The organism is Sphingomonas sp. SP3, from assembly GCF_058514305.1.
Genome location: NZ_JBZSOE010000001.1, coordinates 1,327,710 through 1,440,015 on the forward strand (window position 1 = coordinate 1,327,710; position 112,306 = coordinate 1,440,015).

Sequence of the window (112,306 nt, forward strand, 5' to 3'; positions counted from 1 at the left end):
AAAATCCAATCGTGAGCCTCGAACTGCCCCAGGCGGGCGGCCTCCGCCACCCTCACGTCGGCACGGCGATGGCTGCGCGGCGCAGTGTGGACCAACGGCTCGGCCGAGACCATCAACGCGTCGGGCCGCGCGCTCTTGATCGCTTTTGCAGAAGCGATCGCGGCGCGCACCAACTGGCGCTTGAACACGCCGACATCGGTCGGCCCCATGCCGGTAAAATAGCCGACCTCGACCGCCCAGGACGCGAAGTTGATTTCATTGAGCGGGCAAATGAGCGCTCGGCCGTTGCTGGACTCGCGATGCTTTTCGACCGCGGCCTGCGCGAATTCGGCGAAGCGATCGGGAAAATCCGCCGAGCCTGCGTCCAGGTGGTTCGGGGTGCCGTAGTGGAACAGGTCCCAGATGACCTCGACGCCGGCGCGGTCGGCGGCCTCCAGCGCGGGAAGCCAGCTCGACCAGTCATATTTGCCCGGCGATTTTTCGATCAGGTGCCAGCGAAGGCCATCGCGCAGCGTGCCGAAGCCGAGCTCCCGGCACTGGCGATAATCCTGCAGCACGTGCTTGTCGTGCGAGGTCGCGCGAATGAGGTCGAGACGCACCCCGTCGCGCCGCTTGTGCGACGCGCATTCGAAGCCGGCCTGGAAAAAGCTGGCGAAAATGGAGGCTGAACCGCTGCCCATCGGACCTCCAATGCGCGAGGCAGGAAAATGGCCCCAAATCGCCGGCGCTGGCACAATCTCGCGATTGGTGCTTTTGAGCAGGAATGCGACAGAACTGGCCCGAGAAATTGTGGCTCGTCCGACACGGGCAAAGTCAAGGCAATGTCGCGCGCGATGCCGCCGACGAAGCGGGCGCGCACGAGATTGACATCGACCTTCGCGACGTCGACGTCCCGCTGTCCGACCTCGGGCACAAGCAGGCGGAGGCGGCAGGGCGCTGGTTCGCCGCGCTGCCGCGCGATGAGCGCCCCGAGTTCATCCTGTCTTCGCCCTATGTCCGGGCACGCCAGACCGCGGAAATCATCTGCAATGCAGGCGCGCTGTCTGGTGCGGCGGCACGCACCATCGTCGACGAGCGCCTGCGCGAGCGTGAGTTCGGGATTTTCGACCGGCTGACCACGCTCGGGATCAAGGACCGCTTCCCCGACGAGGCGGCGCACCGCCGGCGGCTCGGCAAATTCTATCATCGGCCGCCCGGCGGCGAGAGCTGGGCCGACGTGATCCTGCGCCTCCGCTCGATGCTCAACACGATCAACCTTCACTATTGCGACCGCCGCGTGCTGGTCGTGTGCCACCAGGTGGTGGTGCTGTGCTTCCGCTACATCCTCGAGGAACTGGACGAGGCCGCGATCCTCGGCATCGACAAGCAGTCGGACGTGCTCAATTGCGGGATCGCCGCGTACGACTTCGAGCCGGACGCTAGGGGCACGTGCGTGCCCGAGCTGTGCCTGTGGAATTACGGCGCACCGCTTGAAAGCGAGGGCGCGCCCAAGACCTCGGCCCCGGACGCGATGGCGGGAACGCGGTGAAGCTCGACGAGGCTGCGCTTGACGCGCACCCGCTCCCGCCGGTCGCCGACGGCGACAAGGAAACCAAGGGGCAGCTGCTGGTCATCGCGGGAAGCCGCGAAGTGCCGGGCGCAGCGCTGCTGACCGCGACCGCGGCAATGCGCGCGGGCGCCGGGAAACTCCGCATCGCGACGGGGGAAAGCACCGCGACCCAAGTCGGCGTCGCCATGCCGGAAGCGATGGTGATTGCGCTGCCCGAAGAAGAAGATGGGTCGCTCACCTTCGCCGCGGCGGACGAGCTGGCCCGTCAGGCCGACACTGCTGATGCGATCGTCGCCGGGCCCGGCCTTAAGGAAAGCGAGAGCTGCAAGCGGATTGCGGACAGGTTGCTGGAATCCAACGCAAAGCTCGCCTTCGATGCAGCCATGCTTCGTTGCCTCGAACCTTTGCCAGATAACAAACATTCGTCTGAGTTGATTCTCTTGCCCCACGCAGGCGAGCTCGCGGACATGCTCGATTGCGACGAGGAAGCGATCGAGCGCGACCCTGTCGGCTGCGGCCATCGTGCCGCCGAGCTTTATCGCGCCATCGTCCTGGTCAAAGGCGTCGCCAGCAATGTCGTCACCCCACGCGGAGAGCATTGGACCTACGAGGGCGGCGCACCCGGGCTTGGCGTATCGGGCAGCGGCGACGCGCTCGCCGGGATTGTCGCAGGCCTGCTTGCCCGCGGCGCGGAGCCGCTCGATGCCTTGTTATGGTCGGTGTGGCTGCACGGCGAAGCGGGCGCCTCGCTGGCCAGGAAAATCGGTCCGATCGGCTTCCTCGCCCGCGAAATCGCCGGCGAAGTTCCCGCCTTACTTCCGCGCTGAGGCCTTGCTCGCCTGGTGGCGCTCGAGCTCGTCGCCGATCAGCCGCACGACGTGGATGACGTTGGTCGATCCCGCGGTCCCGAACGGAATGCCGGCCATGATGATCACCCGGTCGCCGCCCTTCGCCAGCTGGTGGCGGAGCGCCATGCGCTTGGCCTTTTCGACCATCTCTTCGAAGCTCGAGACGTCGCGCGAGTGGACCGCGTGAACGCCCCACAGCAGGCCCATCCTTCGCGCGGTATGCTGCGACGGACTCATCGCCAGGAGCGGGACCGGCGGGCGCTCGCGCGCGATCCGGCGGGCGGTCGCGCCGGAGCTGGTGTAGCACAGCATCGCGGTCGCCGAGACGGTGCCGGCGATCTGCCGCGCCGAGCCGGCGAGCGCGTCCGCCGTCGTCGGCTCAAGCCGCGTCTGGGTGAAGTGGATGCGGCCCTGGTAGCTCGGGTCGCGTTCCACGCTGGTTGCGATCCGGTCCATCATCTGCACCGCTTCGCACGGATACTGGCCGGCAGCGCTCTCGGCCGACAGCATCACCGCGTCCGCGCCGTCATAGATGGCAGTCGCAACGTCGCTCACTTCGGCCCGCGTGGGCGTCGGCGAGGTAATCATCGATTCGAGCATCTGCGTCGCCACCACCACCGGCTTGCCGTGCTGGCGTGCGGTCGCGACGATCTTGTTCTGAAGCGGAGGCACCTGCTCGGGCGGAAGTTCGACGCCGAGATCACCGCGCGCGACCATCACCGCGTCGGCCAATGCAACGATATCGTTCAGCCGGTCGATCGCCGCCGGCTTCTCGATCTTCGCGAGCAGCGCCGCGCGCTCCCCGATCAGCGAGCGGGCCTCGGCAACGTCCTCCGGCCGCTGGACGAACGAAAGCGCAACCCAGTCGGTGCGCTGCTCGAGCGCGAACGCCAGGTCGGCCTTGTCCTTGTCCGTCAGCGCCGGGATCGGCACCACGACATCGGGCACGTTGACACCCTTATTGTCGCTGACCGCGCCGCCGACCTTCACTTCGGTGACGATGCGGTCGCCATCGGCTTCGATCACGCTGAGACGCACCTTGCCGTCGTCGATCAGAAGGTTGGTCCCCGGCCGGATCGCCTCGAACAGCTCAGGATGCGGCAATTGGACGCGCTTGCTGCTGCCCGCCTCGTCACTGCCGTCGAGGATGAACTTCTCGCCCTTCTCCAGCATCGCCCGGCCGCCGTCGAAATGGCCGACGCGGAGCTTCGGCCCCTGGAGGTCGAACAATATCGTGGTCGGGCGCCCGAATTCCTTTTCGAGCGCGCGGATATGATCGACCAGCTTGGCTTTCTGCTTGTGGTCGCCGTGGCTCATGTTGATGCGGAAAGCGTCGGCGCCTGCGAGCATGAGCTTGCGAATCATCCGCGCGTCGCTCGACGCGGGGCCAAGCGTCGCGAGGATCTTCACCTTGCGCGAACGGGGAGGAAGCGTGTCAGTCACTGCGCGGCCATAGCCGCTTGATATGACGGTTCAACCCGCTAGAGCCTTCGCTCACACATCGAAAACCGGAGTTTTGACGACATGGCGGAAGGTGCCGTCGCGGCCGATCAGCTGCGACTGTTCATCGAGCGCATCGAGCGCTTGGAAGAGGAAAAGAAGGGCATCTCGGACGACGTCCGCGACGTCTATGCCGAGGCGAAGGCCAATGGCTACGACCCCAAAATCATGCGCATGATCGTGCGTTTGAGGAAGATGGAAACCCACACCCGCCAGGAGCAGGACGCGGTGCTGGACACCTATCGCCAGGCGCTGGGACTCGCGTAAGAGGACGCCATGGCGGGGCATTCCAAATTCAAGAACATCATGTACCGGAAGGGGGCGCAGGATAAGAAGCGCTCCGCCCTCTTCTCCAAGCTCAGCCGCGAAATCACCGTGGCGGCAAAGATGGGCCTGCCCGATCCCGATGCGAATGCGCGGCTCCGCGCCGCCGTCATCGCGGCTCGCGCCCAGTCGATGCCCAAGGACAATATCCAGCGGGCGATCGACAAGGCCTCGGGCTCCGACGCCGAGAATTACGAAGAAGTCCGCTACGAAGGCTTTGGCCCGGGCGGGGTCGCGATCATCGTCGAGGCGCTGACCGACAACCGCAACCGCACCGCCACCAACCTGCGTACGGCCTTCTCCAAGAACGGCGGCAATCTCGGCGCAAGCGGCAGCGTCAGCCACGGCTTCTCGCGCCTCGGCCTGATCGAATATCCGGCCAGCGCGGGTGACGCGGACAAAGTGTTCGAAGCGGCGATCGAAGCCGGCGCCGACGACGTTGAAAGCGATGACGACGGCCACCGTATCTGGACCAGCGTCGAAGGCTTGCATGAGGCCGCGCGCGCGCTCGAGGGGCTGCTCGGCGAAGGCGAAGGGGCGAAGCTCGCCTGGCGGCCGTCGACCGAGGTCGAGGTGCGCGGCGATGATGCCGCCAACCTCATGAAGCTCGTCGATACGCTTGAAGAAGACGACGACGTCCAGACCGTGTGGGGTAATTACGATGTCCCCGACGACGAGCTGGAGAAGCTGGCCTGAGGTGGGGACGTTTTTGGCTGTTTGCGATCGCCTTGGTCATCGCGATTCTGATGCTGATGTATTATTCAGGCGCGTTCATGCAGGGTGATCAAGTTATCATCCCGGGGAATGAGTGACCCGAATACTCGGCCTCGACCCCGGGCTCGGTACGACCGGCTGGGGGCTGATCGAGGCACAAGGCAATCGGCTCGCCCACATCGCCAACGGGCAGATCAAGACCGAAACCTCCGCGCCCTTGCCGCAGCGGCTGGCCACGCTCGCCACTGAGCTCGAGGCGCTGATCGCCGAGCATGGGCCAGATGCCGCCGCGGTCGAAGAGGTGTTCGTCAACCAGAACCCGCAATCGACTTTGAAGCTCGGCCAAGCGCGCGGGGTCGTGCTGCTTTGCGCTGGGCGAAGCGGAATCGCCGTGGGCGAATATAGCCCGACCCTGGTCAAGAAAGCCGTGGTCGGCACCGGCGGCGCAGATAAGGCACAGGTCCACGCGATGGTCACGCGACTGCTGCCCGGGGTGAAGATCGCTGGGCCCGACGCCGCGGACGCGCTCGCGGTGGCGATCACCCACGCGCATCACTTGGCGACCAGCCGGCGCTTGGCTTAGGCTGCGGCCATGATCGCGCGCCTGTCCGGAATCCTGGCCGAACTCACCGCCGACGGCGCGGTGATCGACGTCAACGGCGTCGGTTACGAGGTCCACTGCAGCGGCCGCACGCTCGATGCGCTGGGGCCGGTCGGCGGGGAAGTCCTGATCCTGACCGAGCTTCAGGTTCGCGAGGATGCCTGGACCCTGTTCGGCTTCGGCTCGGCGGTCGAGCGCGATTCCTTCCGCGCGCTGACCTCGGTTCAGGGTGTCGGCGGCCGGCTCGCGCTCGCAATCCTGTCCGTGCTCGCGCCCGTTGATCTCGCGCGCGCGATCGCCCACGGCGACAAGGCGATGATCGGCCGTGCCAGCGGGGTCGGACCCAAGCTCGCCCAGCGCATCGCCAATGAGCTTCAGGGCAAGCTCGGCGTGACCGGCCTTGGCGGCGCGGCACCCGCTCCGCGCGCCGGCGCGGCCGCGGATGCCTTGTCCGCTCTCGCCAACCTTGGTTTCAAGCCCGCTGACGCGAGCGCTGCGGTCAATGCCGCGCAGGATGAGCTCGGACCCGATGCCGGTCTCGACGCCCTTGTCCGCCTCGCGCTCAAGAAGGCCGCGAAGTGACCGAGCACAGCGCCTCCTGCCGCTGCGGGAAGCTAACCGCCGTCGCGCATGGCGACCCGGTTCGTGTCTCGGTATGCCATTGCCTCGCCTGCCAGAAGCGCACCGGCAGTGTCATGTCCGCGCAGGCGCGCTGGCCGGTCGAATGCGTCGAGCTCGCGGGTGAATCGAAGCAATGGACGCGAACTGCAGATAGCGGCCAGACCACCACCTATCACTTCTGCCCCACGTGCGGCTCGACCGTATATTATGGCGGCGGCAACTTCCCCGAGCTGGTCGCAATCCCGCTAGGCGCGCTCGACGATCCCTATATCGTCGACAGCCCCGATTATTCGGTGTGGGAACGGCGCAAGCACGATTGGTTCGAGATCATCGACCCCGACGTCGAGCATCAGGACTAGGCGTCCCACACCTCGCCGTAGAGCCGCAGCAGGTTCGCCCCGAACAGTTTTTCGAGCCGGCTGTCGCTCCATCCCCGTTTGGACAGCGCACCAGCCACAATCTGGAACCGGTCGGGCCGGTTGAGCTCCTCGATCAAAGGATAGACGTCGAGCGCCTCGCCCGGCGCGGCAATGCCCCGATCGATCCGCTCCTGCTGCCATTTGCGGAGCTGCTTCTTGGCCTCTTCGTCCAGTGGCTGGGGTGCGATGCCGTTGTCGGTGCCGACCGAGATATGGTCTTCCCCGACGAGGTTCGCGACATGCTCGAAATGCCGCAGCAAATCGTCCGTGACCGGATGGCTCGAAGGCACCAGGAACGGCATGAAATAGACCCCGACAACGCCCCCTTTGTCGGCGACGGCCTTGATCGACTCGTCGGAGACGTTGCGGGGGTGGTCATAAAGCGCACGCGCGCCGGTGTGGCTGATGGTCAGCGGACGCTTCGCCGCGGCAATGGCCTCCGCGATCGTACGCGCGCCACCATGCGACAGGTCGAGCAGCAACTTCTCCTGCTCGATGCGCGCGATCGTGTCGCGGCCGAGCTTGGAGATGCCGGCGTTGCGCGGCTCCAGCGCGCCATCACCCGACAGGTTGCGCAGGTTGTAGGTCAGCTGGACGATGCGGATGCCGCGCTTCTTCATCTCGGCCAGCCGGTCGAGCGATTCACCGACCATGGCCGTGTCCTGGGTGCCGTAGATGACGCCGACCCGGCCGCTCTGCTTCGCAAGCTTGATGTCTTCGATCTTGGACACCTTGAGGAGGTGATCCGGGTTGGCGCTGATCAGCGCGTCCGCGTCGGTGATTCCCTGCTGAAAGTCGGCCCACGGATTGGGCACATTGCCGACGGGAAGGATGGTCTGGTTCACAGCCGTCACGCCGCTTGCCCGCGTTTCCGCCCACGCCCGCTCGCCGATCCGAGTCTGGGTCTCCGGCGCGTACGGGTCGCCGACGCCGCCCAGGCCGTCGATGATGATCGCGCGATCGTACCAGCTTCTCGCCGCGGCTTTCTTCGCCAGCGCGGGCGCCGACGCCAGCAGCGCCAGGGTTCCCGCCATCATCGAGCGCCGGTCCAGAAACATCTTATTCTCCTGCAAGTCGGTTCGGCCCCGTAACAGCAAGGTCCACGCTTGTCGCGGGGCCATGCATCTGCGAATCATCGGCTCGTGGCTACCGACCCCGCCCGCATCACTACGCCCGAGCGCACGCAGGAGGACGCTGACCAGGCGCTTCGCCCAAAGAGCCTCGACGAGTTCATCGGGCAGCAGGCGGCGCGTGAGAATCTGCGGGTGTTCGTCCACGCGGCGAAAGGACGCGGCGAGGCGCTCGACCATGTGCTGCTTCACGGTCCACCGGGGCTCGGCAAGACCACATTGGCCGGCATCCTGGCGCGGGAGATGGGGGTCGGCTTTCGCGCGACCTCCGGCCCGGTGATCGCCAAGTCGGGCGATTTGGCCGCGCTTCTGACCAACCTCGAGGATGGCGACGTCCTGTTCATCGATGAGATTCACCGGCTCAATCCAGCGGTGGAGGAGGTGCTCTATCCCGCGATGGAGGATCGCGCGCTCGACCTCATGATCGGCGAAGGCCCGTCGGCGCGCTCGGTGCGGATCGATCTGCCGCGCTTCACCCTGATCGGCGCGACCACCCGGCAGGGACTGCTAACCACGCCGCTGCGCGACCGCTTCGGTATCCCGGTGAGGCTCAACTTCTATACCGTCGAGGAGCTCGAGCAGGTTGTCCGCCGTGCAGCGCGTCTGCTCGGCGCCGAGCTGACCGAGGACGGCGCTCGCGAGATCGCCAGGCGCTCGCGCGGCACGCCGCGCATTGCCGGCAGGCTGCTGCGCCGGGTGCGCGATTTCGCCCATGCGTCCGGATCGGATTCGATCGACGCAGAGGTCGCCGACAAGGCGTTGTCGCGGCTGGAGATCGACGCGCTCGGCCTCGACGCGATGGACCGGCGCTATTTGACGATGATCGCCGACCTCTACGGCGGCGGTCCGGTCGGCGTGGAGACGCTCGCGGCGGGCTTGAGCGAACCGCGCGACACGATCGAGGATGTGATCGAGCCTTTCCTCATTCAGCTAGGCCTCATCGCCCGCACGGCAAGAGGGCGCTGCCTCAATGGCCGTGGCTACGCGCACCTGGGATTGCCGGTGCCGCAGGGCGGCCAGGTGGGATTGTTCGACCAGGGAACCGCGCCGAAATAATGCGATCCTTATCATTGCTCGCCGCTGCCGTTTTGTTCGCGGCGTCGCCGGCGTATGCTCAGCCGCAATCGGCCGCCCCCAACTATTCGCAGGATTCGGCGTGGCTGTGCCTGCCGGGTCGCAATGATATTTGCTCGACGCCACTCGCGACGACTGCGCTCAATCCCAACGGCTATGGCTCGACCGGTCAGAGCACGGTCGCCAAGGACCCGCCGCTCGACTGCTTCTACGTCTATCCGACGGTGTCCAACGATCCGGGCATGAACAGCGATTTGAGCGCGGGACGTGAGGAAAAGCTCGCTGCAGAGTCCCAATTCGCGCGTTTTGCGTCGGTTTGCAGGCCGTTTGCGCCGATTTACCGGCAAATGACGGTGTCTGCGGTCGCTGCTTATTCGGCCGGTGCCGACATCACGCCCGCCGCGGCACTCGCCTATCGCGATGTCGCCGCCGCCTTCCGGAACTACCTGGATATCAGGAACAAGGGTAGGAAGTTCGTCCTCATCGGGCACAGCCAGGGCAGCCTCCTCCTCCAGCAGCTCGTTGCCCGCGAGATCGAGGATCGTCCGGACGTCGCCGCGCGCATGATGCTCGCCATCATCCCCGGCTACGACGTGCTCGTGCCGCAGGGAAAACTGGTCGGCGCGACCTTCAAAAAGACGCCGTTGTGCAATGCTCCGGGCCAGACGCATTGCGTCATGACGTGGACCAGCTTTCGCGAGCGGAATGCGCCGCCCGAAGGCGCGATGTTCGGCTATGCCGACCGCGCTGGCATGACCGTCGGCTGCGTCAATCCGGCGCTGCCCGGATCAAGGGCTTGGGTGAAGCTCGACAGCTATTGGTTCGCGCGCTCGTCCTATCCAGTGCCCGGCGGACCGATCAGCTGGTCGAGCGAAGGGCCGGCCCCGACGCCTTATCTTCGCACCGAAGGGCTGGTCTCGGCGAAATGCGTCAATGACGGGCAGCGCGGCTATCTGTCGGTGCACACCAACGCCGACCCCAATGACAAGCGCACCGACCGGATCGGGGGCGAGGTCGGGATTCTCGGCATGTTCCTCCCCGGTTGGGGCATGCACCTTGCCGACATCGCGATCGCGCAGGGCGACCTCGTCCGCGCAGTCGACGCTATTGGCGCTCGATCCAGAACAGCTGCTCAACGCTGAGGCCCAGGGCCTCGGCGAGCTTGATCGCGAGGGTCGCGGACGGCGTGAAGACGCCGTTCTCCACCGTGTTGACGGTCTTGCGGGTCACGCCAACCCGTTCGGCCAGTTCGGCCTGCGTCAGGCCGAGCTCCGTACGCCGGTCCTTGAGCCGGTTGGCGAGCCGCTCAGGCATCCCGATGGGCGCGCCTTTCCAATATGCCCCAGCGGATCAGCGCCGCGGGGATTCCAACCGTCATTACGATGTGCACCGCATCGCGGGCGCTGATGGACGGGTCGAAGAGGGTCAACACGTAGACCCCGATGGCCGCTCCCATCGAAAACAGAAAGCCCCAGCGCATCGCGTCGTTGCGATTGGCGCGAGTGTTCTCATCGTCGATCAGGTCACGCACCTCTTTCGGCTCCAGCCAGAAGCCCTTGGTCGCGAGCGCGGCCAAGAGAACGATCGACAGGATCAGCCAGGCCGAGATCTTCACCGGCGAAGCGGCTTGGGGCGCGGGCGAGTTGAGCGTCGAAAAGAAGGCAGCCTGCTGGGACAGAAAAATCGCGGCGAGCGCTGGAAGCATCCGGGCCCTGCGCTTGCTCAGTCGCTCGGCTTTCTCGGTGACGCTGAGGCCCCCTCCCCAAATCCGCGTTTTCACGAACAACACCGAGACCACCGCAGCGATAATGACCACCGTAAAGAGTATTGTCTTCGTCTGTTCAGTCACCGTAACCCCCTGTAACCTTTAGGTGACACGTAACCTAGGCGTTACACCTTCGTCAAGCGGGGTTACGAACCGAGTCCGCGCTCGCTAGAGCCGGATCATGGCCGGTCAGGACCTCGATACACCCTATCGCGGCGGTTTCGTCGGGAGCGAGCATCGCTTCGCGCTGACCGTCTATTTCGAAGATACCGATGCCTACGGCGTCGTCTATTACGCCAATTATTTGAAGTTCATGGAGCGGGCGCGATCGGATTTTCTCCGGGCGGTGGGTGTCGACCAGGCGGCGGAGCTCGGCAATTCAGGCAGCGCCTATGTGGTCGTCGAGGTCAATATTCGTTACCGGAAGCCCGCCCGGCTCGGCGACGACCTCAGGATCATCAGCACCGTCGATGAGATAAGGGCATCATCCGTCCTGATTCATCAACGAGTCATGCGAGCGGAAGAACAACTCACCGATGCGCGAGTGACGGCCGCCTTCATCGATGGTGAGGGAAAGCCGCGGCGTCAGCCAAGGGAATGGGTGGACAAATTCAACTCTATCATCGCGCAAGATTGATGAAGCGACTAGTCTTCACGCTGACGCTGGTCGGGGCCGCGTCGACGGCGGCCGCCCAGCAGCCGGGCGCGCCCGCAGCAACCGTCATCGCAGTTCCCCCGATCACGACGCCCGATTCTGGGACCAAGGGCAATGAGATGCTCGCACTCGGCTGGCAGGCCACGCAGATGATCGCGGCCGATCTCCGCCAGACGGCCGAGCTGATGCCGCTGCCGTCGAGCCAGAAGGATTATTATTCCTACCCCGAGGTGACGGCGCCGAGCTTTTCAAAATGGCGCGGCGCGGGCGCGAAAGCGCTCGTCACAGGTTTCGTTCAGTCCCGCGCGGATGGGCGACTGACCTTCGGCTGCTACGTCTATGACGTCGAAAAGGGCCGGGAGCTCGGCCGCAGGGGCTTCATCGTCGGCGGCGGCGAATGGCGCCGCGCCGCGCACAAATGCTCTGGCCTCGCCTACGAAGCAATCACCGGCGCCCCCGGCATGTTCGACACGCGGGTCGCGTATGTCGCCGAAAGCGGCGTCGGGGACGCTCGTGTGAAGCGGATCGCGGTGATGGACAGCGATGGCTTCAACCATCGGTATTTGACGGCGGGCGACACCCTGGTGCTGACTCCCCGGCTGTCCCCCAACGGGTCGCAGGTCGCTTATGTTGCTTATGTCGGTGGGGTCCCGCAGGTGCGGCTGGTGGATATCGCCTCGGGCGCGCAGCGCGCGTTGGTGGCGAATGATGCGATCAGCTTCGCCCCGCGCTTTTCACCCGATGGCACCCGGATCGTATTCACATTGATGAATGGCACAAACGCCGACATCTACATCGCCGGTCGCGATGGCGGCGTTCCGCAGAGACTGACAACTTCTCCCGGTATCGACACCGACCCCAGCTTCTCGCCGGATGGCAGTAAGATTGTATTCGAAAGCGATCGCGGCGGATCGCAGCAGCTTTACGTTATGAACTCCGACGGATCGAACCAGCGGCGGCTGACGTTCGGCGGCGGCTGGTATGCCTCGCCCGAATGGAGTCCCGACGGGAAGTCCATCGCCTTCACGAGGCGCGGGTCCGACGGCCGGCGGATCGGCGTCATCAGCGCGGATGGAGGCGGCGAAAGATCGCTAACGACCGGGCCGATGGATGAGGGTCCGAGCTGGGCGGTCAGCAGCCGCGAGCTGGTTTTTCAAAGGACCGACGCCAACGGAATGACCGCGCTTTACCGCGTGACCCTGGACGGCAGCGACGCGCGGCGAATGACCACACCCCAGGGTGGATCGGATCCGGATTGGTCGGGGTTGTTGGACTGATGATGCGCAAGATCCTCATCCCCCTCCTGCTCATCGCTGCGCCCGCAGCTGCCCAGGTTCGCGTGCCTCTGATCGGTCAACTCGGCCGATCGCCGCAGCCTCAGCAGCCGGTGCTGACAGGGATCGATGCAATGCGGGCCGAGTTCGCCGCTCAGTCAGGCGGGACCACAGTCTACTTCGGAGCCGATAGCAGCCAGTTGGGGCCGCAGGCTCGCACGGTGCTTGCGGCGCAAGCCACTTGGCTCAGGCGCCATCCGGAGATCGTCGTCAGGATCGAAGGCCACGGGGACGCTGGCAACACGCGCGATCACGCGCTCGGCGTCGGCGCCAGGCGTGCGGAGGAAGTCCGCAGTTACCTGGTTTTGCTAGGGGTGCCCGCGGCGCAACTAACCGCGATGAGCTGGGGCAAGGAACGGCCCGGGGCGGGCCGGGCGGTAACGATATTGGTGCGCTGATTTAGGCAGCGCGGCGCTGATAGCCGCAGCTGCCGAGCCAGGCGCGGGCCTGACGTTGCGCTTCGGCAATCTCACGAGCGGTCATTTCAAGTGCGATCTCGGCGCGGCATTCCTGTCCCCGGGTCGAACCCGACAGCGCCGCAAGGTTGAACCACTTGTGCGCTTCGATCAGGTCGACGGTGACGCCGCCGCGGCCGGTCGAGTAAGCGACACCCAAGTCGAATAAGGCGTCGACATTGCCCTTTTCAGCGTCGTTCAGGCGGCTCCGGATCAGGAATTCCGCGCTCTTTTCGCTCATTGCCCCCATTATCATTCCCCTCGTGACTGTGCGTCTGACGAGAGATTTCGCCTCTGATGGCAAAGAAATGGTTAACGCGAAAAAACCATATTCAGACGGCGAGGTTGTCGATGAGGCGCGTGGCGCCGATCGAGGCCGCGGCGATGAGGCGCATTTCGCCTCCGCGTGAGCCGAGCGGTTGGAGCGTGGCCGCGTCCACGAACGCGAAATAATCGATCCGCGAGAAGCCTGCGTCGATCAGCATTTTGCGAGCGGTATCCAGCACCAGCCGAAGGTCATCGCCGTTGCGGATGGCGTCGCGCGCATAAGTGAGCGCCCCTGGCAGCGCGGCCGCGCGCCGCCGCTCCTCTTCCGAAAGATATGCGTTGCGTGATGACAGCGCGAGCCCGTCGACTTCCCGCACAGTGGGGATGCCGACAATCTCTACCGGAATGGCGAGATCCGTCACCATGCGCCGGACGACGGCCAGCTGCTGGAAATCCTTCTCGCCGAACAAAGCGACGTCCGGCCGTACCGACAGCAATAATTTGGCGACGACCGTTGCAACCCCGTCGAAATGCCCGGGACGCGCCTCCCCTTCCCATCGGTCCGACACGCCCGAGACGCTGACTTTGGTCGAAAATCCTCCGGGGTAAATATCGTCAAGCGAGGGCAGCCATAGGAGGTTGCATCCTGCCTGCTCGAGCATCGCCGCATCCTGCGATTCCTGCCGCGGGTAGCGGCCGAAGTCCTCGTTTGGGCCGAATTGCGCCGGATTGACGAAGATCGTGGCGGCAACCTTGTCGGCCCGGCGTCGCGCTTCTTCGATCAGCGCCATATGCCCGGCGTGAAGGGCGCCCATCGTCGGCACCAACGCCAGTTTTTCAGACAGATTCGCCCGTGCCAGCGCCAATTCTTCACTGTTACGAACGATTTGCACGCCGCCGGAGCCTCCGGTAAAACTCTATCCGGGCGGCGCTTGCACTTGCGCCGGGGGAAAGATCAAGCATGAGCCAGCCGCATTTCATCGTCTTCGCCAATGAAAAGGGCGGGACGGGCAAGTCGACCACCGCGGTCCACACCGCGATCGCGCTCGCTGCATCGGGTCACCGCGTGGCGGCGCTCGACCTCGACAGCCGGCAGCGGACGATGACTCGCTACCTCGAGAACCGCGATGCGACGATGCGCCGGCTCGAAAAGGCCGACCTGCCGCGGGCGGCTTATGAAGTGCTCGAGGAGCATAGCGACGCCGGCCTCGCGGCCGCGATCGAACGCCTGTCGAATGAGGCCGACGTAATCGTGATCGATACGCCGGGCCGCGACGACGAAATCGCCAAGGCCGCGATCCTCAAGGCCGACACGCTCGTGACGCCAATGAACGACAGCTTCGTCGACCTCGACCTGATCGGCCAGGTTCACCCGGAAAATTACAAGGTGACCAAGCCGAGCTTCTATGCCGAGCTGATCTGGAACAGCCGAACCGCGCGAGCCAAGCAGACGGGTAAGACTGTCGACTGGGTCGTGCTCAGGAACCGGCTGCAGCACATCGAATCTCACAATCTGAAGCGCGTTGGCGCGGCGCTCGACGAGCTTGCACGCCGGGTGGGTTTCCGTGTGATTCCGGGTCTTGGCGAGCGGGTCATCTACCGCGAACTGTTCCCCAAGGGCCTGACCCTGCTCGATCTCCAGCAATTGGGCGAGGTGGGCATTGCCCACATCACTGCGCGACAGGAGCTGCGCGAGATGATCGCGGGGCTGGGCATTCCGGATCCAGGCCAAATTGAGCCGATCGCGGCTGCCGGTTGAACCAATCGCGCGACGCTGCGTAGGGCAGCGCAATGACTCACAACTTCAACCCAACCATCCTTCGCGAATATGACATTCGCGGGGTCGTGGGCGACACGCTTACCGAGGCTGACGCTTATGCGGTCGGCCGTACCTATGCCGCCAAGGCGCATGGCGAAGGCGCGCGGACGATCGGGGTCGGCCGCGACGGGCGCACCCATTCGCCGGTGCTCCAGGCCGAGCTGATCCGCGGCCTAACCGAAGGCGGAATGAATGTAATCCAGATTGGCATGGGCCCATCGCCCATGCTCTATTTCGCGACTTATTATCTCGACGTCGACGGCGGCATCCAGGTTACCGGCAGCCACAACCCGGCCGACTACAACGGATTCAAGCTGCTGCTGAAGGGCAGGTCGGTATTCGGCGCGGAGATCCAGGAGATCGGGCAACGCGCCGCAGCCGGCCACTGGACCGACGGCGCGGGAACGGTCGAGGAAGTGGACATTCGCGAGGCCTATGCCGACCGGCTTCTGCAGGATTTCTCAGGCAAGTCGTTCCGCGTCGGCTGGGACGCGGGCAATGGCGCCGCGGGACCGGTGCTCGACATGCTCGTCGACCGGCTGCCGGGCCATCATCACGTCATCTATTCCGAGGTCGACGGGAATTTTCCCAACCACCACCCGGATCCCACGGTCGAGGCCAATCTCGCCGACCTGAAAGCGCTGGTCGAACGCGAGCAACTCGATTTCGGCATCGCCTTTGACGGCGACGGCGACCGCATCGGCGCGGTCGACGGTTTGGGCCGCGTAATCTGGGGCGACCAGCTGATGTTGATCCTCGCCGGGCCGGTGCTGAAGGAACAGCCGGGCGCGACCATCATCGCCGACGTCAAGGCGAGCCAGGTGTTGTTCGACGGCATCGCCGCGCTCGGCGGCAAGCCGCTGATGTGGAAGACCGGGCACAGCCTGATCAAGTCGAAGATGAAGGAGACGGGGGCGCCGCTTGCCGGCGAAATGAGCGGGCACATCTTCTTCAAGCACCGCTGGTACGGCTTCGACGATGCGCTCTATGCCGCGGTCCGGCTGATCGAAGCGGTGGGCGCGCGCGGCAAGAGCCTGACCGAGATCATGGACGCGATGCCCAAGTCGGTCGCGACGCCGGAAATGCGCTTCGCCGTCGACGAAGTGCGCAAGTTCGCCATTGTCGACGAAGTCCGCGAGCGGCTGTCCACTAACGGCGCGAAAGTCGACGCGACAGACGGGGTCCGAGTCAGCACCGACGATGGCTGGTGGCTGCTTAGGGCCTCCAACACGCAGGACGTGTTGGTTGCGCGCGCGGAGGCTAAGGATCAGTCCGGGGTCGAGCGCCTGGTTGCGCAAATCGACGACCAGCTTGGGAAATCAGGCGTGAAGCGCGGAGACAACGCTCACTAATCGTGAAAGTTCGTACGTCGCTCCGTAGCGAGCGCAGCCTGCTCGAGCGTACCCTTTGGACGGCCTGACAGCCGATCCCGCAACGCGTCGTCATGATAGCCGTTGACGAGCTGGCGGACGCCCTTGGCATCAAGCGGTTGAAGTCCGAGGGGCGTATATAGCGCGCCGGGCGCTATCTGCACTTCAGGTGCGCCAACGAGCTTATGAATGCGCGTGGTGGAGGCGACGAGCACTACCGAGGCGTGAAGGCTGTCGATGCACGGCAGCGCGAACCGTTCCATCCGCTCGCCGAGCAGCTGCCGCCAATAGCGGACGTAGCCGAGCTGCGGACGGACGAGGTAGATTTCACTAGGACCTTTGACGAAGCGCTCTGCCACCGTCGCACACGCCGCTTTGCGCCCCGGCGCGATCATATAGCCCGCTTCCTCGAGCGTGAGGTGGGTGTAGCGATCCTCGTTCCATTGATCGGCGACGACGGCCAACGGACGCGAGCCCACCGCATGCGTCGGAAGGGTTACCAGCAGGGCAAAATCGGCATCGATCTGCTTCTGCCAGTCGCGCCAGCGAACCACGTTGGCAAGCCGGCCACCCAGCGCATGGGAGCCGTCTTCCTGCAGCGGAACCGAGATCGGGCCAAGGAGCGACACGCCGAGCACAGCGGCCAGCCCCGCGCGCAGCGCGAGGCCACGGCCGCCCTTCGCACCCATGATCAGACGGAAGCCATATATCGCGATGGCGAGCACGAACGGCGTAAGCGGCAGGAATTGGCGCGCTTCCCACAATTTGCTCCCGATCAGGATGGCGAACAGGAGAGGGACGAGGAGCAGCCGGGCGAGCTCCAAGCGCTCGTGTCGCCGGAAGAGGGTCACTAGGCCGCAGGCGGTGAGCATCAATCCCGGCAATCCGACGAAATAGACGAGCATCACGACCGGACGGAATGCGCTGACCGGGCGGCCCCACCCAGCGACTGCGGCGGACGCGACCTTGAAGACGTCGAAAATCGACGCGTGAAAGATGGCTAGTGTGCCCAGCAGCACAGTCGCGCCCGCCGCGCCGGTTGCCAAAAGCGCATATGCGGTCGTTCGGATGCTGTGCGTGCGCTCCCACATGATGACCGGCACGGCTGCGCCGACCAGAATCGTGTCGGTGCGCGTAAGCACGCTGAGGCCAATCAGGAGTCCGCATAGTACGGCCCCAACGCCGAGTCCCGGGAGGTACAGGCAGCTGAGCGCCAGCGCCGCGAGCGCGGCCGAGGGCACATTGTCGTTGAAGATGAAGGCGCTTTCGGAAATGCCAGGAATGACTACCAGGCCCGCGACGATGAGCAAAAGCGGCGCGCCGGTCCATCGGCGCACAAGTTGAAGACTGGCCGCGCACAGCGCCGCAAAGCTCACCCAAGTCAGCAGCCTCATCGCAATCAGCGAGCTCAGACCCGTCTTCATCAGGCCCGCGAGCGCGAGCACCCAGCCGAGCTTGGTCAGCCCGAAATATTCGGTGTTGAGCGGCTGGAGCGGGTCGAAATTGGCGAGCGCATCGCGGTTGAGATGCAGCGCTAGCGCCGCGACCGATCCGGTAAAGCCTTCGGGATGTACCGGCCCGATAAGTGGCAACAGCAGCCACGCACCGAGCATGACACCGACGGTGATGGCCGCCAGCCGCACGAGCCGTAGAGACACCGTCACGCCGCGGACGCGCATGGCCGCATTTGCAATCATGAGGCGAGCGCGAAGTCGCTGAATCGGCCGCGAGTGAAATCCCCGACGACGAGGCACGGCGCGCCGAATGCGGCGGCTGCCGCGATCCCGACGTCTGAGTCCTCGATAATCAGGCATTCGTCGGCGGCCACGCCGAGCCGCTCGGCGGCCAAGGCGAAAGCAAGCGGTGCGGGCTTGTGTGTGGTGACGTCGTCTCCAGTCACAACCTCATCGAACAAAGGACACAGATCGTGCACCTCGAGGAGCAGGTCCGTGGCAGAGCGCGAAGCGCTGGTGACGAGCGCGATGCGAAGCGAAGGCTTCAACAACCGGATGAGGCGCGCGAGCGGCTCGTTGACGGCCGTGGACGCAACGTAACCCGGATAAAGCTCCGTTTTCCGCGCTGCCACGTCGGGTGCGGAAATATGCGAGTTACCGTCGAGGAGGCATGGCAGGAACTCACGCCAGTTGCGGCCGAATGCATTGGCATCCCACCAATCCCGAGTGAGCGTGACGCCGTAAGCGGCCAACGCTGCCCGATAGGCAGCGAAATTCGCGTCGCGCGTGTCGACGAGCGTCCCGTCAAGGTCGACAAGAAGCGCTTTCAACCGGTTCACGCGTAATATTCCCGGTATCGGCGCAGCAGCAGGCTGGCGCAGCCGAAGAAGGCAAGGCCGCGTTCGCGCGATTGGCGGATCTTGTACGGCGTCAGGCGAAGATAATTGACCAGTTCGTGGAAGTAGATCTCACGCAGCCTGTCGTCCGAAAAGCGCGACACGAGTTCGGATTCGAACAGCCGGTGGAGGCTCGCATAGGCTTCCGACCGCGCAATCGGCAGGGTGATCTCGCCGCTGATTACATTGGTGTGAGCCGACTTGTTCAGCGCCTCATAGCCAAAGTGCAGCGACTGCATGATCTTGGCCCAATCGATCAGCGGGCTGTCGAAAATGTTCTCCGGGTTCGGATCGATGACGTAAAAACCGTCCGGGCTGTCAGGCGAAACAACTACGTTTTCCATGGTGAGGTCGCCGTGGACGAGCGTTTGCTGGCGTGCCTGGATCTGCCGGTTCACCCAATCGCGATCGTGCAGGCAATTCCATTCGTCGAGCCGATGATGCTCGCCGTTCAGGAGATACTCGTCGTTTCCGATGGCGCTTCGCGCGAAGCGCACAATCTGCTCGGCGTTGCGCGCGATCTTTTGCTCAAAATATCCATCGACCGCACTGCCCGCTGCGACCTCACGCTCTCCCGATGCGTGCAACGCATCTAAGCGATCCAAAACCCGCAAGAGGAGTGCGCTTGAATCGCGCAACGGCGAGGAATGCGTCATTTCGTAGAATTCGGAGCAGCGCTCGACGAGCGGCATATCGTAGCTAAAGGCGCCGACATTGGAATTGTCGCCGATCACCGGGACCAAGGGCATGCCAGCACCCGAATTTTGCTGAAGCCACGCAGCCTGCTGGCGAAGCTTCGTCGCGGCCGCGCCAAGCCCAAACTTGCGGATGAGCAAGCCATCCCCCGTTTCCACAAGCGCGGTCAGCGCCTCGGAGCCGCCGTTGAAATAGCGATGCACGATGCAGTCATGGACGCCGCGCTGGCCAAAGCCGCTGATCGTCGCGCGAGCATCGCTGAACAAGGCGTCGAGGAAATCCTCGTACGAGCTCGGATGGCTGTAGCGCGTGCTCGACGAGAAGTGCGGGCGCGGCCCGGCAAAACGTAGCAGCCGGGCAACATGAGCGAGCGAGCGATTGGCAAATTGCAAACCGCGCGACGCGACAATCAGTGCAACTGGCACGAGCACGAACATCGCCAGTGCGAAACGATCAACGCCGGAGGTTCGCGGACCGATGAGGAAGGATGACCAGGGCTGGAGGAGCAGCGCTTGCATCACGTCGCCCAGCGAGACGCCGACAGCCGCGGCGAATGAGGCGTAAGCAGCAACGTAAAGTCCCCACATCACGAATGTGATCAGGCTGAACTGCCAGCGCAAAAGCGTGCCGCCAACCACGATCTCGGCGGTCGACCAGATGAAATCGGACACGGCCAAGCGCAGACTTGGGTTGAAGATACCGGCGGCCCGCCAAAACAACCGGCGAAGCGCGGATGAGCCCCGCAACGCCAGCGCCAGCCCCATCAATGCGATGACCGCCACAGGATAAGCCAGCATGCTGATCGAAATCGCGTGATTTGCCGAAAACCACAGCCCCCCGATGAACGCACTAACCACGGCGACGTCGGCAGCGCGCTCCGCGACGATCGTCGCCATGACTTCCGAAAAGCGCGCGCGGCGGGCGCGAGACGCCACCCAGCCACGAACGAATTCACCGATGCGCAGCGGAACGACGGCGTTGATCGCATAGCCAATGCCGAGGCTGGTCAGCAGTCCGCGCGTTTCAGGTTCGGGATTGTTGCGCGGGAATAGCAGGCTCCAGCGCAGCGCTCGCGCGACGTGGGCGAGCAAGAGCAGAGTCGCGGCTAGCGCGAACGTCGGCAGCGAGACAACGATCACAGCCAGCTCGCCCATGGCTGTTCGGGGCCGATCGCCTCGAGCTTCTCAAGCTCGGCGGGCGTGCCAAAAGAGATATGCCGCTCGAGACGCTGGCGAGCTACGTGGCAGCCGTTCAAGTGGTTGTAGATGCCGCTCACATAGACTTCGTCATAGGGGCACGCCGTTTCGTAACGGTCGTAAGCGGCGAGAAACTTGTCACGCCCGGCAAATAGGTAGGCGCCGGCGATCGCATCGGAGCTTACGACCTGCTTTTCCACCGTGCCGGTCACCTCACCCGCCTCATCGAGCCGGGCATAGGAATAAGCAGGATCGTCGGACTCGAAGGTCAACAATGCCGCGGCGGTGGCGTTGCGCAGGCGAGCGGAAACTGGATTGACGGGGGAGGCGACGAACGCATGATCGCTATCGTTGAGAAGGATCGGGCCGTCGGTGGCTAGCGCCTCGACGCCTACGCGAGCGGTCGCCGCGGCGCCCGCCGTGACCTCATCGCAAATCGCGATACCCGCTTGCGGGTAATGGTCGAGGATTTGGCGGTCGATCGCGAAATGACGGACATGCTCTTCGAGCACGACGAACATCATTTCGCCGATGCCGAACGCGCGCCGGGCGCTTTCGGCAGCCCACCAGAAGAAGGGCCGTCCCCACAGGTCGATTAAAGGTTTGGGAGTGCAAATGCCCTCGCGGCCGAAGCGCGAGCCGCGACCTGCCATCGGCATGACGAGCGCGACTTGTGCCAACTTTCCCCCGATCCGCTCAATATTGCCACTCGCGGCACTGAGGATGCTTATCGAGAATGATGGTTAATAATTGCTCAAATCAGGCCCGTTTTCGGGACGATATCGGCGATGACATCGAAACGGTAGGAACGGCGCTTGCGGCTTCGGAGATCCATCTGGCCGAAACGCTTGCGAGCGAAGGTGAACAGGAAAGGCGCGCGCAGGGTCCGAAGCGCCTGCGATGCCATCTTCACGTTCGATACCTGGTCTTCTTCCCGCCAGCTGATCGGGAAGAAATGCACCGACCGACCCGCGCCGATCAGGTCGAGCAGCAAATAGGGGTTGAAGTAGAGATCATCCGGAAGCCGCTTGATGCGCGGATCGAGAAAGGCCGAACGCGCTAGGACGTTGAGGCCGGATCCAAGGTCGGTGATTCCCTTCCGCGCAGCGAGGGAAAAGATGGCGTTGAAGACGCGGTTCCCGATCACTCGAAACGTCGAATAATTGTTGAGGTGCGAGCCCTTCATGAAGCGCGCGCCCATGCAGGCGTCATTCGTCCGGTGCTTGCCCGATTTGAACAGCGGAAGCAGGTCATTGACGTCGCCCTGATCGTCCCCGTGCAGGGTCACGACGTGCGTGAAACCATGTTTGCCCGCGTAGGCGTACGCGGCCTTGTGCGAGCCGCCGAGATTGTAATTGTCGCGATTGCGAGCGACCGTGACGCGCTTCACCCGAACCTTCGGTGCGGCTTCAATCGCGGCATCGACGGTGCCGTCCCGGCTGCCGTTATCGAGCACCAGGACTTCGTCGAAATAGTCCGCGATCTCGCCCTTTATCCGGCCAAGCACGCGACCGATTTGCGGCGCGCAATTGTAGCAGGGAATGAAGAGAAGGATACGGTCGGGCACTTGAGCCTCAGCGCGCCAGCCGACGTTCGGCGTCTTCATAGACCGCGACGATTCCGTCGCTCATCGCAGTCTGGGTAGCCCAGCCGAAGCGTTCCCTGGCCTTCGCCGGATCGCCGACCGCGTTCTTGAAGACTTCTTTCGTGATGCGCTTCCGCGAGAGCCCGTATTTGCCTTCGAACAGGGTCGGATAGGCATCCCAGAAGCGCTCGGGATCTTCGCGAACCGGTTTGATGTCGCGTCCACTGACGGCCCGGAAATGATCGTAGATTTCGGGTACGGTATAGCCTTGGCCTGAGCAGATGTTGAAGCGTTCGGCAGCGAAGGTCCCGTCCGCGTCGCGCATCCTAACCAGCAAATCGACGACATCGTCGACATAGACATAATCGCGGCGCGCGTCCGTCCAGTTGAACACCTTCGGCGAGCGGCCCAGCACGAACTCTCGGCTTAGGTAGGAGGTGAAGGGCGGGCTGGTCCGGAGCACGTCCTGGTGCGGCCCATAAACGTTAAAGAAGCGGCAGATGATGATGTCCATGCCGTAATTCGCAGCATAGCTGTCGCAGACCTGCTCCGCCGCCGCTTTGGTGCAGGCGTAAGTAAGGTCAGGCGCAATGGCCGCGTCTTCGGCAAAGGGTTGGCCTTGGCTGTTTTCGTAGACCGCGGAGGTCGACGAGAAAATGACACGCCGAACGCCTGCGCGCCGCGCCGTTTCAAGCACGTTACCGACCGCGCCCGTATTGTTGGCGTAAGCGCCGCCGGGATCCTGCTGGCACACCGGCAAAGCGGCGATTCCGGCGAGATGGAAGAGCGTGTCCACGCCTTCGCAATGGGGGAAGACGTCGTCGCGGACGTCTGCGCAGACGAAGCAGCCGAATGGCTTCCCGTCGTGAAGCAGATTGTCGAGGTGCCCGAACGACATATTGTCGAGTAGGACCACGTCATCGCCCTGTTTGTGCAGATGGAGCCCGAGCTGCGAGCCGACGAAGCCCGCGCCACCGGTGATGAGGACCTTCATGACCGCGCCTTTTCCCAGCGCTGGGGATTGGCGGTCAGCCAGGACATGAAGAGGTAATTGGCGGTGAACGTGACCGGCACGATGGCGAGCTTCGCGACAGCTCCCCGCAGTCCGAACAGGATCAGCGACTGGACGGCCCAGGAGCCTGCGGCGATTCCGCAGACCTGGTAAGCGGCATAGGCCGCGAACATCGCGACGTGGAACTCACCACCGTAATGGAACACCCGTCGCACCGACGCGAAATAGACGAAAGTGACCGCCGAAAAGCTCGACATCGCGTTGGCGGCGAAGGCCGGCACGCGAAGCGAAAGCAAGGCGACGAACGAACAGAAATCGAGCGCAAGGCCCGTGCCCGAAACCGCTGCGAAACCGAACAGCTTCTTTGCATGCGGCTTCGCCCAGGCGATCCCATTGCGCAGGTCCAACGCGTCCCGATCCATGAGATCGGGTTACAATCGAATGGTTAACGGTCGATGCACTTTTAGGATCAGTCGTCCTCGTCCTCGTAGCCGACAAGGTTCAGCTCGCACGCCTTGATCTGGTGCGTCAGGCACCAATGCTTGAGCGCTTCCTCGCGGCCGTGGGTGATCCAGACTTCGGTCGGCGCGAGTTCGCGGATGGTCATCGTCAGCTCATCCCAATCGGCATGGTCGGAGATGATCAACGGGAGCTCGACATTGCGCTGGCGGGCGCGCTGGCGGATCCGCATCCAGCCCGATGCCATAGCCGTCACGGGGTCAGGCAAACGACGTGACCAGCGGTCGTTGAGCGCGCCGGGTGGAGCGATGACGACATGGCCGGCCATCTCAACTTTCGAGGCGCCGCCCGTATGGCGAAGCTCGCCAAGGTCGATGCCAAAGCTTTCGTAGAGTTGGTTCAGCCGCTCGGTCGCGCCATGGAAGTAGATCGGGGCATCGTGACCGCGTGCGCGCAGTTCCATGATGATTCGCTGCGCCTTGCCGAGCGCGTAGGCGCCGACCAGCACGCAGCGGCTCGGGTCCGAATGGAGTCGGTGGAGCAGCCGGTCGATTTCGCTGCCGGTGTCAGGATGGCGGAACACAGGAAGCCCGAAGGTCGCCTCGGTGATGAAGATGTCGCACGGCACGGGGACGAAGCAGGGGCAGGTCGGATCCGGACGGCGCTTATAGTCGCCCGACACGACCACGCGCTCGCCCTTATGTTCGAGCACGATCTGCGCTGAGCCAAGGACGTGACCGGCGGGAACGAAACGGACGTCGACGTCACCGACTCGGGTCTGCTCATCGTAGGCGATGCCTTGACCCGATTGCGGGCCGTAGCGGGTCTCCATGATCGCCAGGGTTTCGGGCGTCGCCAGCACCGCGCCATGGCCTCCACGCGCGTGATCGGCATGGCCGTGGGTGACCAGGGCCTTCGCCTTGGGCTGCGAAGGATCGATCCATGCATCGGCGGGGCGAACGTAAATCCCCTCGGGGTGGGATTCGATCCAGGAACCTAGGCGGGCCATCGCGAGCTATATAGGTGTAGACAGCGGAGGTTTCCTGCAAATGGACGAATCATTGGTCGGAATCATGGAAATCCTGGGCCCGGTCATCCTGTTGATCGTGCTCGTCTGGCTGGTGATGAACCGCCATTCGACCGGCAAGACCGGCCGCACTGAGCAGGCGACCCACGACCTCTACGAGGAGGAAGAGGCGCGGCGGCGCGAGGGGACGGACAAAGCTGAAGAATGACCTTCCCGCAGTCGTAGCGGACTGGTTCCAATCCAAAGGCTGGGCGCTGCGGCGGCACCAGCTCGAAATGCTGCAGCTTGGAAAGGCGGGGCGAAGTGCGCTGCTCGTCGCGGCGACCGGCGCGGGCAAGACATTGGCGGGATTCCTGCCGAGCATCTGCGAGCTTGCGGAAGGGGCGCCGGAAGGGTTGCACACGCTCTACGTGTCGCCGCTGAAAGCGCTGGCCGTCGACGTCCAGCGCAACCTGATCGGGCCGGTCGAGGAGATGGGGCTTGCCATCCGGGTTGAAACGCGCACCGGCGACACGCCGTCCGACCGCAAGGCGCGGCAACGAGTAAAACCGCCGCACATCCTGCTGACCACGCCCGAATCGCTGAGTCTTCTGCTGAGCTACCCGGACGCAGCGCAGATGTTCGCTGACTTGCGAACCGTGGTGGTCGACGAGATCCACGGCTTCGCCAAGGAGAAGCGCGGGGACCTTCTGTCCCTGTCCATGTCGCGGCTGCAAAAGCTTGCGCCCGGTCTCCGCCGGGTCGGGCTATCGGCAACGATCAGCGACCCCGATGCCTACCGGTCATGGCTGGCGCCCGACGCTGAGATGGATGCCATCGACCTCGTCATCGGCGATCCCGGCGCCGAGCCCGACCTGTCGATCCTAATTCCGGAGAACAAGATCCCCTGGGGCGGGCATTCGGGCCGCCACGCTGCGCGCGAGGTGATGAAGCTCATCGAAGAGCACAAGACGACGCTCGTCTTCTGCAACACCCGCAGCCTTGCCGAGCTGATCTTCCAGGATTTGTGGGCGGTCAACGACCAGGCGCTGCCGATCGGAATCCACCACGGCAGCCTCGCCGTTGAAGCGCGCCGCAAGGTCGAAAGTGCGATGTCCGCCGGACGACTGCGAGGCCTCGTGGCGACGGCGAGCCTCGACCTTGGCATCGACTGGGGCGACGTCGACCTCGTCGTTCAGATGGGTGCGCCTAAGGGCAGCTCACGCCTGCTCCAGCGGATCGGGCGCGCCAACCACCGGCTCGACGAGCCGAGCAAGGGCGAGATCGTCCCCGGCAACCGCTTTGAATATCTCGAAGCGCGGGCAGCGCTCGATGCCATCGACGACGGTGAGCTTGATCCGGAGATATTCAGACCGGGCGCTCTCGACGTACTTGCTCAGCACATATTGGCGATGGCCGTTGCCGAGCCGTTCCAGCAGGATGAGCTGCTCGCGGAAGTCCGCTCAGCCGCACCTTATGCGGGCCTCAAAGACGAGACGTTCGAGGAGATTGTCAATTTCATCGCGACCGGCGGCTATGCGCTGAAAGCCTACGACCGCTTTCGCAGGTTGGTGCCCGAGCCGGGCGGTATGTGGCGCATCGCCCGCCCGCAGATCGCCCAGCAGCATCGCTTGAATGCCGGCGTGATCGTCGAGCAGCCGCTCCTAACCGTCCGCTTCCGCAACGGGCGCAAGCTGGGAACGATCGAGGAAGGCTACGCCTCGACCCTGTCGCCCGGCGACCATTTCTATTTTTCGGGCCTTAGCCTCGAGGTCGAGCAGTTCAAAGACACCGACATCATCGTCCGCGCCTCCTCCAAGCAGGCGCGGATCGTCACCTACGGCGGCCAGCGCATGTCGATGTCGACCCACCTCGCCAACCGCGTCCGGCACATGCTGTGCGACCGCAACGACTGGCAGCGTTTTCCCGACGACGTCCGCGAATGGCTCGAAATCCAGTCGGAGCGGTCGGTACTGCCCGAGCCACACCAGCTGCTGGTCGAGACGTTCCCGCACGAAAAGCAGCATTTCATGGTCGCCTACAGCTTCGAAGGCTGGAACGCGCACCAGTCCCTCGGCATGCTCATCACGCGAAGGATGGAATCTGCTGGACTGAAGCCGTTGGGCTTCGTCGCCAACGACTATGCGCTCGCCTGTTACGGGCTCGAGCCGATCACCGATCCCAAGGCACTTTTCTCGGCCGACATCCTCGAACAGGAGTTCGTCGACTGGGTGGAAAGCTCATACCTTCTGAAGACCGCCTTCCGCGAGGTGGCGGTGATCGGCGGGCTCGTCGAGCGCCAGCATCCGGGGAAGAAAAAAACCGGGCGGCAGGTCAGCTTTTCGACCGACCTCATCTACGACGTCCTGCGCCGCTACGAGCCGCAGCATTTGCTGCTTCGCGCCGCGTGGGATGATGCACGGCGGCGAATGACCGAGCTTGGGCGCTTAGTCAGGCTGGTCGATCGCGCTGCCGCCACCATGCTTCATGTCGAAACCGGGCGGATCACGCCGATGGCAGTGCCGTTGATGGTCATCGTCGGGCGTGAAGCCCTCCCGCCAGGCGCCGAGGCGGACGAAGTGCTGCTGACGCAAGCCGAAGCGCTCGCGGAAGCCGCGATGCAATTGTAATCGCCCCAGCCATCTGCGATTCTGGCCTTCGTGAAGCGCTCGCTGATCCTCGCCCTGCCGCTCCTGCTTTCGGGATGCATCGTCGGCACAGTCGCCAAAACCGCGGTCGATGTCGCGACCCTGCCGGTGAAGGCCGTCTCGGCCGGAGTGGATGCAGCGACGACCAGCCAGAAGGAAGCCGACGAGAAACGCGGCCGCGAGATCCGCAAGGCCGAAGAGGAGCGAGGCAGGCAGCTTCGCCTCGCCGAAGAGCGGTGCCGCAAAGGCAGGCCGCTTCCGACCGACAATTGCGCCGCGGTGCAGCAGCACTGAGGTACTTCCTCGACACCGAATATAATGGCTGGGGCGGTGCGCTCCTGAGCCTCGCCCTGGTGCCCGAAGAAGGCGAGGAGCTTTACGTGACGTTCGGCTGGGCGGGCCCGCTTGAAGAGTGGGTCGAGCGCAACGTCGTCCCCTACCTCGACATGGTGCCCGACAGCCTGCAGTCGCCCCGCATGGGCCGGCCGGATGCCGCGCGGATGATCGCTCATTATCTCGCAGGCGACCCCGAACCGGTCATCGTCGCCGACTGGCCCGAGGACATTGCGTATCTCAACGCTTTGCTGGTGACCGGGCCGGGTGTGATGGTCGAGGTTCCACCGCTGAGCTTCAAGTTCGTCGAGCTTTCGGGCTTCAGCACCGCCGCCAACAGCGTGGTGCCGCATAACGCGCTGCACGACGCCCGCGCACTCCGCGATCACATCCTCGGACTAGAGTAGAAGCTATTCGGCGGCGGTTCGGAGGAGAATCTCGCCGCTCTCGCGATCAATCCAGGTGAGGTCGCTCAGCTTCAGCTCACGGCCGTCATGGGCAATGACGCAGATCTTCTTGACCGGCCGCCGATCGCGTTTGTCGGCCAGCACGACCTTCATTTTGCCATAGCCCCATTCGTCGCCCCACTGGCGCATGGCGAGAACGACCGGAAGCAATCCCTCGCCCTTGGGCGTCAGCGAGTAAATCACCCGCCGGCGATCGGTCGGATCGGATGAGCGCTCCAGAATTCCGCCAGCGACCATCTTGCCGAGTCGGTCCGACAGGATGTTGCGCGCGATTCCCAGCCCGCCCTGGAACTCTTCGAAATGGTGCAGGCCATTAAGCGCGCCGCGAAGGATCAGGAACGCCCACTTCTCGCCGATCAATTCGACCGCCGCGGGAATAGGGCACGACAAGGCCGCGTCCTTGAACGCATCTAGGTGCGTGGTCAGCGTGTCAGCCGCCATTCGTTCTTTCTCTCTCCCCCGAGCGAATCTTATCAAAACACAAAACAGTTCCAAAAAACAGTTGCGCAGCGAAACTTAATGTATTATTCAGTTGCAAATCGCAACTATAAACAGGAGGAAGTGCGATGCTTCGCTTGGTTCTTGGACTTTCTGCAGCGGCGCTGACCGTCTCCCCGGCCCTGGCCGCGAGCTATTCGGCCAAGTTGGCTACCCCCAGCAGCGAGCGCTTTATCGCCCGCGACATCACCTGGAATTGCGGGCCTGATGCCTGCCAGGGCGCGACGAACGAAAGCCGCCCGGTCGTGCTGTGCCAGTCGCTGGCAAAGCGCGCCGGCCGAGTCGACAGCTTCCTGGTCGATGGCCGCGCCCTCGCCGCGGGCGAGCTCGATAAGTGCAATACGTCGGCCAAGACCGCGCCCAGCGCGAAGCTCGCTGCCCAGTAAGAATCCCCGCGGGGCTGCGCTGCGTCCCCTCGGCGCGGCCCCCATTTCCTTTCGCGCTTGCACAAATAGCGCCGCTGCCCCCATCTTGGGCTCGTGCTGAGGCAGTATGAGCTTGTCGAGAAGGTCCGCTCCTACGATCCTGATGCGGATGAGGGGCTGATCAACCGCGCCTACGTCTTCTCGATGAAGGCGCACGGATCGCAAATGCGTGCTTCAGGCGACCCCTATTTCAGCCACCCGATCGAAGTCGCCGGAATCCTCACCGACCTGAAGCTCGACGATCAGACGATCGTCACGGCAATTCTGCACGACACGATCGAGGACACGCTCGCCACCCCGGAAGAGATCAACAAGCTCTTTGGCAGCGACGTCGCGCGGCTCGTCGACGGCGTTACCAAGCTTTCCAAGATCGAAGCGCAGTCAGAAAACGAGCGCGCCGCCGAGAATCTGCGGAAGTTCCTGCTCGCACTCTCGGACGACATCCGCGTGCTACTGGTGAAGCTCGCCGACCGGCTGCACAACATGCGGACGCTGCATCACATCCCGTCAGAGGAAAAGCGCCGCCGCATCGCGCGCGAGACGATGGATATCTACGCGCCGCTCGCCGAGCGAATCGGCATGTACGAGATGATGAATGAGATGCAGACGCTCGCGTTCAGGGAAATCGAGCCTGATGCTTATGCCTCGATCACGCGGCGTCTCACCCAGCTGCACGAGCAAGGCGGCGACCTCGTCAACCGAATCGGCCTAGGCCTGCAGCTTTACCTCGCCGACAACGGCCTCGAAGCGGAGGTCATCGGGCGCCAGAAGCATCCTTATTCGATCTGGAAGAAGATGGCCGAGCGCCACATCAGCTTCGAGCAATTGTCCGATGTAATGGCGTTCCGGATCGTCGTCGCCGATGTCGCCGACTGCTATCGTGCGCTCGGCCTGATCCATCGCCGCTGGCCGATGGTCCCCGGCCGGTTCAAGGATTACATCTCGACACCCAAGCGCAACGGCTATCGAAGCCTCCACACCTCGGTCATCCACGATTCCAAGATGCGGATCGAAATCCAGATCCGCGACAAGGCGATGCACGAGCAGGCCGAGCGCGGGCTCGCCGCCCACTGGGCTTACAAGGAAGGCAAGCCGAGCGCCGACATCCATGTGCCGTGGGTCGACGATCTCGTCGAAATCCTCGATCACGCCGAAAGTCCGGAAGAGCTGCTCGAGCATACCCGGATGGCGATGTACCAGGATCGCATCTTCGCCTTCACGCCGAAGGGCGAGCTCATCCAGCTGCCCAAGGGCGCAACCCCGGTTGACTTCGCCTATGCCGTGCACACGGACCTTGGCGACCGCACGGTCGGCGCGAAGGTCAATGGCCGGGTGGTGCCGCTCCGGACCATGCTGGAGAATGGCGACCAGGTCGAAATCCTCGCCTCGGAAGCCCAACACCCCCAGCCGAGCTGGCTGCGCTTCGTGGCGACTGGCAAGGCGCGCGCGGGCGTCCGCCGCTTCGTCCGCCACAAGGAACGCGAGGAGACGGTCGAGCTAGGGCGCAAGATCTACGACGAGATCGTCGCTAGGCTTCCGGCCGAGTTGGACAAGGATGCGCTCAAGCGCTCGCTCAAGAAGCTGAGGCTGGAGAATGAGGACGAGCTGATGATCGCGATCGCGCGCAAGCGGGTTAGCGACGAGGCGCTGATGGAAGCGCTGATGCCTGGCTCAGCCGGCGGCGATGTGGCACCGCGGCCGCTCGGCCAACGCAAGGCGATCTCGATCAAGGGCCTGACCCCCGGCGTTGCTTATCACCTCGCGAGCTGCTGCCACCCGATCCCGGGCGACCGCATCGTCGGCCTAAGGCGCGAGGACGAGGAGATCGAGGTTCACGTGATCGGCTGCGACACCTTGGCGAGCGGCGTCGATGCCGATTGGCTAGACCTTGCCTGGGGCGAGGGTTCGGACGGCGGCGCGGCGCGGCTCGCCGTGATCCTGCGCGACATCCCGGGCGCGCTCGGGACCATGTCGGGCATCCTTGGACAGAAGCACGCCAACATCATCAATCTCGCGCTGGTTCACCGCGACGGCAGCTTCCAGACGTTCCACCTCGACATCGAGGTGCACGACCTCGCGCACCTGCACTCGATCATCGCCGCATTGCGCGATGCCGAGCCGGTGAGCTCGGTCGAGCGGATCTAGACCTTCGCCGCCTGCCGCTGGTGGCGGGCATGGGCATCGCCCGCCGCAAGCACCGCAAGCATCACCAGGTCGGACGCACTCGCGGTCATTGGCGCGATCTGCACCGGATGCTCGAGTCCGAGGATATAGGGGCCGAGCACGCTCTCGCCGCCGACCGCGCGAAGCAGCTTGGTCGACAGGCTTGCCGACTGGAGACCAGGCATCACCAGGATGTTGGCCGCGCCGGACAGGCGCGTGAACGGATAATAGCGCTTCTGCATATCGTAATTGAGCGCGACATCCGGCGCCATTTCACCTTCATATTGGAAGTCGACGTGGAAGCCGTCGAGCAGCTTTACGGCGCAGCGCAGCTCCTCGATGTGCATGCCCGGCGGATTGCCGAAGGTCGTGTAGCTGGTGAACGCAACGCGCGGCTCCAGCCCCATGCGGCGTGCGAAAGACGAGGCGCGCATCGCTATCGCCGCATATTGCTCGGCGGTGGGGCGTTCGGTCACCGCGGTATCGGCGATCAGCACGGTATGGCTGCGGCTGACGATGACGTTGATGCCGAACGGGGTTGCTTCCGGCTCGTCCTCGATCACCGTGCGGACCTGGCGCAACGACTGGCTGAACGGCCGGGTCGTGCCGGTAATCATCGCGTCCGCTTCACCGAGGGCAAGCATTGCCGCGGCGAAATAGTTGCGGTCCTGATTGACCATCCGCTCGATCTCTCGGCGGAGCAAGCCATGCCGTTGATGTTTCTCGTAAATGTAATCGACCGCGCGGCCGACGAGCGGTGAGTTGCGGCTGTTCAGGACCTCATAATCCTTGGGATTCTCGACGCCGATTTCCTTGAGCTGGTCGTAGACCTCGTCGCGTCCGACGAGCACCGGCGTGCCGTAGCCGCCCTCCTTGAACGCGATCGCGGCGCGCAGCACGTTAGGCTCTTCGCCTTCCGCGAACAGCACCCGCTTGGGATTCTGCCGAGCTCCTTCATATGCGAGGCTCATGACGGCGACGGTCGGGTTGAGCCTGGCGCGAAGCTCCTGGCGGTAGCTCTCGACATTTTCGATGGGACGCTGGGCAACACCAGTGCGCACCGCGGCTTCGGCGACGGCCGAAGCAACCACTTCCATCAGCCGCGGATCGAACGGCGCCGGGATGATATAGTCGCGACCGAAGCTCTGGTTGCGTCCGCCGTAGGCCGCCGCGACTTCCTCCGGCACCGGCTCGCGCGCCAGCTCGGCCAACGCTTCCGCCGCGGCGATCTTCATTTCTTCGTTGATCGCCGTCGCGCGCACGTCGAGCGCGCCGCGGAAGATGAAAGGGAAGCCAAGGACGTTGTTGACCTGATTGGGGAAGTCGGAACGGCCGGTGGCGATGATCGCATCGGGCCGCGCTTCCATCGCGTCGGGCGGCCAGATTTCCGGATCCGGATTGGCCATGGCGAAGATGATCGGCTCCTTGGCCATGCTCTTGACCATGTCCTTGGAAACGACATTCGCGGCCGATAGTCCGAGGAATACATCGGCGCCCTTGAGTGCGTCTTCGAGCGTTCGTGCATCTGTCTCGACCGCATGCGCCGACTTCCATTGGTCGAGGTCGGTGCGGCCCTTGTGGATCACGCCCTTGCGGTCGCACATGATGACATGATCGCCGCGCACGCCCATCGCCTTCATCAGCTCGGTGCAGGCGATCGCCGCCGCGCCCGCACCGTTCACGACCACTCGAACATCGGCGAGCTCGCGGTTGGTCAGGTGGCACGCGTTGATGAGGCCGGCCGCGCTGATGATCGCGGTCCCGTGCTGGTCATCGTGGAACACCGGAATCTTCATCCGCTCGCGCAATGTCTGTTCGATCACGAAGCAGCCGGGCGCGGCAATGTCTTCGAGGTTGATTCCGCCGAAGCTAGGCTCGAGCAATTCGACGCAGTCGATGAACCTCTGCGCATCCTCGGTGTTCACTTCGATGTCGATCGCGTCGACATCGGCGAAGCGCTTGAACAGCACCGCCTTGCCTTCCATTACCGGCTTTGAAGCGAGCGCGCCGAGATTGCCGAGGCCGAGGATGGCCGTGCCGTTGGAGATGACGGCAACGAGATTGCCTTTGGCGGTGTAATCGTAAGCACAGGTCGGGTTTTCGGCGATCTTGAGCACAGGGACCGCGACCCCCGGCGAATAAGCCAGGCTCAGGTCGCGCTGCGTCGCCATCGGTTTCGAGGCGATGATCTCAAGCTTGCCCGGTCGCCCCTGGGCGTGGAATTCGAGCGCTTCGGCTTCGGTATATTTTACGTTGCTCTCCGACATGGCGGCGGCCTTAGCGGACAGGCGCGCAAAGAGTCACGCGCGGGACGAATCCGGAGTCGATTGAGCGCGGCCTAACCGCTAGGCTTCGACCATGGCCCGAGCCGATGCCCCGACCCCGATGATGGCGCAGTACAAACGTCTGAAACAGGAGGCTGGCGACGCGTTGCTCTTTTATCGGATGGGCGACTTCTTCGAGCTGTTTTTCGACGATGCGAAGATCGCCTCCGCTTGCCTCGACATCGCGCTGACGAAACGCGGCACCGACGGCGGCGAGCCGATCCCGATGTGCGGGGTGCCGGTCCACTCGGCCGAGGCCTATCTCGCCCGGCTGATCAAGGGCGGCAATCGCGTCGCCATCGCCGAGCAGACCGAAAGCCCGGCGGAGGCCCGAAAGGCGCGCGGCTCCAAGGCCCTGGTCGACCGCGCAATCGTCCGGCTGGTCACGCCGGGGACCCTGACCGAGGAGACTTTGCTCGAATCGGCCGCGGCCAATTGGCTGGCGGCGATCGGCCGGGCGGGCGACGATATGGCGATCGCGGCGTGCGATATTTCGACCGGCCGGTTCGAGCTGGTCGCCTGTGGACCGGGAGAGCTGGCGGCGGAGCTGGCGCGGCTGTCGCCCGCCGAGACCATCGCCGAATCCTCTATTCCGGGCATCCGCACGTCGGGGGGCAAAGGCGGGTTCGATAGCCTGGCAGGCGAGCGCGCGCTCAAGGCTCGCTTCGGCCTTGCGACGCTCGAGGGGCTCGGGTCGCCATCGCGCGCGGAACTGGCCGCGGCCGGCGGGCTGCTCGTCTATCTCGACGCGACCCAGAAGGCCGCCGGAATCCTGCTCGACGCGCCGCGGCGGTTAGCGCGCGCGAGTCACATGGCGATCGACGCCGCCACTCGCGAAAGCCTCGAGCTCACGCGCTCGGTCGGAGGAAGTCTCACCGGAAGCCTGCTCGGCGAAATCGATCGCTGCCAGACCGCCGCCGGTCGCCGCTTGTTGTGCGAAGACATTTCCGCGCCGCTGACCGACAAAGTCGCGATCGAAGGGCGGCTGGCGCTCGCCCAGTGGCTGCATGAGGACACGATCCGCCGCGAGCGGGTGCGCCAGGCGCTGAAGGCCATGCCCGATTTTGCCCGCGCATTGGCGCGTCTCGCGGCGGGACGCGGAAGCCCGCGCGACCTGGCTCTGCTCCGCGATGGACTCGGCGCCGCCACCGCACTCAAGACCGAGCTTGAAGGTGAGGCCGACAGGCCTGCGCTGCTCGAAGCCTTGCTGCCGCGCCTTGGCGGGCACGCAGCGCTGATCGACCGATTGCGCGCGGCCCTGGTCGAATCGCCGCCAATCGAATCTTCGAAGGGCGGCTATATCGCCGAAGGCTATGACGCGGCGCTCGACGCATTGCGCGATTCCTCCTCCAACGGCAGGCGCGCGATTGCAGCGCTTGAAGCGCGTTACCGCGACGCGACTGGGATCGCTTCGCTAAAGATCCGCCACAATGCGGTGCTTGGCTACCACGTCGAGGTATCGGCCAGGCACGCCGACCGGCTGATGACTCCGGACAGCGGGTTCACCCACCGCCAGACTCTCGCCGGCGTCGTTCGTTTCAATTCACCCGAGCTGCACGAGGAAGCGAGCCGGGTGATCGAGGCCGGCGGCCACGCGCTCGCCGCGGAAGCCGCGCATGCCGAGGAGTTGAGCGCGCTCGCGGTCGCCTCAGCGTCGCAGATCACCGCGACTGCCGAGGCAATCGCCCGGATCGACGTCGCCGCCAGTCATGCCCACCGCGCCGCCGAAGGCGGCTGGGCGATGCCGACGCTGGTCCATCAGCCATGCCTGGAAATCGACGGCGGACGCCATCCGGTGGTCGAGGCGGCGCTCCGCGACAGCGGCGAGCGCTTCGTCGCCAATGATCTTTCGCTCGGACCAAACGACCGGCTGTGGCTGATCACCGGCCCAAACATGGGCGGCAAGTCGACCTTCCTGCGCCAGGCGGCGCTGATCGCGGTGCTCGCCCAGGCCGGAAGCTTCGTCCCCGCGACCCGCGCCAAGGTCGGGATCGTCGACCGCCTGTTCAGCAGGGTCGGCGCATCGGACAATCTCGCGCGGGGACGGTCGACCTTCATGGTCGAAATGGTCGAGACCGCCGCGATCCTGGCCCAGGCCACGCCCCAAAGCCTGGTGATCCTCGACGAGATCGGGCGCGGCACCTCGACCTATGACGGCTTGGCCATCGCCTGGGCGGTGGTGGAGGCGATGCACGACCAGGCGCAATGCAGGACCTTGTTCGCAACGCACTACCACGAGCTGACGCGCCTCGCCGGCCGGCTCGATTCACTATCGCTGCACCATGTTCGCGCGCGCGAATGGAAGGGTGATCTCGTGCTCCTCCACGAGCTCGCGGACGGCGCCGCGGATCGTAGTTACGGCATCGCGGTGGCCAAGCTGGCGGGGCTTCCGCCCGCCGTCGTTTCCCGAGCGCGCTCTGTGCTCGCGAAGCTGGAGGCCGGCCGCGATGCGACCGGTGGGATCGCTGCCGGACTCGATGATCTTCCGCTGTTCGCGGCCTCGGCGGAGACCGAGCAGGCGCCCGACCCGCTGCTGGTGGCGATCGAAGCGGTCGATCCCGATAGCCTCAGCCCGCGTGAGGCATTGGAGGAGCTTTACAGGCTCAAGCGGCTCGCCGCCGAACGCAGATCATGAGCTCTCACGACATCGACAACCAGCGCGCGGTCATCGATCGCCGGGCCATCGCCGACCGTCTAGCTGCACTGAATCAGGGAACGAAGGCCTCCGTGATCCTCCGCGAAGCGCTTGACGGCGGCCGGGCCGAGATTGCGCGTCGGCTGGCCGAGGATCCCGGGCGAGGCCGTGCGGCCGCTCAGGCGACGGCATTCCTCCACGACCAGCTGGTGCGCATCGCCTTTGAGTTCGTCGCTCCGCAGAATGACGGGCTCGCCTTGGTCGGGTTGGGCGGAACCGGGCGAGGCGAGATGGCGCCCTTCAGCGATCTCGACCTCATGGTGCTGACGGCGGCAGCGCCCACCCCAGGACAGGAGAAGGCCGCGGAAGCGATCTTCCACCTGCTGTGGGACCTTAAACTCAAGGTCGGCCATTCGGTCCGCTCCGTCACCGAGCTGATCGCACTGGCAAAGAAGGACATAACGGTCCGAACCGCCTTCCTCGAGGCGCGATGGTTGTGGAGCGATGAGAGGTTGTTCGACGCCGCCATGGCCCGATTCCGCAAGGAAGTGGTCACAGGGGGCGCGGCCGAATTCGTCGCGGCCAAGCTCGCCGAGCGCGACGAGCGGCACGTAAAGGTGGGTGACAGCCGCTACGTGGTTGAGCCCAACGTCAAGGACGGCAAGGGCGGGCTTCGCGATCTGCACACGCTCTATTGGATCGGCAAATATGTGCACGGCGTTGAGCGCCCCGCCGACCTCGTCGGCGCCGGCCTGTTCACCGCCGCGGAATTCCGCCGGTTCGACCGCGCCGAGCGCTTCTTGTGGTCGGTGCGATGCCACCTGCATTTGCTGGCCGGGCGACCCGAGGAGCGGCTCAATTTCGACTATCAGCCGCGCATCGCCGAAATCATGCATTACGCCGACCGACCGGGGAAATCCGCCGTCGAGCGGTTCATGCAATTCTACTTCCTTAATGCGAAAACGGTCGGCGATCTGACCGGGGTGTTCCTAGCGCAGCTCGACGAGCAATTGGGCAGGAAGGGCTTTCGCTTCGCCCTGCCGACGATCCGCCGTCGTCCCAAGCGGCTGGCCGGCTTTGTGCTCGACCGCGGCCGGATCGCCATTCCATCTGAGGACTTCTTCCGCGCCGATCCGATACGGCTAATCGAGCTATTCGCCGTCGCGGCCCGCGAGCAGCTCGAAATCCACCCCAGCGCCATGCGCGCAGCCACGCGCGACGCCGTGCTGATCGACCGCAAGCTTCGCGAGGATCCGCGCGGCAACGCCTTGTTCATGGAGGTGCTGACCTGCCTCCATCATCCCGAGCTGGTGCTTCGGTGGATGAACGAGGCCGGCGTGTTCGGCCGGTTCGTTCCCGACTTCGGCCGCGTCGTCGCGCAGATGCAGTTCGACATGTACCACCATTATACGGTCGACGAGCATTCGATCCGCGCGATCGGCCTGCTAGCCGCGATCGAACGGGGCGAGCTCAAGGACGATCACCCGTTATCGACGGCAATCATCCAAAAGCAGATCGCATCGCGCCGCGTCCTCTATGTTGCGGTACTGCTCCACGACATCGCAAAGGGACGGGGCGGCGATCATAGCGTGATCGGCGCGGAAATCGCGCTGAAGCTCGGTCCGCGCTTCGGGCTCGATCCGGCCGAGACCGAAACCGTGTCGTGGCTCGTCCGCTATCACCTTTTGATGTCGTCGACCGCGTTCAAGCGCGATCTCGCCGACCCGAAGACGATCGAGGATTTCGTCCATCAGGTGCAAAGCCCGGAGCGGCTGCGCCTGCTCCTGATCCTTACCGTCGTAGACATACGAGCGGTCGGCCCCGGTATCTGGAACGAGTGGAAGCGGATGCTTCTGAAGACACTGTTCGAGGCGGCAGAAGAACGGCTTCGGCTCGGGCACAAGCAGCACGGACGAGCCGAGCTGGTCCAGCACCGACAGAGAGAGCTTGCCGCGGCGCTTGGCTGGAAAGCCAGCGCGGCCAAGGCGCACGCGAAACGGCTTCCCGACAGCTATTGGCTGGCCGAGCCGCTTGGATCGCAGCTTGCCAATGCCCGCCAGGTTGCGGAGGCAGAGGCGCGGATCGGTGAGGCCCGACCGAGCGTCGTGGTCGCGGACGATCCGGAAACCGGCGCCACGCGAGTCAGCGTGTTCACCCCCGATCGCGAGGGCCTGTTCTACCGGATCTGCGCAGGCCTTGCCTCGGGTGGGGCCAACATCATCGACGCGCGAATCCACACGACGCGCGACGGCATGGCGCTCGACAACCTCCTTGTGCTTGATGGCCGCGGCCAGGCCTATTCGGATCGACGCCTGCGAGGCCGCCTCGCCCGGTCGGTCGAAGCCGCGCTTACCAAAGAGGAAGCACCGGCTTTGCCCCCGGCGTCCAGCCCCCGCGGTGGCAGCGCATTCGAAGTTGCGCCGTCGGTCGTGCTAGCCGAGCGGGCTTCGACCCGCACTACGGTGGTTGAAGTGAATGCCCGTGATCGGCCCGCGCTGCTCGCCGGACTCGCATCGGCGATCCACGCCTGCGGGCACCGGATCCACTCGGCGCACATTGCCACCTACGGCGAGCGGGCAGTCGACGTCTTCTACCTGACGCGCGCGGACGGGAAGAAGCTCGACGGTGATGACGCCGAGCGGCTTCGAGAGGCACTTCTGCGCGCGGCGAGCGACCAGACGCGCGCAAAGGCCGCATAAAAAAAGCCCCACCGCATTGGGTGGGGCTTTCTCATTCTCAGGTGAGCCGGATCAGCCGCGCTCGCCGCGTTCCGTCGGCGGTGGCGGCGGGGGTGGCGGAGGCGGCGGAGGCGCCTGCTCGACCATCGGCGGTGGCGGCGGAGCCGGCGGCGCAACGTAGGGCGCCGGTGCCGGCCGAGCGAAGCCGAGCTTGCCGCGCAAGGTCAAACCGTAGGTCCTCGGCTCGCCGAGATAGGCGTTGAACAGGCCGGTCGAGACCCCCGTATTCGGTGCCGCGCAGAAGCCGGCGATCGCACCACGTTGCGAGCAGGAGCCCTGCAGCGGGGAGTCGAAGGCAACCTGCTTGTATTTGGCGTTGAACAGGTTCTGGGCCCAGGCCTCGATGCTCCACATCTCGTCCGGCCCGCGCAGACCGACGCGCGCATTCACCGTCGTGAAGGCTTTCTGCATCTTCTCGATGTCGAGGTCCGAACCGGTGTTGTACTTCGTCGTATGGCGCCCATCGATGTAGAACAGCGCGTGCATGCCGCTACCGCCGATCGGCGGCGTCCAGCCGAGCGAGCCGGTCATCGTCCACTTCGGCGCGTTGGAAATCTGCCGGCCCGGGAGCTGGAACAGCGCCGGGATCAGGGCATTGCCATTGGTCCCGATCAAATTGTGGCGATACTTCGTGTCGGCATAAGTGACGCCGAGCGATCCGTTGACCTCCGGAATCGGGCGGAAGAAGGTTTCCACCTCGAAGCCCTTGGACGTCACGCCCGCCCGCTTGTGCCCGTCGCAAGCGACCGGTGCACCGCTGTTGTCGGTGTCCGCCCCGCCGAGATCGGACGAGCAGCTGTTGATGTTCTCGACGACGAAATTGACGCCGTTGAAGGTGTTCAGCTGGAAGTTTTTGAACTGCTCGAGGAAAACCGCGACATTGACGTCGATACCGCGGCCGTTGAACTTCGCGCCGATCTCGTAAGCGTCGACAAGCTCGGGCTTGAAGCGGAGGTCCTGAAGATCGACCGCTCCGGCGGTCAGGCCGGCGCGATCGAGGTTGAAGCCGCCCGCTTTGTAGCCGCGCGAGAAGCTCGCGTAGGTCAGCAGCTGATCCGTCGGCTTGTAACTGAGGACCGCCGTTCCGGTGAACTTGTTCTCCTTCTCACTTCCACCCGAGAAGTTGCCGTTGATGGAGTTGAGCACACACGGGGCGGCGCCGATCGGAGTCAGCACCTGGTTGGCGAGTGCCGACGCGAGCGCCGCAATCGCCGGGTTGAGCCCGCCATTGCCCGCCGGGTCGGCCGCAGCCGCGGCCGCGAGCGCCTGGAGCCGCGCAATGTTGGCGCGATAAGCAGAGCACTGGCTGGCGCTCGTCAGGTCTGCGCTAAGCTTCTTGTGATCGATCGTGTAGCGCGCGCCGAGCGTCAGCGAGAGCTGGTCGGTGATCTTGAAAATGTTGTGGGTGAAGAGCGCATAATTGTTGCCCTTCTGCCGGAACACATCCTCGGTCGTCCGGTTCGACAGCCCCGTGTCCGCGACCTGACCCGCGATCGCGCCGATCACCAGCGGATAAGCGGCGGCGGGAACCCCCGCTAGCAGCGGATTGGTCGTCAGCTGATTGAGCGTGAATCCCTGCGCAAACAGGTTGAGGTGGTTGTAGCCAGGGAAGGCCGCGAGCGCCGGGCTCGACGCACGGACCAAGGAGCCGAAATAGAGGTCGGCATCTGCGCCGATCGAGGTGTTGTCCCTACGGGTCAGGTCTTCGTTGGCGTAGAACGCGCCGACTAACCAATCGAGCCGGTCGTTCATCGTCGTTCCCTGCAGGCGAAGTTCCTGCGTGAACGTGTCGAACTTCGCGCCGTAGCCGCCGTCGCCCGCGCGATAGAAGATGTCGAGATTGTTATAGTCGACGTCACCGCCGCCGATGAACTTGTTGGTCCGGTAGGCCGTGATCGACGTCAGGTTGGCGGCACCGAAATCGTAATTCAGCTCCGCCGAAATCCCGCCATCCTTGGCATCCGAGCGGTATGTGCGGCCAGGCGTGACGGACGTCTCGCGGTCGTACGGATGGTCATTGATGATGGCGCCGAGCGCGCGCTCGAGCGTGGCGATCGACGACGGCGTCTGCCCGGTGCCTGCCACGTAATTATGCGCCGGGAGGTAGACCGCCGCGCAGCATTCTTCATTCTGCCGCGAATAATCCGCGATCACGCGGACGGACAGGTCGTCATTCGGCTGGAACAGGACCTGGCCGCGAAGGAGGTAGCGGTCGCGGTCGTTGATGTGCCGGCCGGAAATCACGTCCTTGATGAAGCCGTCGCGCTTCACATAGACGCCGTCCAGGCGCGCCGCGACAGTCTCTCCGAGGGGACCGTTCACCGACGCTTCGAAACGCCGGTAATCATAGTTTCCGATGCTCGCCGCGCCGGACACAAAGGGTGTAAACTGTGGCTTCGCCGTAATCACCGAGATGACGCCGGCCGAAGCATTGCGTCCGAACAAGGTGCCCTGTGGCCCGCGCAGGACCTCGATCCGGTCAAGCGGACCGAGCTCGGTCAGCGCGACACCGGTACGCGAGCGATAAACGCCGTCGATGTAGGTCGCGACCGAGCCTTCGAGGCCGGGGTTGTCACCGACCGTGCCAATGCCGCGAATGCGCGCAACTGCCGCGCCTGCTTCCGAGGTGGTCGAAGACACCAATAGCGAGGGCGACAGCTGGTTGAGCTGGCGAATATCGGTTGCACCGCTGTTCTGGAGCGTGTCCGCAGTCACAGCGCTGACCGCCATCGGCACGTCCGACAAAGCCTGATTACGGCGCGTCGCGGTGATGACGATGTTGCCGGTGTCGACCGGTTGCTGTTGGAGCGCCTGGTTGTCGACCGCGGCGTTGGTCGACGTCGACCCTTCGGTCGGCGTGGCATTCGTCTGAGTTGTATCGGGTTGGGTTGGCTGAGTGCTCGGCTGTTGCGCGAACGCAGTCGTGGGAACCGCAATCATCGCCGCCGAAAGCAGCCACGCGGACTTACTCATCATTTCTCTCCCCCATCAGGCGACGAGCGCCCGTCGGGCGGAAAGCTAATCCCGATCAGTGATCAACGGAAGTCGGCAGTGTGCGGACAATAAGAATGCCGCATTGCTGCAGCAATTTGGCAACACGAGTGTAAGTAAGCGGTTTGAAACCTACTTGGGCGCGAGCACCATCAGCATCTGACGGCCTTCCATCCGCGGATGCGCCTCAACCTTGGCGACGTCTGCCGTCTGCTCCTGCACGCGGCGCAACACCGCCATGCCAAGCTCTCCATGCGCCATCTCACGACCGCGGAAGCGCATGGTGACCTTCACCTTGTCGCCTTCCTCGATGAACTCGAAGACCTTCTTCATCTTCGTGTCATAGTCGTGGTCGTCGATGTTCGGACGCATCTTGATCTCCTTGATCTCCTGCGTCTTCTGCTTCTTGCGCTGCTCGGCGGCCTTCTTCTGGGCCTCATATTTATAGCGGCCAATGTCGAGGAACTTGGCGACCGGCGGATCGGCATTGGGAGAAATCTCAACGAGATCGAGCCCGACCTCCTGCGCCTGCTCGAAGGCTTCGCGCGTAAACATCACGCCCAGGTTTTCGCCATTTTCGTCGATCACCCGCACCTTCTGGGACTGGATGAACTCGTTGTAGCGGGGGCCGCTCATCGGCGGCGGGGGCGCCATTCCTCGGCGCGGATAGGGCGGTGGTATCTTGGTTTCTCCAAATGTTCGTTCAGCGCGCGAGTTAGGCGCTTGCAGCGCCGATGAAAAGGTGCGGCGCGGATTCGACCCTATTTTTGCAGCGGCCTGTGGCTGTGTCGCGTCAGGACGCCGCACTTGCGAGATCGGGCGCGATCGCTTCGGCGGCGATCATCGCGACTGCGTCATCGAGGCTCATCATCTTCTGATGATCTTCGCTGCCGAGGCGGCGGAGGGCGACGGTGCCTTCCTCGGCCTCGCGCTTCCCGACGACAAGCAGCAGCGGCACCTTGGCCAGGCTGTGCTCGCGCACCTTGTAGTTGATCTTCTCGTTACGAAGATCGGTCTCGACACGGATGCCCACCGCCGAAAGCCTCGCGGCCACTTCCTCTGCATACCCGTCGGCGTCCGACACGATCGTCGCGACCACCGCCTGCACCGGCGCCAGCCACAGCGGGAACTTGCCCGCATAATGTTCGATCAGGATGCCCATGAAGCGCTCGAACGTGCCGATGATCGCGCGATGAAGCATGATCGGCCTGTGCTTCTGGCCGTCTTCGCCGATGTAGCTCGCGTCGAGCCGCTCGGGCAGCACGGTGTCAGTCTGCATCGTCCCCACCTGCCAGGTGCGCCCGATTGCATCGGTCAGATGGAATTCGAGCTTGGGAGCGTAAAAAGCGCCCTCGCCCGGTAGTTCTTCCCAGCCATATTCTTCCGTGTTGCGACCGGTCGCGGCGACCGCGTCGCGCAGGCTCTGCTCGGACCAGTCCCACATCTCGTCGGAGCCGAACCTCTTGTCGGGGCGAAGCGCGAGCTTGATCGCATAACTGTCGAATCCCAGCTCGCGGTACATTTCATCGAGCAGGTCGCAGAACTGCCGGACCTCGTCGACCAGCTGGTCTTCGCGGCAGAAGATATGCGCATCGTCCTGCGTGAACTGGCGGACGCGCAGGATGCCGTGAAGCGCGCCGTGCGGCTCATTCCGATGGCAGCAGCCGAATTCGGCTAGCCTTAGCGGCAGGTCGCGGTAAGACGTGATGCCCTGCTTGAACACCTGGACGTGCGCCGGGCAGTTCATCGGCTTCAGCGCCATAAGGTCACCGCCGCCCGACAGAATCGGTTTGTCCTCGTCGGTACCGGGGATTTCGTCCGGCACCACGAACATGTTCTCGCGATATTTGCCCCAGTGGCCCGACTGCTCCCAAAGCCGGGCATCCATCAGCTGTGGAGTCTTGATCTCGCGATAGCCTGCAGCGTCGAGCTTGCGGCGGATGTACGCCTCGAGCTGGCGCCAGATGACGTAGCCGTTGGGATGCCAGAAGACGCTGCCATGCGCCTCGGCCTGGAGGTGGAACAGGTCCATCTCCTGTCCGATCTTGCGGTGATCGCGCTTGGCGGCCTCCTCAAGCCGGACGAGATAGGCGTCGAGCTGTTTCTTATTCAGCCAGGCGGTCCCGTAGATGCGCGAGAGCATCGGGTTCTTGGGGTCGCCGCGCCAGTAGGCGCCGGACACGCGCGTCAGCCTGAACGCCTGTGGGTCGAGCTTGCCGGTCGATGCGAGATGCGGGCCGCGGCACAGGTCGATCCAGTCCGCCTCGCCATGGCCGGTCTTGTACATGGTGATAGGCTCGCCCTCGGGAAGCTCCATCACCCACTCGGCCTTGAACGTCTCACCATGGTCGATGAAGAACTGGCGCACCCGTGCCCGGTCCCATACTTCGCGCACCAAGGCCTTGTCGGCCGCGATGATGCGCCGCATCTCCTCCTCGATCGCCGGCAGCTCTTCTTCGGTGAAAGGGCCGTGGTCGAGGGTCGGCGCGAAGTCGTAGTAAAAACCATCGTCGGTCGCGGGACCAAACGTGATCTGCGTGCCGGGGAATAGGTTCTGTACCGCTTCGGCGAGGATGTGCGCAAAATCGTGACGGACCAATTCGAGCGCGTCCTTCTCGTCGCGCGAGGTGATCAGCGCGAGGCTGGCGTCGCCTTCGAACGGGCGCATGATATCGCGCACTTCGCCGTCGACCTTGGCGGCGAGCGCAGCCTTGGCGAGGCCCGGGCCGATCGCCGCAGCGACGTCCGCCGGGGTCGACCCTTCGGGCATTTCCTTCACCGAACCGTCGGGAAGCGCGATTTTAAACATCTTGGTCATCTGAGGAGCGCTCTAGCGGGGGAGGCCAAACGCCTCAACAGTCCCAATATAGTCAAGCGACATTGACAATTCCAGCACCTGATGTAAAGTACACTTGTCATGGAGAACAGGCTTCGCGATCTGCGACGGCGCCGCGGCTGGAGTCAGCAGGACCTGGCCAAGCGGCTGGAAGTGTCGCGCCAGAGCGTCATCGCCATCGAAACGGGCAGGTACGATCCTTCGCTGCCGCTCGCTTTTCGCGTCGCCGAGCTGTTCGACCTTGCGATCGAGGAAGTGTTCGTTTCCCCGTCGCGCCACAGCTCGAAGGCGATCTAGGCCCGCGCCCGGGTGAGCGGTAGAGGGACTACTCATGGCCCCACCCGAAATAGCCTTCATTGATGTCGGTGGCCGGCCGATCGCCTATCGGCTTCGTCCCGGCGCATCGCCCACCCTGGTTTTCCTGCCCGGCTATGCGTCCGACATGGAAGGCGCCAAGGCGCTTGCGCTTGACGCCTTTGCCGAGCGCCGTGGCCTTGGAATGCTTCGCCTCGACTACTCCGGGACAGGCTCGAGCCCGGGGGAATTCGCGGAGGGCACGCTCGGCTTGTGGCTCGAAGAAGCCCTGGCCGCGGTCGACCGCTTGGTTGCGGGGCCGATCGTCCTGGTCGGATCCTCGATGGGCGGGTGGATCGCGCTGCACCTTGCGCTGCTCCGGCCCGAACGCGTGATGGCGCTGGTCGGCATCGCGCCGGCACCCGACTTCACCAATTGGGGCTTTGCCGACGGAGGTACGGCCGAGCGCCAAGGCCTTAGCCGCGCGTTCTGGGAATCGGGCCAGCAATTGCTCCTGCTCGACGGTGAAATCGCGATCGACTGCCCGGTCCGCCTGGTCCACGGCGAGCAGGACACTGATGTGCCGGTAGACATCGCCAAGCAGGCCATGGCGAGGCTCCGTTCAGCCGATGTCCAGCTGAACATCATCAAGGGCGGCGGCCATCGGCTGTCCGAGCCGCGCGAGATCGAGACAATCCTGCGCACGGTCGCGAACCTGTTGGAGCCTGCCCTTTGATTCCTGTCGTCCTCGCCGTCGCTCTCGCCACTGCCGCGCCTACCGCGGACCGATGCCCGGAAGTCATCACCCCCGAGGCGCTGATCTGCCGCGCGATCCAGGCACAGTCTCAAGGGAACGACGAGGCCGCCGCCCAATCCTTCGAGGAGGCGGCAAACGCCTCTCCCGACAGTGACCCCGGCAAGGCGCGCCTGTTCGCCGCCGCGGGCAATATGTGGCTTTCGGCCGGCCAGCCCGGCAAGGCCGCCCTCAACCTCGACAAGGCACTCGCGCTTCCCGGCCTGGTTGCCGAGCAGCATGGCGAAGCGTTGCTTGACCGCGCCCGCGCCGCCGAAGCGCAAGGTGACCTGAAGACCGCGCGCGCCAAGCTCACTGAGGCTTCGGCCACGATCTCCGACGACCCGTTCCTGTGGTATTTCTCGGCAGCGCTCGCGGTTCGCGAGAACGACCCGGCGACGGCCCAATCCGCAATCAACAAGGCGCTGTCCATGGCCCCGACCGACGCGAGCATCCTGTTCGAGGCGGGACATGTGGCGCACTTCACGGGCGACGAAATCGGCGCCCGTGATTACTGGCAGCGCGCGGCCGAACGCGACCCGCACGGGCCGATCGGCAAGGCGGCGCGGGATGCCATCGCACTGCTGCCCGCGCCGCTTACCGTGAAAGCCGATCCGGCCCCGTCGAGGAATTAGCCGAGGTCGTAGTCGAGCGTCGTGACGACCCGAACCTTTTGGAACGGGGAGTTGCCGCCAGAGGAGCTGCAGTCGTCGCACGCTTCGCCATCGCGTGCGCCAACCGAGAAATAACCCTGGCTGGCCGACTTGATCCGGCCGACCGACGCCCCGCTATCGCGGGCGAATTGCTCGGCGCTCCGCCGCGCATTTTGGTTGGCCTCGGCAATCATTGCCGGCTTCAAATCGTTGAGCTTCGTGAAGGTGTAGCTGATGCTGGTGCCCGACAGCTCGACGCCGTCGCGAAGCAGCTCGGCCTGGCGTGCATAAGCGGCGCGCGCCTTCATCACATCGCTGGTGCGCAGCTGGATCGAGCGGCGGACGGTCAGATGATCGGGTCCGCTCTCACCCTCGCGGGGGCGTTCGCGACTGAGGCCGACGTCGCTGTCAGCGATCTCGTCGGGCCGAAAGCCGGCGCGCTGGAAGAAGGCGCGAACGTTGCGCGCCTGCTCATCGACCGACGACTGGACCGGGCCGAGATCGGTGCCCTGGTGAGAGAAATCGACCGACCAGGTCGCAAGGTTAGCGGTCACGTCACGCTCAGCAACGCCGCGAACGCTCACCGTCCGCTCCGCCATCTTAGCGCGCCTCAGTCCGTCGCCCAGCACATAGCCACTCGTCGTCAAACCAATCGCAAATATCGCTACCGCGCCCAAAAGGACGGCGCGGCTGTCCTGCAGCTTCTCGATCATGGGATGGAAACCCCGTGCGTTCGTCCGCATATCTAGAGTGGCAACCGAGCACTATCGCCGGTCACTGCCACGACGAACCGTGCATTTATAGCGATGAATCGAGTTAGATGAAATGAAATTTCTGCATTCGATGGTCCGCGTCTCCGATCCCGAAGCGACTGTTGCATTCTTTCAACTCCTCGGCCTCGAGGAGCGCCGCCGGATGGAGAACGAGAAGGGTCGCTTCACGCTCATTTTCCTCGGCGTTCCGGGCGACGAAGGCGGGGAAGTCGAGCTCACCTACAATTGGGACGAAGCCGGCTATTCGGGCGGCCGCAACTTCGGCCACCTCGCCTACCAGGTCGACGATATATACGAGACGTGCCACCGGCTAATGAAGGCCGGCGTGACCATCAACCGGCCACCGCGCGACGGCCATATGGCGTTCGTCCGATCGCCCGATTCAATCTCCGTCGAGCTGCTTCAAAAAGGCGGCGCACTCCCGCCGGCCGAGCCATGGGCGTCGATGCCCAATACGGGCGAGTGGTGATGCTCGAAATCGTCGCGGTCCCCGCCTTCACCGATAATTACATCTGGCTGGTGCACGATGCGCCAAGCGGCGAAACGGCGGTGGTGGATCCGGGCGATGCCGGGCCTGCCTTGGCCGAGGCGGGGCGGCGCGGTTGGACCATCAGCCAGGTCTGGAACACCCATCACCATTGGGATCATTCGGGCGGCAATGTCGCGATGAAGGAAGCGACCGGCTGCACCGTGTCCGGTCCAGCAGCGGAGAAGATTCCGGGCCGCGATGTGGCCCTTTCCGAAGGCTCCCAATTGCGCATCGGGGATCATGTCGGCCGGGTGATCGAAATCCCCGGCCACACGCTCGGTCATATCGCCTTGATATTCGACGATCCCCGTCTCGCCTTTGTCGGCGATACCTTGTTCGCAATGGGCTGCGGCCGGCTGTTCGAAGGCACCGCCGAGCAAATGCACGATTCGCTCCAGCGGCTCGTGTCATTGCCGGGCAAAACGGCGCTTTATTGCGGCCACGAATATACGCTCGCCAACGCCCGTTTCGCGATTCACGCGGAGCCGGGCAATGCCGCAATCGCCGCCCGGCTGAAGGAGGTGGAGGCGCTGCGCGATGCCGGCGCCATCACCCTTCCGACCACCGTCGCGCAGGAACGTGAAACCAATGTCTTCGTTCGAGCTACAAAGGTGGAAGAGTTCGCGCGTTTAAGGGCGGAGAAAGACAGCTTCCGTTCATGAACTGAAGCGCCATCTCCCAGCGCGGACAGGGAATTCGTGAGGAGGCCAAAATGCGAAGCATCTCTCTCCTTCTGATCGGCGCTGCGCTCGCCGGCTGCTCGACCGCTCCGCCGCCACCGGCAATGCGCACGGCGCAAGGCCAGGACCAGTATCAACGCCTGCTTGCCGGCAAGGTCGCCGGCCCGCCGATGAGCTGCATGCCAACCTTTCGTGCCGACGATATGCGGGTGATCGACGAAGACACGGTCATCTTCCGTCAGAGCGGCAACCGGGTCGTCCTCGGGCATTTCGCCGGCGGGTGCAACATGCTCGGGCAGCCGGGCTACGCGCTGGTGACAAAGCAACTCGGGGCGTCGGGCCTGTGCCACGGCGACATCGCTACCGTCGTTGACACTCACTCCGGCTTCACCGTCGGCAGCTGCGTGATCGGCGACTTCATCCCCTACACGGCGGGCTAGGCCTTAACGCTTGTAGAGCGCGGCGAGCCGCTCGCCGTACACCTGACCAATCACGTGCCGCCGGATCTTCAATGACGGCGTCAGCTGCTCATTCTCGATGGTGAAGGCGTCGTCGGCGAGGATGAAGCGGCGAACCTTCTCGATCACCGACAGGTCGGCATTGACGCGATCGACCGCTGCCTGAAGCCGGCTATGGAGGTCGGGCTCTGAAGCAATTTCCGGATCGGGCACGATCAGCGCGACAAGGTGCGGACGGCGATCGCCATAAACCATCGCCTGGGCAATCTCGGGCTGGATCGTGAGCATTCCCTCGATGCGCTGGGGCGAAACATTGTCGCCCTTGTCGTTGACCAGGATATCCTTCTTGCGGTCGGTAATCTTGATCCGACCCTTGTCGTCGAAATGGCCGACGTCCCCGGTCGCGAGCCAGCCGTCATCGCTCAAGACCCGCGCGGTTTCCTCCTCGTTGCGCCAATAACCGTGCATCACGAGTTCGCCGCGCACCATGATCTCGCCGTCATCGGCGATGCGCACTTCCGTGTTCTTCACCGGCGGGCCAACCGTATCGAGCCGAATGCCGGCGCTGGGCCGGTTGCAGGCGAGCACCGGCCCGGTCTCGGTTTGGCCGTAACCCTGCAAGAAGGTGATGCCGATCGACTGGAAGAACATGCCGACTTCCGGGTTGAGCGGTGCGCCGCCCGACACCCAGGCCTTCTGCCGCTTGCCGATCTTGTCGCGAATCTTCCTGCGCAAGGTCAGCGACAGGATGCCGTCCATTGGCAGGTCCCACGGCTTGAACTTACCCGCCGCCTTGTCGCCGCCGATTTTCATCGCCCGGTGAAGCAGATATTTGGAAAGCCCGCCGGTAGACTCGATCGACTTGATGATGCGCGCCCGGAGCATCTCGAACAGCCGCGGCACGACCACCATGATCGTCGGTTGCACGTCCTCGATATTGGCGGCGAGCTTCTCCAGGCTCTCGGCGTAATAAATCTCCGCGCCGAGCGCGATCGGGAACAGCTGCCCGCCCGTATGCTCATAGGCGTGGCTGGCCGGAAGGAAGGACAGGAACACCTCGTCGCCCCAGCCGAAGTCAGTCGAGATGATGTCGGTCGCGCCCTCGCAATTGTGGAGCAGCGCGCCATGGTGGAGCTTCACCCCGCGCGGCGCCCCGCCGGTCCCGCTGGTGTAAATGATGCACGCAAGCTCATCGCGCCCGACGCCGGCGATCTGTTGCTTGAGCGATGCCACGTCGGCGTCGCCTGAGGTTAGCCTGGCCCAGCTGTGGCACTGCACCCAATCGGGCACCTGGCCTGAGCGGATGTCCTCCATGCCGATCACATGGTGGCATTCGGTCGAGGTCAGCACCGCCGGAACCAGGTTCTTGGCCAGCTTCTGGTTCGAAACGATCACTGCCCGCGCGCCCGAGTTGCCGAGGATATGCGCATGATCGCGCTCGGTGTTCGTGGTGTAGGTGGGGACCGTGACGCAGCCCGCGGCCATGATGCCGAGGTCGGCGATCAGCCACTCGGGCCGGTTCTCGCTCACCAAGCACACGCGATCGCCCGGATGAAGGCCGATGCGCTTCAGCGATTCGGCCAACGCCGCGACCTGCCGCGCTGCTTCAGCCCAGCTGATCGGCCGCCACTCGCCCTCGCGCTTGGCCCACAAGAAGGGCTGGTCGCTCTTTTCCTCGGCCCGAGCCAGGAACATGGCGATGAGATTGTCGAAATGTTCGAGCTGACGCGCCAACCTTCTCTCCCCGCTGCGCTTCTTAGCGGAATGAAATGACAGCGCCACCGTCCCTCGGCTAGGCGGAGCGGATGCGTATCTTTCGACCGCTTTCGTGCCTGTTCGCCATCGCTAGTCTCGCGTCGTGCGCGCCGACCCCCGCCCAATCAGCCAGCTCGGCTTCCGCCGATGCGCCGTTCGTGATCGCTGCCAATCCGCTCGCCGCGCAGGCGGGGCTCAACGTGCTGAAACGCGGCGGCAGCGCGGTCGATGCGGCGGTCGCGGTCCAGGCGATGCTGAGCCTGGTCGAGCCGCAAAGCTCTGGTGTCGGCGGCGGCGCCTTCATGACCTATTACGATGGTCGGACGCATAAGATCGTCGTTTACGACGGGCGCGAGGTGGCGCCGGCGCAGGCGGTGTCGACCATGTTCCTCGGACCGGATGGCCAGCCGCTGCCGTTCAATACCGCCGTGGTCAGCGGGCGTGCGACCGGCGTTCCGGGCGCGGTCAGGATGCTCGGTCTCGCGCATGACGAGCATGGCAAGCTGCCGTGGTCGACTTTGCTCGGCGACGCCGAGCGCACGGCCGATCAGGGCTTCATCGTCAGCCCCCGCCTCGCCAAGATGATCCATGCGGATTGGACCGAGAACCATCAGCCCGACGTAATCGCATACTTCTCCAAACCGGGCGGCGGCCTGCTCAACGCGGGCGATCGGCTGGTCAACAAGCCCTATGCCGAATTCCTGAAGCGCCTCGCGGCCCAGGGGCCTGCCGCGCTTTATTCGGGATCGACCGCCGCCAAGATCGTCGCCCGCACCCACGCGGCTCCGCTGGCGGGGACGATGACCATGGCCGACTTGGCAGCTTACAAGCCGATAAAGCGTGATCCGCTGTGCAAGCCCTATCTGGGGCTGGTCGTCTGTGTGCCGCCGCCGCCGGCCAGCGGCGTCGGGCTGCTGGAACTGCTCGGGATCCTTCAGCAGACCGATATCACCGGGCGCGGCCCCGACGACCCGCGCACCTGGTTCCTGTTCGCCGAGGCCAGCCGCCTGATGTACGCCGACCGCGACAAATATGTCGGTGATCCGGCGTTCGTGAGCGTGCCGGTCGAAGGGCTGCTCGACCCCGACTATATCGCCCAGCGCGCGAAGCTGATCGGGACGACTGCAGGCCCGCCGCCCGCCGCCGGCGTGCCACGCGAGGCGGTCGTCGCCGGCCTCGACAAGACGCTAGAGCCGACCGGCACCTCTCACTTCATCATCCGCGATCACGACGGCAACGTGGTGTCGATGACGACCACGGTCGAAAGCATTTTCGGCACCGGGCGGATGGTCGACGGCTTCTTTCTCAATAACCAGCTGACCGATTTCTCCTTCGCGCCGGTCGACGACCAGGGACGCCCGGTCGCAAACGCCGTGGCGGCTGGCAAGCGCCCGCGCTCGTCGATGACTCCGGCGATCATCATGACCCGCGGCGGTGAGTTCGCCGGCGCGATTGGCTCTGCCGGGGGCAATGCTATCCTTGCCTATGTCGGCAAGTCGATGGTCGCGGCGATCGACTGGGGACTGCCGATGAGGGATGCGCTCGCGGCCCCGAACCTCGTCGCGAGAGGGCCCAACTTCAACGGCGAGGTCACGAAATTCTCGCCCGAGATGCTGGCGAAGCTGAAGGCCATGGGCATCGATCTGAAGCCCGGACAGGGCGAGGATTCGGGGCTGACCGGCGTGATGATGCGCTATGGCAAAGTCGACGGCGCCGCAGACCCGCGCCGCGAAGGCGTGGTGCTGACCCTGCCGCGCTAGATCGCGCTGCCGACCGCGTCCGAAATGCTGGTGAACCCGTGAAGCCGCAGGCGCTTGGCGAGGCCGAGCGCGATCCGCCGCGCGATCCCGGGCCCGTCGTAGACCATCGCAGAGTAAAGCTGGACCAGGCTCGCGCCGGCGCAAATCCGCTCCCACGCGTCGTCGGCATTGGCGATGCCGCCGACTCCGATCAGCGGCATCTCGCCGCCAGAGGCTGAGCGGAACTCGCGCAGCGCCTTCAGCGCCAGCGACTTGAGCGGCGCGCCCGACAGGCCGCCCTGCTCATCTTTGAAGCGCGACTTGAGCGTCGGCCGCGACACGGTGGTGTTGGCGACGATGATGGCGTCGACCCGATGCTGCATCGCAACCCGCACGATCTGGTCCGGCTCGGCCTCGCCAAGATCGGGTGCCACCTTCAGGAATATCGGCGGGCCCTTCGGCGAGCGGGCTTCGTCGATCGCCGAGAGCAGCGCCCTCAACGCTCCTTCGTCCTGCAGTTGACGGAGGCCCGGGGTGTTGGGAGAGCTGATGTTGATGGTGAGATAATCGGCGACTCCGCTCATCGCGCGGACGCCGGCAACATAATCGGCGACGCGGTCCGCGCTGTCCTTGTTGGCGCCGATGTTGACCCCGATGATCCCGTGCATGTGGCTGCACCGCTGCAGCCGCTCGAACGCGGAGGGCTGTCCCTGGTTGTTGAAACCCATGCGGTTGATGACCGCCTGATCCTCGCTGAGCCGGAACAGGCGCGGCTTGTCGTTGCCCTGTTGCGGGCGCGGTGTGACCGTTCCAACTTCGACGAAGCCGAAACCGAGGCTCAGCATCTGCTCGGGAACCTCGGCATCCTTATCAAACCCGGCTGCGAGCCCGACCGGCGACGGGAAGTCGAGGCCCGCCACGCGCGTGCGCAGCGATGAGGGCAAAGTCGCGGGCCGATGCGTCCGCATGAACTTGAGCGCCGCGATGGTCGCGCGATGCGCGCGCTCGGCGTCGAGCGCGAAGGCCAGAGGACGGATCAGCGGGTAAAGATGCACGCCGCACCGTCTGTCAGGTTGTGTTTTCCGGCGCAAATCCCTAAATCGGACTGGAAAGCTCCGAATTAGCCATGCGCCTGAGCCACCTAGCCGATTATGCGGTCGTGTTGATGACCGCCGCCGCTCGCCGGCCCGATGGCGCGCGTCTTAGCGCGACCGAGCTGTCTGGCGAGACCGGCGTTCCGCTTCCCACCGCGCAGAAATTGATGGGCCAGCTCGCCGGCTGCGGCTTGCTGACCAGCTTCCGCGGTGCCGGCGGCGGCTTCGCCCTCGCACGGGCGGCGAGCGAGATCAGCCTCGCCGACATCGTCGAGGCGGTCGAAGGCCCGATCGTGATGACCGTCTGTTCGGGCCAGGAAGGCGTGTCCGACTGCGCGCTCGACGCCCACTGCCGCGTCAAGCCGCACATGGGCGTCGTCGGCAATGCGGTGCGCGGCGCTTTGGGTGCCGTGACTTTGACGGAGCTCGCGCAATGAACGAGGCCGTCAAGAACCGCGAGATCAAGGAAAAGATCGCCCAGGATTACGAGTGGGGCTTCTCGTCCGACATCGAGCAGGAGTTCGCGCCCAAGGGCCTGAGCGAAGATACCGTCCGCTTCATCTCGGCCAAGAAGGGCGAGCCCGAGTGGATGCTCGACTGGCGCCTGAAGGCCTATCGCGCCTGGCTCGAGATGGAGGAGGTCAGCTGGGCCAAGCTCGACATCCCCGAGATCGATTACCAGGACGCTTATTATTACGCGGCGCCCAAGGCGAAGCCCAAGCTTGGGTCAATCGACGAGGTCGATCCAGAAATCCTCCGCGTCTACGAAAAGCTCGGCATCCCGATCGAGGAGCAAAAGGTGCTCGCGGGCGTGGAGGGGGCGCGCAAGGTAGCGGTCGACGCGGTTTTCGACAGCGTCAGCGTCGCGACCACCTTCCGCGAGGAGCTGAAGAAGGCCGGAGTCATCTTCCTCTCCATCAGCGAGGCGATCCGCGAATATCCGGAGCTGGTTCAGAAATATCTGGGTTCGGTCGTCCCGCAGCGTGACAATTACTTCGCCTGCCTCAACAGCGCGGTCTTCAGCGACGGCACCTTCGTGTACGTGCCGGAGGGCGTCCGCTGCCCGATGGAGCTCAGCACCTATTTCCGCATCAATGCCGAGAATACCGGCCAGTTCGAGCGCACCCTGATCGTCGCCGACAAGGGCGCTTACGTTTCCTACCTCGAAGGCTGCACCGCGCCGATGCGCGACGAGAACCAGCTTCACGCCGCAGTGGTCGAGATCTTCGCGCACGAGGACGCGGAGGTAAAATACTCGACCGTCCAGAACTGGTACCCGGGTGACGCCGAAGGCAAAGGCGGGATCTTCAACTTCGTCACGAAACGGGCTTTGTGCTCGGGCGCGCGCTCTAAAGTGTCGTGGACGCAGGTCGAGACCGGCAGCGCGATCACCTGGAAATATCCGAGCTGCATTTTGAAGGGCGATGGCAGCGTCGGCGAATTCTATTCGGTCGCGCTGACCAACAACCGCCAGCAGGCCGACACCGGCACCAAGATGATTCACATCGGCGCCAACACGCGCTCGACCATCGTATCGAAGGGCATCAGCGCGGGCCGGTCGAACAACACCTATCGCGGGCTGGTCCGGGTGCTGCCGCGCGCCGAGGACGTCCGCAACTTCACCCAGTGCGATTCCTTGCTGCTGGGGAGCGACTGCGGCGCGCACACCGTGCCCTACATCGAGGTCAAGAACCCTACGGCGACGATCGAGCATGAAGCGACGACGTCGAAGATCAGCGAGGATCAATTGTTCTACGCGATGAGCCGCGGGCTCGACCAGGAAGCGGCGGTGGCGCTGATCGTCAACGGCTTCGCCCGTGAGGTGCTGAAACAACTGCCGATGGAGTTCGCGGTCGAGGCGCAGAAGCTGCTCGGGATTTCGCTTGAGGGGAGCGTGGGATGAGCGAGCGCACAGCGATCGATCAGGTCGGACTTGAGCTGCACGAAATGGCGAGGGGCTATGCGACCAAGGCGCAAGAACTCGCGTCTGACCCCTATTTCAGGGCCGCGATTGCGAAAGTCGCCATCTCGGGTTTTGTCTGGGCTCTTTACGATGCCTTTGACGACGCCGCGGCGCGCGCAGTTCTTCACGAAGAACTCAAATCCCAAGGGGAAGCAGTTGGTCGCGCGATTGGACGCGGGGACGAAATTCGTAATGCTTGAGATCACCAACCTTCACGCGACGGTCGCCGACAAACCGATCCTGAACGGTGTGTCGCTCGACGTGCCGGCAGGCGAAGTGCACGCGATTATGGGCCCGAACGGCTCCGGCAAGTCGACCCTTGCTTATGTCCTGTCAGGGAGGCCCGGCTATGAAGTGACCGGCGGCAGCGCGACCTTCGATGGCGCCGACCTGCTTGCGATGGAGCCTTATCAACGCGCCGCGGCAGGCCTTTTCCTCGGCTTCCAATATCCGGTCGAAATACCCGGCGTCAGCTACCTCCAGTTCCTGCGCGAAAGCCTCAATTCGCAGCGGCGCTCCCGTGGAGAAGCGGAACTCAGTGGCGGCGAATTCATCAAGCTGGCGCGAGAGCAGGCGAAGCTGCTCGAGATGGACGCCGAGATACTGAAGCGGCCAGTCAACGTCGGTTTTTCGGGCGGCGAAAAGAAGCGCGCCGAGATGGTCCAGATGGGCATCCTCGCGCCAAAGTTCGCGGTGCTCGACGAGACCGACAGCGGCCTCGACATCGATGCGCTGCGGATCGTCGGCGAAGGCATCAACCGCATCATGCGCGACGCCGGCAAAGGCGTGCTCTTGATCACGCACTACGAGCGCCTGCTCGAGCATGTCCGGCCGGACAAGGTGCACGTGCTTCAGGCAGGCCGGATCACCCGCTCGGGCGACATCGAGCTTGCCCGCGAGCTCGAAAGCACGGGGTACGCCGAGGTCGCCGCATGACCAGCTTCCTGCTCGTCCTCGGCTGTGTCGCCTTCATGTTCGCGATCTACGGCGTGCGCGGGATGCCGGGCCGTGCGGTTGCCGATACCGCGCTGCTCGTCATCTTTATCGGCGCGGTCGCGATCGCCCAATTCGTGCTCGGCCAGTTCTTCGAAACGGGCAACACCGGCAATGTTCTGGTGGTCGGGCTTGCGGCATTGCTCGCCCTCGATTCGCTCTACGGGTTGATGGCGCCCGAGCGGCAGAAGCAGCGCGACAAAAAGCTGCGCCGCCTCATGAAGAAGCGCGCATGACTGCACCCTTCCCCACTCATGCCCAAGAGGAATGGCGCTACGCCGACCTCGGCGCGCTGAAGCCGGTCTGGGAGCAATTTGCGGAAGCCGTGACCTTGACCGTCGGCGCTGGTGAGCGCCTCGAAGAGGTATGGCTCCCGTCGGAAGACGACGTGCAACTGAAGCGAGTCCGCATTGCGCTCAGCGAAGGCGCGAAGGTACGCATCTTCACGCTGAACACGGCGCCCGTTTACGGGCGGATCGAGCTTGAGATCAGCCTCGCGGAGGGCGCTGAGTTCGAGCTGTACGGCGCGAACATCGGCACCGGCGTTTCGACCAACGAGATCGTCACCAACGTTCGCCACATCGGCGTCGGCGGCCGCTCGCGCCAGGTCATCCGCAGCGTTTTGAACGGCAAGGCGGTCGGCTCTTACCTCGGCAAGGTCGAGGTCGCGCGCGGCGCCCAGCAGACCGACGCCGAGCAATCGGTGAAGGCGATGCTGTTGGACCGCGGGGCGACCGCCAACTGCAAACCGGAACTGGAGATCTTCGCCGACGACGTGAAGTGCGCGCATGGCGCAACGGTCGGCGAGCTCGACGCAATGCAATTGTTCTACGCCGAGAGCCGCGGGCTCGATCCGGTAAGCGCGCGCGCACTGCTGCTCGAAGGCTTCGTCATGGGCCTGTGGGGCGGCGCGAGCGATCCCGACGCAATCTGCGCCGTCGCACGCGATGCGCTTCGGAGGGTCGTATGAACGCGCCCGCCCGCATCAATTCGCAGCTAAGCGTGCGTGACCAGTTCCCGGCTATCAAGGGCTGGCATTATCTCGACAGCGCCGCGACCGCGCAGAAGCCGCAGGTCGTGATCGACGCAATCACGCAAGCTTATTCGCGCGACTATGCGACGGTGCATCGGGGCGTTTACGAGCGCTCGGCGAGCATGACCGAAAGCTACGAGGCGGCGCGCGCGTCCGCATCGAACCTGATCGGTGGCAAGCCCAACGAGCTGGTCTTCACGCGGGGTGCGACCGAGGCCATCAACCTCGTTGCACGGGTGCTTCCGAAAGAGGGCCGCAACCGGGTCCTCGTTTCGCAGCTCGAGCATCACAGCAACATCGTGCCCTGGCAGCTTGCCGGTTACGAGGTCGACGCGGCGCCGCTCACCCCGGATGGCCAGATCGACCTCAATGCGGCCGAAGCGATGTTAACTGACCAGCACCGCGTGGTCGCTTTCGCTCATGTGTCGAACGTGCTCGGCTCGATGCTTGATGCCAAGCGCGCGGCCAAAATTGCGCATTCGAAGGGTGCATTGCTGCTGCTCGATGGCTGCCAGGCGGTGCCGCGCTTGCCGGTCGACGTCGCCAGCATCGGCGCCGACTTCTACGCATATTCCGCGCACAAGCTTTACGGCCCTACCGGGATCGGCTGCCTGTGGGGCAAGGCCGAGCTGCTGGCGGGAATGCCGCCATGGCAGGGCGGCGGCGCGATGATCGAGAAGGTCACGTTCGAGGAAACCACCTTCCTCGATCCGCCCGCACGCTTCGAAGCCGGGACGCCGCACATCGTCGGCGCGATCGGCCTCCATGCAGCCGTGAACTGGGTCGACAAGCTGGGTCTTGACGCGATCCATGCGCACGAATGCGCGCTGGTCGCCGAGACCCGCGCGGCGCTCGGCCGCGTTCCCGGCGTCACGCTCTACGGCCCCGAAGATTCCGCCGGAATCGTCAGCTTTAATGTCGACGGGGTGCACGCGCACGACACCGCCACCATATTGGACGACGCGGGCGTCGCCGTCCGCGCCGGGCACCATTGCGCACAGCCCTTGATGCGCGTGCTCGGCGTCGAGGCGACCGCGCGGGCGAGCTTCGCGGGGCACAGCGACAGCTCGGACATCGAGGCATTGGTGCGCGGGGTCGAGCAGGTGAAGCGGATCTTTTCGAGATGAACCGCGAGAAGAAGATCGAGACCGAAGAGGTCGATGCGGTGGCGCCGCCGCCGCGCGCCCGCGTGACTCCGGAGTTTGAGCGCAAGAAGGATTACCTTGCCGGCTTCCTTGCGGGCGAAGCGCCGGAAGTGTCGGTGGCCGGTCCCGGTGGCGACCTCCAGGCCGCGATCGTCGAAGTACTGAAGTCGATCTACGACCCGGAAATCCCGGTCGACATCTACGAGCTGGGCCTGATCTACGACGTCGATGTCAGCGAGGACGGCGACGCGACGATCACCATGACCCTGACGACCCCCCACTGTCCGGTCGCGGAATCGCTACCGCAGGAAGTCGAGCTTCGGGCTATGTCCGTGCCGGGCGTTCGCGATGCGGTCGTGAGCCTCGTCTGGGACCCGCCATGGGACCCGTCGAAGATGAGTGATGAAGCCCGCCTGGAATTGGGAATGCTGTGAACAAGGAAACCAAACTCCGCGCCCGGCCCGCGGCCATCGTCCTGACTCCGGCCGCCGAGCAGCGCATTGCCGACCTGATGGCGCGCGCTCCCGAAGGTGCGATCGGCGTAAAGCTCTCGACCCCGCGCCGTGGCTGCTCGGGGCTCGCTTATTCGGTCGATTATGTGACCGAGGAGCAGCCGTTCGACGAGAAGATCGAAACGCCTGGCGGCACATTCTACGTCGACGGGTCATCGGTGCTGTACCTGATCGGATCGACGATGGACTGGAGCGAGGACGATTTCGCCGCCGGCTTCGTGTTCGAAAACCCGAACGCCAAAGGCGCTTGCGGCTGCGGCGAAAGCTTCACCGTCTAGGCCAAAGCTGCTAATCTCCCTCGCTGAAGGGAGATTGTTTCGATGCTCCTCCTAGCTGCCGCCGCATTCCTCGCGGCACCTCAAGCGATCGGCGACATGCCGACGATCAACCCCAAAGCGAACCAGCCCGCCAATTGCCCGGCGACCTCGCGCTATGAGGCGAGCAAGCGCGGCAAGGCGCCCAAGGCGCGGAAACTCGGCGAGCTTCCCGATGCCGACGTCTATCGCGCGGTCTATCGAAAGATTGGCCAATGCGAGGCACCGATCATCGTCAAATATGGAGTCGTCGGCCGCTAACTATTCGAAGGGGAAACCTGCATGTCTTCGCGTGCACTGACCATGCTCTTCGCGATCGTCGCTTATGCGATCTTCTTCGCGACCTTCCTCTACCTTGTAGTCTTCGTCGGCGACCTCGCCTTCTCGTCGCGCACGGTCGATGTCGGTCCCGACTCGCCTGTCGCAGCGGCGGTCGTCATCGACCTCATCCTGATCGCCATGTTCGGCCTCCAGCACAGCGTCATGGCCCGCCAGGGCTTCAAACAGAAATGGACGGCGGTCGTGCCGCAGCCGGCCGAGCGCAGCGTCTATGTGCTGTCGGCTAGCATCATGCTGATGATCCTGTTCCTGTTCTGGCGGCCGATCGATGCCGTAGTCTGGAACGTGACCAGCCCCGCGCTGCACGACATCATCTGGGCATTGTTCTGGGTGGGTTGGGGAACGGTGCTTCTAAGCACCTTCCTGATCAATCATTTCGAGCTGTTCGGGCTTCAGCAGGCTTGGCTCTATTGCCGCGGCCGCGAATGCGCCAAGCCCGAGTTCCGCCAGCCGCTGCTCTACAAATGGGTTCGACACCCGCTGTACCTGGGCTTCTTCCTTGCCTTCTGGGCGGCGCCGGAAATGACCGCGGGGCACCTGCTGCTGGCCGCCGGAATGTCAGCCTACATGTTGATTGCAATCCGCTATGAGGAGCAGGACCTTATCGGCCTGTTCGGCAAGGATTATGAAAATTACCGCGAGCAGGTTGGCATGCTGACGCCGCGATTCAGGCGGCGGAGCTCATAGAACTCCACCGCCTGGTCCCCTCCTGATCGCTAATTAGAAGCCGAGCGAGAAACGCAGGGCCGCGCCAACGTCGGCCGGCGCCGCGGCGATGTGGCCTGGCTGGCGACGGTAGAACAGGTTCCCGCCGAGCCAACCCTTGCCGCCGAACAGGCCCGAGCCATAGCTGAGCTCGGTATCCAGCTCGCGCCCGTTTGGACGAAGCGACATGGTGGCCATGGTGTCGGTCGCGGTGCCGGTCCCATAATCGTAGGACGTCGGCAGCATCATGGCGAAACCGCCATGCTCGATCCGCAAGGGCTGCGAGAACCGCAGGCCGAGCCGGTCGGTCATGCTGAACAAGCCCGCCTTGCCCAGGTCGAACGCATAAGCGCCGCTCTGGAAATTGCCGCCGGCGAAATCGGTCCAGCCGCGCCGGGCGGTGACGTTAGCCGAGAGGCCCTTGCCGAAATCGTGGCTGGCTTCGGCATCGAGGAACATGGAGGTCGAGCCGCCACCGCCGAGGATGTTGCTTAGTCGGCCGCCAAGCAAAGACTGCTTTTCTTCGAGCCGGGTCATCCCGAGCGACAGCCAATTTCGGCCAAAACTGTGATCGACCGCGAGGCTGGTCAGCCGATAGGGCGAGCCCGTGGCGCTAGTCCTGAGGTCCTGCCACACGTTGCCGGTTTCGCCCGCGAAGGTGACACCAAACCTTCCGACTTCGCGGCGAAGCGCGATGCTGCCGTTGCTGCGGGCGGTGAAGCCCGGGTCGCCGGCGACGTCGCGAGCGACGAGGAAAGCGCCGCTGCCCACGCCTTGAAGGCGCCGCTGCATCGACTTGGCCCCTTCGGCGAAACCGAACGCAACCGCGGTCTTCTCGTCGACCTTGGCCACCGCCGAAGCGGCAATCAGCTGCGACTTGCGGATATCGTCCGGGCCGATGCCGGTGCGCGCGACTTCGAATCCGTAAGGAAGGTCGCGGCGCTGCTTGACGGTCATCGCCACGCTTACCGGGCCGGCGGCGATATTGCCGACGCGGACATCGTTGCGGAGCGATCGTGCAAGCGGCGAATCCGGCTGCGCGACACTCAATGTCTTGGCCAGGTTCAGCACATAGGCACGGCTGTACCCATCGAGAATCACGGCTCCCAACGATTTGGTCGTGACTGCGTCGCCCGAGGCGGACGGCATGTCACCGTTGTCCATGCCCACCGGCACTTGGCTATCCGCCATGCTGGTGGCGCCGATCGGCTGGAAGGCGCGGGCTATGTTGAGCGCCCCGTGACCATAAGTCGTATCGACACCGGTCGCGCCCAGATCGTCGCCGGTCGAAAGAAGGATCTCAACGATCTGCTTACCGGTGAGGTTCGGGAACGCCTGCGCCATTAGCGCGACCGCACCGCTGATTGTCGGCGCCGAGAAGCTGGTTCCCGACCACAGGAACTGCGTCCCGGTTTCGTCCGGCGCGCGATCGTCGACGCCAACCGCCATCAGATAATAGGCCGCGCCGGTTCCGGCGCGATCGGAGAAACTGGCGATGCTCGTGCCGTTGGTGTTGAGCGCTCCGGCGATGATCACGGATCCCGCGAACTGCTTGGCCGGGGTTAGTGCGAACGGATCGGGGTTGGGTGTGCCGTCATTGCCGGCGGCGATGACGATGACGATGCCGGCATTGACCGCACGCTGCATCGCAGCGAGCAAGGTCGAGCCGGGCGACGATCCACCAAGCGACAGGTTGATGACCTTCGCGCCCGCCTGTCGCGCCGCATCGATGCCGGCGGCAATCGCATCGTCGTAGAACGAACAGCCGTCTTTGGTCGCGCAGGAGCCGGGCTCATCGGCGCGGAAGTTGACGATCGTCGCGTCGAACGCGACACCCATGGTGTTTGAATTATTGCGCCCCGCCGCGGCGACCGCGCTCACCGCGGTGCCGTGCCCGCCTTCATCGCTCACGCCACGATTGCCGGCGACATCGCCACTGGCTGGGTCGATACGCCCCGCGAATTCGCTGAGGCTCGGATTGATGCCGCTGTCGACGATTCCGATCTTCACGCCCTTGCCGGTCGCGCCCGCGTCATAGGCGGCGATCGCATCGGCAGCGACGGAGTAGGTCGAGGCCTTATATTCCGTCGTGTTGAAGGCTGACGACGGCGAGGGTGTGGGTGTCGGGCTCGGAGTCGGCGATGGAGTCGGACTCGGCGTTGGGCTCGGCGTCGGGGACGGAGTCGGACTTGGAGTCGGCGACGGCGTCGGACTGGGAGTCGGGCTCGGTGACGGCTTCGGAGTCGGAATCGGCAAGGGGGCGCTGCCACCGCCGCCGCCGCCGCAAGCCGACAGGCTGAAGGCCAAAACTACCGCGCACGCAGTGGTGCCCAGAAACCGCCCGGTCATTTTCTTACTCCCGCTCAAGCCGTTGAAAACGCACGGCTTCCCAGTTGCGCTTATGGTTACCAAATCCTTTCAATTTGCTTAAGGAACATTAGCCGCTAGGGCCTCCCAACCCTTATGAACCCCCGTCTCGCCCACATTCGCGACTGGATTTTCGACCTCGATAATTGCCTGTACCCGGCGTCGACCGGCCTCTTCGCGCTGATCGATGAGCGCATGGGCGCCTACATCCAGCGCCTGCTCGGCTGCGATCCAGTTGAAGCCAAAACGGTCCAGAAAAAACATTTCCACGAGCATGGCACGACGCTCGCTGGCTTGATGAAGGAACATGGCGTGGACCCCCACGACTTCCTCGAAGACGTCCACGATATACCACTCGAGCGGGTGCAGTGCGACGAGCGACTCGCCCGGCTATTGCCGCGGCTTCCCGGACGCCGCTTCGTCTTCACCAACGGCGACGCGCCTTATGCCCGCCGGGTGCTCGAACGAATCGGCGTCGGAGAGCATTTCGAGCATCTCCATGACATTCACGCGAGCGAGCTCCGGCCGAAGCCCGACCCGCACGGCTATGAGCTTATTTGCACGCGGTTCGGGATCGACCCTGCCCATGCCCTGCTTGCCGACGACATGATCCAGAACCTGGCGCCGGCGAAAGCGCTGGGAATGACGACTGTGTGGGTGGACAATGGCTCCGAGCGCGGCGACCACGGCTTCGCCGAGGAGTCGTTCGACTATCGGGTTAGCGATATCGGGGACTGGCTAGAGACGGTGCTGGGGGACGACGAGTGAGCGATAAACTGCGTGCGGTCATTGAGCAGGCGTGGGAAGACCGCGACAAGATCGGCGCCGAGACTGGCGGCGAGGTGCGCGAGTCGGTGAATACCGCAGTTGCCGCCCTCGACAGCGGCGAAGCCCGCATTGCCGAAAAGCAGGGGGCAGACTGGACCGTCAATCAATGGCTGAAGAAGGCCGTGCTGCTGTCGTTCCGGCTCAACCCGATGGAGACGATCTCCGGTGCGCCCGGCGACGCAAGCTGGTGGGACAAGGTGCCATCGAAGTTCGTCGGCTGGGGCGCGCAGCAATTCTCCGCTGCGGGCTTCCGTGCGGTGCCAGGTGCGATCGTTCGCCGCGGCGCCTTCATCGCGCCGGGAGCAGTGCTGATGCCGAGCTTCGTCAATATCGGCGCGCGGGTCGGCGAAAATAGCATGATCGATACCTGGGCGACGGTCGGAAGCTGCGCCCAAATCGGAAGCAATGTGCACATCTCCGGCGGTGCCGGGATCGGCGGCGTGCTCGAGCCGTTGCAGGCCGGGCCCGTAATCATCGAGGACGATTGCTTCGTCGGTGCCCGGTCGGAGGTTGCCGAGGGTGTGGTCGTGGAGCGCGGGTCGGTCCTGTCGATGGGCGTGTTCCTCGGCGCCTCGACCAAGATCGTCGATCGCGCCTCTGGCGAAGTGCATTACGGGCGGGTGCCGGCTTATTCGGTGGTCGTCCCCGGTGCGCTGCCCGGCAAGGACGGCGGGCCAGCTCTTGCCTGCGCGGTTATCGTCAAGCGGGTCGATGAACGCACGCGCTCCAAAACCAGCATCAATGAGCTGCTCCGCGACTAGATAAGCTGAGCTTATCGGCGGACTCCGCCCATTTGTTGGAACCGCGCAAGGGTGAGCCGGTACATACTGCCCGATGAAACGGGTCGAGCCTTCTCAGTTCGAGCGCAATTGCGCGGACGCCGCTGGTGCTCCGGACGTCTACGGCCATGCCGTGATCCGGACCCAGATGAACCGCAGCGACTGGCTGATCCTTATCGCCCTCGCGGTGATCTGGGGCAGCGCCTTCATGTTCATCGGCGTCGCGGTCCGCCACGTGCAGCCGCTGACCTACGTCTGGCTCCGCGTCGCGATCGCGGCGGCGGGGATGTGGGCGTTCGTCAAGTTGAGCGGCGGCAAGGTCGAACTCGGCCGCGAGGTGTGGGGATCAATGATCGTCCTCGCGCTGCTCAACAACGCGATTCCGTTTGCGCTGTTCGGCTGGGGGCAGACCCACATCGCCAGCGGCCTTGCCTCGATCCTCAACGCGATGACCCCGATCTGGGGTGTCGTCGTCGCCCATTTCCTGACGCACGATGAGCGGATGAACCCGCGCAAGATCGTGGGCGTCCTGCTCGGCTTCGGCGGGGTCGCGGTGATGATCGGTCCGTCTCTGCTGTCGAGCCTCGGCGCCAATGCACTGGCGCAGCTTGCCTGCGTTTCCGCCGGCCTGCTCTACGCGCTCGCCGCGGTGTGGGCGCGTCGCTTCCGGGCGCAGGGCGTCACGCCGCTGAGCGTCACAACCGGACAGCTGACTGCCGGCGCAATCATCATGTTCCCGGTCGCGATGATCGTCGACCGGCCGTGGCTTCACGCTGCGCCGCCGCTCAACGCCTGGGGTGCGATCATCGCGCTCGCCTTGCTGTGCAGCGCCTTCGCCTACGTGCTCTATTTCCGGCTGATCGACAGCGCGGGCGCGACCAATGCATTGCTTGTGACTTTGCTCGTGCCGCCAGTTGCGATCCTCCTCGGGGGGCTATTCCTCGGCGAGCATCTCGCCCCGCAGGACTTTATCGGCCTCGCGCTTATCGCCTTTGGGCTTGCGGCGATCGACGGGCGCCTGCTCAGCCTTTTTTCGGGGCGCCGGCTTCCGAAAGCAGCTTAGCCGCCTCGGCACTCGTCCAATCGAGGTCGCCGACGTAGCGCCAGACTTCTTTGCCGTTCGCGTCGTAGAGGATGGTCGTCGGAAGTACGACATCGGGGCCGAGCGCGCCCGAAAGACCCATCTTCGGATCGTGAAAGGCGCCGAGCTCGACGACCTTGAGCTTCGCGAGAAACGCGTCGACCGACTCTTGCGGGCCGGAGTCCTGGCTGACCGCGATCACGCCGAGTTTGCCGTCGTCACGGTGCGCGGCAGCGAGCTTGTCCAGTGTCGGCAATTCCTTGACGCAGGGCGCGCACCAGCTGGCCCACAGGTTCACGAGGACTGGCGCTCCCTTGAAGCTCGCGAGGCTGGTCTCCGCGCCGTCGGGATCGTTGAACGTGACACTCGGCGCCGGTTGGCCCTTGTGGCTGCGGTCGACGCCTTTGACCGGGCCGGCCTGGACGGTCGGGGCGGTTTCGTTCGCCGGGGGGGGCGGGGCCCGGTGGCAAGCGGCAAGCGCCATAACGGCGCAGGAAATGAGGATGAAGCGCATGGCGCCGCCGCTAGCCTAAGCCACGGCGAGCGGCTAGTCGGAGCTGATGAGGTTCGCGCGCCTTGCCTTGCTTGCCGCCGTGATCGGCCTGGCCGCCTGTGGCCGGGTTTCCGATCTCAAGCCCCCGTCGGGCAAATCCCTGCCGGTCAAACCGATGATGGCGCGCACCACGCCGACCGCCGAGCAACTGTTGACCGCACCCCCCTACGCCCGCCCTGACCGCGTGGATGACTTGGTCAAGAAGTCCCAGCCCCGCGCGGCCGATCCGTTCGACCTGCCGCCGCCAACTGGTGGCGCGGCGCCCGCGCTTCCGGCCGGCACCGACCCACAGCCCACCTCCAACGAAACCGGACCCGCGACACCCCGATGACCAATCGCGTTCGTAAAGCCGTCTTCCCTGTGGCGGGCCTTGGCACCCGCCTGCTACCGGCGACCAAGACCATCCCCAAGGAGATGGTCACGATCGTCGACCGGCCGCTGATCCAATATGCCGTCGACGAAGCCCGGGAGGCGGGGATCGAGCAGATGATCTTCGTAACCGGGCGCGGCAAGTCGGCGCTGGTCGACTATTTCGACCATGCTTACGAGCTTGAGGCGACGATGCGCGGCAAGGGCAAGAGCCTCGACGTATTGGAGCCGAGCAACGCTGGCTACGGCGAGGTCGTCAGCGTCCGCCAGCAGCAGCCGCTCGGCCTTGGCCATGCGGTCTGGTGCGCGCGTGACATCGTCGGCGACGAACCGTTCGCGGTGCTTCTTCCTGACGAGCTGATGTTCGGCCAGCCCAATTGCCTGGCGCAGATGATCGACGCCTATGAACAGGTCGGCGGCAATGTTGTCGCCGCGCTCGAGGTGCCGGACAGCGAAACGCACAAATATGGCGTGGTCGATCCCGGCGCGACCGACGGTCGCCTGATCGAGATACTCGGGCTGGTGGAAAAGCCGGCTCAAGGCACCGCGCCTTCAAACCTGATGCTGCCCGGTCGCTACATCCTCCAGCCGGAGGTGATGGAGGCCCTGGATGCGCAGGAGCCTGGCGCGGGCGGCGAAATCCAGCTGACTGACGCGATGGCGAAGATGATCGGCAAGCAGCCGTTCCACGCCTACCGGTTCGAGGGCCAGCGTTACGATTGCGGCAGTGCCGAAGGGTTCGTCATCGCCAATATCGCCATGGGCGTAGCCCGGAGCGGCGAGGTCGGCTCGAAGATCCGCGACTTTCTGAAGGCGATTTAGGCGGCCTCGCCGAGCATCGCGGCAAGCCGGCGGCGCTCGGTTTCGGCGAGTGTCAGCTGCTCGCGCACTTCCTTCAGCTCGATCACCCGGCTGATGACCTTGGCGTCGAGGGTCGCATTGTCGCTGACCAGCTGCTTCACCGCGGTGGCGCGCGTCAAAAGGCGCTCGATGCAGGCGTGAAGCACCTCGAAATGGCAGGGCTTGCGGACCACGCCGTCGGCGCCGGCACGGAAAGCGCAAACTGCCGCGTCAGGGTCGGACCGGCCGACGACCAGCAGCAGCGGCACTTCGCGGTTGATCGGATCTTCCCGGATCATCCGCGCAAATTCGATCCCGCTGGTGCCGGGAAGGTTGATGTCGCACAGCACGAGGTCGACCGGCATCCGGTACATTTCGGCAAGGCCCGTCGAGGCCGAATCCGCAGTCGCGATGCGGTAGCCATATTCCTTGAGGCGCCGGGCCATCACGCTGAGGTAGGCGCGATTGGACTGGATCACGAGGATCCGGGGCTCTTCGCCCGCCGCCTTCATTTCCAGGGTCGCGTTCATGACGCTGGGCTACGGGAAAATGGTTAACGCGGCCTTAGCCTTACGGCTCGAGTTCGACGTCCCAGTAGAGGTAATCGCGCCAGCTATCGTGGAGATAGTTGGGTGGGAAGGCGCGACCGTGCTCTTGCAGCTGCCACGTCGTTGGCCGGATTGGTTCGAGATGAAAACCCATATGCGCTTCGGCCGGGGTCCGGCCGCCTTTGCGCAGATTGCAGGGCGCGCAGGCGGTCGCGACATTCTCCCACGTCGTGCGTCCGCCCTGGGCGCGCGGGATCACATGGTCGAACGTCAACTCGCGCCGCGACCCGCAATAGACGCAGCTGAATTTGTCGCGGAGGAACAGGTTGAACCGCGTGAACGCCGGATACTCGTTGGGCCGAACATAATCGCGCAGCGCGATGACCGACGGCAGCTTCAGCGCGATGCTGGGGCTGTGGACCTCGCGATCGTAATGCGCGACCACATCGACGCGTTCGAGGAACATCGCCTTGATCGCCGTCTGCCACGGCCACAGCGAAAGCGGGTAGTATGACAGCGGCGTATAATCGGCGTTGAGCACCAGCGCCGGGCAGCTTTCGGGATGGCGGATCAGCTCAGGATGATACATGCGAGCGCCAGCAGCCTTTCGTTCGGTTGGTCCGAACTGCAGCTCCCCGGCCCCGTCGCACGTGCCCACTTAAGGGTCTGGGAGGAGAGGGCGCCCGGCCCGTCTTCCCTTGTTGTCCACCGGATGCCAACCCGATGTGACATGGTCATGAATCGAAGATTGCAGACTCGCCGTCAAGAGGGGCGCCGGTGAACATTACGCGCTTTGCGCCGTCGCCGACCGGACGGTTGCATTTGGGCCACGCTTATAGCGCGGTCCTTGGGCACAGCCGCGCGCAGGCCGACGCCGGAAAATTCGTCGTCCGGATCGAGGACCTCGACCAGACGCGAAGCCGTCCCGAATTCATCGAAGCCATCTTCGAAGACCTTCGCTGGCTCGGCCTCGAGTGGGAGGAGCCGGTGCTGGTCCAATCCGAGCGAAACGCGGCGTACGAAGCGGCGCTCAGCGATCTGCGCGATAAAGGGCTGGTCTATCCCTGTTTCTGCACCCGCGCCGATATCACGGCCGCGCTCGAAGCACCCCACGGTCCGGGGAGCCATTATCCGGGCACCTGCCGCAGTCTCCCGGACGACCCCGAGCGTCGGGTCTCGCAGCAACATAGCTGGCGACTGGATGCGCAGCGCGCGCTCGCCGTTGCGGGGCTGCCGCCGTGGCTTGAAGCGGACGGTCAAAGGTTCACGACTTCAATCATCGACTTCGACGACGTGATCCTTGCCCGAAAGGACGCGCCCTCGGCCTACCATCTCGCCTGCGTCGTCGACGATGCGGCCAGCGGCGTCACCTTGGTCACGCGCGGCGCGGACCTGCGCTCCTCGACCCCCATCCAGCGCCTGCTGCAGTCTCTGCTCGGCCTGCCCGAGCCTGCTTATCTTCATCACGCGCTGGTCGCTCACGCCGATGGCCGCCGCCTCGCCAAGCGCGATCAGGCCCCGACACTCGCCGCGATGCGCGAGGCCGGCGTCGACGGCCCCGCGCTTGCGGTCGATTTGCGGGCCGGCAAGCTTCCGCTTGGTTTCGCATTTCGCGACGAGTAGAGCGCGGGCATGAACACGCTCCTGCTCATCCTCCTGCTGCTGGCGATGGCCGCAACCGCTTACGTTCTCGTTCGGGGGGTCATGGCGATGGCGTCGGGCAAGGATGTGAGCGGCGAGCGGCAGCAGGATTACATGCGCAAGCGCGTGCTGTTCCAGGCGGTTGCGATCGTCATTGTGATCCTGATCCTGGTCGTCGCCGGCAAGTCCGGCGGCTGATCCGGCGCGCCTTGGTCAAGCTCAACAAGATCTACACCCGGACAGGCGACGGTGGCAGCGCCGGGCTGGTTGACGGCAGCCGGGTAAGCAAATCGAGCCTGCGCATGGGCGCTATCGGCGACGTTGACGAAGCCAATGCCGCGGTCGGCGTGGCGATTGCGGCGCTCGGCGGCGGCGAGACGGCGCTCCAGCTTCTCAATGTCCAGAACGAGCTGTTCGACCTCGGCGCGGACGTCGCGACCCCCGGCGAGGTCGAGGGGGCGCTGCGCATCGTCGCGAGCCAGGTCGCGCGGCTCGAAGTCGAGATCGACGAGATGAACGACAGCCTTGACCCGCTGACCAGCTTCATCCTTCCCGGCGGATCGCCCGCGGTCGCGGCGCTTCATCTCGCCCGCACGGTGGTGCGCCGCGCAGAGCGCTCGACGGTGGCGCTCAACGAAGCGGAGGCGCTCAATCCGCACCTCCTCGCCTATCTCAACCGGTTGTCCGACCATTTGTTCGTCGCGGCGCGCTTCGTGGCCGCATCGCAGGGCGGTGACGTGCTGTGGCAACCGGGGGCGACGCGATAGCCTGCGGCTATAGAACATATAGCGAACTTTGTACTATACCCGACACTTATTTCGTGGCACTGGCCCCTCTTATGGCCCGGGAAGATTCGAATTCGGCCGCCAGCGCACTGACCGAACGCCTGTTCGCGACGCGCAAGCTCACGCTCGGTCTCGCCGCACCGCTGTCGGATGCGGACGCGGCCATTCAGCCCTTCCCCGATGCTTCGCCGGCCAAATGGCACCTCGCGCACACGACATGGTTCTTCGAGACCTTCGTCCTGCGCGACCATGCGCCGGCCTATCGCCCGTTCGACGAGCGCTGGGCCTACCTTTTCAATAGCTATTACGAGGGCGAAGGGCCGCGCCACGCGCGCCCGAAGCGCGGCATGTTGAGCCGTCCGTCGCTGGACGAGGTTCGCGCCTATCGCGCTTATGTGAACGAGGCGCTCGACAAGGCGTTGCCCACGCTTCCGGCCGAGGCCCTCGCCCTCATCGAGCTTGGCATCAACCATGAGCAGCAGCACCAAGAGTTGTTCCTGACGGATATCCTCGCGACCTTCGCCGAGAATCCGCTGGAACCCGCTTATGCCGAACTTCCGGCCGCCGCCTGCTTCGCGGTCGAGCCCTTAAGTTGGCAGCGCGGGCGCTCGGGCATCGCTGAAATTGGCGCCTCCGGGGACGGTTTCGCTTTCGACAGCGAAACGCCGCGCCATCAGATCATCCTCGCGAGCCATGAGATCGCCAACCGCAAGGTGACCAACAGCGAGTGGCGCGAATTCATCGCCGACGGCGGCTATTCCACGCCGACCTTATGGCTGTCCGACGGCTGGGCGTGGGTGCAGCAGGAGCAGGTCACCGCGCCGCTCTATTGGCGCGACGAAGACAGCGAGTTCACCCTCGGTGGGCGACGCGAGATCGACTGGGCCGCGCCCGTCGCGCACATCAGCCTGTACGAGGCCGACGCCTTCGCCCGTTGGGCGGGCGCGCGCTTGCCGACCGAGGCCGAGTGGGAGGATTACGCCGCCTCGGCCGATCCTCATCTCGGCAACCAGCTCGACGAGGCGGGCCCGGTCGTCCCGCGGCCAGGCGGCGGCGTGTTCGGCGACGTGTGGGAATGGACGCAAAGCGCCTTCGTTTCTTACCCAGGTTTTGCTCCCGCTGCGGGTGCGGTCGGCGAATATAACGGCAAGTTCATGAGCGGCCAGTTGGTGCTGAAGGGCGCGAGCTGCGCGACTCCGCGCGGGCACAGTCGCGCCTGTTACCGCAACTTCTTCCCGCCATCGGCCCGTTGGCAATTCACGGGGGGTCGCCTTGCTCGCGACGCTTGACGACCAAACTATCGCCTTCCGCGACGATGTGCTGGCCGGCCTGTCGGCGCCGATACCGGCGATCCCGGCGCGTTGGCTGTACGACCATCGCGGGTCGGAACTGTTCGACGCGATTACGCGCCTGCCGGAATATTATCCGACGCGGACCGAGACCGCGCTCCTCAGATCGATCATGCCGGACATCGCAAAGCGTGTCCCGAGCGGCGCCGCGGTGGTCGAATTCGGCGCCGGATCGGCGACCAAGACCCCAATCCTGATCGAGGCCGTCGCACCGGCGGCTTATGTTCCGGTTGATATCTCCGGCGACTATCTTGAAGGCAGCGCCGAAGAGCTGCGACACCAATTCCCGTCTCTTGAGGTGATCCCGGTGGTTGCGGATTTCGCCCGGCCCTTTGCGCTCCCGGGCGGGATCGAGCATTTGCGCAAGCTCGGCTTCTTCCCCGGCTCGACCATCGGCAATTTCATCCCCCGCAGCGCGACCGACCTGCTGCGCCAATTTCGTGAGCTGCTCGGCGACGGCGCGTTGCTGCTGATCGGAATGGACCGGGTGAAGCCGGTCGAGCGCCTGATTGCCGCTTACGACGATGCCCAGGGCGTCACCGCCCAGTTTACGCTCAACCTTCTTACGCGGATCAACCGGGAGCTCGACGGCGACATCCCGGTCGATGCCTTCCGCCACGAGGCGCGTTGGAACGACATCTTGTCGCGGATCGAAATTCATCTGGTCGCGCAGCGCGACGTCGATTTCGCTGTTGCCGGCCAGCGCTTCGACTTCGCTGCAGGGTCGTCGATCCACGCCGAAAATAGCCATAAATACGGTGCGCGGGGCGGGCGCGTGCTGCTGCTCGCAGGCGGCTGGACCCCGATCGCTGAATGGACCGACCCCGCCGCCGATTTCGCCGTCATTCTCGCGGAGGCGCAGCCGAACCGATTCGCCCCCTGATTGCAGCGTAACGACCGCGCGGCTAAGCCCGCACCATGCAGATTACGCACGCGCTATTTCAAATTGCTCAGTACCTACTGACGATCTTGTGGTGGGTGATCATCGTCCAGGTTATCCTCAGCTGGCTGCTTGCCTTCAACGTGCTCAACACCAGCTCGCAGGGCGTGCGCACTTTCGCGCTCGCGCTGGAGCGGATCACGGCGCCGCTGTACCGGCCGATCCGCCGCATCCTTCCTGACTTCGGTGGCCTCGACTTTTCCCCGCTAGTGATCCTGATCCTGATCCAGGTCCTTCAAAAGCTGCTCGCCGGCGTCGACGCTCAACTCTACTACGGCGCATGACGGCCAAACGGATCGACGGAAAGGCAGCGGCGCTCGGCATCCGGCAGCGGGTCGCGGAGCTTGTCCCCGACTTCGTGACCAAGGCCGGACGCGCGCCTGGGCTTGCTACCGTTCTCGTCGGCGAAGATCCGGCAAGCGCGGTGTACGTCCGCTCGAAGAACCGCGCGACGGCGGAAACCGGGATGGTCAGCTTCGCGCACAACCTGCCCGACACGATCAGCGAAGATGAGCTGCTCCAGCTGGTCATCGACCTCAACGCCAACCCCGAGGTCGACGGGATACTCGTCCAGCTCCCGCTGCCGCGCCAGATCAACGCGACGCGGGTGATCGAGACGATCGACCCGATGAAAGACGTCGACGGCTTTCACCCGATGAATGCCGGGCGGCTCGCAACCGGCCTGCCGTCGCTGGTGCCGTGCACCCCATTCGGTTGCCTTTATTTGCTGAAGAATGAGCTTGGCGATTTGTCCGGCCTCGACGCCGTCGTGATCGGCCGCTCGAACATCGTCGGCAAGCCGATGGGGCAGCTCCTGATCGGTGAAAGCGCGACCGTGACGGTCGCCCACTCCCGCACCCGCGACCTTCCCGGTGTCGTTCGTCGAGCGGACATTGTCGTTGCCGCGGTCGGGCGCGCAGAGATGGTCCGTGGGGATTGGATCAAGCCAGGCGCCACCGTCATCGACGTCGGCATCAATCGCGTCCCGACCGATGACGGCAAGGGACGGCTGGTCGGCGATGTCGCCTTTGACGAAGCGGCGGACGTCGCCGGCGCGATCACGCCGGTGCCGGGCGGAGTCGGGCCGATGACCATCGCCATGCTGATGCGAAACACCTTGGTCGCCGCGCATCGCCGCGAAGGCCTCAAGGATCCGGAGGGTCTATGATTGCTGCACTTCTACTGGCTACCGCGCCGATCACGACGGCAGTCGATGCCGAGCTCGCGTTTGTCGCCGACGCCAAGAAAATCGGGCAGTGGACCGCGTTCCGCAAATATGCCGACCGTGATGCCGTGATGTTCGTGCCGCAGGCGGTGTGGGTCCAGCAATTCCTCAAGGACCGCAAGGACCCGCCCAAGGCGATCGACTGGCGCCCGGCGCACAGCTTCGTCTCCTGCGACGGACGGACCGCGGTCAACACCGGCCCGTGGTTCACCCCCGACGGCAAGCGCGGCGGCTTCTTCACGACTGTGTGGCAGCGCACGAATGGCAAGTGGCACTGGGTTTATGATGGCGGCGGCCCACTCGATGACTCTGCGAAGACGCCGGCGATGAAGCCGCAAACCCACGGCGGTACGTGCCGCGGCAAGGCTCCAGGCGCGCCGATCATCCCGCCGCCGCCGCTGACCAACAAGCAAGCGCGCACGACGCCGGACGACAATGGCCGCGGCCAGTCGGCCGACAAGACGCTAGGCTGGGACTGGAAGGTCGACAAGAACGGCGGCCGCAAGTTCCGCGTCTATCAGTGGAAGGGCGGGCGCTACGCGCAGGTCCTGTTCAACGACGTGCCGGCCCCGCCGAAACAATGATCGAATTTTTCGGATCGGCCCTGATCACCTTCCTGGTGATCATCGATCCGCCGGGCTGTGCGCCGATCTTCGCCAGCCTGACCCGCGGCGCCACTCCGGCTCAACGCCGTTCGATGGCGCTGCGATCAACCGTCATCGCCTGGGCTGTGCTGTTGTTCTTCGCGCTGCTCGGCAAGCCGTTGCTTCATGCCTTGGGGATCAGCCTCGCCAGCTTCCGCATCGCCGGCGGGATCATGTTGTTCTTCATCGCCATCGACATGGTGTTCGAACGCCGGACCGAGCGCCGCGAGAAGCGCGCCGAGGCGATCGAGAAGTCACCGGAGATCGAGGACATCAGCGTCTTTCCGATGGCCATGCCGATGATCGCCGGGCCGGGCTCGATTGCCAGCGCCATGCTGTGGGTTTCCCGTGCCGACAGTGCGGTCAATGTCGCGGTCGTCCTGGCGGCGATCACCACGGTCATGGTAATGACCCTGATCACCTTGCTCGCCGCCGGACCGCTGATGCGGCTGATCGGCGACAAGGTCGAAGCGGCGATCACTCGAATCCTAGGGGTGATCCTTGCCGCGCTTGCCGCCCAGTTCGTGATCGACGGGCTGAAGCAGAGCTTCCCCCACGTCCTCGCCTGACCGGCTAGCCGACCACCTTCCACATCCGGAACGGCGAATCCTTGCCGAGATCGACCGGCGTCAGCCACTTCGGCACCTGCCCGCGCTGCAGCTGCATGTAGAAGCCCTTGGGCGTTTCGGCCTCGAAGATCGTGCTGCTCGAGCTGTAGGGGCAGCTCAGCACGTAATTCACCCGATATTTCTGCGTGAGGCTGTGCGCCTGATCCGCGTCGCCGCGCCAGAAATGCATCACGTCGGCGATCTGGTCGCCGTTGCGATGGTACGGTCCGGTGATTGCGTCGTGGGGCGTCAGGGTGATGAGGCGCGGCCCAAGGTCGACGAAGGTCATGACCACGCCCTTGGGCTGGATCGCGACCGGGTGCATGCCCCACATCGATGCGCATAGCCGGTTGGCTTTGCCGATCGACTGCTCGCGCGCGGTCGGCTTGTCCTCCGGGACGAAGTTCAGGACGAACGGCACGATGGCGCCAGCGCCGACGATCAGCGCGACGACCGCTCCAGCGACCCGGAGCGATGAGAATCGCGAATTCCACGCCATCGGTACCAGGAGCCAGCCCAGCGCGGCCGCCCCCGTCACCGCCATCATCTGTGCCGCCGGGCCCGTCCGCGTCTGCCAGAACAGCAGCAGGGTCGCGGCAATGCCGGGGATCGCCGCCCCGGCTGTCCGCCTCAGCAGCTCGGGATCCTTCCGCCGCAGCCAGGTCAGCAACAGCCAGCCGATCGCACCGGTCGCGGGCAGCGCCATGATCAGCGAGGCGATACGCCAACCGTGCAGGTAGAATGGCCGCGCTTCCTTGACGTGGCTCAGCCATAGCTGCTCGACCTCGGGAGACACGCCTTCGAGCCGCTGGAGGCAATGGGGCCACATGAATGCATGGAAGCTCGCGACGACGACACCCGCGACAGCAGCCAGCGCGAGGCGCCGTTTCCAGTCCGCGGGCGTTAGCCACGCGAGCAAATAAGTGGCGGCGCCAGCGACCAGCATGTCCGAAAGCCACACCGGCGACAAAGCGTCGCACACCGCCTGCCGATTGTCGTTGGACGCAAACAGCAGGAACGCGATGGCGGTGCTTCCACCAAGCGTGACGGCATAAGCGCGCAGGCGCTCACGCTCGTCGGGGTCGTGGATCCAGAACAGCACCATGACCGCGCCCGCGATGGCGAGATAGATGATCATCTCGAGCCCGATTGCCAGCGACAAGGCGGTAGAGAAGCCAAGTATCAGGCCACCACGCAGGCGCTTGGGGTCGGCGATGGCGGCGACGCTCAGCGACAGCAGGGCAAGCTGCCAGCCATGGTGATCGATCCGTTCGGGCATGAACATGCCGTTCGTCGACCCCGCGAAGAACAAGGTCAGCATGACCAGCGGATAGGCTCTCGGATCAATCAGCCGCCGCGCCGTCAGGCTCAAGGAGAATAGCAGCAGGAGGTATGGCAGCAGCGGCGCGATCGCGACCGCCCATCGCTCCGCGGCGGCCCCGCCAACGAATGGCCGCAACCCAAGAACCAACCCGGCGATGGGGAGGTCGACGAGCCGGGACCAATGGATGTTCGCGCCGTAAGGGGGGTTCAGCCGGTACTGGCGAAGGTCAAACCAGCCCTGCCCGTTGAGCAGCGCGCGGACCTGCATGATCCGCATATTGTCGTCGGTGTCACCGAGGCCGAACCAGTGGATGTCAGCCCACTTCCTGAAGATGAACCAGGCGCAAAAGCCGAGCCACACCAGAAGCACGACCAGCTTCCAGTGACGGTCAATGAGCTCGGGCGCACGCCTTTCCCATTCCTCGATCTTGCCTTGCAGCATTTTTCGGGGTCTAGCCGCTGCGCTTGAAACGGCAAGCAGCCGTCTTGAAGGTTTAACCGGGCTGTAATCTCTTATGCTCTCCGCCCTCCCTCCCGAACGCCGCGCAGTCGTCGCCCAGCTGATCCGCTTCGTGATCAGCGGCGCGCTGGTCACCGGACTCGGGGTCGTCGTCTATGCGGTCGTCGCGCTGCTGCTTCGCTGGCACCCGCAGCTTGGCAATTTCCTCGCCTACGTCGTCGCTGCAGGCACCGGCTATGTGATGCACAGCGAGTGGAGCTTTCGCGATCACGGCGCCGAGCGGACCCATGCGACCAAGATACGGTTCATCATCGTCTCGATCATCAGTTACGCGCTCAACAGCTTCTGGGTATGGCTCCTCTACACCGGCCTGCACCTTGGGCGCGGGGCGCCGATCGCACCGATGCTGTTTGTCACGCCCGGTGTGACCTTCTTCCTCAACCGCCAGTGGGTTTTCCGCTGATGGAGCGGGTAATTTACGACCACATGGCGCAGCTCGATCAGCGCCATTGGTGGTACCGGGGACGCCGGGAGGTGCTGGCGGAGCTGATCCGGCGCTCGGTGAGCCTGCCGAAGAAGGCCAAGATCCTCGAAATCGGCTGCGGCACCGGTCATAACCTCGCGATGCTGTCGCAGTTCGGCGCGGTCGACGCGCTCGAGCTCGACGAGGAAGCCCGCAATATCGCCGAAAAGCGCCTCGGCCACCGCGTGATGAGCGCGCCACTCCCCGAGATCGACGAGGTCCGTGACGGGGCCTACGACCTCATCGGCGCGTTCGACGTGATCGAGCATATCGACGACGACCAAGCCGCGCTCGCGTCGATCGCCAGCAAGCTCAAGCGCGGCGGCACACTCGTCCTGACCGTCCCCGCGCATCCCTGGCTGTGGTCCGCGCATGACACCGTCAATCACCACAGGCGCCGCTATTCGAAGCGCGCGCTGAAGCGCCTCGTCGAACGCTCGCCCCTGAAGCTTACCAGGATCGGCTATTTCAATAGCCTGCTCTTTCCGCTGGCTGTCGCCAAACGCGTTGCCTCCAAACTCAGCGGATCGGAGGATGCCTCGATCGGCCTTCCCTCGCCTCCCGTGAACAGTGCGCTCGAGCGCACCTTCGCAGCGGAGCGCCACCTGATCGGCAAAATTGGCCTGCCGCCCGGCCTGTCGCTCTTTGCGGTTGCGAAACAGGGTTAACCAACTCGTAACTTCTCGATGGTCTAGTCCCCTCAACGCCAGAAGCGGGGGGAACAATGAGCCGGCACGTCTACTCCAGCGATTTCTACGACTATATCGACACCGGCTCGAGGACCTCGGCCGAGGTCGTCTCGCAACTGCTGATGGGTGAATTCCGTATCAACAGCCTGCTCGACGTCGGCTCAGGCCACGGCGCATGGGCCCGCGAATGGTCGCGCGCCGGCGTCAAGGACGTGATCGCCGTCGATGGCGCCTATGTCGAGGCTGACCAGCTGGTTATACCGAAGAAAAGCTTTGTGCCGCACGATCTGTCGACGCCGCTCGATCTCAAGCGCAAGTTCGACCTCGTCCAGAGCCTCGAGGTGGCCGAGCATTTGTTCGCGGAACATGCCGACATCTTCGTCGACAACCTCACCCGCCACGGCGACATCATCCTCTTCTCCGCCGCGGTCCCGCATCAGGGCGGCGAGCACCACGTCAACGAGCAGCCGCCCGAATATTGGCGCCAGAAGTTCGCGGCGCGCGGCTACGACGTATTCGACTGGGTACGCCCGCAAATCATCGAAAATCGCCAGGTGAAGGCTTGGTATCGGTTCAACACCTTGGTCTACGCGAACGCCGCTGGCCAGAAGCGCCTTTCGGATTCGATCCGCCAGGCCCGGGTCGGTGCCGATCAGGAAGTCCGGATGGGCGGAGATTTCGCCTGGGCGCTACGCCGCACCGCGGTGCGGATGATCCCGGAATCGTTCGTGAAGCCGATCGCCATCGCGAAGTCGGCGGTGGAGGTTCAGCTCCGCGGCGATCGCCGGCGCGGCGCCTGAGCGCGCGCCTTCGGGCGAGCGACCACGCCGAGCCGTCCGGGACTTTCCTCGGCCCGTCCGGCTATTTCCTGGATGATGTAGAGCGGGCGTCGCTTGGCCTCGTTGTAGAGGCGGCCGATATATTCGCCCATCAGCGCGAGCACGAACATCTGCACGGCGCCTAGCACGACTACCACCAGCATCAGCGAGGTCCAGCCCTGGATGCTCCGGCCGCCAAGCCACGAATAGACGATGTAGACGATCAGCAGCAGCGATCCGACCGCAAGCCACAGCCCGGCATGGCTGGCGAGCTTCAGCGGCGCCGATGAAAAACCGGTCAGCGCGTCGAGCGCGAACCTGATCATCTTGCCGAGCGGATATTTGGTCTCGCCAGCGAGCCGCTCCTGCCGGTCGTACAGGAACGGGACCTGGTTGAATCCGATCCACGCGACCATGCCGCGGATGAAGCGGGCCTGCTCGGGCATCGCAAGCAGGGCGTCGAGCGCACGGCGGCTCATCAGCCGGAAATCGCCAGCATCGAGCGGGATGTCGACTTCGGTTGCGCGTGACAGAAGGCGGTAGAAACCGTGCGCTGTCGCGCGCTTGAACGCGGTCTCGCCGGCGCGGCTCTTGCGCACTCCGTAGACCACGTCGGCGTCCTCACGCTCCATCGTCGCGAGCATGTCGCCGAGTAGCTCGGGCGGATCTTGGAGATCGGCATCGATCACCAGGATCACGTCGCCGCGGCACAGGTCGAGGCCCGCGGTCAGCGCGAGCTGGTGGCCGTGGTTGCGCGACAGGTTGATCGCGACGAGGCGCGGATCCGTGGCCGCGAGACGCCGCATGATCGCCCAGCTCGAATCGCGCGATCCATCGTTGACCAGGACGATCTCATAATCCGAGCCGACCACGCCCTTAGCCGCCGCGCTGAGCCGATCATGCAGCGCCGGCAGGCAGGCTTCTTCGTTGAAGCAAGGGACGACGATCGACAGTTTCATCGTGGGATCTGATAGAGGATTGAGCCCGGCCCGCGCCAGACCGGTTTCAGGCCGGCGACCGATTGCGGGTTGGTCGGCGCGATATCGATCAGCCAGATGAAGTCGAACGCGTCGCGCGGCACTTCGGTTAGCGATTGGTCGATGGTCCGGTGAAGCCGGTCGGGGCAGCGGTCGGGCCGGACGATGTTCGACGGGTCGGACGCGAAATAGCCCGGCTTGTGATATTTGAGGTCGAGCAGGTTCACGCCCTCGATCAGCCATTGGTCGTTCGAGAAGCCGTCGCGGCGGACCATCACCATCGCCCCCAAATGGCTGTTGCGCGGGAGCGCCCACGACGTGCCGCAGGGAAGGCCGACGAAGCTAGCAACTCGGGCGCCCATCGGCAGGTGGTTGATCGCCTCGAGCTTCGCTTGCTGGTCGTCGGCGGCGCGGGCCAGGCTGATCGTGTTGGAACCCAACCGGACCATGACGAACAGTACCGCGATCACCGCCAGCGCAGTGCCAAGCCGCCGCGTCATCTCGCCACGGAAACGAATCGCGAGCAGCAAGACCGCAATCGCATATGGAACCAGCCGCATGTCGGCATAGGCAGAGCCGAAAATGATCCGCGGCAGCAGGATGAAGCCCGCGATCAGGACGAGCCCGGAAAAGGCCAGGTTACGCGAGAAGGTCAGCCGCGGGTTGCGCAGCGCCTCGACCAGCACCAGCCCGGTAAAAGCTACCGACGCGACGTCGTATTCCTGCCAGCGATCACGAAGCGCGGTCTTCAGCCAGATCATCTTGGCCTGCCAATTGAACCAATCCGCCGTCGATCCGGAGCCGTGCGTTTCGCTTCGCCAGATGACCATCACCAGCACCGGCAGCGCCATCACGGAAGCCTGCATTCCGGCGTTCACGCCGGCCCGAAACCAGTTCACGCCGCGGTCGTGCTGCCTGACCGCTTCGGCGGAAAAGCACATCAGGCCGAGTGCGCCCCAGCCATAGGTGTGGGTGAAGAAGACGATCACCGAAATGGGCACGAACAGCCCTGCGCGAAGTCGCGTTCGTCCGAGCCGGCCGAGCCTCAGCCAAAGCCCAAATGCAAGGAAGGCAAACGCCATCGACAGAGCGAAATTGACGAAGCCGAACAGGAACGGGTGCCCGTAGGCGAAGGGGATGGCGAGATAGGCAGTGGGCGGCACCCGGCCATGGACTTCGCGCGCGACCCACAGGAACCCGGCGACGGTCATCGGCGGGATCAGCAGTACGATCAACCTCACCGCAGGCTCGAGCCCGAGCAGCGGGCCGAGCACCATCATCAACAGGTCTACGCCGAGATTGCCGATCGCGGCCCAATGATAGTTGTAATAATCGCGAAGCATCGACGAGTGGGTGACGTCGAGCTCGACCCGGTAGCGGCCCATGTGACCGAGCAGGTCGACCAACGGTGGAATTGCCGGATAGAGCAGGGGGATGGCGGCGGCGATAATCGCCACGGCGACGGCGACGCGCGTCTCCCACCACGGGCGAACGTCCGTGTGGGTGCCGTGCACTTCGGCGGCGCCTGAATTGCCCATTGAGCCCCTTCTCGCTTGCCGCCCGCTTGCCAGCGGCTCCGCGCGCATTCAACCCGGATACAGATTCAGGGCAATATCTCCCGCTTCATCAAAGGAGATTTAATGATGTCTAAGTTGCTCATCGGCGGCGCCATTGCCGCTTTTGCCGCCACCGCGGCGATCGCTCAGGCCGCGCCGGCCGGAAAGCCCGGTCAGCACGGCCGAATGGCGCAAACCGAGGCGCGCACCGACGTTGCCGCGAATGTCGGCAAGATGTTCGCGCGCCTTGATACCAACAAGGACGGGTTCATCACCAAGGCCGAGGTCGACGCACTCGAAGCACAGCGCTCGCAAAAGCTCGAAAAGCGCGCGGAAGGGTTCAAGCCCGACAAGATTTTCGACCGGATCGACGCCAACAAGGACGGCAAGATCACGGTCGCCGAGGAAGCCGCCGCTCGCAATGCGATGGCGAAGGCCAAGGGCAAGACGATACCCCCGGCCAAGGCGAATGCGACTGGTTTCACCGGCCTATTTTCTCGCGCGGATGCGAACAAGGATGGCACCGTGACCCGGGCCGAATTCGATGCGGTCGGCAATCAGATGCACGCGCGAATGGAAAAAGCCAGCGAACATCGCGGCTTTGCCGGCAACATGTTTGCGGCTGCCGACGCCAACAAGGATGGCAAGGTCTCGCTCGCCGAAGCCCAGGCGATGGCACTCCAGCATTTCGACCGTGCCGACCTCAACCACGACGGTAAGCTGACCTCGCAGGAGCGGCAGCAGGCCCGCCAGCAGATGAAGGCCGCCAAGCCCAGCTAAGCAGTTTCTCTGCTCGGAAAAATGAAAGGCCCGGCCATCGCGCCGGGCCTTTTTATTTGGCCGCCTTGGCTCGCCTTGATGGCGCTCGCTTTGGCGCTGCCGGAATACCTCCGGCGTTGCGGTAACGGGCTTCGGCCTCGGCCATGTAATCGCGCGTGATCGGCAATGCGCGGCGGTCGCGGATATACTGGACCTGATAATTGCAGCCGCCGCCGTTCTCGAAGAACACCACCACGCCTGACAGATAGAATTCCCACATCCGGAAGAAGCGCTCGTCGTACATCTTCACGACCTGCTTCTTCGCAGCTGTGAAGCGGCGCAGCCATTCGCGCCCGGTCAGCGCATAGTGGAGGCGCAGGGTCTCGATGTCGCTCGCGATCAGCCGTGCACTCTGGCTCGCGCTGGCCATTTCTGAAATTGAGGGCAAGTGGCCGCCGGGGAAAATGTACTTGGCAATGAACGGGTCGTGCGCGGCAGATGCTTTGCCGAGCTTGCCGATCGTGTGGAGCAGCATCACCCCATCCGGCGCCAGCAAGTCGCGGCATTTGGCATAAAATTCTAGATAGTGCGGCGCCCCGACATGCTCGAACATGCCGACCGACACGATCCGGTCGAACTCGCCCTCGAGTGCCCGGTAATCGATCAGCTCGAACTTCACCCGATCGGCAACGCCGGCCTTCTTCGCCCGCTCGCGCGCAACCTTCAGCTGCTCCTCGGATAGCGTCACGCCGAGCACGTCCACGTCCGCCACTCGGTTTAGGTAGAGCGCGAGGCCACCCCAGCCGCAGCCGATGTCGAGCACGCGCTGGCCGGGCTTAAGATAGAGCTTGGCGGCGATATGCGCCTTCTTGTCGGCCTGCGCCTGCTCGAGGCTGTTCTTGGGATCGGTGAAGTAAGCGCAGCTGTACTGGAGATCCTCATCGAGGAAGAGCCGGTAGAGGTCGTTCCCGACATCGTAGTGGTGGGCGACATTGCTGCGCGACTTGCGCGGCGTGTTGCGGGCGACGAGCGCTTTCAAGGTCGCGAGCCGGCTCTTGCGCAGCGCCTTCCCCTTGCCGCCCCGCTCCCACGCGTTGGACTTGGTGACGATCTCGAGGAGGTCGAGAATCGTCCCTTCCTCGACGATCAGACGTCCGTCCATGTAAGTTTCGCCGACCCCGAGCCGCGGATTTTTGAGAATCTCGAAGATGACTTTGCGGTCGGCGAACCGAATGGTAGCCGACTGGCCGCCACCCGGGCCATAGGTGCTTCGCCCGCCATTCGGCATGACCACGGTCAGGCTGCCAGTGCGGATGAGCTTCCCGAGGAAATTGTCGATCAGGGACACGTCGCCTCCCGGTGAACGCACCGCACAGGAGCTAGGCGGCGGCGCGCGCCTTGCGCTTGCGCTCTGCGGCAGTCTTGAGCTGACCGCAAGCGGCGTCGATGTCGCGCCCGCGCGGCGTCCGCACCGGTGCGGAAATCCCGGCCTCGAAGATGATGTTGCTGAACGACCGAATGCGCTCGGGCTCCGAGCATTCGTAGGCCGCGCCGGGCCACGGGTTGAAGGGGATCAGGTTGACCTTCGCCGGGAGGCGGTAGTGGCGGATCAGGCGAACGAGCTCGCGGGCATGCTCGTCGCTGTCGTTCTTCCCTTTGAGCATCACATATTCGAACGTGATGCGCCGCGCGTTGTTGGCGCCCGGATAAGCCGCACAAGCCTCGAGCAATTGCTCGATTCCGTACTTGCGGTTGAGCGGCACGATCTCGTCGCGGATTTCCTTGGTCACCGCGTGCAGCGACACCGCGAGGTTGACCCCGATCTCCTCGCCCGCGCGCTCCATCATCGGCACGACGCCGCTGGTCGACAGTGTGATCCGTCGGCGGGACAGGCCAAGTCCGTCCCCGTCCATCACGATCTTCAGCGCGTCGCGGACATTGTCGAAATTGTAGAGCGGTTCGCCCATGCCCATCATCACGATGTTGGTCAGCATGCGGCCTTCGGGCTGGCTCGGCCATTCGCCGAGCGCGTCGCGGGCGAGCATCACCTGGCCGACGATCTCCGACGGCTCGAGGTTCCGGACCAATTGCATCGTTCCGGTGTGGCAAAAGCGGCAATTCAGCGTGCAGCCGACCTGAGATGAGACGCACAATGTGCCGCGATCGGCGTCAGGGATGAACACCATCTCGAAGTCATGGCCGTCGTGCGTCTGGAGCAGCCACTTGCGCGTGCCGTCTGAGGACACCTGCGCCTCCACGACTCCGGGGCGGGATATCGTGAACTTCTCCGAGAACCACGGGCGCTGCGCCTTGGCGATGTCGCTCATCGCTTCGAAGTCGCTGACTCCGCGATTGTAGATCCAATGCCAGATCTGCTTGGCGCGTAGCTTCGCGGGCTTGGGCTCGAGCCCCGCGGCCTCGAGCGCCTCACGGATCTGCTCCTTCCTGAGGCCGACGAGCTCGACCCGGCCGTCGGCGCGCGCAGGGGCACCGCGCGGAACGGGCACAGGATCGACCGGCCCGGGAATGGGCATGATGGCGGTATCGGCACTCATGGCGAAGCAGCTATCTAGGTGTTCTCACTGGATTTTGCCAGCGCCGCGAAGCGCGCAGCGCGCCGCGGCCGCGTCGATGGCCGTCGGCGCCCCATCGAGCATATAAGGGTCGACGAAGCGCCGTCCCGCTCCATCGCGCGCTTCGACCCGCATCATGCCGCCGTTGCGGGCTGCGTCGATGATCGCTTGCTCCTGCGAAGGGCCGCGGCTCCACGCCCAGTCTCCGCGCGCGACCAGCAGGAACGGCTGGTTGCCGACGGTCACGAGCACGCTCGATCCCGGGCGCGGTACGCGGCTCAGCCGGGCGTGGAACTCGCCCCAGCGGCGGCGGTCGGCGGTGAAGGCGAAGCCCGCGCTCGCCTGGACCTTGTCCTTGGCGGCGATGCGAAGTGATCGGGTCAGCGCCTCGCAGGTGCCGCCGCGGTCGAAGGCGGCCCAGCCGCCGCCGGCGGCAATGGTGGCCGGAGCAGCGGCGCTGAGCATTAGGAAGAGAGGAGCGGCTAGCTTCACCCCATTTGGCTAGCTCGGAACTGGGCGGCGCGCCACCGCTCGCCGACAATGTCCAAAATAGCGTCTTAACCAACCGAACTTGTTGTTTAACTTTGGTGGCATTGTTCCCTTTCGCAAACCCAGAGGTGCGAAGTGGAACGTGTTCAGGAACCGGAGATCACCGAGGAGATGGTTTCGGCTGGCGTCGAGGCTTTGATTGATTCTTTGGAGGACGATTACCCGGCCCGGGTTTGTTCCATATTTTTGGCCATGGCGGCAGCTTCTCCAGCTTCTCCAGAACGGCCCTCAGCTCTCGATTCTTATGTCCGATCTCAACAAAAAACTCGACCAGCGCCGTTTGCGTAACGAGCAGAAAGGGGCTGGTGCCACCCTCCTCAGGCGGCGGTTTGAAACTGTATTTGAAGCAAACCAACGCGTCGTCGCCGCGTGAGCGCCACTGCCAATGGACGATTCTATTTCGCGCGTCTTTGTTTTGAGCGATCCAAGTGGTTAGCGTCGTCAAGTCCGTCAGCGCCGCTCTGAGTTTATGACCCTCCGGAAGGCATATCTGCCAACTGCGACATAGCCGTCTCATGGCCTTCATCCGGTGGTCGGGGCCAAGGTCTTCCGTAAGCGCTTGGCCCAGCAACACATGAGTTTGGGCGAGAGTGCAGAGCAGCTTTTCGAAGTTCACCTCTAGTATCGACCACGAACCAATTACGTTGGCCATGTCCGCCTTGTGCGCGTCTAAGAGGCTCGATCCTTTGTCATCGGGCGTCCTAGTGTAGGGTTCGAATTTCAGCGCCATGGCGCTTTGTAATCAGCCCGCGTCGACCCGCGCCAGTCTAAGCCGCCGTTCTACTTGTGCGTATCTCTCGGTCGATGGCGTCGATGATCGAACGCAGCTTCTCAATGTGGCCAGCCATTTGAGGATTACCGCTTAACGCTTCTACCGCTTGCATAATATCGTGGCGCGCCGTCGCTAGGCCGCGTGTCACGACTACGGGCGTGACCCATTCCTTTTTGGCCTGAGGCAATTCCGGCTCGACCCTGACTAGGGTCTCTCCGGTTCCAGCGATCACATAGTTATCGAAATCGACGCGCTCGACGGCTTCGCCCGTATCAAGCTCAAAGCGCCGGACGGGCCTTAAGAAGCGCGTCCCGCGAAACTCATAAAGCTGAAACCGACAACCACTCGCGTCCTCAACGATGAGGCTTCCCGCGTATTCCATTCGCCCGCTCCCACTTCGGGGCGATTCGGCGGAGCGAATTTAATCTAGTCCGGTTGAAGCGCAACTTAAGGCAGCGGAAGCAGGTCAATCCCGAAGGCGATGCAGGTCAGTTCAATTTCGTTGAGCTGGGCGACTGTGTACCCATCGTCGGACAACGCGACCGGGACGGTGAAGAGCCGCCGTCGACCGCGTACTTCTGCACTGAAGTACAGCGTTAGAGGCGTGTGCATCCCGACCTCCTCTTGGACGTGAGAATGCATCAGTATCTTGGCGCGAACCGCGCCTTCAAAGGCCCCCGTGCTCATGGCGGGGTTACTGGGCTGGAATTAGCGCCGGTTCAACCTGCCAAGTGAAGTTGGCGGCGACGCCAACGCCTTTGGCCGCATCCTCGATATCAGCGATCTTGGCGGCGGCTTCTACGCCCGAAAGTTTCGGGGCTACGTCGGCTTGTACATCATGGTTGTACGCCAATAGATTTTGCAGCGCTCCGCTGACTTCCTCATAGGCGTCGTGAAGCGACGGGGAAGCCACGCAAAGGCCCTCGCTGAGTTGGTCGCCAGCCACAAAGAAATGTGCGCCGTCGATTTGCTTATACGTGACAGTGGCTTCCATCGTACTAACTCCGTTCGGCAAAAGAATTTAATTAAGTAAAGTTTCCAAACTTCTACCGAGCAACTGTGTCACAAGTTTGATACAGTTGTCCGATGAACGCAAGCTGATGCGTTGCACGAAAGACTCACTTCCCGCGAAATCAGTGCGAGCGATTGTTCTTTCTCTAGCTGCTTTTCCCGCTTTTTCCGCCTGCGCCGGATCGCACGAATGCGTCTAACGCGGTTTCCCCCTCGATGGGGGTTAGTAATCCAGCGTCCACGAGTTTTTGGGCCTCGCGCCTGAATCTTTCTGCCTGTTCCTCCGGTGTCTCCGGGTTCTTCTTTTTCGGCATCATGCACCAGCTTGTTGATAGGTCAGCCGCTTGCCGACGAAACCTAAGAGCATAAGGTCGGCGCGCTCCAGATCGTTGCAGCCAAGCGCCATGCGGTTGCTGTAGCGGAAATCGAACTCTGCCAGATAGCGGTGCAAATGCTTCTCGGCGCAATGCTGATAGACGCCGCGCATCCCGCGCTTGAAGATCGAAAAGAAGCCTTCAATCGTGTTCGTGTGGGTCTTGCCCCGCGCATATTCGCCGAACTGGTGGTTCACTACGCCGTGGCCTGAGAAGATCAGGCCGAGCTTCGCATTCCGATAGACCGCGTGTTCGTCGGTCATAATGTGCGCTTCACGCGCCACGTTCTTGAGAACCACCGGAATGATGTTCTCTGCGTTCATTCGATCGAACACTACCGAACGGGCTTCACCGCCGCGCTGCACGAGCGAAAGCACTTTCATCTTATGCGATACGCCGCCCTTGGGCTTCGCGGTGTCGGCCTTGCGGCCAATGTAGGTTTCATCGACTTCGACGATGCCGCCCATCGGGCCGAGATCGCCCTTACGCATGGCCTCACGGATACGGTGAGACAGGAACCATGCCGTCTTAAGCGTGCATCCGAGCATCCGGTGGAGCTGATGCGAACTCATTCCCTTCTTTGACGCGGCAATCAGAAAGATGGCCTGGAGCCACACGTTCAAGGGAAGGTGCGAACTCTCGAAGATCGTTCCCTGACGGACGGTGAACTGCTTCCGGCAAGCGTAGCACTTGTGAAGGCCCTTGCGGGTTGCATTGCCGCCCATGCGGCTGACGCGCTTCTTTTCATTGCAGTGCGGGCATACGGGGCCGGTCGGCCAAAGCCGCTTCTCGACGTATGCGAACGCTGCATCCTCATTGTTGAAGTGCGGGGCTGAAAGTGCGCTTGCCATGCTATTATTCCCTCTTGTGAGAGAGCTTATAGCTGGGTTTGCGAAGTATAACAACCCCACTTTGGTTATGCCATTTCCATCGCGCTCGGTTTCACGCGATTCGCTTTGCAGGCGGAGGCATTATGGACCGACCGAGCAACTCCACCGCTTCGGTGCGACGCATCGGCTAGCGCCCCATGGCGATTGCCGAAATCCTCAGCCGCATCGCAGCCGAGCTAGCGCTGTTCGCAGGCATCGGCTTCCTGCTGTTCGCGATCAACGACCTAGCCGTTGACCTGCTCTATTTCGGCCGGGCGGCCTGGCGCGCAGTTGCCGTCTATCCGCGTTACCCGCGAACCTTCGCCAGTGAGCTGCCACAAGCCGAAGCGCCCGGCTTTCTCGCGCTGCTGGTACCGGCGTGGGACGAAGCCGCCGTGATCGCCTCCATGTTGCGGGCGACTATCGATCGGCTCGACTATTCAAACTATCGGATTTTCGTCGGCCATTACCGAAACGATCCGGCGACGCTTGCAGCCATCGCCAGTGTCTATGATCCGCGGATCGAGCCTGTCCAAGTCGAAGGGAATGGTCCGACGACCAAGGCCGATTGTCTCAACCATCTCTATGATGCACTCATCGCCTACGAAACCTCGACCGGGTGCGAAGCGAAGGCCGTGGTGTTGCACGACGCCGAAGACGTCATTCATCCGTTGGAGCTGAGAATCTTCGATCGGTTGATCGAGCGTGCAGCGGTGGTGCAGCTACCCGTTCTTCCGCTTCCGGACCCCGCCTCGCGGTGGATCAGCGGCCACTATTGCGATGAATTTGCCGAGGCTCACGTCAAGGAGCTCGTGGTCCGCGAGTCCGTAGGTGCCGCCATTCCCCTTGCGGGAGTGGGGTGCGCTATCGCCCGCCGGCCGCTCGCGCAGTTGGCAGCGATGGAAGATGGCCGTCCGTTCACCGCCAGCAGCATGACCGAAGACTATGAGATTGGACTGAAGCTTGGCGCGATCGGCCTCAAAACCATGTTCGTTCGCATACCGGCGCGACCGGGCGAGCGCGGAGTGGTCGCCAGCCGCGGTCACTTCCCGTCCACCCTTGGGTCGGCGGTTCGGCAAAAAGCGCGTTGGCTCGGCGGTATTGCGCTCGCCGGCTGGGATCGTCTCGGCTGGAGTGGCGGGATCGGCGAGCGATGGATGCGCCTCCGCGATCGCCGAGGTCCGCTCGCGGCCCTGCTTCTCCTGGCCGCCTACGCCGCGGCGTTTCTCTGGTCCCAGATCTGGATCGCGGAGGCCCTAGGCGCCCCGATTCATGCGCGGCTCGACCCCCGGCTCGTCACGCTGTTGACGATCAACGGCTGGCTACTCGCTTGGCGCGTGCTGATGCGCGTCGTGTTCACGACCTCTGCCTACGGCGTGGGTGAGGGCCTGAGGTCGATTCCCCGCCTGGTGATCGGCAATGTCATCGCGATGCTCGCTGCGGCGAGAGCGGTGTCGCTTCATCTCGGCGGTGGCGCGAAACGATGGGATAAGACGCGTCATATCTTCCCTGCGGAACTGCCCCAATGAGGCCCTCTCTTCGTTTTCTGGGGCTGGTGATGGTCGGCTGGGCCGGCCTCCGGGCGACGGCCCACGACCTTCTGCCCGGCGCCGAAATCTTCCAGATCGAGCGCGGCGAAGCCAAGATTCCCCAAATCGTCCCGACGGAATTTCCGCCCATCGAACCGCTCGAGCCAGTTCCGCCAGAAATGGCGCTGGCTGATTTCACGCCGGCAAGCGCCCCATATGCAGCGCCGGCGCGGGGCCCGCAGGTCTATTATGCTGCGGGCCCATCCAGCTACCCGCTCGTGCCAACCGGGCTCAAGGGCGCGCTCCCCACGACCGCGCGGGACCCCCAATTCTATTCCGCGATACCGCCGCTCGACCAATGGCCAGTGGCGCAGATTGCGGCGGTTTCGATGCCCCTCGGCCGTACGGCGACCACCGTGCGTGCCCAGAGCAGCCCTGTGCTGGCGTTCCGCGGCCCGCTCGATCGCCTCCAGCTGAGCGCCTGGGCACTTCTCCGCCCGCAACAGGCTGGCATTTCCGGGCCGCAATCGCTGGCCACTGGCGGAACACTCGGCGGGAGCCAGGCGGGGGCGCGCCTCAATTATAACTTCACGCGACAGATCGCGGCGACCGTCCGCACCACATCCCAGGTCGGCCGGCGCGGGGGCGAGATCGCCGCTGGCGTTCGCATTCAGCCGGTCTCCGGAATTCCGGTGTGGTTCAATGCCGAACGCCGGCAGCGAGTGGGAAAATATGGCGACGGTCGTAATGCCTTCGCTTTGTTCGTCGAAGGCGGCGTCTATGACCGGCCGATGCCGTGGCAGTTCAGCCTCGACGCCTATCTCCAGGGCGGCGTGGTCGGCTTCCGCCACCGCGATCGCTTCATCGACGGCGGGTTGACCTTGACCAGGCCTATCTACCGCCAATTCTCAGCCGGCTTCGGCCTATGGAGCGCGGCGCAGCCCGGCGTTTACCGGGTCGATGCGGGGCCGCGGGTCAGCATGCGCGTGCGCAACAACGTCCGCGTTCACGTCGACTGGCGGCAGCGCCTGGCCGGAAATGTGGCGCCAGGATCTGGCCCCGCGCTGACGCTTGCCGGAGATTTCTGAACGAGATTTATGAACGGGCCGCTTGGCCGTTCATACTGTTCCGGTTAGTCCTGTGCGGCGGGCATGGACATCTATCTCCCGATCGCCGGCCAGTCGGTCAACGCGCTGGTCATTGTCATCCTCGGCTTCGTCGTCGGGCTGCTGTCGGGCATGTTCGGCGTTGGCGGCGGATTCCTCACCACGCCGCTGCTGATCTTCTACGGAATCCCGCCGACCGTGGCGGTCGCTTCGTCGGCAACGCAGATCACCGGCGCTAGCGTATCCGGCGCGATGGTTCACATGCGCCGCGGCGGCGTCGACATGAAAATGGCCGGCGTGATGATCGTCGGCGGCCTGTTCGGTTCGATCGTCGGCGCGGCCTTGTTCCGCTGGCTTCAATCGAGCGGCCAAATCGATGTCGTCATCGGCTTGCTCTACGTGATGATCCTGTTCTCGATCGGCGGCCTGATGCTGAAGGACGCGTTGGTGGCGCTCGGCTATGTCGGCCCAAAGTCCGAGACGGAGCCCGCGGCGCCGCGTCACAATCGCTGGGTCGCCTCTTTGCCCCTCCGCTGGCGGTTCTACAGCTCGGGCCTCTACCTTTCTCCGATCGCCCCCCTCACGCTTGGCTTCGCCGCTGGCGTCCTCACGGTGTTCCTGGGCATCGGCGGTGGCTTCATCCTCGTTCCGGCGATGATCTACTTGCTCGGCATGCCGGCCCGCATCGTCATCGGCACCAGCCTGGTTATGATCCTCGCGGTGAGCGCGGCGACGACGATGGTCCACTCATTGACCACCCGCTCGGTCGACATCGTGCTCGCCGCGCTGCTTCTCGCCGGTGGCGTGATCGGCGCTCAATATGGCGCGCTGCTGACCACGCGCATCAAACCGGATTATCTGCGGCTGGCGCTGGCGGTGATCATTCTGCTCGTCGGTCTGCGCATGTTCTTCGGCCTGTTCTGGCATCCCGACGAAATCTTCACGGTGGAATATCTGTGAGGGCGCGCGCTGCCTCGATCCTGCTTGCGCTCGCGCCCCTATTGGTCGCGGCCGACAAGCCGGTGCTCGTCCCGGACATCTCTGCGCGGCAGGTACAGATCCGCTACAGCTTTTCAGGCGCGCAGCTGCTCCTTTTCGGTGCGGTCGTTTACCCGGGGGGCCGGCCGCCGACGCGCAAGGTGGACATCGCGGTCGTCCTGCGCGGTCCGGTCCAGCCGATCCTTGTCCGCGAGAAGCAGAAGATCGCCGGCATCTGGATGAATGCCGATCAGAACCGCTTCCGCTCGGCTCCGTCCTTCTACGCCGTCGCATCCTCACGTCCGATCGGGCAGCTGGTGGATGACCGGACGGCAGCGATTTACGAGCTCGGCCTCCACAACCTCCAGCTCTCCCCAGGCGGCGGCGCGTTGCCCGACAAGGAGCGGCGCTTCGAGGCCGGATTGCTCGACCTCCGCGCCCGCCACGGCCTCTATTCGGAAACGCCGCGGGGCGTCGAAATCACCGATGACGTGCTTTACCGCGCAGTGATCACCATCCCGAGCCAGGTCCCCGTCGGAACCTACACTGCGGAAACCTTCCTAATCGACCGCGGCAAGGTGATCGCCGCCGCTACTCGCGACATCGAGATCAGCAAGTCCGGTTTCGAGCGGTTCGTCGCGTTGGCGGCCCGCCGTCACGAGGGCCTTTATGGGCTGACGGCCGTCCTTCTTTCGCTCGGCCTCGGCTGGGCCGCCGCCATGGCCTTCCGCCGCCGCTTCTGATCGCGATGCGTCCCTAAGCCAATTTTAACCGCTCGCGCGTATGCCCGGGGCACGATTTAACGCCCGGAGTGTGCATTTCATGGACGAACAACCGAACCTGCGCGAATTCATCGACGAAGTCAGTAACTTCACTGATGAATCGCCTGCGTCTTCGCCCAAGGCCAAAAGCGCCGGACCAGGCGCCGTCGGCACGGTCGTCGAGATTGCCGGGTCGGGCTCGCAGATCCGCATGGATTCGGCGGCGGTGAATACCCTTCTGTCGCACTCCGACCCCTCGGTTGCCATGTCCGGCCAGGTCGGCAGCCAGGTGAAGATGCTCGTCGGTTCGAGCTTCCTGGTCGCCAACGTCCGCACGCTTCGGATCGCCGACAACGGTGAGCTCGTCGCCCACGTCGACTTCCTCGGCGAAGGGTCGCGCGATTCAGCCGGCGCGCTGAGCAACTTCCGCCGCGGCGTCACCCGCTATCCCACACCCGGCTCGGAAGTCTTCCCGGTGACGACCGAAGACCTTCGTTCGGTGTTCGCGGCAAGCGATGAGCCGAATATCGAGATCGGCACTGTCTACCCGACCGACGACATCCGCGGCGCGCTTTACGTCGACCCTATGCTCGGCAAACACTTCGCGGTCCTGGGATCGACCGGTACCGGTAAGTCGACCTCGGTCGCGCTTATCCTACACCGCATCTCGCAGCTGTCGCCCGAAGGTCACATCGTGATGATCGATCCGCACGGCGAATATTCGGCTGCGTTCAAGGGGTGCGGCGAAATCTTTAACGTCGACAACCTGCAGCTTCCCTACTGGCTGATGAACTTCGAAGAGCACTGCGAAGTGATGCTCACGACGCATGGCTCGGAGCGTCAACGCGACGCCGACATCCTCGCCAAGTGCCTGCTTGCCGCACGCACTAAGGGCAAGGATTTGAGCACCTTGGGTAAAGTCACCGTCGACAGCCCGATTCCCTATCTCCTGACGGATCTCAACACCGTCCTGGTCAACGAGATGGGCAAGCTGGACCGCGCCGGCGACACGCTGCCGTTCCAGCGCCTCAAGACCAAGCTCGACGAGCTACGCGCCGACCCGCGCTACACCTTCATGTTCTCGGGCATGCTCGTGTCGGATTCGATGGGCAGCTTCCTTGCCAAGCTGTTCCGCCTGCCGAGCCACGGCCGCCCGATATCGATCGTCGACGTGTCGGGCGTGCCGTCCGAAATCACGTCGGTGGTGGTCTCGGTGCTGGCGCGCATGGTGTTCGATTATGCGATCTGGTCGCGAACCGAGGCGCAGCGCCCGTTGCTGCTGGTTTGCGAAGAGGCGCACCGCTACGTGCCCAAGGACGAGAACGCCGATGGCCAGGCCGTCCGCAAGATTCTCGAGCGTATCGCCAAGGAAGGCCGTAAGTACGGCGTCAGCCTCGGCCTGATCACGCAGCGCCCGTCCGACCTTGCCGAGGGTGTGCTGTCGCAGTGCGGCACGATCATCTCGATGCGTCTGAACAACGACCGCGACCAGGCCTGCGTTCGCGCGGCGATGCCAGAAGGCGCGCGCGGTTTCCTCGACGCGATCCCGGCCCTTCGCAACCGCGAGTGCATCGTCTGCGGCGAAGGCGTCGCGATCCCGATCCGCGTCCGCTTCGACGACCTTGAGCCGGAGAAGCGTCCGGCCTCTTCCGACCCGAGCTTTGCCCGACTGTGGCGTGAAACCGGCGACGAGGAAGGCATCATCCAGCGAACCATCAAGCGCTGGCGCGGTCACGGCCGCTAAGCGACCGTTGTTTTTGAGCGGTGAAGCGAACCTGTTTCGCCGCTCACCGCAGTGGGAATCCAACTCACCGACACGACCTTAACGTCGCTGACCCGACACCCTATCTTCGCGCTAGCGGGGCGGGAGAAGGTGATGGATCTCAACTATCTGTTTCATCGCCAGCAGGTCGAGAAGGCCCGCGCGGCAACCAGCCCAACCGATGAAGCCCGGCAGGCGCATGAGCAGCTTGCCCGCTGCTACGAAACGATCATCGATGGTGTAACCGGCCCGGATTACCACTTTCCGGCCAAGGCGTCGGTTAGCTCCGCTTCAACCCAACGCTAAGCAGTGCCTTAAGGCGGGCTTTGACCGCGCCCGCGAGCTCGGTGTTCACCACGGGCGTGCTCGAGAAGCGCACGCCGAGCGGATTGACCGGGGTACCGCCGAGCTTGACCTCATAATGAAGGTGCGGCCCGGTTGAGAGACCGGAAGACCCGACATAGCCGATGAGCTGGCCCGCATGGACGAAGCTGCCGGGGGCAGCGACGATCTCGCTCATGTGACTGTAGCTGCTGACCAAGCCGCCCGCGTGAGCTATCCGCACCTGGCGACCGTAGCCGCCCGCCCAGCCCGCGCCGACCACCTGGCCGTCGCCTGCAGCGACGATCGGGCTGCCCCAACCGGCACCGATGTCGACGCCTGCGTGGAAGCGCGTGAAGTGCAAGATCGGGTGATAGCGATAACCGAAATAGGAAGTGATGTGCCCCGCCACCGGCAGCATCGTGCCGCTGTAAACCGGCGCAGGCTTGTCCGCGTCGGCGGCGTCGACCCATTGCTCGCGCCCGTTGGCGTTCCACCGCACCAGCTGAAGGTCGGAGGACGCAGCCCGGTCGAGCCCGGCGTAGAGAAGCTGGCGGTTCCAGCCCAGGACCATGTCGAACCCGTCGTTCGGGCCGACCTCGCCGACATCGATTTCGGTCGCGAGCGCGGCGAGATATTGCGCAGCCACGTCCGGCGCAGCGCCAGCCGCGCGCAGCGACCAATAGAGGCCATCGCCGACGCGCCCCCGAATACGCAGCGGACCGGTACTTACCGGCGGCGGTGCGGGCTGCTCGGCCTCAGGCTGGGCCATAGGCGTGCGGGTGGGCACGAAGTCCACCGGCTGGACCGCATCGGTCGCAACCATGCGCATGCCGCTCGTCCCGCCGCTCAAGAGCGGCTTCACGCTGAGCGCGCGCCATTGAACTTGGTCGTCGGTCGAGACTTCGGCCGGATGCGGCAGCGATGCCCAAGCCACTCCGCTGCACAGAAGCGCAAGCACACCGGCGCTCTTCCAGCCGAGATTAGGCAGTCTCAGCGGAAGGCTGGCGGCGCGGTTCGACCGGCGGCCGAATGTCTGCGTATGGCCGGTTTTCATCAACACGCGCTTGGGAATGGCTAAACAAGGTTAAAACCCGCCTAATTTCAGGGCCGTGGAACCTTGCGTTCCTCTCACACGCTGCCACATTCGAACTATCATGGCGCCGCGTTCTGACGCTCCGGTCCGGGCCATCCTGGGACCCACCAACACCGGCAAGACGCACTTGGCGATCGAGCGGATGTGCGGCCATTCGTCGGGCGTGATCGGTTTCCCGCTCCGCCTGCTGGCGCGCGAGGTCTATGACCGCGTGGTCGCGATGAAGGGCGAGAAACAGGTCGCACTGCTGACCGGCGAGGAGCGAATTGTCCCGCCCCAGGCGCGCTACTTCCTTTGCACCGCGGAAAGCATGCCCGTGGGGAATGACGGCGAGGAGGCGCGGGATTTCGCCTTCGCCGCGATCGACGAAGCCCAGCTCGGCATCGACCCGGAGCGCGGGCATGTCTTTACTGATCGCATGCTGCGCGCCCGTGGCCGCGAAGAGACGCTGATCCTCGGATCGGACACGCTGAAACCGCTGGTGCGCGAGCTCTTGCCCGATGCGGAAATCATTAGCCGGCCGCGTTTTTCGACCCTGCGCTACGCCGGCAGCGTCAAGCTGTCGCGGCTTCCACCGCGTTCAGCCGTCGTCGCCTTCTCCGCGGAGCAGGTCTACGCGCTCGCGGAGATGTTGCGGCGCTTCAAGGGCGGCTCTGCGGTCGTCATGGGAGCGCTGTCTCCAGCGACCCGCAACGCGCAGGTCGCCATGTTCCAGCGCGGCGAGGTCGATTATCTCGTCGCCACCGACGCGATTGGCATGGGCCTCAACATGGATGTCGCCCACGTCGCCTTTGCCGGCCTGGAGAAATTCGACGGGCGCCGCGACCGGCGCCTGACCATAGCGGAAATGGCCCAGATCGCGGGCCGCGCCGGGCGGCACCAGAAGGACGGCAGTTTCGGCACGCTCGGCCTCACCGAGGAAAGCGGCGGCTTCTCCGAAGAAGAAATCAACGCAATCGAGGAGCATCGCTTCCGGCCGCTCGATTCGCTCTATTGGCGCAATGCGGAGCTCGACTTCACCGAAGTCCGGGCGCTCATCGCGAGCCTCGAAGTAAGGAGCGACGATCCCGTGCTTCGTTCGGCACCGGAGGCGATTGACCTCGCGGTCCTGAAACTCATCGCCGAGGATCCCGCGATCGCGGTAAAGCGGGACGTTCAGGCACGGCGACTATGGGCGGTGTGCGGCCTGCCCGACTTTCGCAAGGTCGGGCCGATGCACCACGCACGCATGGTCCGCCGCTTGTTCAGCTACATCGGAGAGGGCGGACATGTGCCGCACGAATGGTTCGCGGCTGAGGTTGCCCGGCTCGACAATGTGAGCGGTGACATCGAGGTCCTGGCTGATCGCCTCGCCGGGATTCGGAGCTGGGCCTATATCGCGCACCGCGCTGATTGGCTGAACGAACCCGCCAAATGGGCGGAACGCACGCGCGAAGTGGAAGGACGCCTGAGCGATGCCCTTCACGAGCGCCTGACCCAGCGCTTCGTCGATCGGCGCACCGCCGTGTTGGTGCGCGATATCGGTGCGCGCGGGTCGGATGCGCTCCCGGTGACGGTCGCTGCCGACGGAGAAGTGAGCGTCGGCCCGGAGCCAATCGGCCATCTTGTTGGCTTCGAGTTCCGCGTCGATCAATCTGCCCGCCTCGCCGACAAGCGCCTGTTGCTCGCTGCGGCCGAGCGCCGCCTCGGCGACGAGCTCGAGCGCCGTGCCAATTCCCTGATTGAGGCCGACGATTCGGTATTCGAGATCGTTGTCGAGGAAGGCGGCGGACTCGCCGTTGGCTGGTCAGGGCATATTCTCGGGCGGCTTGCTGCGGGCCGGTCGCTACTGGAACCGGCGATCCGTACCGCCCGCGCGCTCGATCGGCTGTCGGCGAACAGCCGCGCGGCACTGCGCGCGCGGCTTGAGAAATGGCTCGACAGTCAGATCGATAAGCATCTGAATAGTCTCAAGAAACTTGGCTTGGTGGCATCGGACCCGTCGAACCCACCGGGCGTCCGCGCGATTGCCGCGATGCTGGCGGACGCCGGTGGTGTCCTTCCTCGCAAGGCAATGCTTAGCGCCATCGCCCATCTTGAACATGCGGACCGGCAGGCGCTCCACCGGCTGCGCGTTCGCCTCGGCCCGCTCGATGTGTTTTTGTTGCCCCTCTTGAAGCCCGCAGCGCAGCAATGGCGGGGAGCGTTGCTCGCAGTGCGGACCGGCCAGCCCATGCCGCGCCTGCCCGCCGCGGGCGCCGCGACACTATCCGCTGATGCCGACCCCAGCGGCGCTGCGCTCGCCTATCGCAGACTGGGTCGTGAGTGGCTCCGCATCGACCTTGCCGACCGGTTGGCGAGCCACGCGCGCCATGTTCGCTCGTCGGGCGGAACGGACCCGGTCGACGTGCCACTCGCGACCTCGCTCGGCCTCAGCGACGAAGCCGTCGGGCGCCTGATGGCCGAGGTCGGCTACACCAGGGCCGGCGATCACTGGCGCTGGCGCGGCCGCCGCTCGTCTCGTCCCGACCGCCGTCCCGGGTCGTCCCACGCCTTCGCGGAGCTGGCCAAGCTCAAGACCAAGTAGTGAGGATCGACCGCTTCCTCCACTGCATCCGGCTGGCCAAGAGCCGCACACTTGCGCAATCGATCGTCGAGGCAGGGTACGTGCGCATCGACGGCAAGAGGGTCGTGAAGCCGAGCGAAGACGTACGCACCGGGAGCATCATCGCCCTGCCGCTTGACGGTGGCGTCCGCGTGCTGCGCGTCCTCGAGCTCCCGTCTCGCCGCGGTCCGGCGGCCGAAGCGCGCGCCTGCTACGAAGAGCTGGGAATTGACGAGCCGGAGCCCGCGACATAGCGAAGGACCAAAGGGAGCCTCGCCACATGACATACGTCGTCACCGACGCCTGCATCAAATGCAAATATATGGACTGCGTCGAGGTCTGCCCCGTCGATTGTTTCTACGAGGGCGAGGTGATGCTGGTCATCAATCCCAACGAATGCATCGATTGCGGCGTGTGCGAGCCGGAATGCCCGGCGGAAGCGATCCTTCCTGACACGGAGAGCGGGCTGGAGAAATGGCTTGAACTCAATTCGAGCTTCTCGGCAGACTGGCCCAACATCACGCGCAAGAAGGACAGCCCCGCCGACGCCGACGAGCATAAGGGCGAAGAGGGTAAGTACGACAAATACTTCACCCCCGACGCTGGAGCCGGCGACTAAGCGCCGGCCCCGCCACTATTACATCCTGAAGGTGTAGCTTAGGCCCAGTCCTGCCGAGAGTTGGTTGCGCGAACCAAGCTCGCGGACAATCGGTGAATCCGCCGCATCGCCAACGAGGCGCTCGTAGCGTCCGTAACCGAACATCCCGATGCTATCGTTGAACTGATAGGACACGCCGCTGGCCATCGCGACGGCGTGGATGCCGCCGCTGGGGCGGTACGCGGGCAGCCCCGTAGCCAGTGCGACGGTGGGACTGACCCCGAAATAAGCGCGCTGATAGCGTGAATCGGACAGCAAGAGCCGTGGGCCCACGGAAAAGACGTATTTGTCGCCGTCGCGCCAGACGTAGTCTGCGCCAAGCGTGCCAACGACCCCTTTGTGACCGCCAAGACCCTTCAGGACTTCTGCATGGAGGTAGAATGATTTGCTCACCTCGTAGTTGGTGAACGCCCCCGCTTCGATCGTGGTTTTGACCTTCCCGACCGCCGCGCCGACATCCTTATCCTTGCGGCTGGTCGCGAGATTGGCCGCCGGGCCGAACGAGAAGCCGCCGCTGGAGATCACCGGTATCCCAAAACTATAATCGGGCGCTTCGAACGCAAACTCGTTCGAGCCGTGAGCGATGTCCAGATCGAACAGCGGCGCGATCTCGGATTTGTCGGCTCCAACATATTTGGGCCTGACCTGGCCGCCGAGCCCAATGCGAACGCGCGTGTCGCCACTATCCTGCGCCATTGCCGTGCCCCAGGCAGGCAAGGCGGCTACTGCCGCGATAAGGAAATGCTTCATCATGTCGTCGTCCCCCTGAACCAGACGCTGATCTCAGGAGCGTATCGGACTTTGCAGATTGCGGCCAGCCCTTGACCTCAGTTAACGACGCGCAAGTAGTTTCTCGACGATCAGGTCCGCCGCCTCGTCCGCACTTAGTGCCGTGGTGTCGATCCGGATTTCCGGATGCTCGGGCGCCTCGTACGGGCTGTCGATGCCGGTGAAGTTCTTGAGCTCCCCAGCGCGCGCCTTAGCATACAGGCCTTTGACATCGCGCTTCTCGGCTTCGGCGAGCGGTGTATCGACATAGACCTCGATGAATTCGCCCTCGGGGATCATCCTGCGAACCATGTGACGCTCGGCCCGGAATGGCGAAATGAATGCGGTCAGCACGATCAGGCCCGCATCGGCCATCAGCCGCGCAACTTCGCCGACGCGGCGGATATTCTCGATGCGATCCGCCTCGGTGAAGCCGAGGTCCCGGTTGAGGCCGTGACGAATGTTGTCACCATCGAGCAGGAAGGTGTGGCGGCCCCGCGCGGCCAGCTTCTTTTCGACCAGGTTGGCGATCGTGGACTTGCCCGCGCCCGAAAGACCGGTGAACCACAGAACTGCGGGCTTCTGCCCTTTGAGCCCGGCGTGCGTCTCGCGGCTCACTTCGAGATGCTGGCGATGGACGTTGAGGGCGCGGCGGAGCGCGAAATGGATCATGCCACAGCCGACTGTCGCATTGGTCAGCTTGTCGATCAGGATGAAACCGCCGAGCGCGCGGTTCGGGCTTAGGCCCTCCATCGCATAAGGCTCGAACACGATCTCGCGGTCGGTGGCGATCTCAGCGACGCCGATGGAGTTTAGGCCAAGCGTATTCGCCGCCAGATGTTCCAACGTGTTGACGTTGACCTCATATTTGGGCGGCTGGATCATCACCGTGACCATCTGCGTCCCGAGCTTCAGCCAATAGCCGCGACCCGGAAGCAGCTCGTCATCCGCCATCCACACGATGGTCGCTTCGAACTGGTCGGCAACTTCCGGCGGATCGCCTGCGGCGGCGATTACGTCACCGCGCGAGCAGTCGACTTCCTCGGTCAACGTCAGCGTCACGGACTCGCCTGCGGCAGCCTCGTCCGGGTCACTGTTCATCGTGACGACGCGGCCGATGCGCGTGACCTTGCCCGAGGGCAGGATGCGCACTTCCGCGCCCGGACCAATCGTCCCTGAGGCTATCTGGCCGGAAAAGCCGCGGAAATTCTGGTTGGGCCGGTTTACCCATTGCACCGGCATGCGCATGGGCTTGTCGAGGTCGGCGAGCGCATCGAGCGGCACGGTATCGAGATGCTCGAGCAGGCTCGGGCCCGTATACCAGCCCATCGCTTCGCTGCGGCTCATCACATTGTCGCCGTTGAGGCCAGACACTGGGATGGCCACCCAATCCTGGATACCGATATTTGCGGCAAACGCGCGGTAATCGGCAGTGATCGCGTCGAACGCCCCTTGGTCATAATCGACCAGGTCCATCTTGTTCACGGCGAGCACGAACCGCCTGATGCCGACCAGCTGAGCGAGGTAAGAATGGCGCCGCGTCTGGGTCAGGATGCCTTTTCGTGCATCGACCAGCAGGACGGCAAGGTCCGCGGTCGACGCGCCGGTGACCATGTTGCGCGTATATTGCTCGTGGCCGGGCGTGTCGGCGACGATGAACTTGCGCCGAGCGCTCGAAAAGAAGCGGTAGGCGACGTCGATCGTGATGCCCTGCTCGCGCTCGGCCGAGAGGCCGTCTACCAGCAGAGCGAAATCGATCCGCTCTCCCTGCGTCCCATGGCGCTTGCTGTCGCCTTCCAACGCCTCGAGCTGATCGTCGAAAATCTGCTTCGATTCATACAGCAAGCGCCCGATCAGGGTCGACTTGCCATCATCGACGCTTCCGCAGGTGATGAAGCGGAGAAGTTCTTTCTCTTCCTGCTGCTTCAGCCACGCCCGCACATCGGTGCGGATGAGGTCCTGTTCGGAATCGAGTGGGCGGGACATTAAAAATATCCCTCCTGCTTCTTCTTCTCCATCGACGCGCTGCCGGCATCGCGATCGATCGCGCGCCCCTGCCGCTCCGACGTCTTGGTCAGCAGCATTTCGGCGACGATTTCCTCGACCGTCGAGGCGTCGCTCTCGACCGCGCCCGACAGCGGGTAGCAGCCGAGCGTGCGGAAGCGGACCTTCCGCTGCACCGTCTTGTCGCCGTTCAGCGGGAAGCGGTCGTCGTCCACCATCAGGATCAGGCCGTCGCGCTCGACCGTGGGGCGTTCGGCCGCGAAATAGAGCGGCACGATCTCAATCTTCTCGCGCAAGATATACTGCCAGACGTCGAGCTCGGTCCAATTGGACAAAGGGAAGACGCGAATGCTTTCGCCCTTGCTCTTCCGAACATTGTAGAGCGACCATAATTCCGGGCGCTGGCGTTTCGGGTCCCAGCGATGGTTCTTGTCGCGGAAGCTGAACACGCGCTCCTTGGCACGGCTCTTCTCCTCGTCGCGGCGAGCACCGCCGAACGCTGCATCAAAGCCGTGGAGGTCGAGCGCCTGCTTGAGGCCCTCGGTCTTCCACATGTCGGTGTGGAGGGGGCCGTGATCGAAGGGATTGATCCCTTTGTTCTGGGCCTCGGGGTTGCGGTAGACGATCAGCTGGATGCCGGGATCTGCGCCGACCTTGTCGCGAAGCGCATACATGTCCTTGAATTTCCACGTGGTGTCTACGTGAAGCAGCGGGAACGGCAGCGGACTCGGGAAAAAGGCCTTCTTGGCAAGGTGCAGCATCACCGCCGAATCCTTGCCGATCGAATAGAGCATCACGGGCTTGTCAGCCTCCGCGACAGTCTCGCGAAGGATATGGATGCTCTCGGCCTCAAGCCGGTCGAGATGCGTGAGTGAGCGCACGCTTAAACTTTTCCCCGCTTCAGCATTGCGGCGCGCGCTTTAGCACGCGCGCCGATGCCGTCGAATGATCAGGCGTTTTCCTTGACCTTCGCCTTGCCCTTGGCGCCGGCCTTTTCGGGCTTGCCCTCGATCGCGTCGACGAGTGGTTGCAGCCCCTCGCCATACTTCTTCCAGCGCTTAACCGAGGTCTTGTAGATCGGCTTGCGAACCTGGGCGACGCTCGCCGTCTTCACCGGACGGTCCGACTTGTGGAAATCGACGCACTTCGGATCCCACGGCAGGCCGAGGAACTCGATCAGCCGCTTCGCTTCCTTCTCGGTATCGGCCACCACGTCCTCGTAGATCACCGTGGTCAGGAAGCCCTTCGGCAGGACCTTCTCCCAATGCTCCATCAGCTCGCGATACTTGCCGTAGTAACGGCCGAGTTCGCCAAGGTCGTAGCTGTGCGGCATGTCGTCCTTGAACAGCTTGGTGAAGCCCGACAGGCAGGTGTCGACAGGATCGCGCTGCGTGTTGATGACCTTCGCCTTGGGGAACAGCAGGTTGACGAGCCCGAGGAAGAAGTAGTTGGTCAGCAGCTTGTCGGTGATGCGCTTCGCGTCGCCCGCGCCCTTGGCGAGCATTTCCTGGTAGCTTTTCGCCACGATCTCGAGCTGAGGTCCGGTGATCTTTTCGACCATGTCCGGATAGCGCGGCAACGACGGAAAGCGATCGCGGATCTTGCCGAGTGCTTGGCTAAGATACTTGACCTCGCCAGCCCCGTAGATGTCCGGGTGGCTTGAAAGGATCTGCTCGACTAGCGTCGACCCGGAGCGCGGCATGCCGACGATGAACACCGGACGATCATCGTCCAGGCCAGCCCATTTGCGGTTCTCAAACACTTCCTTCGGGAAGGCTGCGCGAATGCCGTCGAAGAAAGCGAACGTGTCGCTTTCCTTATAGTCGAGCTGTTGGCGCTTCATCTTTCCGCCGATGATGTAATGCTCGAGCGCCTTTTCGTGCTGCCCGCGATCGTCGAGCGCCTTGGCGAAAGCGAAATGAAGCGGGAGGAAAGGATCTGCCTCGGGGTTCTTCACCGAGTCGAAGATCGCTTCCATGCGGTTGAACAGTTCCTCGCCAGGCCCGGTTGAGAAGTCGACCAGGTCATTGAGGTTGGCGTAGGCCCCGTACATGCCATCGTTCAGCTTGAGCGCTTTCAAGATGTAGTCGCGCGCCTCTTCAAGGCGACCGACCGACTTCAGTGCGACACCATAGAAATTCAGCGATTCCGGGTTCTTGTCGTTCTTCGCGATCGACTTCTCGAGAACTTCGAGCGCCTCGTCATAGCGATCGGTTTCGTGCAGCACCTGGCCGAAAACGGTCAATACTTCCGGATTCTCGGGCTCCTGCTGAACAGCGATCCGGATGCCTTGCTCGGCCGCGGGAAGGTTGCCGCGGCGAAGCTGGATCTTCGAGGTGAGCAGCAAGGTCTGGACGTTCTTCGGCGCGAACTTCAGTGCGTCGCCAAGGACTCGCAGCGCATCCAGCTCCTTCTTCTGGCTGAATAGCAACTGCGCGAGGTTGTTGTGCGCTTCAACGTAGCGCGGGTTCTGCTGGATCGCCTTGCGCAGCGCGTGCTCTGCTTCCTCGAACTTGCGGTCGAGCTGAAGCAGCGTGCCGAGATTGTTATACGCCTCGGGGTAGACCGCGCGTTGAACCAGCGCGTCCTGATAGGCCTGGATCGCGCCGTCGATATCGCCGGTCATGCGGAGCGCATTGCCAAGGTTGTTCAGCGCCTCCGACATCGCCGGGCGGTGCTCAAGCGCGCGTCGGTAATATTCCACCGCCTGCTTGAACTTCCGCTGCTCGAAATTGACGATGCCGAGGTTGTTCAGTGCCTGGGCGTTATTCGGATCGAGCCGAACCGCTTCCTCGAGGGGCTTGATCGCCGCCTCAAGCTCTCCCGCTTGGCGCAGGACTTCACCAAGATTCGCGTGATAGCTCGGTGCCGTGGGATTGATCTTGATCGCGCGCTCGAGCGCCGCGACCGCTTCTTTGGTGCGGCCGAGTGCGGCTAGCGACACGCCAAAAATATTCTGCGCATCCGCGTTAGCAGGGCGAGCTTCAATGATTTGCGAGCAAACGCGCGCTGCCTGACCATAGAGGCCGCGGGTGTAAAGCTGGCCCGCCATTTCGACCGCCTTCGACGGGGTCACGTTGACCCTGCCCTTCTGCGCCTGGGCAATCGCCTCATCGAGATTGGCGTTGGGTCCCTGGCCGGGCCGGCGGGGCGCGACGGCTGCGCGGCGCGGCGATTGGCGATTGGCGCCCGCGGCACCCGGCTTCTTCGCGCCGCTAGCGGGCGCCTTAGTGGTCTTGTTGTTGGTCATGGCCGTTCTTTTACCCAGAAGTCGCTGAAAATAAAGGCGTTGCAGCCCAAAAAACACGCGCCCCGTCCGGGGCTCCTTACAAACGGAAAGAAGAGGGAATTTCTTCCCTCTTCTCTCTTGTTCGGTTGTCTACCGGCTTGGGAGGGCGGGCCGGAGCCCGCGCCTTAAGCTGGCTTACTGTCCGCGTTCACCACGCTCAACCGGCGGCGGCGGCGGCGGAGGCGGCGGCGGAGGCGGCGGAGCTACCTCGACCGGCGGCGGCGGCGGAGCCACGACCGGCGGCGGCGGCGGCGGCGGAGCCGCGTGACCGCCCAGCGGCAGGACAAACTTGAAGTTGCCGCTGTGGCTGGTGACGTCGCCGTTGAACTCGCCTTCGTAACCGATCCGCACATCGACCGGGCCGAGCTTCCCGCCGACGCTCACGCCAGCAAGGAAGGTGCCGCGCTTCTGGCTCGCCGAGACGATGTCGAAGTCACAGTCGGTGTCGCCGATGAAGTAGGCGCCGAAGTGCGAGCGGCTGTTGCCGAAGCGGTAGCGGTATCCGAGGTTAACCTCAGGCACCACGCCGCCCATCTGGCCAGCCCACTTCACACCACCGGTCAGGAAGCTGTGCCGCGAGTGGCTGTTCTCGACACTCAGCTCCGCACCGCCACCGGACGTCTCGGTGAAGCTCTTCAGCTTCGCGTCGACATAATCCCAGTTGAGGTACGGGGTGATGACCGAGTTGCCGCTCATCGGGAAACGAGCACCAGCATGGAGACCAGCGGTCCACATGTTGACGTCCGGATCGCCCTCTGGATTGGCCGCGAAGCTCGCGCCCGTCGCCAGACCCGCGAAGTTGATGTGACGGCGGCTGTCGCCATCATACCAGCTGTAGGTCGTGACACCCTTCACGAAGAAGGCACCCGGATCGTAGACCGCGTAGAGGCCAACCTGCATGCCGTCCGCATCCACATTGTCACCGAACTGGTGATCGCGGGTGTGGTTGGTCACGTAGCCAGCGCTGACACCGACGATCGCGGAATTACCGACGTTGGCGTCGATACCCAGCAGGCCGGTGAAGCGGTTCGCCTTCGTGGTGCCCGCCTCGATGTCGCCATCAGCCTTGCGCCACTGGTAATCGAGCTGACCCCAGACATGGATCGGCGAGGAAGCGCGGCACTCGAGAACCGAGCCGGCCAGCGCCGGAACTTCGCAGTTCGTGGCGTGGTCGAGCAGGTCGTTGTAGTGCACGCCGAGGCTCGGGAACGACTGCAGGTAGTTGGCGTAAGCCGAACCCGACAGCATGTTGAGCGCCGTGTTGTAGTTCGCCGTGTTGGTGAACAGGAACAGGTCGCTCAGGACGTTCACGATCCCGCCGGTCAGCGAGGTGTCGTAGATGCACTCGAGGCCGTTACCGACTGCGAGGCCGTTCTGGTTGAGCCCAGCCACCGCGTTGAAGGCAACGCGCTGGATCCGCAGGTCGACGTTATCGTTCGCGTCGTACTCGCAGATGTCGCTGGTCGTCAGGAGCAGCGAGCCCGCATAGGCGCCGCCGACCGTGCAGTCAGCGAACTCGCCCGTGAGGTCGTTCGCATCGATCACGTTGTCCCAGAAGTACTCGTCGGCGAACAGCCCGCTCGGGGTCGTCAGCAGAGCCACCAGGTGACCGTCGGTGATGTCCGCGGTGTCGGTGAAGATCTGCGGATAGGTCCCGACTGGCTGAGTGCCGCCAGCAGCTGGCTGCAACTCGAAGCTGATCGTGCCGTCGGCGGTGACGTTGAAGTCTTCGACGAATGCATAGGCCGGGCCATCGTACATCGACGGGTCGCCGCTGATCCGCGGGTCCGCAAGGATCAGGTTGCCGCCATTGTCGATGTTGAGCGTGCCTTCGCCGAACAGACCGCTGTCGAGATCCGCTTCAGTAACACCACCCGCCGGCAGGAATTCCGGATTGATGATGCCGTTGAAGTAGGTTGTTCCCGACTCAACGTTGACCACATCGCTCGTCTTGAGGTCGATGTTACCGTAGATCGAGCCGGCCTGGCTGGTGCCGAGCAGGTTGATAACCGCCGGGTTCGCAGTGCCGGTGACGTCGACCGCCATGCCACGGGTCCAGGTCGCACCGCCATCGACCGACTGGCGAACCTGGATGGTGCCGCCGTCGTTGATGAAGGTGAAGGTGCCCGTTGCGCCAGCACCGAGCGGCAGGACGCCGATGGCGCTGACTGCACCGCCGAGGCTGACCGCATCGACGTTCAGCGTGCCGGTGTTGGTCACGATCGTGGTGTTCGAGCCGGTGCCCGCATCAAGGAAGATGCCGGTGGCCGCGGCCGAGCTGGTCGTGCCGTTGCCCGCGACGCTCGCCATCACGTTCAGCGTGCCGGAGTTGGTCACGAAGCCGGTGAGACCAGTCGTGCCGACAGCCGAGATGCCGACAGCGTAGGCGTTGGCCGTGGTCGGGGCCGCGGCGCTCGCGCTTACGGTCATCGTTCCGCCGTTCACAGCCTGGACGTTCACCGTGCCCGTATCGTGGACATAGTAGCCGTAGGCGGTGGCAGTGGCGTGACCGCTGGAAGCCGAAGCGTGCGCACCGGCGTGGACGTTGAAGGCGCCCATGTTAGTGAACAGCGCCGACCCGCCCTGGACGTCATGGTTGACACCCGAAGCGTAAGCGTAGGCCGAAGCGAAGGTGGTCGCGACCGCGTTTGCCGTTGCCGACACGTTGAAGCTGCCGCCGGTGACCTCCGAGTAGGAGATCGTGCCGCCGTTGGCGAGCTGCTCGACACCGGTGACTTCCGCGAGGGCGAAGGCGCTGGTGACGCCGGTCGCCGCAGCGTTGGCCACAATGTTGATGCTGCCTGCGTTGACGATCGAAGCAAGCGCCGAGTTCACGCCGGTGGCGCTCTGGTGGATCGCCGCATCGCTGGTGATCAGCGCCGTCGCCGTCGCATTGCCGGCAGTCGCAACCGCCGCAGCGTTGGCCGCAATGTTGATCGCACCGCTGTTGTGGATCACCGCCGTCGCCGTCTGACCGTTCGCATACTGGTCGATACCGTTGAAGATCGACGCAATAGCGTGGGCGTTGGTCGCGCCGTTCGCATTCGCGTTGGCCGAAGCGGTGAAGGCGCCAGTGCCCGTGTAGGACGCCAGGGCGATACCCACCGGAGCCGTCGCATACTGCTCAATGGCCGAGGTGACGTAAGCGCTCGCAAGGGCCGCAGCGGCGGTCGCCGTTGCGGTCGCAGTCGCGTGAACCGAGATCGCGTCATTCTGAATGATCGCGCTCGCGTTGCCGCTGGTCGCAGAAGCGTACTGCGACGGGCCATAGAACACGTCTGCGATGGCCGTCGCCGCCGAGCCAGCCGCGTGAGCGACCGCATGGACGTCGATCGAGCCATTGTCGTCGAGGAGAGCCGTAGCGTCACCACCAAAGCCCGTCGCCGTGGCCGACTGGTACATCGCGTAGCTGACGTAAGCCGTCGCGAAGGCCGCCGTCGAAGCCAGAGCCTCAGCGTCGGCGCCGACCGTGATCGAGCCGTCGTTCGTGATCTTTGAGATCGCGTCGGAACCGTCGTCGGCATAAGCCTGCTGCGTGATGGCGTAGTAGTTATACGCCGACGCCGTCGCGCTGCCACCCGGTGCGCTGGCGAACGCTTGGGCCTCGATGTTGATCGAGCCGGCGGTGCCGTTGACGATCGAGTTCATCGCGACGTGGTGGTCGCTCGCCGAAGCCGTCTGCGAAATGCCGTTGTACATGTAGGCATAGGCGTAGGCGTTGGTTGAGCCAACCGCGTGCGCAGCGGCGCTGAGGTTCAGCGCTCCGCTGTTGTTGACGATGTTGGTCGCGTTCGCGTCCGTCGCCGAGGCGTACTGATAGATGGCGGTGTAGTTGGTCGCCGTCGCGTTCGCGTCACCCGAAGCGGCGTTGGCCGAGGCCACTGCACTGATGTTCAGGTTGTTGCTGTTCAGCGTGTTGCTGGCATCGCGATCGTCCGCAGTCGCGTACTGGTACACGCCATAATCGTAGTAGGCGTAAGCAGTCGCGAGAGCGGTTCCGTTCGCGACCGCTGTAGCGTGGATGTTGATCGTGCCCTGGTTGTCGATCAGGTTCGACGCGATCCCTCCGCCGACGCCGCCACCGGTCGCATAAGCGTCCTGGGTGATGCCGGTGTAGCCATAAGCGTAAGCGTAGACGTCAGTGCCGTTCGCGCTGGCGTTAGCGCCGATATCAATCGAGCCCGCGGTGCCCACAGCAACCGTGTTCTTCGCGTCGTGGCCGTCATAAGCATAGGCCGTCTGCGAGATGGCGTAGTAGTTATAGGCGGTGGCCGATGCCACGGTCGTGCCGTTCGCAACCGCGTTGGCATCGATCGTGATCGAGCCTGCGCTGTTGATCACGTTGGTGGCCGGACCGTCGCTGCCCGTGGCATACTGATAAATGCCGTAGTTGTTGGTCGCCGACGCGAAGGCCGAGCCCGAGGCCGCATTGGCGCTCGCGTTCGCAACGATGTTGATCGCGCCGTTGTTGGTGACGGTGTTCGTCATCGTCCCATCGTCGGCGGTACCGTATTGGTAGATGCCGTAGCTCAGGGTCGCCGTCGCGATGGCGTCGTCCGAAGCGTTCGCAATGGCGGTCGCATGAACGTTGATCGTGCCGTCGTTGGCCACCAGGTTCGACGCATTGCCGCCAGCGGTCGCATAAGCTTCCTGCGAGATGCCATAGTACATCGACACATAAGCGGTGGCGTTGCCCGTCGGCGCATTGGCGCTGGCGAACGCACCGATGTCGAGCGTGCCCGTGCCGTTCGTGATGACGTTCGCGGCATTACCGCCGTCCTGCGCGTAAGCGTACTGCGAGATGCCGTAGCTCACCGAGGCCGTGGCCGACGCGAAGCTCGTGCCGTTGGCAATGGCCACCCCGTCGATGTTGAGGTCGCCGTTATTGGTGATTGTGTTGCTCGCATCACCGTCAGTAGCGGTCGCATACTGGTAGATGCCCGTATAAACCGAGACATACGCGGTCGCCGAACCGGCAGTCGCGTTAGCGCTGGCGATGGCAGTGATGTCGAGCTCGCCATTGTTGGTGATGGCGTTCGATGCATCGCCGTCATCGGCGTAAGCATACTGGTAGATGGCGTAGCTGACCGAAGCCGACGCGCTCGCGTCGGCCGTGCCGTTTGCGATAGCCGTCGCGTGAATGTTCAGCGTGCCGTTGTTGGTGATGTCGTTCGACGCGTCGCCAACACCGGTGACCGAGGCATATTGCGTGATGCCGCTGTAAACCGAAGCGAAGGCGTCAGCAGAGCCGCTGGCAGCATTCGCGCTAGCGAACGCACCGATGTCGAGACCGCCGGCGCCTGTCGTCGCACCAACCGTGATGTTGTTCGACGCGTTGCCGTTCCCGTAGACGTAAGCGAACTGCGAGATCGCGTAGCTGACCGACGCCGATGCCGTGGCTTGGCTCGTACCGTGCGCAAGTGCGGTCGCGTCGATGTTAATCGTGCCCTGGCTGATCGTGTTGGTCGCATCGCCCTCGGTCGAAACCTGCGCCGTCTGGCTGATTGCCGAGTAAGCAGACGCAAAAACATTCGCGACACCAGAGTCCGCAACGCCACTGGCGAAGGCGCGGATGTCGATCGTGCCGTCGCCGTCGATGACGTTCGATGCATTGCCGATATCGGCGGTCGCCGACTGCGAAATCGCATAGCTAACCGAAGCCGTCGCAATCGCGTCGGTGACACCGTGCGCAACCGCGCTGGCGTGAATGTTGATCGTCCCGGCGTTGTGGACGGCGTTCGACGCATCGCCGCTGACCGAAGCAGTCGCCGATTGCGAAATCCCATAATAATTATAGGCGAACGCCGAAGCATTGGCGGTCGGGGTTCCCGTGGCGGTCGCGTGGGCGACGGCGTTGATATTGAGCGTCCCAGCGCCATTGGTGACGGTGTTCGACGCGTCCGCCGAGTCGGCGAATGCCGACTGCGAAATGCCTTCGGAATTATAGGCGTACGCGTACGCGTACTGCGATCCGCTCGCATTCGCGACGGCATTGATGTTCATGGCGCCCTGGTTGTCGACCACGTTGGTCGCCGAACCGTCGCCGCCATTGGCGTACTGGTAGATGCCGTAATAATTGTACGCAGTCGCAGTACCCTCGGTACCGCCGTTCGCATCCGCGCTGGCGACGATGTTGATCACGCCGGCTGCGTCATTGCTGATCGAGTTGCTCGCCGAACCAGCCGTCGCAGTCGCGTACTGATAGATGCCCGACTGCAGATACGCGTAAGCGAACGCCTGAGTATCGGTCGCCGTGGCGGTCGCCTTCGCGTCGATATTCAGCGTGCCGTTGTTGTCGATGTTGTTCGACGCAACGCCGGTATTGGCCGTCGCATACTGCTCGATGGCATAATAGTTGGTCGCGCTCGCGATTGCCCCCGAGCCCGTCGCCTTAGCGCGCGCATCGATCGTGATCGTGCCGTCATTGGTGATGTCGTTCGACGCATCGCCGCTGCCGGTGTTCGAAGCGCTCTGCTGGATGCCATAGAGCTGCGAAGCGTCTGCCGAAGCGTAGCCTTCCGGCGCAAGCGCCGAAGCCACAGCCTCGATGGTGATAACGCCGCCGGTGTTGTTCGTGATGTTGTTCGCAGCAAGCGTCGAAGCCGCCGTCGCCGACTGCCAGATGCCACCCGAGTTGATCGCCGTGGCGTCAGCGTCGCCCGTGGTCGCCGACGCGAGCGCGTAGGCGTCGACGAGCAGGTTGCCGTCGTTGGTGAAGTTGGCAACCGCGCTTCCGGTCGTGCCGACCGCAACCTGGGTGATGGCGCCCGAGGTGATGCTCGCGGTGGCGGTCTGGTTGCCCGCGCCCGTTGCGCTGGCGATCGCGCCGACTTCAGCGGTCTGGCCGGCCGCGTTGGACAGGGTGATGTTCGCGGTTCCCGAAGTCAGGTGCTGGTAGATCACGCCGTCGCCGGTCGTGGCGACAGTCGCGGCAGCCGCGCCATCGTTGGTATCATACACACCGTAGAAGCAGGCAGGGGTCGCTGCGGCGATCGTGCAGATGTCGATCGGTGTGTCCGTCGTGCTGGTGCCCGCGTTGGTGCCGGGTCCGGCAACATCGT

General features: G+C 64.2%; 111 protein-coding genes (2 of these 111 only partly in view). 67 read left to right on the forward strand and 44 right to left on the reverse strand.

Features of this window, described 5'->3' with window-relative positions:
- Positions 1–680 carry the 5' portion of a glycoside hydrolase family 1 protein gene (locus AC4K8G_RS06935; RefSeq protein ID WP_491733427.1) on the reverse strand. Its footprint begins 487 nt before the window's first position, so the window shows 680 of its 1,167 coding nt (coding positions 1–680); its start codon is at positions 678–680; its stop codon lies off the left edge, out of view.
- Positions 681–763: 83 nt separating this feature from the next.
- Between AC4K8G_RS06935 and AC4K8G_RS06940 the strand changes: the two genes are divergently transcribed.
- Both AC4K8G_RS06940 and AC4K8G_RS06945 read left to right on the forward strand, forming a co-directional pair.
- Entirely contained in the window at positions 764–1,528 is a 765-nt protein-coding gene (locus tag AC4K8G_RS06940) for a histidine phosphatase family protein (protein ID WP_491733428.1), read from the forward strand.
- Positions 1,525–2,376: an NAD(P)H-hydrate dehydratase gene (locus AC4K8G_RS06945; RefSeq protein ID WP_491733429.1), complete on the forward strand. Its 852-nt coding sequence runs from the start codon at positions 1,525–1,527 to the stop codon at positions 2,374–2,376. Before AC4K8G_RS06940 ends, AC4K8G_RS06945 begins: the two co-directional genes overlap by 4 nt.
- Here AC4K8G_RS06945 and pyk read toward each other — a convergent pair.
- Positions 2,362–3,840 carry a pyruvate kinase gene (gene pyk, locus AC4K8G_RS06950; protein WP_491733430.1) on the reverse strand — a complete coding sequence of 493 codons (1,479 nt, stop codon included), beginning with the start codon at positions 3,838–3,840 and terminating at the stop codon, positions 2,362–2,364. The two genes, AC4K8G_RS06945 and pyk, sit on opposite strands and share 15 nt — an antisense overlap.
- Positions 3,841–3,921: 81 nt before the next feature.
- On the opposite strand from pyk, the gene AC4K8G_RS06955 reads away from it, so the two are divergent.
- From AC4K8G_RS06955 to AC4K8G_RS06975, 5 genes are all read left to right on the forward strand, one after another.
- Positions 3,922–4,164 carry a DUF2312 domain-containing protein gene (locus AC4K8G_RS06955; RefSeq protein WP_491733431.1) on the forward strand — a complete coding sequence of 81 codons (243 nt, stop codon included), beginning with the start codon at positions 3,922–3,924 and terminating at the stop codon, positions 4,162–4,164.
- A gap of 9 nt (positions 4,165–4,173) precedes the next feature.
- The gene (locus AC4K8G_RS06960) at positions 4,174–4,917 is read left to right on the forward strand and encodes a YebC/PmpR family DNA-binding transcriptional regulator (protein WP_491733432.1); all 744 of its coding nucleotides are present in this window, start codon (positions 4,174–4,176) and stop codon (positions 4,915–4,917) included.
- A gap of 112 nt (positions 4,918–5,029) precedes the next feature.
- Positions 5,030–5,518, forward strand: coding sequence for a crossover junction endodeoxyribonuclease RuvC (gene ruvC / locus AC4K8G_RS06965; RefSeq protein ID WP_491733433.1), 489 nt, complete (start codon positions 5,030–5,032; stop codon positions 5,516–5,518).
- A 9-nt stretch (positions 5,519–5,527) separates the two neighbouring features.
- Positions 5,528–6,118 carry a Holliday junction branch migration protein RuvA gene (gene ruvA, locus AC4K8G_RS06970; RefSeq protein WP_491733434.1) on the forward strand — a complete coding sequence of 197 codons (591 nt, stop codon included), beginning with the start codon at positions 5,528–5,530 and terminating at the stop codon, positions 6,116–6,118.
- Positions 6,115–6,516: a GFA family protein gene (locus AC4K8G_RS06975; protein WP_491733435.1), complete on the forward strand. Its 402-nt coding sequence runs from the start codon at positions 6,115–6,117 to the stop codon at positions 6,514–6,516. The genes ruvA and AC4K8G_RS06975 overlap by 4 nt, the downstream gene beginning before the upstream one ends.
- On the opposite strand, the gene AC4K8G_RS06980 is transcribed toward AC4K8G_RS06975, so the two are convergent.
- Complete coding sequence (locus tag AC4K8G_RS06980) at positions 6,513–7,634, reverse strand: dipeptidase (RefSeq protein WP_491733436.1); 1,122 nt, start codon at positions 7,632–7,634, stop codon at positions 6,513–6,515. The two genes, AC4K8G_RS06975 and AC4K8G_RS06980, sit on opposite strands and share 4 nt — an antisense overlap.
- Before the next feature lie 84 nt (positions 7,635–7,718).
- On the opposite strand from AC4K8G_RS06980, the gene ruvB reads away from it, so the two are divergent.
- Both ruvB and AC4K8G_RS06990 read left to right on the forward strand, forming a co-directional pair.
- Positions 7,719–8,762 carry a Holliday junction branch migration DNA helicase RuvB gene (gene ruvB / locus AC4K8G_RS06985; RefSeq protein WP_491733437.1) on the forward strand — a complete coding sequence of 348 codons (1,044 nt, stop codon included), beginning with the start codon at positions 7,719–7,721 and terminating at the stop codon, positions 8,760–8,762.
- Positions 8,762–9,922 carry a DUF3089 domain-containing protein gene (locus tag AC4K8G_RS06990; RefSeq protein WP_491733438.1) on the forward strand — a complete coding sequence of 387 codons (1,161 nt, stop codon included), beginning with the start codon at positions 8,762–8,764 and terminating at the stop codon, positions 9,920–9,922. The genes ruvB and AC4K8G_RS06990 overlap by 1 nt, the downstream gene beginning before the upstream one ends.
- Here AC4K8G_RS06990 and AC4K8G_RS06995 read toward each other — a convergent pair.
- Together AC4K8G_RS06995 and AC4K8G_RS07000 are read right to left on the reverse strand one after the other, a co-directional pair.
- Complete coding sequence (locus tag AC4K8G_RS06995; RefSeq protein WP_491733439.1) at positions 9,885–10,094, reverse strand: helix-turn-helix transcriptional regulator; 210 nt, start codon at positions 10,092–10,094, stop codon at positions 9,885–9,887. The genes AC4K8G_RS06990 and AC4K8G_RS06995 overlap by 38 nt on opposite strands.
- Positions 10,087–10,629 (reverse strand): hypothetical protein, encoded by a 543-nt coding sequence (locus tag AC4K8G_RS07000; protein WP_491733440.1) that lies wholly within the window; start codon positions 10,627–10,629, stop codon positions 10,087–10,089. The genes AC4K8G_RS06995 and AC4K8G_RS07000 overlap by 8 nt, the downstream gene beginning before the upstream one ends.
- Positions 10,630–10,726: 97 nt before the next feature.
- On the opposite strand from AC4K8G_RS07000, the gene AC4K8G_RS07005 reads away from it, so the two are divergent.
- The 3 genes from AC4K8G_RS07005 to AC4K8G_RS07015 are packed head-to-tail and all read left to right on the forward strand — an operon-like array spanning position 10,727 to position 12,932.
- Positions 10,727–11,182 carry a YbgC/FadM family acyl-CoA thioesterase gene (locus AC4K8G_RS07005; RefSeq protein WP_491733441.1) on the forward strand — a complete coding sequence of 152 codons (456 nt, stop codon included), beginning with the start codon at positions 10,727–10,729 and terminating at the stop codon, positions 11,180–11,182.
- On the forward strand, positions 11,182–12,477 hold the full coding sequence (tolB, locus tag AC4K8G_RS07010) for a Tol-Pal system beta propeller repeat protein TolB (protein ID WP_491733442.1): 1,296 nt from the start codon (positions 11,182–11,184) through the stop codon (positions 12,475–12,477). The genes AC4K8G_RS07005 and tolB overlap by 1 nt, the downstream gene beginning before the upstream one ends.
- Positions 12,477–12,932, forward strand: a complete 456-nt coding sequence (locus AC4K8G_RS07015) for an OmpA family protein (protein ID WP_491733443.1) — start codon at positions 12,477–12,479, stop codon at positions 12,930–12,932. The genes tolB and AC4K8G_RS07015 overlap by 1 nt, the downstream gene beginning before the upstream one ends.
- A 1-nt stretch (position 12,933) precedes the next feature.
- Here AC4K8G_RS07015 and AC4K8G_RS07020 read toward each other — a convergent pair whose 3' ends face one another.
- Both AC4K8G_RS07020 and panC read right to left on the reverse strand, forming a co-directional pair.
- Positions 12,934–13,239: a hypothetical protein gene (locus AC4K8G_RS07020; RefSeq protein ID WP_491733444.1), complete on the reverse strand. Its 306-nt coding sequence runs from the start codon at positions 13,237–13,239 to the stop codon at positions 12,934–12,936.
- Positions 13,240–13,321: 82 nt separating this feature from the next.
- Positions 13,322–14,149: a pantoate--beta-alanine ligase gene (gene panC, locus AC4K8G_RS07025; protein ID WP_491733445.1), complete on the reverse strand. Its 828-nt coding sequence runs from the start codon at positions 14,147–14,149 to the stop codon at positions 13,322–13,324.
- Between the two features lie 68 nt (positions 14,150–14,217).
- Here panC and AC4K8G_RS07030 point away from each other — a divergent pair, with 68 nt between their 5' ends.
- The gene (locus AC4K8G_RS07030; RefSeq protein ID WP_491733446.1) at positions 14,218–15,015 is read left to right on the forward strand and encodes a division plane positioning ATPase MipZ; all 798 of its coding nucleotides are present in this window, start codon (positions 14,218–14,220) and stop codon (positions 15,013–15,015) included.
- A 32-nt stretch (positions 15,016–15,047) separates the two neighbouring features.
- Complete coding sequence (gene pgmG / locus AC4K8G_RS07035) at positions 15,048–16,427, forward strand: phosphoglucomutase/phosphomannomutase PgmG (RefSeq protein WP_491733447.1); 1,380 nt, start codon at positions 15,048–15,050, stop codon at positions 16,425–16,427.
- On the opposite strand, the gene AC4K8G_RS07040 is transcribed toward pgmG, so the two are convergent.
- The 8 genes from AC4K8G_RS07040 to AC4K8G_RS07075 form a co-directional block, all read right to left on the reverse strand.
- On the reverse strand, positions 16,424–18,124 hold the full coding sequence (locus tag AC4K8G_RS07040) for a hypothetical protein (RefSeq protein ID WP_491733448.1): 1,701 nt from the start codon (positions 18,122–18,124) through the stop codon (positions 16,424–16,426). The two genes, pgmG and AC4K8G_RS07040, sit on opposite strands and share 4 nt — an antisense overlap.
- Before the next feature lie 14 nt (positions 18,125–18,138).
- On the reverse strand, positions 18,139–18,738 hold the full coding sequence (locus AC4K8G_RS07045; protein ID WP_491733449.1) for an HAD family hydrolase: 600 nt from the start codon (positions 18,736–18,738) through the stop codon (positions 18,139–18,141).
- Entirely contained in the window at positions 18,735–20,645 is a 1,911-nt protein-coding gene (locus AC4K8G_RS07050; RefSeq protein WP_491733450.1) for a lysylphosphatidylglycerol synthase domain-containing protein, read from the reverse strand. Before AC4K8G_RS07050 ends, AC4K8G_RS07045 begins: the two co-directional genes overlap by 4 nt.
- Positions 20,627–21,367, reverse strand: coding sequence for an NTP transferase domain-containing protein (locus tag AC4K8G_RS07055; RefSeq protein WP_491733451.1), 741 nt, complete (start codon positions 21,365–21,367; stop codon positions 20,627–20,629). Before AC4K8G_RS07055 ends, AC4K8G_RS07050 begins: the two co-directional genes overlap by 19 nt.
- A 74-nt stretch (positions 21,368–21,441) precedes the next feature.
- Positions 21,442–22,293 carry a glycosyltransferase family 2 protein gene (locus AC4K8G_RS07060; protein ID WP_491733452.1) on the reverse strand — a complete coding sequence of 284 codons (852 nt, stop codon included), beginning with the start codon at positions 22,291–22,293 and terminating at the stop codon, positions 21,442–21,444.
- The gene (locus AC4K8G_RS07065; protein ID WP_491733453.1) at positions 22,262–23,266 is read right to left on the reverse strand and encodes an NAD-dependent epimerase/dehydratase family protein; all 1,005 of its coding nucleotides are present in this window, start codon (positions 23,264–23,266) and stop codon (positions 22,262–22,264) included. The genes AC4K8G_RS07060 and AC4K8G_RS07065 overlap by 32 nt, the downstream gene beginning before the upstream one ends.
- Positions 23,263–23,706 (reverse strand): GtrA family protein, encoded by a 444-nt coding sequence (locus tag AC4K8G_RS07070; protein ID WP_491733454.1) that lies wholly within the window; start codon positions 23,704–23,706, stop codon positions 23,263–23,265. Before AC4K8G_RS07070 ends, AC4K8G_RS07065 begins: the two co-directional genes overlap by 4 nt.
- Before the next feature lie 47 nt (positions 23,707–23,753).
- Complete coding sequence (locus AC4K8G_RS07075) at positions 23,754–24,752, reverse strand: ligase-associated DNA damage response exonuclease (RefSeq protein ID WP_491733455.1); 999 nt, start codon at positions 24,750–24,752, stop codon at positions 23,754–23,756.
- Between the two features lie 40 nt (positions 24,753–24,792).
- Here AC4K8G_RS07075 and AC4K8G_RS07080 point away from each other — a divergent pair, with 40 nt between their 5' ends.
- From AC4K8G_RS07080 to AC4K8G_RS07095, 4 genes are read left to right on the forward strand one after another with little or no spacing between them, the layout of a single operon-like run.
- Positions 24,793–24,978: a hypothetical protein gene (locus tag AC4K8G_RS07080; protein ID WP_491733456.1), complete on the forward strand. Its 186-nt coding sequence runs from the start codon at positions 24,793–24,795 to the stop codon at positions 24,976–24,978.
- Complete coding sequence (locus AC4K8G_RS07085; RefSeq protein WP_491734430.1) at positions 24,968–27,379, forward strand: ligase-associated DNA damage response DEXH box helicase; 2,412 nt, start codon at positions 24,968–24,970, stop codon at positions 27,377–27,379. Before AC4K8G_RS07080 ends, AC4K8G_RS07085 begins: the two co-directional genes overlap by 11 nt.
- Positions 27,380–27,409: 30 nt before the next feature.
- Positions 27,410–27,691, forward strand: a complete 282-nt coding sequence (locus AC4K8G_RS07090; protein WP_491733457.1) for a hypothetical protein — start codon at positions 27,410–27,412, stop codon at positions 27,689–27,691.
- Positions 27,667–28,137, forward strand: coding sequence for a hypothetical protein (locus tag AC4K8G_RS07095; protein ID WP_491733458.1), 471 nt, complete (start codon positions 27,667–27,669; stop codon positions 28,135–28,137). Before AC4K8G_RS07090 ends, AC4K8G_RS07095 begins: the two co-directional genes overlap by 25 nt.
- Before the next feature lie 3 nt (positions 28,138–28,140).
- On the opposite strand, the gene AC4K8G_RS07100 is transcribed toward AC4K8G_RS07095, so the two are convergent.
- Positions 28,141–28,638: a winged helix-turn-helix transcriptional regulator gene (locus AC4K8G_RS07100; RefSeq protein WP_491733459.1), complete on the reverse strand. Its 498-nt coding sequence runs from the start codon at positions 28,636–28,638 to the stop codon at positions 28,141–28,143.
- A 125-nt stretch (positions 28,639–28,763) separates the two neighbouring features.
- On the opposite strand from AC4K8G_RS07100, the gene AC4K8G_RS07105 reads away from it, so the two are divergent.
- Together AC4K8G_RS07105 and AC4K8G_RS07110 are read left to right on the forward strand one after the other, a co-directional pair.
- The gene (locus AC4K8G_RS07105; RefSeq protein WP_491733460.1) at positions 28,764–29,081 is read left to right on the forward strand and encodes a CC_3452 family protein; all 318 of its coding nucleotides are present in this window, start codon (positions 28,764–28,766) and stop codon (positions 29,079–29,081) included.
- Between the two features lie 93 nt (positions 29,082–29,174).
- Entirely contained in the window at positions 29,175–31,265 is a 2,091-nt protein-coding gene (locus AC4K8G_RS07110; protein WP_491733461.1) for a RelA/SpoT family protein, read from the forward strand.
- On the opposite strand, the gene AC4K8G_RS07115 is transcribed toward AC4K8G_RS07110, so the two are convergent.
- Positions 31,262–33,550, reverse strand: a complete 2,289-nt coding sequence (locus AC4K8G_RS07115) for an NADP-dependent malic enzyme (RefSeq protein ID WP_491733462.1) — start codon at positions 33,548–33,550, stop codon at positions 31,262–31,264. The two genes, AC4K8G_RS07110 and AC4K8G_RS07115, sit on opposite strands and share 4 nt — an antisense overlap.
- 91 nt (positions 33,551–33,641) lie before the next feature.
- On the opposite strand from AC4K8G_RS07115, the gene mutS reads away from it, so the two are divergent.
- Together mutS and AC4K8G_RS07125 are read left to right on the forward strand one after the other, a co-directional pair.
- Positions 33,642–36,242, forward strand: coding sequence for a DNA mismatch repair protein MutS (mutS, locus tag AC4K8G_RS07120; RefSeq protein ID WP_491733463.1), 2,601 nt, complete (start codon positions 33,642–33,644; stop codon positions 36,240–36,242).
- Entirely contained in the window at positions 36,239–38,941 is a 2,703-nt protein-coding gene (locus AC4K8G_RS07125; protein WP_491733464.1) for a [protein-PII] uridylyltransferase, read from the forward strand. The genes mutS and AC4K8G_RS07125 overlap by 4 nt, the downstream gene beginning before the upstream one ends.
- Positions 38,942–38,992: 51 nt before the next feature.
- Here the strand turns inward: AC4K8G_RS07125 and AC4K8G_RS07130 are convergent, their stop codons facing one another.
- The 3 genes from AC4K8G_RS07130 to thrS all read right to left on the reverse strand — a co-directional run bounded on the left by AC4K8G_RS07130 (position 38,993) and on the right by thrS (position 44,789).
- Complete coding sequence (locus AC4K8G_RS07130; RefSeq protein WP_491733465.1) at positions 38,993–41,953, reverse strand: TonB-dependent receptor; 2,961 nt, start codon at positions 41,951–41,953, stop codon at positions 38,993–38,995.
- A 150-nt stretch (positions 41,954–42,103) separates the two neighbouring features.
- Positions 42,104–42,607, reverse strand: coding sequence for a translation initiation factor IF-3 (gene infC / locus AC4K8G_RS07135; protein WP_491733466.1), 504 nt, complete (start codon positions 42,605–42,607; stop codon positions 42,104–42,106).
- A gap of 157 nt (positions 42,608–42,764) precedes the next feature.
- Positions 42,765–44,789 (reverse strand): threonine--tRNA ligase, encoded by a 2,025-nt coding sequence (gene thrS, locus AC4K8G_RS07140; protein ID WP_491733467.1) that lies wholly within the window; start codon positions 44,787–44,789, stop codon positions 42,765–42,767.
- Between the two features lie 99 nt (positions 44,790–44,888).
- Here thrS and AC4K8G_RS07145 point away from each other — a divergent pair, with 99 nt between their 5' ends.
- Genes AC4K8G_RS07145 through AC4K8G_RS07155 form a run of 3 tightly spaced genes read left to right on the forward strand, consistent with a single transcriptional unit; the run spans position 44,889 to position 46,529 of the window.
- Positions 44,889–45,104 carry a helix-turn-helix transcriptional regulator gene (locus AC4K8G_RS07145; RefSeq protein WP_491733468.1) on the forward strand — a complete coding sequence of 72 codons (216 nt, stop codon included), beginning with the start codon at positions 44,889–44,891 and terminating at the stop codon, positions 45,102–45,104.
- 34 nt (positions 45,105–45,138) lie between these two features.
- Positions 45,139–45,837: an alpha/beta fold hydrolase gene (locus AC4K8G_RS07150; protein WP_491733469.1), complete on the forward strand. Its 699-nt coding sequence runs from the start codon at positions 45,139–45,141 to the stop codon at positions 45,835–45,837.
- Positions 45,834–46,529: a tetratricopeptide repeat protein gene (locus AC4K8G_RS07155; protein ID WP_491733470.1), complete on the forward strand. Its 696-nt coding sequence runs from the start codon at positions 45,834–45,836 to the stop codon at positions 46,527–46,529. The genes AC4K8G_RS07150 and AC4K8G_RS07155 overlap by 4 nt, the downstream gene beginning before the upstream one ends.
- On the opposite strand, the gene AC4K8G_RS07160 is transcribed toward AC4K8G_RS07155, so the two are convergent.
- Positions 46,526–47,260 (reverse strand): SIMPL domain-containing protein, encoded by a 735-nt coding sequence (locus AC4K8G_RS07160; RefSeq protein WP_491733471.1) that lies wholly within the window; start codon positions 47,258–47,260, stop codon positions 46,526–46,528. The two genes, AC4K8G_RS07155 and AC4K8G_RS07160, sit on opposite strands and share 4 nt — an antisense overlap.
- A 112-nt stretch (positions 47,261–47,372) precedes the next feature.
- Here AC4K8G_RS07160 and AC4K8G_RS07165 point away from each other — a divergent pair, with 112 nt between their 5' ends.
- Genes AC4K8G_RS07165 through AC4K8G_RS07175 form a run of 3 tightly spaced genes read left to right on the forward strand, consistent with a single transcriptional unit; the run spans position 47,373 to position 48,969 of the window.
- On the forward strand, positions 47,373–47,789 hold the full coding sequence (locus tag AC4K8G_RS07165) for a VOC family protein (protein WP_491733472.1): 417 nt from the start codon (positions 47,373–47,375) through the stop codon (positions 47,787–47,789).
- Positions 47,789–48,511 carry a hydroxyacylglutathione hydrolase gene (gloB, locus tag AC4K8G_RS07170; protein WP_491734431.1) on the forward strand — a complete coding sequence of 241 codons (723 nt, stop codon included), beginning with the start codon at positions 47,789–47,791 and terminating at the stop codon, positions 48,509–48,511. The genes AC4K8G_RS07165 and gloB overlap by 1 nt, the downstream gene beginning before the upstream one ends.
- Positions 48,512–48,561: 50 nt before the next feature.
- Positions 48,562–48,969, forward strand: a complete 408-nt coding sequence (locus AC4K8G_RS07175) for a hypothetical protein (protein ID WP_491733473.1) — start codon at positions 48,562–48,564, stop codon at positions 48,967–48,969.
- 3 nt (positions 48,970–48,972) lie between these two features.
- On the opposite strand, the gene AC4K8G_RS07180 is transcribed toward AC4K8G_RS07175, so the two are convergent.
- A complete protein-coding gene (locus AC4K8G_RS07180) occupies positions 48,973–50,682 on the reverse strand; it encodes an AMP-dependent synthetase/ligase (protein WP_491734432.1) in 1,710 nt (569 codons plus the stop codon).
- A gap of 110 nt (positions 50,683–50,792) precedes the next feature.
- On the opposite strand from AC4K8G_RS07180, the gene AC4K8G_RS07185 reads away from it, so the two are divergent.
- Positions 50,793–52,502 carry a gamma-glutamyltransferase family protein gene (locus AC4K8G_RS07185; protein ID WP_491733474.1) on the forward strand — a complete coding sequence of 570 codons (1,710 nt, stop codon included), beginning with the start codon at positions 50,793–50,795 and terminating at the stop codon, positions 52,500–52,502.
- On the opposite strand, the gene AC4K8G_RS07190 is transcribed toward AC4K8G_RS07185, so the two are convergent.
- Complete coding sequence (locus AC4K8G_RS07190; protein WP_491733475.1) at positions 52,499–53,536, reverse strand: quinone-dependent dihydroorotate dehydrogenase; 1,038 nt, start codon at positions 53,534–53,536, stop codon at positions 52,499–52,501. The two genes, AC4K8G_RS07185 and AC4K8G_RS07190, sit on opposite strands and share 4 nt — an antisense overlap.
- Before the next feature lie 71 nt (positions 53,537–53,607).
- Here AC4K8G_RS07190 and AC4K8G_RS07195 point away from each other — a divergent pair, with 71 nt between their 5' ends.
- The 11 genes from AC4K8G_RS07195 to mddA are packed head-to-tail and all read left to right on the forward strand — an operon-like array spanning position 53,608 to position 60,561.
- The gene (locus tag AC4K8G_RS07195; RefSeq protein WP_491733476.1) at positions 53,608–54,012 is read left to right on the forward strand and encodes an RrF2 family transcriptional regulator; all 405 of its coding nucleotides are present in this window, start codon (positions 53,608–53,610) and stop codon (positions 54,010–54,012) included.
- Positions 54,009–55,478 (forward strand): Fe-S cluster assembly protein SufB, encoded by a 1,470-nt coding sequence (sufB, locus tag AC4K8G_RS07200; RefSeq protein WP_491733477.1) that lies wholly within the window; start codon positions 54,009–54,011, stop codon positions 55,476–55,478. Before AC4K8G_RS07195 ends, sufB begins: the two co-directional genes overlap by 4 nt.
- Positions 55,475–55,738 carry a hypothetical protein gene (locus AC4K8G_RS07205; protein WP_491733478.1) on the forward strand — a complete coding sequence of 88 codons (264 nt, stop codon included), beginning with the start codon at positions 55,475–55,477 and terminating at the stop codon, positions 55,736–55,738. The genes sufB and AC4K8G_RS07205 overlap by 4 nt, the downstream gene beginning before the upstream one ends.
- A complete protein-coding gene (gene sufC, locus AC4K8G_RS07210; RefSeq protein ID WP_491733479.1) occupies positions 55,731–56,474 on the forward strand; it encodes a Fe-S cluster assembly ATPase SufC in 744 nt (247 codons plus the stop codon). The genes AC4K8G_RS07205 and sufC overlap by 8 nt, the downstream gene beginning before the upstream one ends.
- Positions 56,471–56,767, forward strand: a complete 297-nt coding sequence (locus tag AC4K8G_RS07215; RefSeq protein WP_491733480.1) for a hypothetical protein — start codon at positions 56,471–56,473, stop codon at positions 56,765–56,767. Before sufC ends, AC4K8G_RS07215 begins: the two co-directional genes overlap by 4 nt.
- A complete protein-coding gene (locus tag AC4K8G_RS07220) occupies positions 56,764–57,501 on the forward strand; it encodes a SufD family Fe-S cluster assembly protein (RefSeq protein ID WP_491733481.1) in 738 nt (245 codons plus the stop codon). The genes AC4K8G_RS07215 and AC4K8G_RS07220 overlap by 4 nt, the downstream gene beginning before the upstream one ends.
- Complete coding sequence (locus AC4K8G_RS07225) at positions 57,498–58,691, forward strand: aminotransferase class V-fold PLP-dependent enzyme (protein WP_491733482.1); 1,194 nt, start codon at positions 57,498–57,500, stop codon at positions 58,689–58,691. The genes AC4K8G_RS07220 and AC4K8G_RS07225 overlap by 4 nt, the downstream gene beginning before the upstream one ends.
- Positions 58,688–59,143: an SUF system Fe-S cluster assembly protein gene (locus AC4K8G_RS07230; protein WP_491733483.1), complete on the forward strand. Its 456-nt coding sequence runs from the start codon at positions 58,688–58,690 to the stop codon at positions 59,141–59,143. Before AC4K8G_RS07225 ends, AC4K8G_RS07230 begins: the two co-directional genes overlap by 4 nt.
- Positions 59,140–59,499: a HesB/IscA family protein gene (locus tag AC4K8G_RS07235; protein WP_491733484.1), complete on the forward strand. Its 360-nt coding sequence runs from the start codon at positions 59,140–59,142 to the stop codon at positions 59,497–59,499. Before AC4K8G_RS07230 ends, AC4K8G_RS07235 begins: the two co-directional genes overlap by 4 nt.
- Before the next feature lie 42 nt (positions 59,500–59,541).
- Positions 59,542–59,796, forward strand: a complete 255-nt coding sequence (locus AC4K8G_RS07240; protein WP_491733485.1) for a hypothetical protein — start codon at positions 59,542–59,544, stop codon at positions 59,794–59,796.
- 21 nt (positions 59,797–59,817) lie between these two features.
- Positions 59,818–60,561, forward strand: a complete 744-nt coding sequence (gene mddA / locus AC4K8G_RS07245) for a methanethiol S-methyltransferase (RefSeq protein WP_491733486.1) — start codon at positions 59,818–59,820, stop codon at positions 60,559–60,561.
- A gap of 33 nt (positions 60,562–60,594) precedes the next feature.
- On the opposite strand, the gene AC4K8G_RS07250 is transcribed toward mddA, so the two are convergent.
- On the reverse strand, positions 60,595–62,928 hold the full coding sequence (locus AC4K8G_RS07250; RefSeq protein ID WP_491733487.1) for a S8 family peptidase: 2,334 nt from the start codon (positions 62,926–62,928) through the stop codon (positions 60,595–60,597).
- Between the two features lie 114 nt (positions 62,929–63,042).
- Here AC4K8G_RS07250 and AC4K8G_RS07255 point away from each other — a divergent pair, with 114 nt between their 5' ends.
- From AC4K8G_RS07255 to AC4K8G_RS07265, 3 genes are all read left to right on the forward strand, one after another.
- Entirely contained in the window at positions 63,043–63,714 is a 672-nt protein-coding gene (locus AC4K8G_RS07255) for a pyrimidine 5'-nucleotidase (protein ID WP_491733488.1), read from the forward strand.
- The gene (gene dapD / locus AC4K8G_RS07260) at positions 63,711–64,535 is read left to right on the forward strand and encodes a 2,3,4,5-tetrahydropyridine-2,6-dicarboxylate N-succinyltransferase (protein WP_491733489.1); all 825 of its coding nucleotides are present in this window, start codon (positions 63,711–63,713) and stop codon (positions 64,533–64,535) included. Before AC4K8G_RS07255 ends, dapD begins: the two co-directional genes overlap by 4 nt.
- Positions 64,536–64,608: 73 nt before the next feature.
- A complete protein-coding gene (locus AC4K8G_RS07265) occupies positions 64,609–65,616 on the forward strand; it encodes a DMT family transporter (protein ID WP_491733490.1) in 1,008 nt (335 codons plus the stop codon).
- Here AC4K8G_RS07265 and AC4K8G_RS07270 read toward each other — a convergent pair.
- Positions 65,576–66,148, reverse strand: coding sequence for a TlpA family protein disulfide reductase (locus tag AC4K8G_RS07270; RefSeq protein ID WP_491733491.1), 573 nt, complete (start codon positions 66,146–66,148; stop codon positions 65,576–65,578). The genes AC4K8G_RS07265 and AC4K8G_RS07270 overlap by 41 nt on opposite strands.
- Before the next feature lie 46 nt (positions 66,149–66,194).
- Here AC4K8G_RS07270 and AC4K8G_RS07275 point away from each other — a divergent pair, with 46 nt between their 5' ends.
- Positions 66,195–66,518, forward strand: coding sequence for a hypothetical protein (locus AC4K8G_RS07275; protein WP_491733492.1), 324 nt, complete (start codon positions 66,195–66,197; stop codon positions 66,516–66,518).
- On the forward strand, positions 66,515–67,378 hold the full coding sequence (gene galU / locus AC4K8G_RS07280; protein ID WP_491733493.1) for a UTP--glucose-1-phosphate uridylyltransferase GalU: 864 nt from the start codon (positions 66,515–66,517) through the stop codon (positions 67,376–67,378). Before AC4K8G_RS07275 ends, galU begins: the two co-directional genes overlap by 4 nt.
- On the opposite strand, the gene AC4K8G_RS07285 is transcribed toward galU, so the two are convergent.
- Both AC4K8G_RS07285 and AC4K8G_RS07290 read right to left on the reverse strand, forming a co-directional pair.
- The gene (locus AC4K8G_RS07285) at positions 67,375–67,926 is read right to left on the reverse strand and encodes a response regulator (RefSeq protein ID WP_491733494.1); all 552 of its coding nucleotides are present in this window, start codon (positions 67,924–67,926) and stop codon (positions 67,375–67,377) included. The genes galU and AC4K8G_RS07285 overlap by 4 nt on opposite strands.
- Positions 67,927–67,966: 40 nt before the next feature.
- Complete coding sequence (locus tag AC4K8G_RS07290) at positions 67,967–68,533, reverse strand: HNH endonuclease (RefSeq protein WP_491733495.1); 567 nt, start codon at positions 68,531–68,533, stop codon at positions 67,967–67,969.
- Positions 68,534–68,721: 188 nt separating this feature from the next.
- On the opposite strand from AC4K8G_RS07290, the gene gluQRS reads away from it, so the two are divergent.
- From gluQRS to AC4K8G_RS07335, 9 genes are all read left to right on the forward strand, one after another.
- Positions 68,722–69,567 carry a tRNA glutamyl-Q(34) synthetase GluQRS gene (gluQRS, locus tag AC4K8G_RS07295; protein WP_491733496.1) on the forward strand — a complete coding sequence of 282 codons (846 nt, stop codon included), beginning with the start codon at positions 68,722–68,724 and terminating at the stop codon, positions 69,565–69,567.
- Positions 69,568–69,576: 9 nt separating this feature from the next.
- Positions 69,577–69,783 (forward strand): twin transmembrane helix small protein, encoded by a 207-nt coding sequence (locus AC4K8G_RS07300; RefSeq protein WP_491733497.1) that lies wholly within the window; start codon positions 69,577–69,579, stop codon positions 69,781–69,783.
- A gap of 11 nt (positions 69,784–69,794) precedes the next feature.
- Positions 69,795–70,352: a cob(I)yrinic acid a,c-diamide adenosyltransferase gene (locus AC4K8G_RS07305; protein WP_491733498.1), complete on the forward strand. Its 558-nt coding sequence runs from the start codon at positions 69,795–69,797 to the stop codon at positions 70,350–70,352.
- A 71-nt stretch (positions 70,353–70,423) separates the two neighbouring features.
- Positions 70,424–71,659 carry an ergothioneine biosynthesis protein EgtB gene (egtB, locus tag AC4K8G_RS07310; RefSeq protein ID WP_491733499.1) on the forward strand — a complete coding sequence of 412 codons (1,236 nt, stop codon included), beginning with the start codon at positions 70,424–70,426 and terminating at the stop codon, positions 71,657–71,659.
- Positions 71,643–72,602 carry an L-histidine N(alpha)-methyltransferase gene (gene egtD, locus AC4K8G_RS07315; RefSeq protein ID WP_491733500.1) on the forward strand — a complete coding sequence of 320 codons (960 nt, stop codon included), beginning with the start codon at positions 71,643–71,645 and terminating at the stop codon, positions 72,600–72,602. Before egtB ends, egtD begins: the two co-directional genes overlap by 17 nt.
- Before the next feature lie 41 nt (positions 72,603–72,643).
- Positions 72,644–72,943 (forward strand): YggT family protein, encoded by a 300-nt coding sequence (locus AC4K8G_RS07320; RefSeq protein WP_491734433.1) that lies wholly within the window; start codon positions 72,644–72,646, stop codon positions 72,941–72,943.
- A complete protein-coding gene (gene folD / locus AC4K8G_RS07325; RefSeq protein WP_491733501.1) occupies positions 72,940–73,827 on the forward strand; it encodes a bifunctional methylenetetrahydrofolate dehydrogenase/methenyltetrahydrofolate cyclohydrolase FolD in 888 nt (295 codons plus the stop codon). The genes AC4K8G_RS07320 and folD overlap by 4 nt, the downstream gene beginning before the upstream one ends.
- The gene (locus AC4K8G_RS07330) at positions 73,824–74,468 is read left to right on the forward strand and encodes a hypothetical protein (RefSeq protein ID WP_491733502.1); all 645 of its coding nucleotides are present in this window, start codon (positions 73,824–73,826) and stop codon (positions 74,466–74,468) included. Before folD ends, AC4K8G_RS07330 begins: the two co-directional genes overlap by 4 nt.
- Positions 74,465–75,097 (forward strand): MarC family protein, encoded by a 633-nt coding sequence (locus tag AC4K8G_RS07335; RefSeq protein ID WP_491733503.1) that lies wholly within the window; start codon positions 74,465–74,467, stop codon positions 75,095–75,097. The genes AC4K8G_RS07330 and AC4K8G_RS07335 overlap by 4 nt, the downstream gene beginning before the upstream one ends.
- A gap of 4 nt (positions 75,098–75,101) precedes the next feature.
- Here the strand turns inward: AC4K8G_RS07335 and AC4K8G_RS07340 are convergent, their stop codons facing one another.
- Positions 75,102–76,901, reverse strand: a complete 1,800-nt coding sequence (locus AC4K8G_RS07340) for an AcrB/AcrD/AcrF family protein (RefSeq protein ID WP_491733504.1) — start codon at positions 76,899–76,901, stop codon at positions 75,102–75,104.
- Between the two features lie 73 nt (positions 76,902–76,974).
- Here AC4K8G_RS07340 and AC4K8G_RS07345 point away from each other — a divergent pair, with 73 nt between their 5' ends.
- Genes AC4K8G_RS07345 through AC4K8G_RS07355 form a run of 3 tightly spaced genes read left to right on the forward strand, consistent with a single transcriptional unit; the run spans position 76,975 to position 78,931 of the window.
- Entirely contained in the window at positions 76,975–77,382 is a 408-nt protein-coding gene (locus AC4K8G_RS07345) for a GtrA family protein (RefSeq protein ID WP_491733505.1), read from the forward strand.
- Positions 77,382–78,110: a class I SAM-dependent methyltransferase gene (locus tag AC4K8G_RS07350; RefSeq protein WP_491733506.1), complete on the forward strand. Its 729-nt coding sequence runs from the start codon at positions 77,382–77,384 to the stop codon at positions 78,108–78,110. Before AC4K8G_RS07345 ends, AC4K8G_RS07350 begins: the two co-directional genes overlap by 1 nt.
- A gap of 56 nt (positions 78,111–78,166) precedes the next feature.
- Positions 78,167–78,931 carry a methyltransferase domain-containing protein gene (locus AC4K8G_RS07355; RefSeq protein ID WP_491733507.1) on the forward strand — a complete coding sequence of 255 codons (765 nt, stop codon included), beginning with the start codon at positions 78,167–78,169 and terminating at the stop codon, positions 78,929–78,931.
- Here the strand turns inward: AC4K8G_RS07355 and AC4K8G_RS07360 are convergent.
- A complete protein-coding gene (locus AC4K8G_RS07360) occupies positions 78,898–79,908 on the reverse strand; it encodes a glycosyltransferase family 2 protein (RefSeq protein WP_491733508.1) in 1,011 nt (336 codons plus the stop codon). The genes AC4K8G_RS07355 and AC4K8G_RS07360 overlap by 34 nt on opposite strands.
- Positions 79,905–81,464, reverse strand: a complete 1,560-nt coding sequence (locus AC4K8G_RS07365; RefSeq protein WP_491733509.1) for a hypothetical protein — start codon at positions 81,462–81,464, stop codon at positions 79,905–79,907. Before AC4K8G_RS07365 ends, AC4K8G_RS07360 begins: the two co-directional genes overlap by 4 nt.
- Before the next feature lie 105 nt (positions 81,465–81,569).
- On the opposite strand from AC4K8G_RS07365, the gene AC4K8G_RS07370 reads away from it, so the two are divergent.
- Positions 81,570–82,262, forward strand: a complete 693-nt coding sequence (locus AC4K8G_RS07370) for an EF-hand domain-containing protein (RefSeq protein WP_491733510.1) — start codon at positions 81,570–81,572, stop codon at positions 82,260–82,262.
- Between the two features lie 52 nt (positions 82,263–82,314).
- Here the strand turns inward: AC4K8G_RS07370 and AC4K8G_RS07375 are convergent, their stop codons facing one another.
- The 8 genes from AC4K8G_RS07375 to AC4K8G_RS07410 all read right to left on the reverse strand — a co-directional run bounded on the left by AC4K8G_RS07375 (position 82,315) and on the right by AC4K8G_RS07410 (position 88,371).
- Positions 82,315–83,589 carry a class I SAM-dependent methyltransferase gene (locus AC4K8G_RS07375; protein WP_491734434.1) on the reverse strand — a complete coding sequence of 425 codons (1,275 nt, stop codon included), beginning with the start codon at positions 83,587–83,589 and terminating at the stop codon, positions 82,315–82,317.
- A 31-nt stretch (positions 83,590–83,620) separates the two neighbouring features.
- A complete protein-coding gene (gene rlmN, locus AC4K8G_RS07380; protein ID WP_491733511.1) occupies positions 83,621–84,796 on the reverse strand; it encodes a dual-specificity RNA methyltransferase RlmN in 1,176 nt (391 codons plus the stop codon).
- A 24-nt stretch (positions 84,797–84,820) separates the two neighbouring features.
- Entirely contained in the window at positions 84,821–85,279 is a 459-nt protein-coding gene (locus tag AC4K8G_RS07385; RefSeq protein ID WP_491733512.1) for a hypothetical protein, read from the reverse strand.
- 184 nt (positions 85,280–85,463) lie between these two features.
- The gene (locus AC4K8G_RS07390) at positions 85,464–86,093 is read right to left on the reverse strand and encodes a hypothetical protein (RefSeq protein ID WP_491733513.1); all 630 of its coding nucleotides are present in this window, start codon (positions 86,091–86,093) and stop codon (positions 85,464–85,466) included.
- A 37-nt stretch (positions 86,094–86,130) separates the two neighbouring features.
- Positions 86,131–86,517, reverse strand: coding sequence for a hypothetical protein (locus tag AC4K8G_RS07395; protein ID WP_491733514.1), 387 nt, complete (start codon positions 86,515–86,517; stop codon positions 86,131–86,133).
- A gap of 65 nt (positions 86,518–86,582) precedes the next feature.
- Positions 86,583–86,747, reverse strand: coding sequence for a hypothetical protein (locus tag AC4K8G_RS07400; RefSeq protein WP_491733515.1), 165 nt, complete (start codon positions 86,745–86,747; stop codon positions 86,583–86,585).
- Between the two features lie 82 nt (positions 86,748–86,829).
- On the reverse strand, positions 86,830–87,129 hold the full coding sequence (locus tag AC4K8G_RS07405) for a hypothetical protein (protein WP_491733516.1): 300 nt from the start codon (positions 87,127–87,129) through the stop codon (positions 86,830–86,832).
- 330 nt (positions 87,130–87,459) lie between these two features.
- Complete coding sequence (locus tag AC4K8G_RS07410; RefSeq protein WP_491733517.1) at positions 87,460–88,371, reverse strand: IS1595 family transposase; 912 nt, start codon at positions 88,369–88,371, stop codon at positions 87,460–87,462.
- A 176-nt stretch (positions 88,372–88,547) separates the two neighbouring features.
- Between AC4K8G_RS07410 and AC4K8G_RS07415 the strand changes: the two genes are divergently transcribed.
- The 6 genes from AC4K8G_RS07415 (at position 88,548) to AC4K8G_RS07440 (ending at position 94,831) form a co-directional block, all read left to right on the forward strand.
- Positions 88,548–89,918: a glycosyl transferase family protein gene (locus AC4K8G_RS07415; protein WP_491733518.1), complete on the forward strand. Its 1,371-nt coding sequence runs from the start codon at positions 88,548–88,550 to the stop codon at positions 89,916–89,918.
- Positions 89,915–91,006 (forward strand): hypothetical protein, encoded by a 1,092-nt coding sequence (locus tag AC4K8G_RS07420; protein ID WP_491733519.1) that lies wholly within the window; start codon positions 89,915–89,917, stop codon positions 91,004–91,006. Before AC4K8G_RS07415 ends, AC4K8G_RS07420 begins: the two co-directional genes overlap by 4 nt.
- A 63-nt stretch (positions 91,007–91,069) precedes the next feature.
- A complete protein-coding gene (locus AC4K8G_RS07425; protein WP_491733520.1) occupies positions 91,070–91,984 on the forward strand; it encodes a sulfite exporter TauE/SafE family protein in 915 nt (304 codons plus the stop codon).
- On the forward strand, positions 91,981–92,745 hold the full coding sequence (locus AC4K8G_RS07430) for a TIGR02186 family protein (protein ID WP_491733521.1): 765 nt from the start codon (positions 91,981–91,983) through the stop codon (positions 92,743–92,745). The genes AC4K8G_RS07425 and AC4K8G_RS07430 overlap by 4 nt, the downstream gene beginning before the upstream one ends.
- 79 nt (positions 92,746–92,824) lie before the next feature.
- Positions 92,825–94,507, forward strand: a complete 1,683-nt coding sequence (locus AC4K8G_RS07435; RefSeq protein ID WP_491733522.1) for an ATP-binding protein — start codon at positions 92,825–92,827, stop codon at positions 94,505–94,507.
- 129 nt (positions 94,508–94,636) lie between these two features.
- A complete protein-coding gene (locus AC4K8G_RS07440) occupies positions 94,637–94,831 on the forward strand; it encodes a hypothetical protein (RefSeq protein ID WP_491733523.1) in 195 nt (64 codons plus the stop codon).
- Here AC4K8G_RS07440 and AC4K8G_RS07445 read toward each other — a convergent pair.
- Complete coding sequence (locus tag AC4K8G_RS07445) at positions 94,806–95,903, reverse strand: M23 family metallopeptidase (RefSeq protein ID WP_491733524.1); 1,098 nt, start codon at positions 95,901–95,903, stop codon at positions 94,806–94,808. The genes AC4K8G_RS07440 and AC4K8G_RS07445 overlap by 26 nt on opposite strands.
- 100 nt (positions 95,904–96,003) lie before the next feature.
- On the opposite strand from AC4K8G_RS07445, the gene AC4K8G_RS07450 reads away from it, so the two are divergent.
- The 3 genes from AC4K8G_RS07450 to fdxA are packed head-to-tail and all read left to right on the forward strand — an operon-like array spanning position 96,004 to position 99,145.
- Complete coding sequence (locus tag AC4K8G_RS07450; RefSeq protein WP_491733525.1) at positions 96,004–98,508, forward strand: helicase-related protein; 2,505 nt, start codon at positions 96,004–96,006, stop codon at positions 98,506–98,508.
- Positions 98,508–98,780, forward strand: coding sequence for an RNA-binding S4 domain-containing protein (locus tag AC4K8G_RS07455; protein WP_491733526.1), 273 nt, complete (start codon positions 98,508–98,510; stop codon positions 98,778–98,780). The genes AC4K8G_RS07450 and AC4K8G_RS07455 overlap by 1 nt, the downstream gene beginning before the upstream one ends.
- Before the next feature lie 26 nt (positions 98,781–98,806).
- On the forward strand, positions 98,807–99,145 hold the full coding sequence (fdxA, locus tag AC4K8G_RS07460) for a ferredoxin FdxA (protein WP_491733527.1): 339 nt from the start codon (positions 98,807–98,809) through the stop codon (positions 99,143–99,145).
- Between the two features lie 18 nt (positions 99,146–99,163).
- On the opposite strand, the gene AC4K8G_RS07465 is transcribed toward fdxA, so the two are convergent.
- From AC4K8G_RS07465 to AC4K8G_RS07485, 5 genes are all read right to left on the reverse strand, one after another.
- Complete coding sequence (locus tag AC4K8G_RS07465) at positions 99,164–99,937, reverse strand: MipA/OmpV family protein (RefSeq protein ID WP_491733528.1); 774 nt, start codon at positions 99,935–99,937, stop codon at positions 99,164–99,166.
- Between the two features lie 78 nt (positions 99,938–100,015).
- Positions 100,016–101,938 carry a sulfate adenylyltransferase subunit CysN gene (gene cysN, locus AC4K8G_RS07470; protein ID WP_491733529.1) on the reverse strand — a complete coding sequence of 641 codons (1,923 nt, stop codon included), beginning with the start codon at positions 101,936–101,938 and terminating at the stop codon, positions 100,016–100,018.
- Positions 101,938–102,837 (reverse strand): sulfate adenylyltransferase subunit CysD, encoded by a 900-nt coding sequence (gene cysD, locus AC4K8G_RS07475; RefSeq protein ID WP_491733530.1) that lies wholly within the window; start codon positions 102,835–102,837, stop codon positions 101,938–101,940. The genes cysN and cysD overlap by 1 nt, the downstream gene beginning before the upstream one ends.
- 68 nt (positions 102,838–102,905) lie before the next feature.
- Entirely contained in the window at positions 102,906–105,206 is a 2,301-nt protein-coding gene (locus tag AC4K8G_RS07480; protein WP_491733531.1) for a tetratricopeptide repeat protein, read from the reverse strand.
- Between the two features lie 174 nt (positions 105,207–105,380).
- Positions 105,381–112,306 carry the 3' portion of a hypothetical protein gene (locus AC4K8G_RS07485; protein ID WP_491733532.1) on the reverse strand. 103 nt of this gene lie beyond the right edge of the window, so the window shows 6,926 of its 7,029 coding nt (coding positions 104–7,029); its start codon lies off the right edge, out of view; its stop codon occupies positions 105,381–105,383.

Coding starts and splice junctions, on each gene's coding strand:
- AC4K8G_RS06995 (WP_491733439.1), bottom strand. CDS start 10,094: ATGCCTGAGCGGCTCGCCAACCGGCTCAAGGACCGGCGTACGGAGCTC.
- mddA (WP_491733486.1), top strand. CDS start 59,818: ATGTCTTCGCGTGCACTGACCATGCTCTTCGCGATCGTCGCTTATGCG.
- egtB (WP_491733499.1), top strand. CDS start 70,424: ATGGCCCGGGAAGATTCGAATTCGGCCGCCAGCGCACTGACCGAACGC.
- AC4K8G_RS07015 (WP_491733443.1), top strand. CDS start 12,477: ATGATGCGCAAGATCCTCATCCCCCTCCTGCTCATCGCTGCGCCCGCA.
- AC4K8G_RS07145 (WP_491733468.1), top strand. CDS start 44,889: ATGGAGAACAGGCTTCGCGATCTGCGACGGCGCCGCGGCTGGAGTCAG.
- AC4K8G_RS07070 (WP_491733454.1), bottom strand. CDS start 23,706: ATGGATCGGGACGCGTTGGACCTGCGCAATGGGATCGCCTGGGCGAAG.
- AC4K8G_RS07385 (WP_491733512.1), bottom strand. CDS start 85,279: ATGCTCAGCGCCGCTGCTCCGGCCACCATTGCCGCCGGCGGCGGCTGG.
- thrS (WP_491733467.1), bottom strand. CDS start 44,789: ATGACCAAGATGTTTAAAATCGCGCTTCCCGACGGTTCGGTGAAGGAA.
- AC4K8G_RS07355 (WP_491733507.1), top strand. CDS start 78,167: ATGAGCCGGCACGTCTACTCCAGCGATTTCTACGACTATATCGACACC.
- AC4K8G_RS07100 (WP_491733459.1), bottom strand. CDS start 28,638: ATGGCGGCTGACACGCTGACCACGCACCTAGATGCGTTCAAGGACGCG.
- AC4K8G_RS07060 (WP_491733452.1), bottom strand. CDS start 22,293: ATGAAGACGCCGAACGTCGGCTGGCGCGCTGAGGCTCAAGTGCCCGAC.
- AC4K8G_RS06980 (WP_491733436.1), bottom strand. CDS start 7,634: ATGTTTCTGGACCGGCGCTCGATGATGGCGGGAACCCTGGCGCTGCTG.
- AC4K8G_RS07360 (WP_491733508.1), bottom strand. CDS start 79,908: ATGAAACTGTCGATCGTCGTCCCTTGCTTCAACGAAGAAGCCTGCCTG.
- AC4K8G_RS07065 (WP_491733453.1), bottom strand. CDS start 23,266: ATGAAGGTCCTCATCACCGGTGGCGCGGGCTTCGTCGGCTCGCAGCTC.
- AC4K8G_RS07105 (WP_491733460.1), top strand. CDS start 28,764: ATGCTTCGCTTGGTTCTTGGACTTTCTGCAGCGGCGCTGACCGTCTCC.
- AC4K8G_RS07125 (WP_491733464.1), top strand. CDS start 36,239: ATGAGCTCTCACGACATCGACAACCAGCGCGCGGTCATCGATCGCCGG.
- sufC (WP_491733479.1), top strand. CDS start 55,731: ATGCTTGAGATCACCAACCTTCACGCGACGGTCGCCGACAAACCGATC.
- ruvA (WP_491733434.1), top strand. CDS start 5,528: ATGATCGCGCGCCTGTCCGGAATCCTGGCCGAACTCACCGCCGACGGC.
- folD (WP_491733501.1), top strand. CDS start 72,940: ATGACGGCCAAACGGATCGACGGAAAGGCAGCGGCGCTCGGCATCCGG.
- galU (WP_491733493.1), top strand. CDS start 66,515: ATGACCAATCGCGTTCGTAAAGCCGTCTTCCCTGTGGCGGGCCTTGGC.
- AC4K8G_RS07290 (WP_491733495.1), bottom strand. CDS start 68,533: ATGTATCATCCTGAGCTGATCCGCCATCCCGAAAGCTGCCCGGCGCTG.
- AC4K8G_RS07450 (WP_491733525.1), top strand. CDS start 96,004: ATGGCGCCGCGTTCTGACGCTCCGGTCCGGGCCATCCTGGGACCCACC.
- AC4K8G_RS07270 (WP_491733491.1), bottom strand. CDS start 66,148: ATGCGCTTCATCCTCATTTCCTGCGCCGTTATGGCGCTTGCCGCTTGC.
- AC4K8G_RS07335 (WP_491733503.1), top strand. CDS start 74,465: ATGATCGAATTTTTCGGATCGGCCCTGATCACCTTCCTGGTGATCATC.
- AC4K8G_RS07230 (WP_491733483.1), top strand. CDS start 58,688: ATGAACCGCGAGAAGAAGATCGAGACCGAAGAGGTCGATGCGGTGGCG.
- AC4K8G_RS07480 (WP_491733531.1), bottom strand. CDS start 105,206: ATGACCAACAACAAGACCACTAAGGCGCCCGCTAGCGGCGCGAAGAAG.
- mutS (WP_491733463.1), top strand. CDS start 33,642: ATGGCCCGAGCCGATGCCCCGACCCCGATGATGGCGCAGTACAAACGT.
- AC4K8G_RS07445 (WP_491733524.1), bottom strand. CDS start 95,903: ATGAAAACCGGCCATACGCAGACATTCGGCCGCCGGTCGAACCGCGCC.
- AC4K8G_RS07420 (WP_491733519.1), top strand. CDS start 89,915: ATGAGGCCCTCTCTTCGTTTTCTGGGGCTGGTGATGGTCGGCTGGGCC.
- AC4K8G_RS07365 (WP_491733509.1), bottom strand. CDS start 81,464: ATGGGCAATTCAGGCGCCGCCGAAGTGCACGGCACCCACACGGACGTT.
- AC4K8G_RS07405 (WP_491733516.1), bottom strand. CDS start 87,129: ATGGAAGCCACTGTCACGTATAAGCAAATCGACGGCGCACATTTCTTT.
- AC4K8G_RS07225 (WP_491733482.1), top strand. CDS start 57,498: ATGAACGCGCCCGCCCGCATCAATTCGCAGCTAAGCGTGCGTGACCAG.
- AC4K8G_RS07165 (WP_491733472.1), top strand. CDS start 47,373: ATGAAATTTCTGCATTCGATGGTCCGCGTCTCCGATCCCGAAGCGACT.
- AC4K8G_RS07195 (WP_491733476.1), top strand. CDS start 53,608: ATGCGCCTGAGCCACCTAGCCGATTATGCGGTCGTGTTGATGACCGCC.
- tolB (WP_491733442.1), top strand. CDS start 11,182: ATGAAGCGACTAGTCTTCACGCTGACGCTGGTCGGGGCCGCGTCGACG.
- AC4K8G_RS06940 (WP_491733428.1), top strand. CDS start 764: ATGCGACAGAACTGGCCCGAGAAATTGTGGCTCGTCCGACACGGGCAA.
- AC4K8G_RS07075 (WP_491733455.1), bottom strand. CDS start 24,752: ATGGCCCGCCTAGGTTCCTGGATCGAATCCCACCCCGAGGGGATTTAC.
- rlmN (WP_491733511.1), bottom strand. CDS start 84,796: ATGAGTGCCGATACCGCCATCATGCCCATTCCCGGGCCGGTCGATCCT.
- AC4K8G_RS07050 (WP_491733450.1), bottom strand. CDS start 20,645: ATGGGCGAGCTGGCTGTGATCGTTGTCTCGCTGCCGACGTTCGCGCTA.
- AC4K8G_RS07435 (WP_491733522.1), top strand. CDS start 92,825: ATGGACGAACAACCGAACCTGCGCGAATTCATCGACGAAGTCAGTAAC.
- sufB (WP_491733477.1), top strand. CDS start 54,009: ATGAACGAGGCCGTCAAGAACCGCGAGATCAAGGAAAAGATCGCCCAG.
- AC4K8G_RS07250 (WP_491733487.1), bottom strand. CDS start 62,928: ATGACCGGGCGGTTTCTGGGCACCACTGCGTGCGCGGTAGTTTTGGCC.
- AC4K8G_RS07030 (WP_491733446.1), top strand. CDS start 14,218: ATGAGCCAGCCGCATTTCATCGTCTTCGCCAATGAAAAGGGCGGGACG.
- AC4K8G_RS07300 (WP_491733497.1), top strand. CDS start 69,577: ATGAACACGCTCCTGCTCATCCTCCTGCTGCTGGCGATGGCCGCAACC.
- AC4K8G_RS07150 (WP_491733469.1), top strand. CDS start 45,139: ATGGCCCCACCCGAAATAGCCTTCATTGATGTCGGTGGCCGGCCGATC.
- gloB (WP_491734431.1), top strand. CDS start 47,789: ATGCTCGAAATCGTCGCGGTCCCCGCCTTCACCGATAATTACATCTGG.
- AC4K8G_RS07255 (WP_491733488.1), top strand. CDS start 63,043: ATGAACCCCCGTCTCGCCCACATTCGCGACTGGATTTTCGACCTCGAT.
- AC4K8G_RS07285 (WP_491733494.1), bottom strand. CDS start 67,926: ATGAACGCGACCCTGGAAATGAAGGCGGCGGGCGAAGAGCCCCGGATC.
- AC4K8G_RS06960 (WP_491733432.1), top strand. CDS start 4,174: ATGGCGGGGCATTCCAAATTCAAGAACATCATGTACCGGAAGGGGGCG.
- AC4K8G_RS07395 (WP_491733514.1), bottom strand. CDS start 86,517: ATGGAATACGCGGGAAGCCTCATCGTTGAGGACGCGAGTGGTTGTCGG.
- AC4K8G_RS07115 (WP_491733462.1), bottom strand. CDS start 33,550: ATGTCGGAGAGCAACGTAAAATATACCGAAGCCGAAGCGCTCGAATTC.
- AC4K8G_RS07220 (WP_491733481.1), top strand. CDS start 56,764: ATGACTGCACCCTTCCCCACTCATGCCCAAGAGGAATGGCGCTACGCC.
- AC4K8G_RS07020 (WP_491733444.1), bottom strand. CDS start 13,239: ATGGGGGCAATGAGCGAAAAGAGCGCGGAATTCCTGATCCGGAGCCGC.
- AC4K8G_RS07345 (WP_491733505.1), top strand. CDS start 76,975: ATGCTCTCCGCCCTCCCTCCCGAACGCCGCGCAGTCGTCGCCCAGCTG.
- infC (WP_491733466.1), bottom strand. CDS start 42,607: ATGAGCGGCCCCCGCTACAACGAGTTCATCCAGTCCCAGAAGGTGCGG.
- cysN (WP_491733529.1), bottom strand. CDS start 101,938: ATGTCCCGCCCACTCGATTCCGAACAGGACCTCATCCGCACCGATGTG.
- AC4K8G_RS07415 (WP_491733518.1), top strand. CDS start 88,548: ATGGCGATTGCCGAAATCCTCAGCCGCATCGCAGCCGAGCTAGCGCTG.
- AC4K8G_RS07005 (WP_491733441.1), top strand. CDS start 10,727: ATGGCCGGTCAGGACCTCGATACACCCTATCGCGGCGGTTTCGTCGGG.
- AC4K8G_RS06990 (WP_491733438.1), top strand. CDS start 8,762: ATGCGATCCTTATCATTGCTCGCCGCTGCCGTTTTGTTCGCGGCGTCG.
- AC4K8G_RS07370 (WP_491733510.1), top strand. CDS start 81,570: ATGTCTAAGTTGCTCATCGGCGGCGCCATTGCCGCTTTTGCCGCCACC.
- AC4K8G_RS07265 (WP_491733490.1), top strand. CDS start 64,609: ATGAAACGGGTCGAGCCTTCTCAGTTCGAGCGCAATTGCGCGGACGCC.
- AC4K8G_RS06955 (WP_491733431.1), top strand. CDS start 3,922: ATGGCGGAAGGTGCCGTCGCGGCCGATCAGCTGCGACTGTTCATCGAG.
- AC4K8G_RS07465 (WP_491733528.1), bottom strand. CDS start 99,937: ATGATGAAGCATTTCCTTATCGCGGCAGTAGCCGCCTTGCCTGCCTGG.
- AC4K8G_RS07275 (WP_491733492.1), top strand. CDS start 66,195: ATGAGGTTCGCGCGCCTTGCCTTGCTTGCCGCCGTGATCGGCCTGGCC.
- AC4K8G_RS07040 (WP_491733448.1), bottom strand. CDS start 18,124: ATGCGCGTCCGCGGCGTGACGGTGTCTCTACGGCTCGTGCGGCTGGCG.
- AC4K8G_RS07185 (WP_491733474.1), top strand. CDS start 50,793: ATGCGTATCTTTCGACCGCTTTCGTGCCTGTTCGCCATCGCTAGTCTC.
- AC4K8G_RS07330 (WP_491733502.1), top strand. CDS start 73,824: ATGATTGCTGCACTTCTACTGGCTACCGCGCCGATCACGACGGCAGTC.
- AC4K8G_RS07240 (WP_491733485.1), top strand. CDS start 59,542: ATGCTCCTCCTAGCTGCCGCCGCATTCCTCGCGGCACCTCAAGCGATC.
- AC4K8G_RS07160 (WP_491733471.1), bottom strand. CDS start 47,260: ATGATCGAGAAGCTGCAGGACAGCCGCGCCGTCCTTTTGGGCGCGGTA.
- AC4K8G_RS07175 (WP_491733473.1), top strand. CDS start 48,562: ATGCGAAGCATCTCTCTCCTTCTGATCGGCGCTGCGCTCGCCGGCTGC.
- AC4K8G_RS07350 (WP_491733506.1), top strand. CDS start 77,382: ATGGAGCGGGTAATTTACGACCACATGGCGCAGCTCGATCAGCGCCAT.
- AC4K8G_RS07340 (WP_491733504.1), bottom strand. CDS start 76,901: ATGCTGCAAGGCAAGATCGAGGAATGGGAAAGGCGTGCGCCCGAGCTC.
- AC4K8G_RS07390 (WP_491733513.1), bottom strand. CDS start 86,093: ATGGCGCTGAAATTCGAACCCTACACTAGGACGCCCGATGACAAAGGA.
- AC4K8G_RS07425 (WP_491733520.1), top strand. CDS start 91,070: ATGGACATCTATCTCCCGATCGCCGGCCAGTCGGTCAACGCGCTGGTC.
- AC4K8G_RS07080 (WP_491733456.1), top strand. CDS start 24,793: ATGGACGAATCATTGGTCGGAATCATGGAAATCCTGGGCCCGGTCATC.
- AC4K8G_RS07410 (WP_491733517.1), bottom strand. CDS start 88,371: ATGGCAAGCGCACTTTCAGCCCCGCACTTCAACAATGAGGATGCAGCG.
- AC4K8G_RS07215 (WP_491733480.1), top strand. CDS start 56,471: ATGACCAGCTTCCTGCTCGTCCTCGGCTGTGTCGCCTTCATGTTCGCG.
- AC4K8G_RS07400 (WP_491733515.1), bottom strand. CDS start 86,747: ATGCACACGCCTCTAACGCTGTACTTCAGTGCAGAAGTACGCGGTCGA.
- pgmG (WP_491733447.1), top strand. CDS start 15,048: ATGACTCACAACTTCAACCCAACCATCCTTCGCGAATATGACATTCGC.
- AC4K8G_RS07205 (WP_491733478.1), top strand. CDS start 55,475: ATGAGCGAGCGCACAGCGATCGATCAGGTCGGACTTGAGCTGCACGAA.
- AC4K8G_RS07130 (WP_491733465.1), bottom strand. CDS start 41,953: ATGAGTAAGTCCGCGTGGCTGCTTTCGGCGGCGATGATTGCGGTTCCC.
- AC4K8G_RS07180 (WP_491734432.1), bottom strand. CDS start 50,682: ATGTTCCTGGCTCGGGCCGAGGAAAAGAGCGACCAGCCCTTCTTGTGG.
- fdxA (WP_491733527.1), top strand. CDS start 98,807: ATGACATACGTCGTCACCGACGCCTGCATCAAATGCAAATATATGGAC.